Here is a 114,230-nt window from a genome sequence, read left to right as displayed (position 1 = left end):
TCGCGGTGATAAGCATACCGATGGTGCGCGTTTGATTCAGCTTCAGGCTGCGCGCCAGGGCTGAAGGGGCGTAATTCAACGTTTTGATCGCCGCTTCGACTTTGTCAGTAATCGCTTCACTGACAAAGCGATCCTTATTAATGACGTGCGAAACGGTAGAAGTGGAAACGCCCGCCAGGCGGGCAACATCCTTCATTGTAGCCAAGCGTTACCTCTGCTGACCTAAAAACGCCTCAATTTCTTCACGCCACGGTACGGAAGGCTGAGCGCCTTTACGGGTAACGGCAATCGCTGCGGCGGCGTGCGCGAAACGAATCGCATCAGACAGCGCCTTGTCTTCCAGTAACGCCGCAATTAGCGCGCCGTTAAAGGTATCGCCCGCGGCAATGGTGTCGACAGCCTCGACCTTAAAGCCCGGCACGCGCTGACCTTCACCTTTCACGCTGGCCCAGACACCGCGGCTGCCTAATGTAATGAGCACCGTATCGATACCTTTTTTATGCAGAACCTGCGCGGCTTTTGCCGCATCTTCATCATTTTCGACACGGATACCGGTTAGCTTTTCCGCTTCAGTTTCGTTCGGAGTGATGATATCCACCAGCGCCAGCAGTTCGTCTGATAATACGCGGGCTGGCGCAGGATTCAGTACGACAGTGGTATGATTTTCATGCGCGATGTTGGCGGCTGCCAGTACACTGTCGATCGGCGATTCCAGTTGCATCAGCAATGCGGAAGCCTCAGCGATGCGCTCACGCTGCGCCTCAACCCGCGCAGGCGACAGCGCCGCGTTAGCCCCGGCATGAATACCGATCACGTTTTCACCTTCGCCGTTGACGAAAATCAGCGCTACGCCTGTGGGTTCGCCGTCAATTACGCTGACAGGGTCGACGTTGATATTGTCGCTCGCCAGTTGCTGACGAATGCTACTTCCGATATCGTCATCACCGGTACAGGCAATAAACGCAATGTTTGCCCCGCTGCGTCCCGCAGCCACTGCCTGATTCGCGCCTTTACCACCAAAAGCGACCTGATAGTGATTTCCGGTGACCGTCTCACCAGGTGCAGGAAATGTCTCAAGATTAAGAATATGGTCAGCATTAATGCTGCCGAGAACGACAAGTTTGCCTGCGGTTTTCATGTTCGGGGTGTCCATCAGAGAGCGCCACCGGTGTGACCCGGTGGCGTATGCCACACTTTACTTTTCTTTATTTGATGTCCCTCAGACGACGCGAGGTCGTCTGAATCGCCTACTACTGCTTAATGACCAGCTTCAGGTCAACCGGGTATTTGGCCTGAACTTTCTCGCCTTTCAGTACTTTGTCTGCCGTTTCTACGCCTTTCGCGCCGATCTGGTCAGGTAACTGAGCGATAGTCGCAGCCAGTTTGCCATCATTTACCGCTTTCTCGCCATCTGGCGTGCCGTCAAATCCGACGACCATCACATCAGATTTACCGGCGGTTTGCAGCGCACGCAGTGCGCCCAGCGCCATCTCGTCATTCTGAGCGAATACCGCCTGCACGTCCGGATGCGCGGTCAGCAGGTTCTGCATTACGTTCAGACCTTTAGTGCGGTCGAAGTCAGCTGGCTGGCTGGCCAGTACATTAAATTTGTGTGCGGCGACCGCCTGCTGGAAACCTTCGCCACGTTCACGCGCCGCAGATGTACCGGCTATGCCCTGCAATTCAATGACTTTCGCGCCTTCGCCAGCTTTCTTCGCAATGTAGTCGCCCGCGATTTTGCCGCCCAACACGTTGTCAGACGCGATGTGGCTGACAACATCGCCTTTCGTCGCCTGGCGGTCAAGGGTGATGACCGGGATCTTCGCCTGGTTTGCCATCTTCACGGCATTACCTACCGCGTCGGAATCAGTTGGGTTAATCAGCAGGATTTTAGTGCCACGAACGGTTAAGTCCTGAACGTTCGCCAGCTCTTTCGCCGGGTTATTCTGGGAATCCAGCACCACCAGGTTGTAGCCCAACTTATCGGCTTCTTTCTGCGCCCCATCTTTCAGGGAAACAAAGAACGGGTTGTTCAGCGTGGAGACCACCAGCGCAATGGTATCTTTCGCCATCGCATTCGCGCTTACGGTGGCGCTTAGCGCAACAGCTGAAACCAGGGTAGCCAGTTTTTTCATGTTCATATTTAAGATGTCCTGTAGTCGTTGTTACTGCTTTTTGTTGTCTACCAGTACCGCCAGCAATATCACCACCGCTTTGACGATCATCTGGTAATAGGAGGAAACACCTAACAAATTCAAACCATTATTCAGGAAACCAAGAATCAATGCGCCGATCAAGGTCCCAACAATGCGCCCTTTACCTCCCGCCAGACTGGTCCCGCCAAGCACAACAGCCGCAATGGCGTCGAGTTCATAGCCCGTCCCGGCTGTAGGCTGCGCGGAGGAAAGACGCGCCACTTCAATGATGCCCGCCAGCGACGCCAGCAGGCCGCAGAGCGAATAAACGATAATTTTGATTTTACTGACGCTGATACCGGACAAGCGGGTTGCCGCTTCGTTACCGCCCAGCGCGTAAATATAGCGGCCCAGCCGGGTATGGTGCAGCATGTACCACGCCGCCAGGAAGACAATCCCCATGATCCACACCGGCGTCGGAACACCCAGCGGACGGCCAATACCGAACCAGCCAAACAGATCGGCGTTTTCGGTAAAGCCGGTATTCACCGGGCTTCCGTTGGTGTAAACCATCGTCACGCCACGTAACAGCAGCATCATTACCAGCGTGGCGATAAACGCCTGTACTCGCCCTTTCGCCACGATAACGCCAGTCACCGCGCCCACGGCGGCACCTAATGCCAGCGCGGCGGCAACGGCCACCAGCGCGTTCACCTCCAGCCCAACAATGGAAGCGGCAACGGCGCCGGTGAGTGCCAGCAGGGAACCGACGGACAGATCGATACCCGACGTCAAAATCACCAGCGTCATCCCGACCGCCATAATGGCGTTTACGGAGGTCTGCTGAAGAATGTTGAACAGGTTATTAACGGTAAAAAAGTTAGGGCTTAAGGTCGATACAATCGCGATCAGCACCAACAGCGCAATGAGCGACTTCTGCTCCATCAACCACGCTTTGGTGAAATAACGGCGACCAGAAACAGCCTGGGTAGTCATTTTTTTTACTCCTGATTCACGCGATTAAGCTTGCCCACAGCGGCAGCCATCAGAACTTCCTGGGTGGCCTGCTCGCGAGTGAATTCACCGCCGAGATGCCCTTCATGCATGACGATAATGCGATCGCTCATGCCTAATACTTCTGGCATCTCAGAGGAGACCAGAATGATGCTCAGGCCATCGGCCTTAAACTGGTTGATCAGCTGATAAATTTCTTTTTTGGCGCCCACGTCGACGCCGCGGGTAGGCTCATCAAGAATCAACACTTTAGGGCGGGTCATCAGCCCGCGGGCAATCGCCACTTTCTGCTGATTCCCGCCGGACAACAGGCCAATCGCCTGCTCCATCGACGGGGTTTTGACGTTAAAGAGACGGATAAAATCGCTCACCGCCTGTTGCTCATCTTTATGCTTCAGGCTGCCGCCGGCACGGCTGAAATAGCGCAGCGCGGTCAGTGACATGTTCTCTTTCACTGACATCCCCAACACTAAGCCGTCGCGTTTGCGGTCTTCGGAGATATAGACAATGCCATTCGCCAGTCCGTCCTGTGGCGCGCGGGTGATCACTTCGTGCCCGTCGAGCGTCACGTTACCGCTGGTGCGCGGCAGTGCCCCGTACAGCACTTTCATCAGCTCGGTACGGCCTGCCCCCATCAATCCGGACACGCCGAGGATCTCCCCTTTGCGTAAGGTAAACGAGACATTGTTCACGCCGGGGCCGCACAGGCTGTCGACTTTCAGACGCACGTCGCCCGGCGCTTTATCCAGCCGCGGATACTGATCTTCCAGCTTGCGCCCCACCATCATTTCAATCAGTGAATCTTCGGTCAGCGAGGCCACTTCCCGTTCGGCAATAAACTGCCCGTCACGGAAAACGGTGACGTCGTCGCAGATCTCGAAAATCTCTTTCATGCGGTGGGAGATATAGACAATGCCGCGCCCCTGCGATTTCAGCTCGCGGATAACGCGGAAAAGAGATTCGGTTTCGGTATCGGTCAAAGCGTCGGTCGGTTCATCCATGATGATGACTCTGGACTCAAAGCTCAGCACTTTGGCGATCTCGACCATCTGCTGATCGCCAATCGACAGCTCCCCTACCAGCCGATCGCTCTTAAAGCGCAGGTTGAGCTTCGCTAACAGTTGATCCGCTTCGGCATACATTTTTTTCCAGTCGATTTTGCCAAAACGGTTAACAAATTCGCGACCAAGAAAGATGTTCTCCGCAATGGTGAGCTGTGGGATCAGGTTCAGTTCCTGGTGAATGATGCCGATCCCGGCTTCTTGCGAAGATTTCGGTCCGTTAAAAGTGGTCTCTTTCCCCAGCCATACCAATGACCCCGCATCGCGGGTATAGATACCGGTCAGCACTTTCATCATGGTGGATTTGCCCGCACCGTTCTCGCCCACCAGCGCCATCACGCGGCCCGGATAGACGTTGAGTGCGGCGCCGGAAAGCGCCTTCACGCCCGGGAACGACTTATCGATCCCTTTGAGTTGCAGTAATGCGTCCATGGTGGCCTCAGAAAGTGACGCCGGCACAGAGAATGATATTCGCATACGGGGAACACTCCCCGCTGCGAATTACCGCCTGACTGTCTGCGGTTTGTTGTTTAAAGTGTTCATGCGTGGTGTAACGAATTTCAATAGTGTTTCCCTGGTGTTGCTGCAGCTGCTCAAGAGAATTGAGCAACGCTTCGTGGAGTTGCGGATTATGTTGTTTTATTTCCGTCGCGAGAATGGCCGACTCAACCTGCATCTCACGGGTGACAACCTCCAGTACCTGCATGAACGAAGGTACGCCCTGGGTTAATGCCATATCGATACGCGTTGTACTGTTTGGGATGGGTAAACCTGCGTCACACACTACCAGCGTATCGGTATGTCCCAGACGGGAAATCACCGATGAAATCTCAGAGTTAAGTACTGCGCCTTTCTTCATTTTTCTTGCTCCACTAGCGAAACGTTTCGCTGACATCAGTTTTATCTTAACGGTGTTCAGAAAACCATCATGACGTAACAGATTTGTGATCGGAGTCGAAACGTTTCGCTACGTGAAACAGAGCGTCATATGGGCGGGAAGATAAAGCGGGGAGTATGCCGGGTAAGCGAAGCGCCACCCGGCATTTCAAGCAAACTTAAATCTCGACCTGGGTGCCTAACTCAATGACGCGGTTAGGCGGGATCTCAAACTGGTCAGGCGCACGCAGGGCGTTACGTTGCAAAATAAGATACAGTTTGCCCCGCAGGCGCAAGTACCAGGGGCGCTTGCCGATAATTAACGACTCGTGCGACATAAAGAACGACGTCTCCATCATCCGGCAGCTCAGCCCTTCCAGACCGCAACGGTGGAACACTTCCTCTACATTTGGCGTTTCGCGCCAGCCGTAGCTGGCCACCACGCGCCAGAAGGTCGGCGACAGCTGCTCAATCTGTACGCGGCGGACGTTATGCACATACGGCGCATCTTCGGTTCGCAACGTCAGCAGGATCACCCGTTCGTGCAGCACCTTGTTATGCTTCAGGTTATGCATTAACGCAAAGGGGATCACATTCAGCGCACGGGACATATACACCGCCGTCCCCGGCACACGCACCGGCGGCGATTTTTCCAGCGAAGCGATCATCGCTTCCAGCGAGTTTCCGTGCTCATGCATACGGCGCAGCAGACGGAAGCGTTCGCTTTTCCAGGTGGTCATGATAGTGAACATCACCAGCCCCAGAGAAAGCGGCAGCCAGCCGCCGGACAGAAGTTTATCGAGGTTGGCGGAAAACAACGGAATATCGATGCACAGGAACGCCACCAGAATCAGCGCCACAAAGTACTTATTCCAGTGCCAGTTTTTACGCGCCACGGTGGTGGACAGAATAGATGTCAGTACCATCGTACCGGTAACGGCAATACCGTATGCCGCCGCCAGGTTGCTGGAATGCTCGAAGCTGACAATAACGATCACCACCGCGATATAGAGCATCCAGTTCACAAACGGAATGTAGATCTGCCCGGACTCCATTTCGGATGTGTGAATAATGCGCATCGGTGACAGATATCCCAGACGAACCGCCTGGCGAGTGAGCGAGAAAACGCCGGAAATGACCGCCTGCGAGGCGATAACGGTCGCCAGCGCAGCAAGGATCAGCAGCGGGATCAGCGCCCAGTCAGGCGCCAGCAGGAAGAACGGGTTTTTGATCGCTTCCGGTTGCTTCAACAACAACGCCCCCTGACCAAAGTAGTTCAGTACCAGCGAAGGCAGCACCACCGAAAACCACGCCAGGCGAATCGGAAACTTACCAAAGTGCCCCATATCGGCATACAGCGCTTCCACACCGGTGATCGACAGCACTACCGCGCCCAGCGCAATAAAGGAGACGGTTTTATATTCAAGGAAGAAATGTACCGCCCACATCGGGTTTAATGCGTGCAGGACTTCCGGATTACCGATAATACTGCGCACGCCCAGCACCGCCAGAACCAGGAACCAGGTCAGCATAATCGGCGCGAACAATTTGCCTACCATCCCGGTACCGTGCTTCTGAATCATAAACAGCAGCGTCAGGACGACAATCGACAGCGGTACAATCCAGGTATCTAACTGCGGCGCGACAATTTCCAGACCTTCAATGGCCGACATCACCGAGATGGCTGGAGTGATCACGACCTCGCCATAGAAAAAGCTGCCGCCGATCAGCCCCATGATCACCAACAGGGAGGTCGTTCGCGCAGAGGTATTCCGCCCGGCGAGCGACATCAGCGTCAGGATCCCCCCTTCACCGGCGTTATCCGCGCGCATGACGAAGGTCAGATACTTAATGGAAACAACAAAGATCAGCAGCCAGAAAATTAGCGACAGGAAGCCAAACACGGCATCGCGTTCAACGCCAAAACCAAACTGACCGGACAAACATTCACGAAGTGTATAAAGTGGGCTGGTACCAATATCACCGTAGACAACCCCAATGGCCGCGAGCGTAATCGCAGACAATGATTGCTTTTTATCAGTGCTCATAGACTAGTCTTTCGTTATAAAAGAAATGTGTACCTGGTCCCTTGGCCCACAAAAAAGCGCACAGTATGCACGATTAATCGCAAAATCGTACCCCTAAATGAGTCCAGATTAACCTGGCTCAAAAAAAATAAATCCACCTCCCGGACCCGTTCAGCCCACGGAGCGAAACGTCTATACTCGCTGTTAACGCAGTACTTTTTACAGAAGGACGCCACTCTATTATGGCTCACCCACATCTCTTAGCAGAAAGAATTTCACGTCTGAGCAGTGCGCTGGAAAAAGGATTGTTTGAGCGCAGCCACGCCATTCGACTTTGTCTGCTGGCGGCCCTGAGCGGCGAGAGCGTTTTCCTGCTCGGCCCGCCAGGAATAGCTAAAAGCCTGATCGCGCGCCGGCTGAAATTCGCGTTCCAGAATGCGCGCGCGTTCGAATATCTGATGACCCGTTTTTCCACGCCGGAAGAGGTTTTTGGACCTCTTTCCATTCAGGCGCTAAAAGATGAAGGCCGCTACGAACGCTTAACCGCCGGGTATCTGCCCGAAGCTGAAATCGTTTTTCTTGATGAGATCTGGAAAGCGGGTCCGGCCATTCTGAACACGCTGTTAACCGCCATCAATGAACGCCATTTTCGTAACGGCGCGCATGAAGAAAAAATTCCGATGCGCCTGCTGGTGGCGGCGTCCAACGAACTGCCGGAGGCGGACAGCAGTCTGGAAGCATTGTATGACCGTATGCTGATCCGCCTGTGGCTGGATAAAGTCCAGGACAAAACCAACTTCCGCGCCATGCTGACCAGCCTGCAGGACGAAAATGAAAACCCCGTCGCCGCGTCGCTCCAGATTAGCGATGATGAGTATCATCAGTGGCAAAAGGAGATTGGCGCGGTTTTGCTGCCCGATCATGTATTTGAGCTGGTTTTTACCCTGCGCCAGCAGCTGGAAAATGTCCCCAACGCGCCCTATGTTTCTGACCGACGCTGGAAGAAAGCCATACGCCTGTTGCAGGCCAGCGCCTTCTTCAGCGGACGCGACGCGGTGGCGCCAATCGATCTTATTCTGCTGAAAGATTGTCTGTGGTACGACGCCCAGAGCCTGAATTTGATGCAACAACAGCTCGAAATATTGATGACCGGGCACGCCTGGCAGCAGCAGGCAATGCTGACACGCCTTGCCGGTATCGTCCAGCGGCGCATTCAGCTTCAACAGCAACAAAGCGATAAAACCGCATTTACCGTCATTCGCCAGGGCGGCATGTTCAGCCGCCGTCCACATTACGACTTGCCGCCTGACATCACCGCCTCATCCCTGACCCTACTGCTACAACAGCCGCTGAAGCTGCACGATATGGAAGTGATCCACATCGCTTTTGAACGTAGCGCGCTGGAGCAGTGGCTGGCGAAAGGTGGAGAGATCCGCGGTAAACTCAACGGGATAGGATTTGCCCAGACGCTGAACATGGAGGTGGATAGCGCTCAGCATCTGGTTGTGCGCGATGTCAGCTTACAGGGCACACGTCTGGCGCTCCCCGGTTCCTCTGAAGAAGCCATGCCCGGCGAAATCAAACAACAGCTGGAAGAATTGGCTAACGACTGGCATCTGCAACATACCCGCTTTAGCGAGCAGCAAAAATGCCTGTTCATTCATAGCGACTGGCTGGGGCGCATTGAAGCCAGCCTGCAGGACGTTGGTGAGCAGATCCGTCAGGCGCAACAATGCTGACGCTGGATACGCTGAATGTGATGTTAGCCGTCAGCGAAGAGGGGATGATCGAAGAGATGATCCTCGCACTACTGGCCTCGCCGCAGTTGGCTGTGTTCTTTGAAAAATTTCCCCGCCTGAAAACAGCGATAACGAACGATCTCCCGCGCTGGCGTGAAGCGTTACGTAGTCGGCTAAAAGATACGAGGGTGCCGCCGGCGCTCACGGAGGAGGTGATGTGCTACCAGCAGAGCCAGCTTCTCTCCAGCGCTCAGTTCGTCGTGCAGCTTCCGCGCATTCTCGCGCTGCTGCACCGATTACATTCTCCCTGGGCCGCGCAGGCGCAGCAGCTGGTGGACAACAATGCGGTGTTTACCCCTGCCCTGCATACGCTTTTTCTCCAGCGCTGGCGCTTAAGCCTGGTCGTGCAAGCCACCACGTTAAACCAGCAGTTGCTGGAAGAAGAACGCGAGCAGTTACTCAGTAAGGTTCAGGAAAGAATGATCCTCAGCGGCCAGTTGGATCCCGTGCTGGCGGAAAACGATACCGCGGCAGGTCGCCTGTGGGACATGAGCGCCGGACAGCTCAGGCGCGGCGATTATCAATTGATCGTCAAATACGGCGACTTCCTGGCCGATCAGCCAGAGCTTCAGCGGCTGGCGGAACAGTTAGGGCGCTCCAGAGAGGCGAAATCCGTCCCGCGTAAGGACGCGCCAATGGAGACTTTCCGCACGCTGGTGCGCGAACCCGCGACGGTGCCTGAGCAGGTTGATGGCATTCAACAGAGTGATGACATTCTGCGTCTGCTGCCACCGGAACTGGCGACGCTCGGCATTACAGAGCTGGAATATGAGTTTTATCGGCGGCTCCTGGAAAAGCAACTGCTCACTTACCGTCTGCAGGGCGAGGCCTGGCGCGAAAAAGTCACCGAGCGGCCGGTGGTTCACCAGGCTGTCGACGAGCAGCCGCGCGGACCGTTTATCGTCTGTGTGGACACGTCTGGTTCCATGGGCGGCTTCAACGAACAGTGCGCAAAGGCGTTTTGCCTGGCGTTGATGCGCATCGCACTCGCCGATAACCGTCGCTGCGTTATTATGTTGTTTTCCACTGAAGTGGTGCGTTATGAGCTTTCCGGGCCGGAAGGTATCGAACAGGCGATTCGCTTTTTAAGCCAGCGCTTTCGCGGCGGTACGGATATCGCCAGCTGTTTTCGCGCCATCATTGAACGGATGGATGGACGGGAGTGGTCTGATGCCGACGCGGTGGTGATTTCGGACTTTATTGCCCAGCGCCTGCCGGATGACGTGATAAGTCAGGTAGAGGAACTCCAGCGCGTTCATCAACATCGGTTTCATGCGGTAGCGATGTCCGCGCATGGCAAACCCGGCATCATGCGTATTTTCGATCATATCTGGCGCTTTGACACCGGGATGCGAAGCCGCCTGCTGAGACGCTGGCGGCGCTAGAGAATTACAGCAGAGACGAGACGCTTTCACGCACCTGCGCTGGCCACACGCCGCACTGAACCTGACCAATGTGCGGCAGTTGCAGTAACAACATGGTCAGACGGGACTGGCCGATACCACCGCCGATAGTTTGCGGCATTTCACCGCGCAACAGCGCCTGGTGCCACTCCAGGCTCAGACGATCTTCATCGCCGGTCAGTTTAAGCTGGCGTTTCAGCGCGTCGGCATCAACGCGGATCCCCATTGAAGACAGCTCAAAAGCGTCTTCAAGAACCGGGTTCCACACCAGAATATCGCCGTTCAGACCGGCATAGCCCAGATCGGAATCGGAACTCCAGTCGTCGTAATCCGGGGCGCGAACGTCGTGACGATGACCGTCGCTCAGTTTCCCGCCAATGCCGACCAGAAATACTGCGCCCAGTTCTTTGGCGATCGCCCGCTCGCGGCCTTTGGCATCGAGATCCGGGTAACGCGCCAGCAATTCCTGGCTATGAACAAACTGGATCTGATCCGGCAGGAACGGCGCCAGACCAAACTCTTTGCTTACGGCAGCTTCGGTCGTCTTAATCCCTGCCCAGATCGCCTCTACCGTGCTTTTCAGGGTGGAGAATTGACGCTCGCCGTCACCCATGACGCGCTCCCAGTCCCACTGATCGACATAGACCGAGTGAAGCGGGGAAAGTCGGTCTTCATCCGGGCGCAGCGCTTTCATGTGCGTGTACAGCCCTTCGCCCGCGCTGAAGTCGTGTTGTCCCAGTGTCTGACGTTTCCACTTGGCCAGTGAATGCACCACTTCAAACTGGGCTTCAGGCAACGCCTTCACTTTAACCTGTACCGCTTTTTCACAGCCTGACAAGTTATCCTGCGTGCCATCACCAACCCGGCTGAGAATCGGCGCCTGGACTTCAATCAGACCCAGACGCTCTTCCAACTGGCGAGAGAAGTGCGATTTCACGAAGCTAATTTGACGTTGTTTGGCGATATAAGCGGTTTTCATTGTATTTACTCCTGCGTCCTGTTGCCTCTGATTAAGCAACAGAATGCGGTCATTATTCAATAATCCACAAACAAAAAGCCGTTGCCGATTTTAATTCGATAAAAATCGGGTCTAAAATAGAGTGAATCATTAATCAACATAAGAAAAACCTATGGAAAATTATCAGATCGACAATCTGGACCGCGGCATCCTCGACGCTTTAATGGAAAATGCCCGCACCGCCTACGCCGAACTGGCAAAACAGTTTGGCGTAAGTCCCGGGACCATTCACGTACGTGTAGAAAAGATGAAGCAGGCAGGGATCATCACCGGCGCACGCATCGATGTCAGTCCTAAACAGTTGGGTTATGACGTTGGCTGCTTCATCGGCATTATCCTTAAAAGCGCGAAAGACTATCCCTCTGCGCTGGCCAGGCTGGAAAGTCTTGATGAGGTCACTGAAGCGTATTACACCACCGGGCACTACAGCATCTTTATAAAGGTCATGTGCAAATCGATCGACGCGCTCCAGCATGTACTTATCAACAAGATCCAAACAATTGATGAAATTCAGTCCACCGAAACGCTGATCGTCTTGCAGAACCCGATTATGCGCACCATCAAGCCATGAACGGCTTTTTTAATCCCACATTTTTCCACAGGTAGATCCCAGCTCGCTCACAGCGTACAATACCCGCCTCTTTAGATGAGCGAGCGATCCATGGCAGATATTACCCTTATCAGCGGCAGCACCCTTGGCGGTGCGGAATACGTAGCGGAACACCTGGCAGAAAAGCTGGAAGACGCCGGTTTTTCAACCGAAACCCTGCACGGCCCGCTATTAGAGGATCTCTCACTCTCCGGGATCTGGCTGATAATCAGTTCCACACATGGCGCAGGGGACATTCCGGACAACCTGGTGCCTTTCTATGACGATCTTCAGGCGCAGACTCCCGATCTCTCACAGGTTCGTTTTGGCGCAGTGGGCATCGGTAGCCGCGAATATGACACTTTCTGTGGCGCAATCGAAAAGATAGAAACAGAAATGAAGGGCGCAGGAGCAAAACAGCTTGGCGAAACGCTGAAGATCAACATTCTCGATCACGACATACCGGAAGATCCAGCGGAAGCCTGGCTGGGATCGTGGATTAATTTACTCAAATAAGTGTAAAGATCGAGCGATCGAGTGTGGATAACTCTGTCAGGAAGCTTGGATCAACCGGTAGTTATCCAAAGAATAACCGTTGTTCAGTTTTTGAGTTGTGCATAACCCTTCATTCTGATCCCAGCTTATACGGACCAGGATCACCGATCATTCACAGCTAATGATCCTTACCAGGCCATTGATCTTACTGGCGGGATCCGGCTTATCCACAGTCTGGCGCGATCCTAATAAGAGATCACAATAGAACAGATCTCTAAATAAAAAGATCTTCTTTTTAATACCCAGGATCCCGGGACTTTCTCCATCGGCTAAAGTTGAGTAGAATCCACCGCCCGGGCTTCAATCCATTTTCATACCGCGTTATGCGAGGCAATTACCATGTTTTATCCGGATCCTTTTGACGTCATTATCATTGGCGGGGGTCATGCAGGCACTGAGGCCGCGATGGCCGCAGCGCGTATGGGTCAACAAACCCTGCTTTTGACACACAATATCGACACGCTGGGGCAGATGAGCTGCAACCCGGCGATTGGCGGTATTGGAAAGGGACACCTGGTAAAAGAAGTGGATGCGCTCGGGGGGTTGATGGCAAAAGCGATCGACCAGGCGGGTATTCAGTTTAGGATACTAAACGCCAGCAAAGGGCCCGCGGTTCGCGCCACGCGCGCCCAGGCGGATCGCGTTCTGTATCGCCAGGCGGTGCGAACGGCGCTGGAGAACCAACCGAACCTGATGATCTTCCAGCAAGCGGTTGAAGATCTGATTGTCGAAAACGATCGTGTGGTTGGCGCAGTAACCCAAATGGGGCTTAAATTCCGTGCGAAAGCGGTCGTTCTCACCGTCGGAACGTTCCTTGACGGCAAAATACATATTGGTCTGGATAACTACAGCGGTGGCCGTGCGGGCGATCCGCCGTCTATCCCCCTTTCCCGCCGCCTGCGGGAACTGCCGCTGCGCGTGAGCCGTCTCAAAACCGGCACACCGCCACGTATTGATGCGCGCACCATTGATTTCAGCGTGCTGGCGCAGCAGCATGGCGACAACCCGATGCCAGTCTTCTCGTTTATGGGCAATGCGGCGCAACATCCGCAGCAGGTGCCGTGCTACATCACCCACACCAACGAGAAAACCCATGATGTGATCCGTAATAACCTCGATCGTAGCCCAATGTACGCTGGCGTGATCGAAGGGATCGGCCCACGTTACTGCCCGTCGATCGAAGACAAGGTTATGCGCTTCGCCGATCGTAATCAGCATCAGATCTTCCTCGAACCTGAAGGACTGACCTCCAACGAGATTTACCCGAACGGCATCTCCACCAGCCTGCCGTTTGATGTGCAGATGCAAATTGTTCGCTCAATGCAGGGCATGGAAAATGCCAAAATCGTCCGTCCGGGTTACGCCATTGAATATGACTTCTTCGATCCGCGTGACCTGAAGCCGACGCTGGAAAGTAAATTCATCCTGGGGCTGTTTTTTGCGGGCCAAATCAACGGTACCACCGGCTACGAAGAAGCGGCTGCGCAAGGTTTGCTTGCAGGTCTTAACGCGGCTCGTCTGTCTGCTGACAAAGAGGGCTGGGCGCCTGCGCGTTCTCAGGCCTACCTCGGCGTGCTGGTGGACGATCTGTGTACGCTGGGTACCAAAGAGCCGTACCGCATGTTTACTTCTCGTGCGGAATACCGCCTGATGCTGCGTGAAGACAACGCCGACCTGCGCCTGACTGAAATGGGCCGTGAGCTGGGGCTGGTGGATGATGAACGCTGGGCGCGTTTTAACGAGAAGCTGGAAAATATTGAGCGTGAACGCCAGCGCCTGAAATCCACCTGGGTAACGCCGACAGCGGAAACCGCGGACGAAGTCAACGCTCACCTGACCGCGCCGCTCTCCCGTGAAGCCAGTGGTGAAGACCTGCTGCGCCGCCCGGAAATGACCTACCAACAGCTTACCGCGCTGACGCCGTTTGCGCCTGCGCTTGACGATGTTCAGGCCGCTGAGCAGGTTGAAATTCAGGTGAAATATGAAGGGTATATCGCCCGTCAGCAGGATGAGATCGAAAAACAACTGCGCAACGAGAACACGCTGCTGCCTGCGACCCTGGATTACCGTCAGGTCTCCGGGCTGTCGAACGAAGTGATCGCCAAGCTTAACGATCACAAACCGGTCTCTATCGGTCAGGCTTCGCGCATTTCTGGCGTGACGCCGGCGGCGATCTCCATCCTGTTGGTATGGCTGAAAAAACAGGGAATGCTGCGCCGCAGCGCATAACGTTTTGAAAAACGCCCGGTGGTGCTACGCTTACCGGGCCTACAAACCCGTAGGGCGGGTTAGCCAGGTGCCACCCGCCACGTAAGCATCTCAACAGGTAATCACCGTGCTCAATAAACTCTCTCGCCTGCTGGCTGACGCTGGCATTTCGCTTACCGATCACCAGAAAAATCAGCTGATTGCGTATGTCGACATGCTGCATAAATGGAACAAAGCCTACAACCTGACCTCAGTGCGCGATCCTAACGAGATGCTGGTCCGTCATATTCTCGACAGCATTGTGGTTGCGCCGCATTTGCAGGGCGAGCGTTTTATCGATGTGGGGACAGGCCCTGGGCTGCCGGGTATTCCGTTGTCCATCGTCCGTCCTGAATCGCATTTCACCCTGCTCGACAGCCTGGGGAAGCGGGTTCGTTTCCTGCGCCAGGTACAGCATGAGCTTGCGCTCAAAAATATCACCCCGGTCCAGAGCCGCGTTGAAGATTTCCCCGCTGAACCGCCGTTTGACGGGGTGATCAGTCGCGCGTTCGCCTCACTCAATGACATGGTGAGCTGGTGTCGCCATTTGCCTGGCGAGAATGGCCGTTTCTATGCGTTGAAGGGGCTCCTGCCAGAGGATGAAATCGCCGCGTTGCCTGCGCCGTTCCAGGTTGATTCCATTGTCAAACTGGCGGTGCCGCAGTTGGAAGGCGAGCGTCATCTGGTGGTGATTAAGCCAAATAAAATTTAATTTTTATCAAAAAAATTAAAGAAAAATGGCCCGGTTGCGTGTTAACAGGCGGCGTCATTTGGAGCGCGAAAACGGAGTATGCTTAACGCCATCTTCACTGACTGTTAGCACTTGGGTAACGTGGCTTTTTTTGGTAAAGACAAAATTAGTCAACATGGAAAATATCAGCCTGCTAAAAATCGAGGCTACCAATTAAAATGGCATGTTAAGTTTTTATTAAAAATGTCAATGGTAGGTTTTCGAGGTGTAAGCTGCCGTTTTTAAAACAGTGAGTAAATTTAGGCTTAAATATCAGAAAGTTGAAATGGCATCATTTGCCAAGTAAATATATGGCGTCGGGGCGAATATGCTCAATATGTGATCTGAAGCACGCTTTATCGCCAGTGTTTACGCGGCATTTGCAGTTTTGCTTGAACGTTCACAGTTTGGCAAAAAGTAATAAATGTGGCCTGTCGAAAAATATTTAAACATTTATTCACCTTTTAGCTACTTATTGTTTGAAATCACGAGGGCGCACCGTATAATTTGTCCGCTTTTTGATGCTTGACTCTAAGCCTTAAAGAACGTTTTATACGACACGCGGCATACCTCGTAGGGAGCAGGAGTTAAAAACGTGATGTCTGTGTCGCTCTTGAGTCGAAACGTTGCTCGTAAGCTTCTGTTCATTCAGTTTCTGGCGGTAGTGGCAAGTGGATTGCTGTTCAGCCTCAAAGACCCCTTCTGGGGCACTTCCGCATTTTGCGGAGGTATGGCAGTCTTTCTGCCTAACGTGTTGTTTATGATATTTGCCTGGCGTCACCAGGCGCATACACCTGCTAAGGGCCGAGTGGCCTGGACGTTCGCCTTCGGTGAAGCCTTCAAGGTGTTAGCGATGTTGATATTGCTGGTGGTGGCGCTGGCGGTTTTGAAGGCGGTTTTTTTGCCGCTGATCGTTACGTGGGTTTTGGTGCTGGTGGTTCAGATACTGGCGCCGGCTGTAATTAACAACAAAGGGTAAAAGGCATCATGGCTTCAGAAAATATGACGCCGCAGGATTACATAGGACACCACCTGAACAACCTTCAGCTGGACCTGCGTACATTCTCGCTGGTGGATCCGCATAACCCCCCAGCCACCTTCTGGACGCTCAATATTGACTCCATGTTTTTCTCGGTGGTGCTGGGTCTGTTGTTCCTGCTTATGTTCCGTAGCGTGGCCAAGAAGGCAACCAGCGGCGTACCAGGCAAGTTTCAGACCGCGATTGAGCTGGTGATCGGCTTTGTGCATGGTAGCGTGAAAGACATGTACCATGGCAAAAGCAAGCTGATTGCGCCGCTGGCCCTGACGATCTTCGTCTGGGTATTCCTGATGAACCTGATGGACTTACTGCCTATCGACCTGTTGCCGTACATCGCGGAGCACTGGCTCGGTCTGCCGGCACTGCGTGTGGTCCCGTCTGCTGACGTGAACATCACCCTGTCTATGGCGCTCGGCGTATTTATCCTCATTCTGTTCTACAGCATCAAAATGAAAGGCATCGGCGGCTTCACGAAAGAGTTGACGCTGCAGCCGTTCAATCACTGGGCGTTCATCCCTGTCAACTTAATCCTTGAAGGGGTAAGTCTGCTGTCCAAACCGGTTTCTCTCGGTCTGCGACTGTTCGGCAACATGTATGCCGGTGAGCTGATTTTCATTCTGATTGCTGGTCTGTTGCCGTGGTGGTCACAGTGGATCCTGAATGTGCCGTGGGCCATTTTCCACATCCTGATTATTACGCTGCAAGCCTTCATCTTCATGGTTCTGACGATCGTCTATCTGTCGATGGCGTCTGAAGAGCATTAATTTACCAACACTACTACGTTTTAACTGAAACAAACTGGAGACTGTCATGGAAAACCTGAATATGGATCTGCTGTACATGGCTGCCGCTGTGATGATGGGTCTGGCGGCAATCGGTGCTGCGATCGGTATCGGCATCCTCGGGGGTAAATTCCTGGAAGGCGCAGCGCGTCAACCTGATCTGATTCCTCTGCTGCGTACTCAGTTCTTTATCGTTATGGGTCTGGTGGATGCTATCCCGATGATCGCTGTAGGTCTGGGTCTGTACGTGATGTTCGCTGTCGCGTAGTAAGCGTTGCTTGAATTAAGAGCAATATCAGAACGTTAACTAGATAGAGGCATTGTGCTGTGAATCTTAACGCAACAATCCTCGGCCAGGCCATCGCGTTTGTCCTGTTCGTTCTGTTCTGCATGAAGTACGTATGGCCGCCGTTAATGGCTGCCATCGAGAAGCGTCAAAAAGAAATTGCTGACGGCCTTGCTTCTGCAGAACGAGCACATAAGGATCTTGACCTTGCAAAGGCCAGCGCGACCGACCAGCTGAAAAAAGCGAAGGCGGAAGCTCAGGTAATCATCGAGCAGGCGAACAAACGCCGCGCTCAGATCCTGGACGAAGCCAAAACGGAAGCAGAGCAGGAACGTACTAAAATCGTGGCCCAGGCGCAGGCGGAAATTGAAGCCGAGCGTAAACGTGCCCGTGAAGAGCTGCGTAAGCAAGTTGCTATCCTGGCTGTTGCTGGCGCCGAGAAGATCATCGAACGTTCCGTGGATGAAGCTGCTAACAGCGACATCGTGGATAAACTTGTCGCTGAACTGTAAGGAGGGAGGGGCTGATGTCTGAATTTGTTACGGTAGCTCGCCCCTACGCCAAAGCAGCTTTTGACTTTGCCGTCGAACACCAAAGTGTAGAGCGCTGGCAGGACATGCTGGCGTTTGCCGCCGAGGTAACGAAAAACGAACAAATGGCTGAGCTTCTCTCTGGCGCGCTGGCGTCGGAAACGCTCGCTGAGTCGTTTATCGCAGTATGCGGTGAGCAACTGGACGAAAACGGTCAGAACCTGATTCGGGTCATGGCTGAGAATAACCGTCTGAACGCGCTCCCGGATGTTCTTGAGCAGTTCATTCACCTGCGCGCCGCGAGTGAGTCTATCTCTGAGGTAGAAGTCACGTCCGCGACCGCACTGAGTGAAGAACAGCTTGCGAAGATTAGCGCTGCGATGGAAAAACGTCTGTCACGCAAAGTTAAGCTGAATTGCAAAATCGATAAGTCTGTAATGGCAGGCGTAATCATCCGCTCGGGTGATATGGTCATAGATGGCAGCGTACGCGGCCGTCTTGAGCGCCTTGCAGACGTCTTGCAGTCTTAAGGGGACTGGAGCATGCAACTGAATTCCACCGAAATCAGCGAACTGATCAAGCAGCGCATTGCTCAGTTCAATGTTGTGAGTGAAGCTCACAACGAAGGTACTATTGTTTCTGTAAGTGACGGTGTTATCCGTATTCACGGCCTGGCCGATTGTATGCAGGGTGAAATGATCTCCCTGCCGGGTAACCGTTACGCTATCGCATTGAACCTGGAGCGCGACTCCGTGGGTGCGGTGGTGATGGGTCCGTACGCTGACCTCGCCGAAGGCATGAAGGTGAAATGTACGGGTCGTATCCTGGAAGTTCCGGTAGGCCGTGGCCTGCTGGGCCGTGTGGTTAACACCCTGGGTGCGCCAATCGACGGTAAAGGTCCGGTTGAGCACGACGGCTTCTCTGCAGTTGAAGCTATCGCTCCGGGCGTTATCGAACGTCAGTCCGTCGATCAGCCGGTACAGACCGGTTATAAATCCGTTGACGCCATGATCCCAATCGGTCGTGGTCAGCGTGAATTGATCATCGGTGACCGTCAGACCGGTAAAACCGCGCTGGCAATCGACGCCATCATCAACCAGCGTGATTCCGGCATCAAGTGTGTTTACGTCGCTATCGGCCAGAAAGCCTCCACCATCTCTAACGTGGTGCGCAAACTGGAAGAACACGGCGCGCTGTCCAACACCATCGTGGTGGTCGCGACCGCGTCTGAATCTGCCGCACTGCAATACCTGGCGCCGTATGCCGGTTGCGCAATGGGCGAATACTTCCGTGACCGCGGCGAAGATGCGCTGATCATCTATGATGACCTGTCCAAACAGGCTGTTGCTTATCGTCAGATCTCCCTGCTGCTCCGTCGTCCGCCTGGACGTGAAGCATTCCCGGGCGACGTATTCTACCTCCACTCCCGTCTGCTGGAACGTGCTGCGCGTGTTAACGCCGAATACGTTGAAGCCTTCACCAAAGGTGAAGTGAAAGGGAAAACCGGTTCTCTGACCGCGCTGCCGATTATCGAAACGCAGGCAGGTGACGTTTCCGCGTTCGTTCCGACCAACGTAATCTCCATTACCGATGGTCAGATCTTCCTGGAAACCAACCTGTTTAACGCCGGTATTCGTCCTGCGGTTAACCCCGGTATCTCCGTATCCCGTGTAGGTGGCGCAGCGCAGACCAAGATCATGAAGAAACTGTCCGGTGGTATTCGTACCGCGCTGGCGCAGTACCGTGAACTGGCAGCATTCTCCCAGTTCGCCTCTGACCTTGACGATGCAACCCGTAAACAGCTTGACCACGGTCAGAAAGTGACCGAACTGCTGAAACAGAAACAGTATGCGCCGATGTCCGTTGCGCAGCAGTCTCTGGTTCTGTTCGCGGCAGAACGTGGTTATCTGGCGGATGTAGAACTGGCGAAAATCGGTAGCTTCGAAGCCGCTCTGCTGGCTTACGTCGACCGTGATCACGCTCCGTTGATGCAAGAGATCAACCAGTCCGGTGGCTATAACGACGAAATCGAAGGCAAGCTGAAAGGCATCCTCGATTCCTTCAAAGCAACCCAATCCTGGTAACGTCTGGCGGCCTGCCTTAAGGCGGGCCGCAAGGCATTGAGGAGAAGCTCATGGCCGGCGCAAAAGAGATACGTAGTAAGATCGCAAGCGTCCAGAACACGCAAAAGATCACTAAAGCGATGGAAATGGTCGCCGCTTCCAAAATGCGTAAATCGCAGGATCGCATGGCGGCCAGCCGTCCTTATGCAGATACCATGCGCAAAGTGATTGGTCACCTTGCGAACGGTAATCTGGAATATAAGCACCCCTATCTGGAAGAACGCGACGTTAAGCGCGTGGGCTACCTGGTGGTGTCGACCGACCGTGGTCTGTGCGGCGGCTTGAACATTAACCTGTTCAAAAAACTGCTGGCGGATATGAAAGCATGGTCCGATAAAGGCGTTCAGTGCGACCTCGCAATGATCGGCTCAAAAGGCGTGTCTTTCTTTAACTCCGTTGGCGGCAACGTTGTCGCCCAGGTAACGGGCATGGGGGATAACCCTTCCCTGTCCGAACTGATCGGCCCGGTTAAAGTGATGTTGCAGGCCTACGACGAAGGCCGTCTGGACAAGCTGTACATTGTCAGCAACAAATTTATTAACACCATGTCTCAGGTTCCAACCATCACTCAGATGCTGCCGTTACCGGCTTCAGAAGATGATGAACTGAAACGTAAAGCCTGGGATTACCTGTACGAACCAGACCCGAAAGCGCTGCTGGATACCCTCCTGCGTCGTTATGTGGAATCTCAGGTTTATCAGGGCGTGGTAGAAAACCTGGCCAGCGAGCAGGCCGCCCGTATGGTGGCGATGAAAGCCGCGACCGACAATGGCGGCAGCCTGATTAAAGAGCTGCAGTTGGTATACAACAAAGCTCGTCAGGCCAGCATTACTCAGGAACTCACCGAGATCGTCTCGGGGGCCGCCGCGGTTTAACCAGGTTATTTCGTAGAGGATTCAAGATGGCTACTGGAAAAATTGTCCAGGTAATCGGCGCCGTAGTTGACGTCGAGTTCCCTCAGGATGCCGTACCGCGCGTGTACGACGCCCTTGAGGTACAGAATGGTAATGAGCGTCTGGTGCTGGAAGTTCAGCAGCAGCTCGGTGGCGGTATTGTACGTACCATCGCCATGGGTTCTTCCGACGGTCTGCGTCGTGGTCTGGAAGTAAAAGACCTTGAGCACCCGATCGAAGTCCCGGTAGGTAAAGCAACGCTGGGTCGTATCATGAACGTACTGGGCGAACCAGTAGACATGAAAGGCGACATCGGTGAAGAAGAGCGTTGGGCTATCCACCGTGCCGCGCCGTCCTATGAAGAGTTGTCTAACTCTCAGGAACTGCTGGAAACCGGCATCAAAGTTATCGACCTGATGTGTCCGTTCGCGAAGGGCGGTAAAGTCGGTCTGTTCGGTGGTGCGGGCGTAGGTAAAACCGTAAACATGATGGAGCTGATCCGTAACATCGCGATCGAGCACTCCGGTTACTCTGTGTTTGCGGGCGTGGGTGAACGTACTCGTGAGGGTAACGACTTCTACCACGAAATGACCGACTCCAACGTTATCGACAAAGTATCCCTGGTGTACGGCCAGATGAACGAGCCGCCTGGAAACCGTCTGCGCGTCGCACTGACCGGTCTGACCATGGCTGAGAAGTTCCGTGACGAAGGTCGTGACGTTCTGCTGTTCGTCGATAACATCTATCGTTACACCCTGGCCGGTACGGAAGTATCCGCACTGCTGGGTCGTATGCCTTCAGCGGTAGGTTATCAGCCGACTCTGGCGGAAGAGATGGGTGTTCTGCAGGAACGTATCACCTCAACCAAAACCGGTTCTATCACCTCCGTTCAGGCGGTATACGTACCGGCGGATGACTTGACTGACCCATCACCAGCCACCACCTTTGCGCACTTAGATGCAACCGTGGTACTGAGCCGTCAGATCGCGTCTCTGGGTATCTACCCGGCCGTTGACCCGCTGGACTCCACCAGCCGTCAGCTGGACCCGCTGGTGGTTGGTCAGGAGCACTACGACACCGCGCGCGGCGTCCAGTCTATCCTGCAACGTTACCAGGAACTGAAAGACATCATCGCCATCCTGGGTATGGATGAACTGTCTGAAGAAGATAAACTGGTGGTAGCTCGCGCACGTAAGATCCAGCGCTTCCTGTCCCAGCCGTTCTTCGTGGCGGAAGTATTCACCGGTTCTCCGGGTAAATACGTTTCTCTGAAAGACACCATCCGTGGCTTTAAAGGCATCATGGAAGGCGAATACGATCACCTGCCGGAGCAGGCGTTCTACATGGTCGGTTCCATCGACGAAGCCGTGGAAAAAGCCAAAAAACTTTAACGCCTTAATCGGAGGGTGATATGGCAATGACTTACCACCTGGACGTCGTCAGCGCAGAGCAACAAATGTTCTCTGGTCTGGTCGAGAAAATCCAGGTAACGGGTAGTGAAGGTGAACTGGGTATTTACCCGGGTCACGCCCCGCTGCTCACCGCCATTAAGCCTGGTATGATTCGCATCGTTAAACAGCACGGTCATGAAGAGTTTATCTATCTGTCCGGCGGCATTCTTGAAGTGCAACCGGGTAGCGTGACCGTTCTGGCTGATACCGCGATTCGCGGCCAGGATCTCGACGAAGCGCGAGCTCTGGAAGCGAAGCGTAAGGCTGAGGAGCACATTAAGAGCTCTCATGGTGACGTGGATTACGCTCAGGCGTCTGCGGAACTGGCCAAAGCGATCGCTAAACTGCGCGTTATCGAGTTGACCAAAAAAGCGATGTAACACCGGCTTGAAAGCATAAAAACCAGTCTCTTTGCAGGCTGGTTTTTTTTTGCCTGGGGAACAGGCGTCAGGCGCGATCTTTCTTTATGTCTCAAAAAAATAGCAAAAACATCGTGCTAACGCTTTAATCAAGGTTCGACGCGACTTTTCGCAAGACAAAAACCGCGTCAATGGTCGAAAATGTCGCTCTCGCCGTCGGAGAAAGTCCGATAATGAGCGTTTTATCTTCTTCCCATTTCACGCTGAAAAAAATGTAGTATTTTCAAAGTGAAACGGTATAAATTCGTTCTCAAATTACAGTCAGGACGCGTATGTTGAACAAAGCTATGAGCGTAGTGATCCTTGCCGCAGGCAAAGGCACACGTATGTATTCCGATCTTCCTAAAGTGCTGCATACCCTTGCCGGTAAAGCGATGGTCCAGCATGTCATTGATGCGGCGAATGAATTAGGCGCTTCTCAGGTTCACCTGGTCTATGGACACGGTGGCGATCTGCTTAAAAAGACGCTGAAAAATGACAATCTTAACTGGGTACTCCAGGCTGAACAGCTGGGAACCGGCCATGCGATGCAACAGGCCGCGCCCTTCTTTAGTGATGACGAAGACATTTTAATGCTCTACGGCGACGTGCCGCTGATCTCCGTTGAAACGCTGACCCGACTGCGCGACGCCAAACCGCAGGGCGGCATTGGTCTGCTCACGGTTAAACTGGATGACCCAAGCGGTTACGGGCGCATTACGCGTGAGAACGGTCAGGTTACCGGCATTGTTGAACATAAAGACGCCACTGAAGAACAGCGTCAGATCCAGGAAATCAACACCGGTATCCTGATTGCTAACGGCGCGGACATGAAGCGCTGGCTGGCGAAACTGAACAATAACAATGCGCAGGGTGAGTACTACATCACCGATATTATTGCGATGGCGTTCCAGGAAGGGCGTGAAATCGCCGCCGTGCACCCGGCTCGCATCAGTGAAACCGACGGTGTGAACAACCGTCTGCAGCTTTCCCGACTTGAGCGTATTTACCAGTCCGAGCAGGCGGAAAAGCTGCTGCTGGCAGGCGTGATGTTACGTGACCCGGCGCGTTTTGATCTGCGCGGCGCCCTTAATCACGGGCGCGATGTTGAAATTGATACTAACGTTATCATCGAAGGGAAGGTGACGTTAGGTCATCGCGTGAAGATTGGCGCGGGCTGTGTGATTAAAAACAGCGTTATTGGCGATGACTGCGAAATCAGTCCCTACAGCGTGGTGGAAGATGCGCATCTGGAAGCGGCCTGCACCATTGGCCCGTTCGCACGTCTGCGTCCTGGAGCGGAGCTGCTGGAAGGCGCGCATGTGGGCAATTTTGTTGAAATGAAAAAAGCGCGTCTGGGCAAAGGCTCTAAAGCGGGTCATTTGACCTATCTGGGCGATGCGGAAATTGGCGACAATGTGAATATCGGCGCGGGGACGATTACCTGCAACTACGATGGCGCGAACAAATTTAAAACTATCATTGGCGACGATGTCTTTGTCGGTTCTGACACGCAGCTGGTGGCGCCGGTGAGCGTAGGCAAAGGAGCGACCATCGCCGCAGGAACGACCGTGACGCGTGATATCGCGGATAACGAGCTGGTGCTGAGCCGCGTGCCGCAGGTTCATAAGCAAGGCTGGCAGCGTCCGGTGAAGAAAAAGTGATTTTGTCGGCCAGTTAAGCGTTAGCGATATCCGGCAGACACGGGATGAGGCGATAAAAATATATCGCCCGCCAACATGCAGTACCCATAAAAATAACCCCACTCTCTACAAGGCTCGGGGCGCCCGGAAAGACGGGTTTTATCTTAAGGATTTCGCATTGTGGCAAAGCGGCAAGCGAATGAGTCAATGGGAGCTTATCTGAGTAAATGCCCATGGCGAAAGCGTACGGCCAGCACAGCCACGGCGTGAAAGACGAAGGATAAATACAGGTCGAAAGACAACGAGAGGCATAATGCCTGGATTCGGAATCAAAAAAATATGTGTGGAATTGTTGGCGCAATCGCGCAACGTGATGTAGCTGAAATCCTTCTCGAAGGTTTACGTCGTCTGGAATACCGTGGTTATGATTCTGCGGGTCTGGCGGTAGTGGATGCGGAAGGTCATATGACCCGTCTGCGTCGTCTGGGGAAAGTGCAAATGCTGGCGCAGGCTGCGGAAGAACACCCGCTGCATGGCGGTACCGGCATCGCTCACACCCGCTGGGCAACGCACGGCGAACCTTCAGAAGCAAACGCGCATCCGCATGTTTCTGAACACATTGTGGTGGTGCATAACGGCATCATTGAAAACCATGAACCGCTGCGCGAAACGCTGAAAGCGCGCGGCTACACCTTCGTTTCTGAAACCGACACCGAAGTGATTGCTCACTTAGTGCACTGGGAGCTGGAACAGGGCGGTACATTGCGTGAAGCGGTCCTGCGGGCGATCCCGCAACTGCGCGGCGCATACGGCACGGTAATCATGGATACCCGCCAGCCGGATACGCTGCTGGCGGCACGCTCGGGTAGCCCGCTGGTGATCGGACTGGGAATGGGCGAAAACTTCATCGCCTCTGATCAGCTGGCGCTGCTGCCCGTGACTCGCCGCTTTATCTTCCTTGAAGAAGGCGATATCGCGGAAGTGACGCGTCGTAGCGTCGCTATTTTTGATAAAACCGGTGCGGATGTGCAGCGCCAGGATATCGAATCCAGTCTGCAATATGACGCGGGTGATAAAGGTATCTACCGCCACTACATGCAAAAAGAGATCTACGAACAGCCGAATGCGATCAAGAACACCCTTACCGGACGTATCAGTCACGGTGAAGTGGATCTGAGCGAGCTGGGACCGAAAGCCAACGAGCTGCTGGCGCAGGTTGAGCACATTCAGATCATCGCCTGCGGCACGTCTTACAACTCAGGTATGGTTTCTCGTTACTGGTTTGAATCGCTGGCAGGCATTCCTTGCGATGTCGAAATTGCCTCAGAGTTCCGCTATCGCAAATCCGCCGTACGTCGCAACAGCCTGATGATCACCCTGTCGCAGTCGGGCGAAACGGCGGACACGCTGGCTGGCCTGCGCCTGTCGAAAGAGCTGGGCTATCTTGGCTCGCTCGCTATCTGTAACGTGCCGGGGTCATCGCTGGTACGTGAATCGGATCTGGCGATGATGACCAATGCCGGTACTGAAATTGGCGTGGCGTCGACCAAAGCGTTTACCACGCAGTTAACCGTTCTGCTGATGCTGGTGGCGAAACTGGCGCGTCTGAAGGGACTGGATGCCGCTATTGAGCATGACATCGTGCACGGCCTGCAGGCGCTGCCGAGCCGCATTGAGCAGATGTTGTCGCAGGACAAACGCATTGAAGCGCTGGCAGAAGACTTCTCTGACAAGCATCACGCGTTATTCCTGGGGCGCGGCGATCAGTATCCGATTGCGCTGGAAGGCGCGCTGAAGCTGAAAGAGATCTCTTATATCCATGCGGAAGCGTACGCGGCAGGCGAACTGAAGCACGGTCCGCTGGCGCTGATTGACGCGGACATGCCGGTTATTGTGGTGGCTCCGAACAACGAACTGCTGGAAAAACTGAAATCCAACATCGAAGAAGTCCGGGCGCGTGGCGGCCAATTGTATGTTTTCGCCGATCAGGATGCGGGCTTTGTCAGCAGCGACAACATGCACATTATCGAGATGCCGCATGTCGAAGAGGTGATCGCCCCTATCTTCTACACCGTTCCGCTGCAACTGCTGGCATATCACGTGGCGCTGATTAAAGGCACCGACGTGGACCAGCCGCGTAACCTGGCAAAATCGGTAACAGTGGAATAATTTAATATATCGTGGTAAAAAAGCCCCGCTAACTTATGGTTGCGGGGCTTTTTTTATGTTACGGGTAAATATTTTCTGAAAATTAATTGCGGGTGATTTATCTTTTTAAAAAAATAACTATAGTAACGAGCGTTTTTCGTGGTTTATAAAATCTAATATTATTTAGTTGTTATTTTTCCGCCCTTTACATAAAAAATAAATAAATATTTTTATATTGCGATTTCATTGTCGTAGGTTTACTATTCTTTCGCTGAAATACTTTAATGGTATTTGTTTAAAAAATACTTCTTTGTTATTTATAATTTAAGGATGTTTTATTGTGAAAGGAAAAGTATTAAGTAGTGCTTTAATTTGTTCTGCTCTGTTTGTAACTTCTCAGGTGCATGCAGCTAACGGCAATGGCGTGGTTCATTTTACTGGTGAAATTATTGATAGCACCTGTGAAGTTACGACTAATTCTCAGGACCAGATCGTAGATCTTGGTAAAGTTAATAAATCAACTTTTACCGGCGTGGGGTCTACCGCTTCTGTTCAGGCATTTCAAATCGATCTGATTAATTGCCCTGATACGTATAAAAAGGCGGCCGTGCGTTTTGACGGTACCGAAGACGGAGATGGTTATCTTAAAGTTAACACCGGAGGCGCAGAAGGTGTGGCTGTCGCTCTTTACAACAAAGTCGATAACAGTTTGTTGAAGCTTTACAATGAATCCACTTACGCTGATATCAATACTGACGGTACAGCGACAATCCCCTTTATTGCACGTTATATTGCCACCTCTGATACCATAAAAGCGGGTCTGGCAAACGCCGATTCTGAATTTACTGTTACCTATAGCAATTAAAATTCGTCCTTACCTTTTAAAACCTCAGGCCTGATAAGGCTTGTTTTGCCTGTCCAATTTTAGAAACAAGCCCAGGCCTGCTACAGGATTCAATATGTGCTGGCGTCTTTTTAGTGTTATTTTTTTTCTTTGTTTTACGTTTCCAACTTATTCAGGAATTGTTATTGGTGGAACGAGAGTTATCTTTCAAAGCAGTAAACCTGACGTGACGTTGTCGGTAATTAACAAAGACACGACTTTACCTTATCTGATCCAGGTATGGGTGGACCCTTTTAACGCTACGGATAAAAATAAACCACCTTTTACTGCTATACCACCAGTTTCTCGTCTGGAGCCAAAACAGGAACGCGTATTGAGAATTATCAAAACGCAGGGTGAATTACCCTCAAACAGAGAATCGGTTTTTTGGATAAATGTAAAAAATATCCCACCATCACCAACTAAAGACAGCAGCAAGCTGGAGATTGCGATTAAAACGCGGATCAAACTTTTCTGGCGCCCCTCCAGCATTAAGGAAACACCCGAAACGGCTAGCAAAAAGCTCACATGGCGGCGGGAAGGACGACTGTTGGTAGTGACCAACCCGACAGCGATTCACGTGAATATGATTGATGTTACTGTCGACGGTAAACCAATTGATATTGCTATGATAAAACCATTTGAAATACAAAAAATTACATTACCCATTGATATATCTGGCAAACGTCTGACATGGCACTGTATTAACGATTACGGCGCCATCAGCGAAGTAATCCAGCAGTCAATTTAATTGCCGGGAGGCGGTACGTTGAATTACTCCCGTTTATCACTGCTGTTTTTTACTCTGTGGATATCGATTCCTCCATCGTTAGCTCAGGCAGAAGAACACTTTAACTCTCGATTGTTGGAGTTTGAACATCCGGTTGATGTGGATATCAGCCAGTTCAGTAAGGCGAATACGTTACCGGAAGGGGAATACAGCGTCGATATTTACATCAATGAACGGTTCTTTGAGCGAAGGCATGTGACGTTCAGAAGAGGTCAAAATGAAGAGGAGCTTCAGCCCTGTTTCTATGATTTGAAAAGTACCCTGCGTAGCTTTGGAACCAAAGTGAAGGCGTTAAAGACGCTGGAAAACGTGGAAGCCCGGCGCTGTGAATACCTTCCTTCGCCGGAAGGTATTTTCGGGAAACTGGACAGCGAAAAGTTGGTGCTCCGCATCGCCATACCACAAATTTATCTCGATGCCGCCTCACGTGACGCCATCCCCCCCTCTCGTTGGGAGCAGGGGATTAACGCGCTGCTGCTGAATTATGATTTTTCAACGACCCAGACGCTGAAGTCGCAGTATGACAGTGACGATCTTTATTATCTTAATTTGCGCAGTGGGATCAATCTTGGGGCGTGGCGATTACGTAATTACAGCACGCTTAATGCGGTGAACAGCCAGGGAGACTACCACTCTGTGAGTACTTACTTACAGCGTGACATCGCCGCTTTGCGAAGTCAGGTCATGTTTGGCGATACCTGGACGGCAAGCGACCTGTTTGACAGTACGCAAGTTCGGGGGCTTCGTCTATATACCGACAGCGATATGCTTCCGGACAGCATGAACGGTTTTGCGCCTGTGGTTCGCGGCGTCGCCAAAAGCAACGCTGTGGTGACTATCCGCCAGAACGGTTACATGATTTATCAGTCAGCAGTACCGCAGGGGCCTTTTGCGCTGACCGATCTCAAGACCACCAGTAGCGGTGGCGATCTTGACGTTACCGTTAAAGAGGAAGACGGCAGCGAAACACATTTCACGCAGCCTTATGCTTCCCTTGCCATATTACGAAGAGAAGGACAAACCGATGTTGATATCAGCATTGGCGAGCTACGTAACAACGACTTTTTTACGCCGAATGTGTTTCAGGCCCAGGCCATGCGCGGCTTGCCCTGGGGTATGACCCTGTATGGTGGCACGCAGATTGCCAAAGACTATGCCGCTGTTGCTGCTGGCGTTGGCAAAGATCTCGGTGAGATGGGCGCGATATCTCTGGATGTAACCCACGCTCGGTCCCGGTTTTTTGATGACTCCGAACAGGGTCAGTCCTGGCGATTTTTGTATTCCAAAACCTTTGAAACCAGTAATACGAATCTGCGAATTGTTGGCTATCGCTATTCGACAGAAGGATTTTATACCCTTGATGAATGGGCTTCGCGACAGGACGACAGCGAATTGTTCAGGCAAACCGGCAACCGGCGTAGCCGGTTAGAAGGGACATGGACGCAGCCTTTCGCGGAAGGGTTCGGCAATATCTATTTAATGCTCAGCAGGCAGCAATACTGGCAGACGGATAATGTTGAACGCCTGATTCAGTTTGGTTACAGCAACAACTGGAACCAGATGCTATGGAACCTGTCATGGAATTACAGCGATATGGCTAACCGGGTAGCAACAGGCCAAGAGGGTAATGATAACGAACATGTTTTTATGTTGTCGCTTTCTGTTCCACTGTCTCGTTTTCTTCCTCAAACTTATTTGAATTATAGCTATACCCACAATGGTAATAGCAGCCCAATGCACCAAATCGCACTGAATGGAAGTCTGGCTGAGAGGAATAACGTTGGCTGGAGTCTTCAGCAGTCGTTCAATGAAACGGGAGCGAATAACAGTGGTAACGCAGGCGTGACGTGGGATGGTACCTACGGTTCTGTAAAAGCGAATTATGGCTGGAGTGATGAATCCAGACAACTGAACTATGGTGTTCGCGGTGGGATTTTATGGCACGCCGACGGTATCACGCTTTCACAGGAAATGGGCGAAACAGTCGCATTGATTAAAGCGCCCGGCGCAGAAGGGTTAACTCTGGAAAACACCACGGGTATTGCCACTGACTGGCGCGGTTATACCGTTAAAACACAGATGACGCCTTATGAAGAGAATCGTATTGCTATCGGAAGCAACTATTTTTCTTCAGGTAACGTGGAGTTGGAAAAAAATGTTCTCAGTCTGGTTCCAACCCGTGGCGCCGTGGCGAAAGCGGAGTTTGTTACTCACATCGGTTATCGCGTGTTATTCCGTGTCGTTTTGGAAAATAACAAACCCGCTCCGTTTGGCGCAATGGCGTCAGTCTCTCTGCCGTCAGGGATCGTAACCGGCATCGTTGGCAGTGACGGCGAGCTTTATCTCGCCGGTATGCCTGAAACAGGCTTATTCACGCTAACTCTGCAAAACGGCGTGACCTGCTCTGCGCACTACGAAATTCTCCAACCGTCAAACAATGGGCTGATTCAGCTGCCTGCAACGTGTCAATAAAGGAATATATATGAAAATAACCAAGGGGTTCTGGCTTTTCACCCTGCTTATCCCGGTATTGACAGCTAGCGCCGCGCCTACCGGCTATTGCGTGGCGAATGAAGGTACGCACCATAACTATTTTGATGTTACCAAAACGTTTTCTTACTACGACAATATGGCGGGTATCATAGTTTCATCAACGACCAGCGCGGATAACGCAACGTTTAAAGGCACCTGTTATTGCCTCACAGGGCGAAACCAGGTGTCAGAGACCACGTATTTTACATCGGTGATGAATCCATCGTTATCGTCGGCCGGAACGCACAATAACCAGTCTTTTTTCTGGCTAAACGATTTTCTGGATATTGCAATGGAGACCTACATCCTCGGCGTTGGCTTCGTTAAGCTTCCCTACGATCACATTCCCAATGAACAGGACGCTCACAGATGTAAAGAGGGAGTAGATAACAATATCACTTTTTACAGCGGTGGTTCTGCAACCGTCAGCCTGTACGTCAAAAAACCGATCGTCGGAACCATGACCATTCCATTGACATTGATCTCCAGCATTTACGCTACGCTGGATCCGCATACGGTATCTCATCATTACATCGCAGACATTATGATTAAAGGATCGATAACCGTTCCTCAGTCTTGTGAAATTAGTGAAGGAGAGACGCTGGTCATTGATTTTAAAAAAATTCTTGCCTCTGAGTTTCCTGCCGTGAAAGGCCAGGCGTTGAACGATCATAAAATTACCCGCAAAGTGGCCGTCAGGTGCAGCAATATCGGGAAATATCAGAGCATAAATGCGCATATCAGCGCGGCTTCTGCCGGCACCGAAGACGATATGATTCAGACCAGCAACCCTGATGTAGGAATCAAAATCTATGATAAACAGGGGCGTGAGGTTAACGTCAACGGGGGCGAATTAGTAACCGACATTACCTCCTTACCATCCGGTATGATGGGCGATAAGAACGGTGAAATCACCTTTTCCAGCACCCCTGCCAGTGCGACCGGCGCGAAACCCCAGCCTGGCTTTTTTAACGCGACCGCCACATTAACTATTGAGATTGAAAACTGAATTTACGGCGGTTGAGATGACAACTGCTGTCATTTTGCTTCTACCGGAAGCGAGCTGAACAAATGTATATGACAAAAAAATGAACAAGACGTGAATTAATGACTATAGTTTTCATGTGGTTACTCTTTACAATTTCATTGTCATAAAACTGTCATATTTCGTACATTTAACTGTCACCTGTTTGTCCTATTTTGCTCATCGTAGCCACTTAACAATGATTTACGAAAATCTTGCAGGAGACATTATGAAAGTTATGCGTACCACTGTCGCAACTGTTGTCGCCGCGACCTTATCCATGAGCGCTTTCTCTGTATTCGCAGCAGCAAGCCTGACAGGCGCAGGTGCAACTTTTCCTGCGCCGGTGTATGCCAAATGGGCCGATACTTATCAGAAAGAGACCGGTAGTAAGGTTAACTACCAGGGTATCGGCTCCTCCGGTGGTGTTAAACAAATCACAGCAAATACCGTTGATTTCGGTGCTTCTGATGCGCCGTTGTCTGACGAAAAACTGAACCAGGAAGGCCTGTTCCAGTTCCCGACCGTGATCGGCGGCGTGGTGCTGGCGGTAAATATTCCGGGTCTGAAATCGGGTGAACTGGTACTGGATGGTAAAACCCTGGGCGATATCTACCTGGGTAAAATCAAGAAGTGGGACGACGAAGCCATCACCAAACTGAACCCGGGTCTGAAACTGCCTTCGCAGAATATCGCCGTGGTTCGTCGTGCTGACGGTTCCGGTACTTCCTTCGTCTTTACCAGCTACCTGGCGAAAGTGAACGAAGAGTGGAAAACCAAAGTGGGTTCTGGCTCTACCGTGAACTGGCCGACCGGTCTGGGCGGTAAAGGTAACGACGGTATCGCCGCATTTGTACAGCGTCTGCCGGGCTCTATCGGTTACGTTGAGTACGCTTACGCGAAGCAGAACAACCTGGCTTACACCAAGCTGATTTCTGCCGATGGCAAACCGGTTAGCCCGACGGAAGAGAGCTTCTCCAACGCGGCGAAAGGCGCAGACTGGAGCAAATCTTTCGCTCAGGATCTGACGAACCAGAAAGGTGACGATGCGTGGCCAATCACGTCCACCACCTTCATCCTGGTCCACAAAGAGCAGAAGAAACCTGAGCAGGGCGCAGAAGTGCTGAAGTTCTTCGACTGGGCTTACAAAAATGGCGGCAAACAGGCGAACGACCTGGACTACGCCAGCCTGCCAGACAGCGTGGTTGAGCAGATTCGCGCTGCATGGAAGACCAACGTGAAGGACAGCAGCGGTAAAGCGCTGTACTAAATACCCGCACATTGTGAGCCGCAGCGGTATTGGCTGCAGTTCGAATTATTTAGGGTATGGCATTACGTTAGCCAGGAAGCACGATAAAATACGCGCTTCCTGGCCCAAACTTAAAGAGTGATTTATGGCTGCAACCAAGCCTGCTTTTAACCCACCGGGTAAAAAGGGTGACATGATCTTCAGCGCGCTGGTAAAACTGGCTGCGCTGATTGTGCTATTGATGTTGGGTGGCATTATTGTCTCTCTGATCATCTCCTCCTGGCCGAGCATTGAGAAGTTTGGTTTCTCGTTCCTGTGGACCAAAGAATGGGATGCGCCAAACGATATCTACGGCGCGCTGGTGCCGATCTACGGTACGCTGGTGACCTCTTTTATCGCACTGCTGATCGCCGTTCCGGTGAGCTTCGGCATTGCGCTGTTTCTGACAGAACTTGCTCCCAACTGGCTGCGTCGTCCGCTGGGTATCGCCATTGAACTGCTGGCGGCAATCCCCAGTATCGTTTATGGCATGTGGGGGCTGTTTATCTTTGCGCCGCTGTTCGCCACTTACTTCCAGGAGCCGGTCGGCAATATTCTTTCCAACATTCCGTTTGTTGGCGCGCTGTTCTCCGGCCCGGCGTTTGGTATCGGTATCCTCGCGGCAGGCGTGATCCTCGCCATCATGATCATTCCGTACATTGCGGCGGTGATGCGTGACGTATTTGAACAAACCCCGGTGATGATGAAAGAGTCAGCCTACGGCATCGGCTGCACCACCTGGGAAGTTATCTGGCGTATCGTCCTTCCGTTCACCAAAAATGGGGTGATTGGCGGCATTATGCTGGGCTTAGGCCGCGCGCTGGGTGAAACCATGGCGGTGACCTTTATTATCGGTAACACGTACCAGCTCGACAGCGCGTCGCTGTACATGCCTGGCAACAGCATTACCTCTGCGCTGGCGAACGAATTTGCGGAAGCTGAATCCGGTCTGCACGTTGCGGCGCTGATGGAACTGGGCCTGATCCTGTTCGTGATTACCTTTATCGTACTGGCCGCGTCTAAGTTTATGATTATGCGCCTTGCGAAGAACGAGGGGGCACGCTAATGGCTACGCTTGAAATGCAAAATACCGCTGCGCTGGCAGAGTCCCGTCGCAAAATGCAGGCGCGTCGCCGCGTGAAAAACCGTATCGCCCTGACGCTTTCTATGGCAACGATGGCGTTTGGTTTGTTCTGGTTAATCTGGATCCTGATGTCCACCATTACGCGTGGTATCGACGGGATGTCGCTGGCGCTGTTCACCGAAATGACGCCGCCGCCGAATACCGCGGGCGGGGGCCTTGCGAACGCCCTGGCGGGTAGCGGTCTGCTGATTCTTTGGGCGACTGTATTCGGCACGCCGTTGGGCATTATGGCGGGGATTTATCTGGCTGAGTATGGTCGTAAATCCTGGCTGGCTGAAGTGATTCGCTTTATTAACGACATTCTGCTTTCCGCTCCGTCTATTGTGGTCGGTCTGTTTGTCTACACCATCGTGGTGGCGCAGATGGAGCACTTCTCCGGCTGGGCAGGCGTAATCGCGCTGGCGCTGCTGCAGGTGCCAATCGTGATCCGTACGACCGAAAACATGCTGAAGCTGGTACCGGACAGCCTGCGAGAAGCCGCTTACGCGCTGGGCACGCCGAAATGGAAGATGATTTCGGCGATCACCCTGAAGGCGTCTGTTTCCGGGATCATTACTGGCGTGCTGCTGGCTGTTGCGCGTATTGCCGGTGAAACCGCGCCGCTGCTGTTTACCGCGCTCTCCAACCAGTTCTGGAGCACGGACATGATGCAGCCGATCGCCAACCTGCCGGTGACGATCTTTAAATTTGCGATGAGCCCATTCGCGGAATGGCAGCAACTGGCCTGGGCCGGGGTGCTGATCATCACCCTTTGCGTACTGTTGCTGAACATTCTGGCGCGCGTCATTTTCGCGAAGCAGAAACACGGTTAAATTTTTACGGCGCGGCACATCGCGGCGCCGAATGAGGAAATGAGTCAATGAGTATGGTTGATACTGCCCCGGGTAAGATTCAGGTTCGTGATTTGAACTTCTACTACGGCAAATTCCATGCCCTGAAGAATATCAACCTGGATATCGCGAAGAACCAGGTGACGGCATTCATCGGTCCGTCTGGCTGTGGTAAATCCACGCTGCTGCGTACCTTTAACAAGATGTATTCGCTCTATCCGGAGCAGCGTGCGGAAGGTGAAATTTTGCTGGATGGCGACAACATCCTGACCAATACCCAGGATATCGCCCTGCTGCGTGCGAAAGTGGGGATGGTGTTCCAGAAACCAACGCCGTTCCCGATGTCGATTTATGACAACATCGCCTTTGGCGTGCGTCTGTTTGAGAAACTCTCCCGTGCGGATATGGACGAGCGCGTGCAGTGGGCATTGACCAAGGCCGCATTATGGAACGAAACCAAAGATAAACTTCACCAGAGCGGGTACTCTCTCTCCGGTGGTCAGCAGCAGCGTCTGTGCATTGCGCGCGGTATCGCCATTCGGCCGGAAGTGTTGCTGCTGGATGAGCCGTGTTCAGCGCTGGACCCGATCTCAACCGGGCGTATCGAAGAGCTGATCACCGAGCTGAAGCAGGATTACACCGTAGTGATCGTTACTCACAATATGCAGCAGGCTGCGCGTTGTTCTGACCACACGGCGTTTATGTACCTGGGCGAGTTGATTGAGTTCAGTAACACGGACGATCTGTTCACTAAGCCCGCGAAGAAACAAACCGAAGATTATATTACTGGCCGCTACGGTTGATTTGCCTTAGTGCATGTGGAGAAACCATGGACAACCTCAATCTTAATAAACACATTTCCGGCCAGTTCAACGCAGAGCTGGAAAGCATTCGCACCCAGGTGATGACCATGGGCGGCATGGTCGAGCAGCAGCTTTCTGATGCGATCACCGCAATGCATAACCAGGACAGCGAACTGGCGAAACGTGTTATCGACGGCGATAAACACGTTAACATGATGGAAGTGGCGATCGACGAGGCCTGCGTGCGCATTATTGCCAAGCGCCAGCCGACGGCGAGCGACCTGCGTCTGGTGATGGCGATCATCAAAACCATCGCCGAGCTGGAGCGTATTGGCGACGTGGCGGACAAAATCTGCCGTACCGCGCTGGAGAAGTTCTCTCAGCAGCACCAGCCTCTGCTGGTGAGTCTGGAGTCACTGGGCCGCCATACCGTACAGATGCTGCACGACGTGCTGGATGCGTTTGCGCGCATGGACCTTGATGAAGCGGTCCGTATCTACCGTGAAGACAAAAAGGTCGATCAGGAATACGAAGGCATTGTGCGCCAACTAATGACCTACATGATGGAAGATTCACGTACCATTCCGAGCGTCCTGACGGCGCTGTTCTGTGCGCGATCCATTGAGCGTATCGGCGACCGTTGCCAGAATATCTGCGAATACATTTTCTACTTCGTGAAGGGACAGGATTTCCGTCACGTTGGCGGTGACGAACTGGACAAGCTGCTGGCGGGTAAAGATCCGAAAGAGTAAGGTTTAAGGCGGGTGGCGCTTAGCGCTTACCCGCCCTGTTTTCATTTAACGTGTAATATTCCACCCACGCGCTTTCCACAAAGCAGGCAACTGCGCCAGATCGGTAAAGGTCGTCACTTTGGGATGTTCGATCGGCTTGTTGTGCGGATCGGCGCAAAAATAGAAAACTTCCATTCCCGCATCAATCCCCGACTGGGCGCCAGCGGATGAATCATCCACCAGAATACAGTTTTCAACGTTAACATTCATCGCTTTAGCGGCATGTAACATCAAGGCCGGATCGGGCTTCCAGCGTTGAATATCGTAGCCGCTGAACAGTTTTTCCGGGAAATGATGCAACATACCGAGCTTGCCCAGCGAGTGCTGCATTTTGCTTACCGGCCCGTTAGAGACCACGCAGATCGGCACCGTCATCGCATCCAGCAGCGCGTTTGCACCGGCAATAACCTCCAGTTCGGCGTCGAAAAGGCGTGCGACCTCGGCGCGATAAACGGGTTCTAAGTCGGCTATTGCCAGCGAAACGCCCTGTTCCTCATTAATGATATCAATGATTTCGTAGAGCTTGACGCCTTTAAAGCGCTTAAACACTTCGTCGAGATCGAGGGTGATACCGAATTCCTGGAACATCGCCACATACGCGCGGGAACAGATAACTTCACTGTCAACCAGCGTACCGTCACAGTCGAAAAATACCGCTTCAATTCCGGACATGCCTTTCCCTTTTTACGAGTTTAACGTTTACGTACTGCGCGATCGTGAGACGCAATCGTTGCCGTATAAGCAAATTCAATGAAAAAAACATCACACAACCGCCCCCTATTGTCGCATTTTGGTATAGGATAGCGACGAATTTTCCCTCCTTGTTCGGAAATTGATAATGAGTCAACAACACACAACCCAGACTTCTGGTCAGGGGATGCTGGAACGCGTGTTTAAACTGCGCGAACATGGCACGACGGCACGCACCGAAGTGATCGCCGGTTTCACCACCTTCCTGACGATGGTTTACATCGTTTTTGTGAACCCGCAAATTCTCGGCGTCGCTGGCATGGACACCAGCGCCGTCTTTGTCACTACCTGTCTGATTGCCGCGTTTGGCAGCATCCTGATGGGGCTGTTCGCTAACCTGCCCGTGGCGCTGGCGCCCGCGATGGGCCTGAACGCTTTCTTTGCGTTCGTTGTGGTTGGCGCGATGGGGCTGCCGTGGCAGGTTGGTATGGGCGCGATTTTCTGGGGGGCGGTTGGTTTGCTGCTGCTGACCATCTTCCGCGTGCGTTACTGGATGATTGCTAACATCCCCGTCAGCCTGCGCGTGGGGATCACCAGCGGTATCGGCCTGTTTATTGGGATGATGGGGCTGAAAAACGCCGGTGTTATCGTCGCGAACCCGGAAACCCTGGTGAGCATTGGTAACCTGACCTCCCACAGCGTGCTGCTGGGCGTACTCGGCTTCTTTATCATCGCGATCCTCGCCTCCCGCAATATTCATGCCGCGGTGCTGGTGTCTATTATCGTTACCACCCTGTTGGGCTGGCTGCTGGGCGATGTGCATTACAATGGTATCGTCTCCGCTCCGCCGAGCATTTCTACCGTGGTTGGTCATGTCGATCTGGCGGGTTCGTTTAATCTCGGTCTGGCGGGGGTTATCTTCTCCTTCATGCTGGTCAACCTGTTCGACTCCTCCGGTACGCTGATCGGCGTTACTGATAAAGCGGGTCTGGCCGATGAGAAAGGAAAATTCCCGCGCATGAAACAGGCGCTGTTTGTCGATAGCGTCTCTTCCGTAACGGGGTCGTTTATCGGGACGTCTTCTGTGACCGCCTACATTGAGTCGTCTTCCGGCGTGTCCGTTGGCGGGCGCACCGGTCTGACGGCCGTGGTTGTCGGTCTGCTGTTCCTGCTGGTGATCTTCCTGTCGCCGCTGGCGGGGATGGTGCCGGGTTACGCAGCGGCTGGCGCGCTGATCTACGTCGGCGTGCTAATGACTTCCAGCCTGGCACGCGTGAAATGGGAAGATTTAACCGAGTCTGTTCCGGCTTTTATTACCGCGGTGATGATGCCGTTCAGCTTTTCGATTACTGAAGGGATTGCGCTGGGCTTTATCTCTTACTGCGTGATGAAATTGGGTACCGGACGACTGCGCGATCTCAGCCCGTGTGTGGTGGTGGTTGCTCTGCTGTTCGTGCTGAAGATTGTGTTTATCGACGCGCACTAATATTGCGATGTTGCCGGATGGCGCAACGGCGTCTCCGGCAAATGTCTAAGAAGATTGGCGCTTACGCTTTTACGCGCTGGATGTAATCGCCAAATGCCGTTAACTGCCCGGTCAGGTGGTCCAGCGTGCTTTGATCAATCACTTCTCCGCTTTGCGGATCCACTTTGTTCTGAATAACACCGCCCATAAATTCCGGCTTGTTCATCACCATTGCATCCAGGAACACCAGAATCTGACGCAGATGATACTGGCAGCGCGCGCCGCCAATCGCGCCCATTGAGCTGGTCTGAATCAGCACCGGCTTGCCAGCCAGCGGCTGATCGGGAAGGCGGGACAGCCAGTCGATGGCATTCTTCAGACCGCCGGGTACCGAATAGTTGTATTCCGGCGTAACGATGACGACGCCGTCGGCATGGCGGATCTGTTCGGCCAGCGCTTCGACGCTCGCCGGGAAACCCTCCTCCTGCTGCAGGTCTGCGTCGTAAAGCGGAATATCAGCGATAGACGGGAGTGGACTTACCTCCATTCCTGCCGGAGCGATCTTCGGCAGCGTACGGGCGACCATTCCATTAAACGACCCTTTGCGCAGACTTCCCAGTAACGTGACAACCTTTAACGTTTCAGACATGGTGACTCCATCAGTTATGCGTATAAGACTTCGCCGCGGATAATTGCGCGAATCGCATCAGACGACCCGTTTCCGCATTAGCGCGGGTCTGGATATCAGGCAGGTTTTTCCAGCCCTGCTTACCATCAAACTCCCAAACCTGTAATTTATCAATGCCTGGCGTGACCGCCACTGACCACACCAGCAGATCTTCCGCATCGCAGATCGCTTCCAACGGTGCGACATGCGCGCACTTCAGGCGCCCCGCGCCCGGCAGCAACTGAAGCTCGCGGGGATCGTCATTGCGAACATCGCCAGTGAGTTTCAGGATGCTCTGACGCAAGGTGATCATCTGCGCGCGCGCCTCGTTGGGATCGTTTTGCTTGCTGATCCACAGACGTTCATTACTGGAGAAGACAGGGGGTGGCGAACAGTGAGGCGGGACAAAGCTGCGGGTGGCGCGCTGAAGTTCCATATCCAGCCCGCATTCGCCTTCGGTCGCCAGTGCCACACCAACGACATTTCCTGCGTAGGCGATAGAAAAACTGGGGAGATTTTGTTCACGAAACGCGGGTTTGCCTTTCGCTTTTATGATGATTTCCGGTAACTCAAGCGTGCCATACAGCATGAACATCAGCTCGGCGAGAAGGCCTCTGGACGCCAGGAAACGTGTCTGTCGATGCGCCGGAAGGCTTCGCGCGTCAAGGTGGCAGGAGGTGGGTAAACGCACTGAAATCAAATGCCCCTCCGTGAGTATCCCTCTGGCAAAATGTATCCCCATTTTTCGCTCCATGATTAATGGTCCTTAATAATGACGAGAGTAACATTTACGTGATTTATGGACATAGGAAATCACAAAAAAGTGCGACCGAAACCGCGTCTCTTATGTGCTTTTACATTTCAGGGAAAAGGTGCCAAAGAAGTGGCGTCAGAAAGAAGCTGACCGGATGTTGGCATCTGCCGCCATCCGGCGCTATTTGGGTTCGATACAGAAGCTGGAAAATCGGGCTAACTCGTTAATCTATCAGCGATACGTTACCTTGAAGACATGGCTATGGGCACATTCAAGGACACAAAAGCGGGATGTTTGCTGATCCAGATGACAACATTACCCCCAGACTCTCGCCATTCCTTCGCTTTCCGGCCGGACTAACTCAAAACCGAACTTCACGTAGAGTTCCGGTACATCAGCCACCAGAGAGACATAAGCGCCTTTATAAGCGTTGCTGTCCAGCCATCGAATAATTTTTTCCATAATGATTCGGCCAAGTCCACGCCCCTGATGGGCGGGGTCGACGGCTATATCGACTATCTCGAAGTTTAATGCACCATCTCCAACGATACGCCCCATGCCGACAGGCACTCCTTGCCAGAGAATGTGTACGCCATAACAGCTTTTCGGCAAACCCACTCTGGCAGCCTCAAGCGGTCGTGCTGACAACCCCGATATACTTCGTAAACGACAAAAAGCTTCGGCAGAGGGAACAGATTCAACAACGGTATATTCGGTAGTCATGACCATCACCATTAGCAAACAATCAACATAGTTAGCAGGCTGACTCTGTAGTGGCAATAGCTTTTGCCAATGAATCTCGCCTTCTTAATAACTGAATATAAGATTTTATGCGGCACGCATAAGCTCTCTGTTATGAGGCGATAAGCATAGTTTTTGCGTACTGACTTGCGCTATAGTCCCCACGTTGCGGCAAAACCGCAACCGGAATTGGCGTTCCGAATTATCACGAGTGTCGGTAGCGATGTTTGCAGTGCTACTGGCGCGGCCTGCGCTCGCCCCTTCAATGGTGGCTCAGGCAGGGGCTTCGAAAGAAGCGCCGGGTCGTGATAACCGGTACGCCAACCCTGTCTGGGTCACCACCAGTGAGCCTGGCGTCTCCGGTGGTGGCGTTAACCTGCTTATCACGAAGCGGAGCGCTGCGTATGTGTCCTGTCCCTGAATTTCCCATTGCACCAGCCTCCGCCGGAGGTATCTATGAAAATCACCGTAGAACAACCCTCAGCCAGAGAACTGGTCGATCGCTCGCGAGTTCTGGTGCATGTGATGCTCGAGCATCCTGACGATATCGGCCCGAATTATGCGTTGCTTCTCATCCTTGCCGACCAGCTACAACTATTAAGGGATGCTTTTGAAGAGGATGAGATCAGACGGCTTAGAGACGAGAAATTACCTCAGTAATTCTTACAGCGACCACAGCATCAGGGACAGATGTTGTGGTTGATTCCCCCACCTACTTTTTCCTGGCTGGCTCCCCCATATTCTCTGAGGTGAATTCCATGAGCACAGCAATGGCGCGGGTTGAAAGGGCATCCCCCATCTTTCGCTGTTAAAGATGAATAATGTGGGGGGAGTCGAGTACCTGTCAGTGTATCCCCCACATATTCCGAGCTCCACCATCATTCCCCCGTATCCGGGAGCCGGATCTGTTCTCCATCGAGCACAATCAGTTGCTCGCGCAGCAGCTTCTCCAGCCAGCGCGAAAATTTCTTCTCGACGTTAATTCCCTTTGCGCGTAGATCGTCGCGCAAGAGCGCGCGGGTACAAGGCTTATTCTGGCTGATGCGTTGGTTAATACAGCGCCATAACGCCGTATGGTTGCGGGTGATATGAGGAACGCCGGGTGGTATGCCACAACTCAGTAAGTCATCGTCTGGTTGCCGGGGTTCGTCGTTCAGTACCAGTGAGGTCACTGGTTCGCCATCGCTATCGGTATAGATAACGACTTCCTCAAGATCGTAGGCGGTGACCTCCGGCATCTCTGCATCTTTCATCTTTGTACAACTCAGGGTGATAGCGTTGCGACGCCCCTCGCGCCTGACGTTAAACTCGGCATCCAGCGCAGCCTGAAAAGCACTTGAACCGCGTGCGCCCCGTTCCTGATCCTTACCCGAGTGATGAACGATCATCATCGCTGCGCGCGTATGATACCGAATGGCGTCGCAACCCTGGATAAATGCGCCCATATCCCGCGCGGTGTTTTCATCTGAGTTACCAAAACAGCGGGCCAGCGTATCAAGGATGATCAGCCGTACCGGCATTCCGGTCATGTTCTGAATGTCCTTTGCCGCCAGGATCACCTGCTCGATGCTTCCCGGAGCGGCTGGAAAGATCGGGCAGTCGACGCGAAACAGGTTATCGAGCGCCATCTCGTCATTAACGCTGAGTTCCCAGGCGCGGATCCGCCGCGATACACCGGTTCCTCCTTCTCCGGCGATAAACAGCACAGCCCCTTGATTGACTCGCCTTCCGCCCCATGACGTACCGCTGGCAATATGGCACGCCAGCGATACCGCCAGAAAGGATTTAAAAGAGCCGCCGGGGCCGTAAATACTGCACAGCGCCCCGGCGGGAATAAGTCCTTTAACCAGATAATCCTGACTCGTGTTAAACCCTTCCGAGCCCCGGCGCAGCGGAAGGGAGGTGGTAAGAGTACGGTCTGATGCTGTCATGACTACGACCTGAGATTTGCAGGAAGCTGCTGGTTGAACACAATCCGGGAAATGGATTCACCGTAGTGACGGTAAAATTCATCCCAGTCGCTCAATGTGGTGTCTGCAGGGAGAACCACACAGCCCTTCACAACCTCGGCAGCGGCGGTTGCATTCAGCAACCCGGTATTTTTCTCCTGACTGCAATCATTATCGCCAGCCAGGATAAGGTGGCATTCAGGCCACTGATCCCGGAAAGCGATGGCCACATTTTTCAGGTTGTGTGCCGACAGGGCAGCAACGACCGGAAAATGATGAAGGCATGAGACCGCAAGCGCGGTTGCATATCCTTCGGTAATGATGATGCCTTCCGGTGGTTTGTTGTCCGGTGCCCAGGGTTCCGGTCTACCGTTACGGCTCGCCTGATGTACCGGGCAAAAACAATCCTTCAGATGGCTACCGGGCAGCAGGTACTTTTTCCCTCCAGGATGAATGAACTGCGCACCTGTCAGCTGCGCGCCTGTATTTCGAATTGGCAATACCAGCGTACCTGCCCCGAAATGCACGCCGCAGATTGTCCGGCTACTACGTTCAGTCAGAAGCCACTGGGCTCGTCGCCAACCTCGCGTTGTCAGATACGGCGCTTCTCCTGATTCGCAATGACGAAGCAGTGTCTTAATACGCGATTCCATATTCAAAGCCTGTGATTTTTCCCTGGCTGGCGGAACCAGCGGTACCGGATCCATGTCCTGCACCATTCCGGCGGCCGCAACCAGTGCGCAACCGAAGAAGCGGGAAACCAGATCCAGTCCGTCACCTGCGCCGCACTGATTGCAGAACCATGTGCCGCGCCCTTCCAGATCATCCATCCTGAAGCGATCCTTACCCCCACAACAGGGACACGGGCCATGCCGATGATTTGGTGGAATGAAAATGCCAAGTTGTTCAAATATTTTCGGCCAGTTATTGCGTGCCCGATCGGAGACGGCAGAAACGTAATAGCTCATGATTGCCTCCCATACACCTGCTGGATGTAACGCCCTCGACCATCGCCATGACCAAGATCCATCGCAACCATCGCCCTGGCTTCCTTTATACTCAGCCCCTGTCGCTGGTAGTGCGCCATCGCCTCCTGCGCCCATGAATAGCGCAGACTGTGTGGTGCATAGGGGCCAGTCAGCCCTGCGCGAACTGCGCTGGCACGCCAGTAATTCATTGCGGCGCGCAGATCGGGTTTATTGAGCAAACGTCCCCCGCGTTGTGTCATCAGGGGTATAGCCTGGTTCAGGATGTTGCGTAGCCTTTCAGGTTCGAGCACCACCGTCTGACGGGAACGGGAGCCTTTGGTGCCAAAAACCACCTGCAATCGGTTTTCTCCACGCTCTAACGCAGCGGCCCAGGTCTTCAGAGACTGACAACACTGCACCGCTTCCTGTGAACGCAAACCCATTGCTCTGGCAAGCTCCAGCGTCAGAGCCAGCCCTTCATCCTTTTCATGAAAAGCAGACAGCGCCGACAACCAGCGTTCTGAGGTTAATGGCAGATGCGTTCCTGCCCGGCTGGCGTTACCCAGCCCGAGCGCTTTATTGCTGATGCGCTCCGATTGGGCAAATTTTTGACGTCCAGACTGAGCAAGGATGGTGCGCAGGGCGGCCATCTCGTTTTGTAGCGTGCGTGGCGTAATTCCTGCTTCCCTTCGCGCCATCACGTAGCTTTCGATATGTGACGATTTCAGATGCTGGAGATCCTGAATCTGGATATTCAGCTTGTGCAGATGCTGGCTTAAACGCCCGGCGATACGGAGGCGATCATGGACTGTTTTAAAACTGCCGCCAGCCAGCAGGGCGAGTTTTTCCATGCGTTTTGTAAGTTTCGACATAGCTACTCTCCACTCAATTCTCCGACGCGCGGTTGGGCACAGCGTGCTGTGCTGAACGATACCGGTGCGCCGGAGAATGCGCGGATGAGGTATGACGGGGTACGGTGATGCACGAATGCAGCCGCCTGCTCAGGCAGGTATATCCCCACAGGTAAAATGACCTGTCCTCCGGTATCGGTTCGGTAGTGCTGGTTTCTCCTCCTGGTAAGTGAATTTCTGACATCTGTTTGAGTGTCAGCCTGTTTGTTGCAGTGAATTTGCAGGCAGTAGCTGGGTTGACGCTGATCTGCGCGCTGGCGTCACTTTCACTCGCTTACGCTCTTAAAAGTGACGCCGCGTTTTGCACATTCAGCAGGAAGTACGGACGCAAAGCCTTCGGCAATGCCGTCCGACTTCTCTACAGCGTTCTGTCTGTCGCTACGCTTGCAACAGGGTAGCGATATAGGGTGTGGTCACCTGTATCGAGACAGGAGGTCAGTTTCAGACCACGCTTCGTTCCCTGGTTGACCGGGGGGCTGACCGCCAAAGGCGCTTCTTACAGGTCGCAGTTCGTCTTAGAACAGGAAGCTTTTAGGGGTACTGCTATGAGTTGGGGATAGGGTAGATCTGGGGGAGGAGGGAAAGCTGCGGGAAATTGTTTGTGGGATTTGAAAATTTTTCCTAGTTGAGCCAAGAAGTAACTTTGTTATGAAAATGAAGTTCAACTCTAACGGTTGCAGGGATGCTTCTTTAAGTTGGAGTAAATCTTACGATACTACCAACTAAAAATGTTGGTAAGTGTCCACTTACAATATGTGTATAACAAAAGTTAAGTTATCTAACTTTCAACAAAAATTTTGCCGTCAGGGGATTCCATCATTTTTTTGCTAGATAGAGAAAATTTTTAGTATCTTCCGGATCCAGGAAACTAACGCATAAAACTGTGTGTTATGATATGCCGCGAAACGAAGAACAATAAGAATTGAGTTATCTAAATTTTGTTGGTTATTGGTTGTGATTGAAGGGAGCAAAAACAAATAAAAAAATTATTGCGATTGCAATCTGATCGATCGTAAAATGCGATCACTTGAATATCTCAGGAGGTTGTTATGGCTTTCGTATCTCTATCAACGATGGCTGCGAAAACTGGCCGTATGGTACAAAGCAACCACGTTACTGTTACTCAAACTAAACGCGCCACTGGTGCTGTTGAACTGGGATTCAGAATTGGTCGCACTGCTATGGATGCAACTGGTATCGAAACAGGTGACCGTGTTGATATCCTTTACGACAGTGAATCATCATTGTGGATGATAAAAAAAATCCTAGAGGGTGGTTTTGGAGTTGCAGGACAAAAGAATAAAGCAGGTGAGTATTCATCCTGTGCAATCAGAATCACACTACGGCCAGGGTTTCCTCGCCTGTCTGATGATGATGATGCATCGGTGAAACAGTTTTCACAGGATTCAGACACTCAGATGGAGAAAGGACAAATTATCTTCAAGTTGGGTGATGAGTAGGAAGACAGCAAAAGGAAAAGGCGAAGATCAGATCTAAAGTTTGGCGACTCTTTCTGATCTCCGCCTACAGTAACCAGTGTTGCACTGTTTGGCGTGCAATTGGCTGTGCATAATATTATGCATATCCGCGCACCGTATCCAGCTTTTTTGGTTTTTTTGACCGAACGTAGCTGCTACCAATAGTGTTTCCTGTGGTTCCCTTCTGCGTCTTATTGTTTATATATCAATAGATAAGGTGCTTTTTATGGAACACTTGACCATTCCTCCAGCAGTCGCTCGTAATGAGCTTGCGTTAAAATTTTCGGCTCATCCAGCAGTTTTGGTGATGCTCAATCGTATGAAGAATTCACAGATTGTTGTTTTGTGTTCACTTCTTCGGGGTGACAGTTTGACTTCTGCTGGAAACAATATCACAGCTGATTTTGAAGTAACTCGGCTCCCTGCGATCATTGAGATTCTTGAGAAGAAATACTTCATCCCTGTTCAGCACTGTAATGTCATTACGACATCGGTTACAGCGCGGAGTGCAACAACTCAAACATTCTATGTAATGGACAAGGACACTATCTCTCAGATTCTTTCTGAGCCTGAAGCAGTTTTTCAGGAGAAGCGGAGAGCCTTGGTTAAAACCGAAGCCTTGAAAGCTCAGAAAAAATTAGATGGCTTAATTAAGAAACATGGCGGAGTCACCGAAACCTTACTGTATCTCACTCATCATGCTTACAAGGATAAAATGTTAAGTAATGAAGAGTGGAGGGAGCTAGATGAGAAGTTCATTAAGATTCTGAATGAACTGAACGCTGCGTAGGTATTGATTATATCATCGATAGTTCCGGCATTTGCCGGAACTATTCTTTATACATTACTAAGCTGTTAATTTGATTTTGATGCGTCAATTGGTATTGATTTCATAAGCCTTCCCAAACTTCCCGATAACCACCTTTCGTCCCTCCTCAATCTGTGCATCAACAAAGTCCGCCCAGGACTGAAGCATCTCCCTGCGCTGATTCAGGTACTCCGCACGGTTGTAGACACCACGAACGCCGCCGATTTTATGCGCCAGGCATTTCTCCACCCAGTCTGAGTTGTAGCCCTGCTCATGTAGCAAAGTGCTGGCGGTACGCCGGAAGTCATGAATAACAAAATCCCTGACGTTCAGATCCAGCGTACGTACCGCACAGTTCAGCGTTGTTTTGGAGATCGGGCGTCGGTGGTCGTTTCGGCTGGGGAAGACGTAAGTGGAATCTCCGGCCAGAAATTTTAGCTCTTCGAACATCGCCAGCGCCTGCTTTGACAGCGGAACAATATGCGGATTATCCACCTTCATTCTTTCGCCGGGGATACGCCATTCCAGCGCGTTGAAGTTAACTTCACTCCATGTCGCTTCAATCATCTCTGATTTACGCACCATGCAGATGATCAGCAGGTGCAGAGCCAGCTTGTGGCGTCGGTTCATGTTAGAGGTGTAGATCCCCCGTAACAGGATGCCGATCTCTTCTGCTGTTAGCGCCACGTCACGGCTTGTAGCTTGTGCGATATAACGGCCCTCGATAGCCGCTGCCGGGTTGTTGAAGATGATTCCCCTGGAAATCGCATAGGCCAGCATGCGTTTAAGCACGTTTCGCGTCAGTAGCGCGACGTGATCCGAACCTCGTTGCTTGATGCGGTCGAGCACGACCTGAATGTGGGCAGTTGTGAGTTCTTCGAGTTCCAGCTTCCCGATGATGGGAATGATGTCCTTCTCGATAACTCGAGTGATGTTGCGCGGATCGCGGTTACTTTTTTCAACGATATCGGTCAGCCAGCGTTTGGCGAATGTTTTGACTGTCGTTGGGTCTTTCTGTTTAAGTTTTTCTTCCTGCTTTTTCTGCGCGGGATTGATGCCATGGGCAACCATTGAGCGGCACTTTTCACGCCAAAGCCGCGCTTCTGCAAGTGAGAAAGCAGGGTATTCGCCCAGCGTGATCTTTTGCGATTTGTTGTCAAAGCGGTAGCGGAAACGCCAGATTTTTCGTCCGGTGGGAAGAACTTCAATCACCAACCCGTCATGATCGGCAAGTTGCCAGGGGCGGTTTCTGGGAGTAAGTACGCGTAGTTTGGTATCTGAAAGTGCCATATCTCACCTCTACAGTGTGTCCATGAGCATCCTTTCTAATAGATTGTTTAATATTGGATTATTAACGCCTTCTTTTTCACTGTGTCCATGAGAAGGCAGATTTGAGCGTTTTTTATACCGTTTTTTGTGTCCATTTGATGTGATTTTTAGCTCAAAAAATAAACAATGACACGCGAGGAATTTAAAGATGGGCACAATTCAGGACACAAAAATCGCGGATGAACCCGCACGACTATGGACGAGTATGGAAAGTAAAAACCCGCATTAACACACAGTTAATGCGGGTTAGTGAACGTTCACGGATGAGGATGGACTAAAACTTATTTGCCGATACAGAAGCTGGAGAAAATCCGCCCCAGCAGATCGTCCGAGGTAAACTCGCCGGTGATCTCACTCAGCGCCTGCTGCGCCAGACGCAGTTCCTCCGCCAGCAGTTCACCCGCCCAGGCGCCCAGCAGCTGGTTTTTGCCCTGCTGGAGATGTTCTGCGGCTTCAGCCAGCGCCTGAAGATGACGGCGACGGGCCAGGAAGCCGCCTTCCATATTGGTGTCATAGCCCATGCTCTGCTTGAGATGGTTACGCAGTACATCTACACCTTCGCCGGTTCGCGCAGAGAGGCGAACCAGTGAGTGACCATTCACCTCGCTGATGCCCAGCGTCTCTCCGGTAATGTCCGCTTTATTACGTACGACAGTTATCGGCAGTTTGGCCGGCAGACGGGCGATAAAGTCCGGCCAGATCTCCGCCGGGTCGACGGCGTCGGTCGTGGTGCCGTCCACCATAAACAGCACGCGGTCGGCCTGCTCGATCTCCTGCCAGGCGCGCTCGATACCGATACGCTCAACCTCGTCGCTGGCATCGCGCAGACCGGCGGTGTCGATGATGTGCAGCGGCATGCCGTCGATATGGATATGCTCGCGCAGCACGTCGCGGGTGGTGCCAGCAATGTCGGTCACAATCGCTGCTTCACGTCCCGCCAGCGCGTTCAGGAGACTCGATTTACCAGCGTTTGGGCGTCCGGCAATGACCACCTTCATCCCTTCGCGCAGCAGGCTACCCTGACGCGCTTCGGCGCGCACCGCGTTGAGGTCGGCAATAACGTCATTCAACTGCGCTTCGATTTTGCCATCAGACAGGAAATCGATCTCTTCATCCGGGAAGTCAATGGCCGCTTCTACGTAGATACGCAGGTGAGTGAGCGCTTCCACTAGATGATTAACGCGGGTAGAAAACGCCCCCTGAAGAGAGTTCAGCGCAGAGCGTGCCGCCTGTTCGGAACTGGCGTCAATCAGATCGGCAATGGCTTCTGCCTGTGCCAGATCGAGCTTATCGTTAAGAAACGCACGTTCGGAAAACTCGCCGGGACGTGCGATACGCAGACCAGGAAGGGTCAGAATGCGTTTTAACAACAGGTCGAGAATGACCGGGCCACCGTGTCCTTGTAGCTCCAGCACGTCTTCGCCCGTGAAAGAGTTCGGGCCGGGGAACCACAGGGCGATCCCCTGATCCAGCGCCGAGCCGTCGGCATCCTTAAACGGCAGATAGTCGGCATAGCGCGGCTTGGGCAGTTTACCCAGAACGGCTTCGGCAACCTCGCGTGCTTTCAGGCCGGAGATGCGCAGAATACCGACGCCCCCGCGTCCCGGTGGGGTTGCCTGGGCGACGATAGTGTCGTTATGGCTCATGATTGCTCTCTCTAAAATGTAAAAAAGGCGGTCTATTGACCGCCTTCTCTGGCATTAACTTTACCGTAGATTCTCGAAATAATTCAAGTTGCAGGAAGGCGGCAAGTTAGTGAGGCCCCAGGAACTGACTGGGGCGAACTAACGAAGCCAACGCATCTGCGGCTTGAAGAATGAAGATAATCAGGATTTTTTCTTTTCGCGGCTATGCAGGCCACGCTTCTCCAGACCACGGTAGATCAACTGCTGCTGGATAATGGTCACCAGGTTGCTGACGATATAGTACAGCACCAGACCTGACGGGAACCACAGGAAGAACACGGTGAAGATGACCGGCATAAAGGTCATGATCTTCTGCTGCATCGGGTCGGTCACGGTGGTCGGCGACATCTTCTGGATGAAGAACATCGTCACGCCCATCAGGATCGGCAGGATGTAGTACGGGTCCTGTGCGGACAGGTCATGGATCCACAGCGCGAACGGCGCGTGACGCAGCTCCACGGAACCCATCAACATGTAGTACAACGCCAGGAAGATAGGCATCTGGATCAGCAGCGGGAAGCAGCCGCCCAGCGGGTTAACCTTCTCAGCTTTGTACAGCGCCATCATCTCCTGGCTCTGACGCTGTTTGTCGTCGCCCAGACGCTCACGCATGGCCTGAATCTTCGGCTGCAGCATACGCATCTTCGCCATGGAGGTGTACTGCGCTTTGGTCAGCGGGTACATGATGCCACGAACGATAAAGGTGATGATGATGATCGAGAAGCCCCAGTTACCCACGAAGCTGTGGATCCACTTCAGCAGTTTGAACAGCGGTTGAGATATGAACCACAACCAACCGTAATCCACGGTCAGATCCAGGTGCGGTGCAACGGCCGCCATTTTATCCTGAATTTCCGGGCCAACCCACAGGGTGCTGGTCATCGCGCCAGTCTGACCAGGCTGTACCAGTACCGGCTGAGATTTATAGCCGATAGCCGCTACGCCGTTGCCCAGATTCGCGGTATAGAAGTTGTTGGTGCCGTCGTTACGCGGAACCCATGCCGTTGCGAAATACTGTTGCAACATTGCGACCCAACCGTCTTTAGCGTTGACGTTCAGGTTTTCGTTTTCAGCAATGGTGTCGAATTTGTATTTCTCATACTTCTCATCCGGCGTGGAGTACGCTGCGCCACGGAAAGTATGCAGCGCAAAGTTGCTGCTTCCGGTGTCACGATGAGACGGCAGATTGATGGATTGCTTCAACTGACCAAAGGTGGAGATCTCCAGCGGTTTCTCGCCGGCGTTCTGCACGCTGTAGTTGACGTTGACCGCATAGTCGCCACGTTTCAGGACGAACGTTTTCGTAAACGTGTTGCCTGCGGCGTCGGTATAGGTCATCGGGATCTGCAATTCGTTTTGACCGTCGGCCAGTACAAACGCGTCTTTTTCAACGTTGTACAGCGGACGCGGACCGTTAGCCGGGTTATCCGGGCCATCGCGACCGGTCAAACCACTCTGGGCCTGATAGATAAACTGTGGGGTAGTTTCCAGCAGTTGGAATGGTTCGCTGGAACCGAGCTCTTTCGGGTAAGCGGGCAGCAGGGCCTGTTCCACATCACCACCACGGGTGTTAATGGTCAGATCAAGCACGTCAGTCTTAACCGTAATCAGTTTCCCCTGGCCACTGGCCGGTACGCCCTGGTCGGCGGCGCTACCCGCTGCGGTGGTCGTTGTCTGCGTGGTCTGTTGGGTCTGGGGTTGCGGATTTTTATCCTGCTCCCAGGCTTGCCAGATCATGAAAGACACGAACAGCAAAGCGATGATAAGAAGATTGCGTTGCGAATCCATCGTTAGTGTTCTCTGGTATCAAATGGTCCGGGCGGGACGGGATCGTCACCACCAGGGTGTAAAGGGTGGCATTTTAATACGCGTTTCACCGTCAACCAACTGCCTTTTATCACTCCAAACCTGCGCAATGCCTCAATTCCGTAGCTTGAACAGGTTGGCGTGAAACGACAGTGCGGCCCAAGCAGCGGACTGATCAGGCGTTGATAGACCCGAATAAGGGCTATCAGGACCCGCGAGCCAGGCGACAGTGGCGGCGCCATAATTTTTCCAACGCTTCCGAGAGAGCACGGTTATCGAGGTCGGCAACCCCCTTTTTCGCCACCACCACGAAGTCCATTGCAGGAAGTTCGTGCTGACGCAGACGAAAGCTTTCACGCGTCAGACGTTTAATCCGATTGCGTTCATGGGCGCGTCGAACGTTTTTCTTGGCGACGGTAAGACCGATACGGGGATGCCCCAGCGAATTCAGGCGGCCGAGGATGGTGATTTGCGGCGTGCCAGCCCGTTGTGGCTGCTGGAAGACGAATGTGAAATGATTGGGAGTTAACAAACGTAACTCCCTGGGAAATGCGAGCTTAACCACTCAGGGGTTAGCTTTATTACTTGGAAACGGTCAGACGAGCGCGGCCTTTAGCACGACGACGTGCCAGAACCTGACGACCATTTTTAGTAGCCATACGAGCACGGAAGCCGTGAGAACGGTTGCGCTTCAGTACAGACGGTTGAAAAGTGCGTTTCATGGCGATTTCTACCTAAACTTGAATAAATTCACTGACTTTTGCGTATACCCGAACGAGTTTCGAACGACTTACGCCACAGTGTGGGTGATTAAAGAGGCCGGATTGTAATAATTGTACACTCCGGAGTCAATTCTCTTTCCTTAAATCCCTGCCTTTTTCCGCACCTTTTCGCACGAAAAACAGACAGCGTTGACGCCGTTTCACAGGCATCGCGCGACGGGTGGAGAATTATACGGACTGGTGGGTAAAGCGCAAGGATCGCCCGGGATCTTTATTAGATCGTTTAAGGCGTAAACCGTCTTTACTCATTAAATTTTCCGATATGGGCGCGAAATCGCCCTGATCCTCTCCAGGATCGTTTACACTTACCCCGTCTTGTGAAGACCTGTGGATAAATCGGGAAGAATCTGTGAGAAACAGAAGATCTCTTTCTCAGTTTACGCTATGATCCGCGGTCCCGATCGTTTCCAGAGATCCTGATCGGGTAAAATTGCAGATAGCAATTCGCACGTCACCCTTTGCATAGGGTCTTGTCGATGTGCGTCAACAATCATGAATGTTTCAGCCTTTGTCATTTATCGACTTTTGTTCGAGTGGAGTCCGCCGTGTCACTTTCGCTTTGGCAGCAGTGTCTTGCCCGATTGCAGGATGAGTTACCAGCCACAGAATTCAGTATGTGGATACGCCCGTTGCAGGCGGAACTGAGCGATAACACGCTGGCTTTGTATGCGCCAAACCGTTTTGTGCTCGATTGGGTAAGAGACAAGTATCTCAATAATATCAATGGGCTGCTGAATAATTTTTGCGGCGCTGACGCCCCGCAGCTACGCTTTGAGGTCGGGACGAAGCCGGTCACCCAGACGCTGAAGACGCCGGTCAATAACAATGTTGCCGCGCCCGCTCAGGTGGCTCAGGTACAACCACAGCGTCAGGAACCCGCGGCGGCGCCTCCCGGCTGGGACAACGTACCGGCCCCCGCTGAGCCTACCTACCGTTCTAACGTTAACGTGAAACACACGTTTGATAACTTCGTCGAAGGTAAATCTAACCAGCTGGCGCGCGCGGCGGCGCGTCAGGTGGCGGACAACCCTGGCGGCGCCTATAACCCGTTATTTCTGTATGGCGGCACCGGTCTGGGGAAAACCCACCTGTTGCACGCGGTAGGAAACGGTATTATGGCGCGCAAGCCCAACGCGAAAGTCGTGTATATGCACTCCGAACGCTTTGTGCAGGACATGGTGAAGGCCCTGCAAAACAACGCGATCGAAGAGTTCAAACGCTACTACCGTTCCGTTGACGCGCTGCTGATCGATGACATTCAGTTCTTTGCCAATAAAGAACGATCCCAGGAAGAATTTTTCCACACCTTTAACGCCTTGCTCGAAGGTAATCAGCAGATCATTTTGACGTCGGATCGTTATCCTAAAGAGATCAACGGCGTCGAGGATCGTTTGAAATCCCGTTTTGGTTGGGGGTTGACGGTGGCGATCGAACCACCTGAACTGGAAACCCGCGTGGCGATCCTGATGAAAAAGGCAGATGAAAACGACATTCGTCTGCCTGGCGAAGTGGCGTTCTTTATTGCCAAGCGACTGCGCTCTAACGTGCGTGAGCTGGAAGGGGCGCTGAACCGCGTGATTGCTAACGCCAACTTTACCGGTCGGGCGATCACCATCGACTTCGTTCGCGAAGCGCTGCGCGATCTGCTGGCGTTGCAGGAAAAACTGGTCACTATCGACAATATTCAGAAGACAGTGGCGGAATATTACAAAATCAAGATTGCGGATCTGCTGTCCAAGCGTCGTTCTCGCTCGGTAGCGCGTCCGCGTCAGATGGCGATGGCGCTGGCCAAAGAGCTTACCAACCACAGTCTGCCGGAGATTGGCGACGCGTTTGGCGGGCGTGACCACACCACCGTACTCCACGCCTGCCGCAAGATTGAGCAGTTGCGTGAAGAAAGCCATGATATTAAAGAAGATTTCTCCAATTTAATCAGAACATTATCTTCGTGACGCTATGAAATTTACCGTTGAACGTGAACATTTATTAAAACCGCTTCAGCAGGTCAGCGGCCCGCTGGGCGGTCGTCCTACGCTGCCGATTCTCGGTAACCTGTTGCTGCAGGTGGCTGACGGTACGCTTTCGCTGACCGGTACCGATCTTGAAATGGAAATGGTGGCGCGCGTTGCGTTGATTCAACCGCATGAGCCTGGCGCGACCACTGTCCCGGCACGCAAATTCTTTGATATTTGCCGTGGCCTGCCGGAAGGCGCTGAAATCGCCGTTCAACTGGAAGGCGATCGCATGCTGGTGCGCTCTGGTCGCAGCCGATTTTCGCTTTCCACCCTGCCTGCCGCCGACTTCCCGAATCTGGACGACTGGCAGAGCGAGGTCGAATTCACGTTGCCGCAGGCGACGATGAAACGTCTGATTGAGGCCACGCAATTCTCCATGGCGCATCAGGATGTGCGTTACTATTTAAACGGTATGCTGTTCGAAACTGAAGGTGAAGAGCTGCGTACGGTGGCGACCGATGGTCACCGTCTGGCGGTCTGCTCCATGCCGATCGGCCAGTCGCTGCCGAGTCATTCAGTGATCGTGCCGCGTAAAGGCGTGATTGAACTGATGCGTATGCTCGACGGCGGCGAAAACCCGCTGCATGTGCAGATCGGTAGCAACAACATCCGCGCTCATGTGGGCGACTTTATCTTTACGTCCAAGCTGGTGGATGGCCGCTTCCCTGACTACCGTCGCGTGTTGCCGAAAAATCCGGATAAACATCTGGAAGCCGGCTGCGATATTCTTAAGCAGGCGTTTGCCCGTGCGGCGATCCTCTCGAACGAAAAGTTCCGCGGCGTGCGCCTGTACGTGAGTGAAAACCAGCTCAAAATTACCGCCAATAACCCGGAACAGGAAGAAGCAGAAGAAATTCTGGATGTGACTTATCCGGGAACGGAAATGGAGATCGGCTTTAACGTCAGCTACGTGTTGGATGTGCTGAATGCGCTGAAGTGTGAAACCGTGCGCATTATGCTGACCGACTCCGTCTCCAGCGTACAGATTGAAGATGCCGCATCACAAAGCGCGGCATACGTCGTCATGCCTATGAGACTTTAGTGAAAAATATCGGGCTATCTTGCTTGCCATTATCAACCTGGGCTGTGCTCGCCCCTGTCACGTACTTCGTGTACGCTTCAGGGTTTGTGCGCAGTCCGCGTTGAAACTGGCTGCGCCGATTACGCCCTGGCCCGAAGAAACCCTGATATGTCACTGACGCGCCTTTTAATCAAAGACTTCCGCAATATCGAAAGCGCGGATCTCGCTTTATCCCCCGGCTTTAACTTCCTGGTTGGCGCCAACGGCAGCGGCAAAACCAGCGTGCTCGAAGCCATCTATACGCTCGGCCATGGCCGGGCGTTTCGCAGTTTGCAGCCAGGCCGCGTGATTCGCCATGAACAGGACGCGTTTGTTCTGCATGGACGTTTGCAGGGCGCAGAGCGGGAAACCGCCATCGGCCTGACCAAAGACAAACAGGGCGACAGCAAAGTGCGCATCGATGGCACCGACGGTCACAAGGTCGCGGAGCTGGCGCACCTGATGCCAATGCAACTGATTACCCCCGAGGGGTTTACTTTGCTCAATGGCGGCCCCAAATACAGAAGAGCGTTCCTCGATTGGGGATGCTTTCACAACGACACCGGATTCTTTACCGCCTGGAGCAACCTGAAGCGGCTGCTGAAACAGCGTAACGCCGCGCTGCGCCAGGTGAGTCGTTACGAACAACTGCGTCCGTGGGATAAAGAACTCATTCCGCTGGCGGAACAAATCAGCACCTGGCGCGCTGCGTACAGCGCCGGTATCGCACAGGATATGGCGGACACCTGCCAGCAGTTCCTTCCTGAATTCACGCTCTCGTTCTCTTTCCAGCGCGGCTGGGAGAAAGAGACGGAGTATGCCGAGGTGCTGGAGCGCGGTTTCGAACGCGACCGCATGTTGACTTACACCGCGCACGGTCCGCACAAAGCGGATTTTCGCATTCGCGCCGATGGCGCGCCGGTGGAAGATACCTTGTCGCGTGGGCAGCTTAAGCTGCTAATGTGCGCCTTACGTCTGGCGCAAGGCGAATACCTCACCCGCGAGAGCGGGCGGCGGTGTTTGTACCTGATAGATGATTTTGCCTCTGAACTTGATGATGCGCGTCGCGGGCTGCTGGCCAGCCGCTTAAAAGCGACGCAATCGCAGGTCTTCGTCAGCGCAATCAGCGCTGAACACGTTCTGGACATGTCGGATGAAAATTCGAAGATGTTTACCGTGGAAAAGGGTAAAATAACGGATTAACCCAAGATTAAATGAGCGAGAAACGTTGATGTCGAATTCTTATGACTCCTCCAGTATCAAAGTCCTGAAAGGACTCGATGCGGTGCGTAAGCGCCCGGGTATGTATATCGGCGACACGGATGACGGCACCGGTCTGCACCACATGGTATTTGAGGTGGTAGATAACGCTATCGACGAAGCGCTCGCGGGTCACTGTAAAGACATTATCGTCACGATCCATGCTGACAACTCCGTTTCCGTACAGGATGACGGGCGTGGCATCCCGACCGGTATCCATCCGGAAGAGGGCGTCTCGGCGGCGGAAGTGATCATGACCGTCCTGCACGCAGGCGGTAAATTCGATGATAACTCCTATAAAGTGTCCGGCGGTCTGCACGGCGTTGGTGTTTCCGTGGTAAACGCCCTGTCCCAGAAACTGGAACTGGTTATCCAGCGCGATAACAAAATCCACCGTCAGATTTATGAGCACGGCGTACCGCAGGCTCCGCTGGCGGTGACCGGCGATACCGACAAAACCGGTACGATGGTCCGTTTCTGGCCAAGCCTGGAAACCTTCACCAACGTCACTGAGTTCGAATACGAGATCCTGGCGAAACGTCTGCGTGAGCTGTCCTTCCTCAACTCTGGCGTCTCTATTCGCTTGAAAGACAAGCGAGACGGTAAAGAAGACCACTTCCACTATGAAGGCGGCATCAAGGCGTTCGTTGAGTATCTGAACAAAAACAAAACGCCGATTCACCCGAATATCTTCTATTTTTCTACAGAAAAAGACGGTATCGGCGTGGAAGTGGCATTGCAGTGGAACGACGGTTTCCAGGAAAACATCTACTGCTTTACCAACAATATTCCGCAGCGTGACGGCGGTACACACCTTGCGGGCTTCCGGGCGGCGATGACCCGTACCCTGAACGCCTACATGGACAAAGAAGGTTACAGCAAAAAAGCCAAAGTCAGCGCCACCGGCGACGACGCCCGTGAAGGCCTGATTGCCGTGGTGTCCGTGAAGGTGCCGGATCCGAAGTTCTCCTCCCAGACCAAAGACAAGCTGGTGTCGTCTGAGGTGAAATCGGCGGTGGAACAGCAGATGAACGAACTGCTGAGCGAATACCTGCTGGAAAATCCGTCTGACGCGAAAATCGTTGTCGGTAAGATTATCGACGCGGCGCGCGCCCGTGAAGCGGCGCGCCGCGCCCGTGAAATGACTCGCCGTAAAGGCGCGCTGGACTTAGCCGGTCTGCCGGGTAAGCTGGCGGACTGTCAGGAACGCGACCCGGCGCTGTCCGAACTGTACCTCGTGGAAGGGGACTCCGCGGGCGGCTCTGCGAAGCAGGGGCGTAACCGCAAGAACCAGGCGATTCTGCCGCTGAAGGGGAAAATTCTTAACGTCGAGAAAGCGCGTTTCGACAAGATGCTCTCTTCGCAGGAAGTGGCCACGCTTATCACCGCGCTGGGCTGCGGTATTGGTCGCGACGAGTACAACCCGGACAAACTGCGCTATCACAGCATCATCATCATGACCGATGCGGACGTCGACGGCTCGCACATCCGTACGCTGCTGTTGACCTTCTTCTACCGTCAGATGCCGGAAATCGTCGAGCGCGGGCACGTCTACATTGCTCAGCCGCCGCTGTACAAAGTGAAGAAAGGCAAGCAGGAACAGTACATTAAAGACGATGAGGCGATGGATCAGTACCAGATCTCCATCGCGCTGGACGGTGCGACGCTGCATGCCAACGCCAGCGCGCCGGCGCTGTCCGGTGAAGCGTTAGAAAAACTGGTGTCTGAGTACAATGCGACGCAAAAAATGATTGGTCGTATGGAGCGTCGTTTCCCGAAAGCACTGCTGAAAGAGCTGGTTTATCAGCCGACGCTGGTGGAAGCCGATCTTTCTGACGAGCAGAAAGTGACTCGTTGGGTGAACGCGCTGATCACCGAGCTGAACGAGAAAGAGCAGCACGGCAGCATGTGGAAGTTCGACATTCAGCACAATGCGGAACAGAACCTCTACGAGCCGATCGTCCGGGTACGTACTCACGGCGTGGATACCGACTATCCGCTGGATCATGAGTTTGTGACCGGTGCGGAATACCGTCGCATCTGCACGCTGGGCGAGAAACTGCGTGGCCTGATCGAAGACGACGCATTTATCGAACGTGGCGAACGTCGTCAGCCGGTTGCCAGCTTCGAGCAGGCGCTGGACTGGTTGGTGAAAGAGTCTCGTCGTGGCCTCGCTATTCAGCGTTATAAAGGTCTGGGCGAGATGAACCCGGAACAGCTGTGGGAAACCACCATGGACCCGGAAAGCCGTCGTATGCTGCGCGTTACCGTGAAAGATGCGATTGCCGCCGATCAGCTGTTTACCACGCTGATGGGCGATGCCGTCGAACCGCGTCGCGCCTTTATCGAAGAAAACGCCCTGAAAGCGGCGAACATCGATATTTAATCGGACCACAAAAGGGGAAATCCGTTTCCCCTTTCAATCCTCCTTTTGATAGCTGTTTTTTGAGCGGAATCGCGTTAGCATGAGTCAGGACTCATTTAATGCGGGGAATTCATGGCTATCAAACTCATTGCTATCGATATGGATGGCACCCTTCTGCTGCCCGATCACACCATTTCGCCTGCGGTAAAAAACGCGATTGCCGCTGCCCGGGAAAAGGGGGTCAACGTAGTGTTAACCACCGGTCGTCCCTATGCTGGTGTACACAGCTACCTGAAAGAACTCCATATGGAACAGCCTGGCGACTACTGCATCACGTATAACGGCGCGCTGGTGCAGAAAGCTGGCGATGGCAGTACTGTTGCGCAAACAGCGCTAAGCTACGACGATTACCGTTACCTGGAAAACCTCTCCCGCGAAGTGGGTTCACACTTTCACGCCCTGGATCGCAACACGTTATATACCGCCAACCGTGACATAAGTTATTACACCGTGCATGAGTCCTACGTTGCGACCATTCCGCTGGTGTTCTGTGAAGCGGAAAAAATGGACCCGGCAACCCAGTTCCTGAAAGTGATGATGATTGACGAGCCCGCGATCCTCGATAAAGCCATTTCCCGCATTCCGGCAGAGGTGAAAGAGAAGTACACGGTACTGAAAAGTGCGCCGTACTTCCTCGAAATCCTGGATAAACGCGTCAATAAAGGCACCGGCGTGAAGTCGCTGGCCGATGCGCTGGAGATCAAGCCGGAAGAGATTATGGCGATTGGCGATCAGGAAAATGATATCGCCATGATTGAATACGCTGGTATGGGCGTGGCGATGGACAACGCTATACCGTCGGTGAAAGAGATCGCCAACTTTGTCACCAAATCCAATCTGGAAGACGGCGTGGCATACGCAATTGAAAAGTTTGTGCTGAATTAATGCCTAAGCGTTAACACGCGAGCCGTTATTCGGCAAACAACCCCACCCGCATTTATTGCGGGTTTTTTTATGTCTTTCGTTTCTCTCTCATAACATTTTTATTACCGATTGTCGTTTTTGTGATCTAAATTGTAGTACAACATAATGGTGTTGTACTACAGTGCGCGCATGGCAATGACGAATGGCGTCACGTTAGTACTACAAAATTGAGGCGAATTTCAGCGGTAACGGTAAAGTAGAGCGGTACATTCAGAGCAGAAGGACTTTTCATGACTCTCAATAAAACCGATCGCATCGTTATCACGCTGGGCAAACAGATTGTTAGCGGTAAGTACGTACCTGGTTCAGCGCTTCCGGCAGAAGCGGAGCTGTGTGAGGAATTTGAAACCTCACGCAACATCATCCGCGAAGTGTTCCGTTCGCTGATGGCGAAACGCCTTATTGAAATGAAGCGTTATCGCGGGGCGTTTGTTACGCCACGTAATCAGTGGAATTACCTTGATACTGACGTCCTGCAATGGGTACTGGAAAACGACTACGACCCGCGCCTGATTAGCGCAATGAGTGAAGTGCGTAACCTGGTCGAACCGGCTATAGCACGCTGGGCAGCGGAACGCGCGACCTCAAGCGATCTGGCGGAAATCGAGTCGGCGCTCAATGACATGATCGCCAACAACCAGGATCGGGATGCCTTCAATGAAGCGGATATTCGCTACCACGAGGCGGTGTTGCAGTCGGTACATAACCCGGTTTTACAGCAGCTTAGCGTGGCGATTAGCTCGCTACAGCGGGCAGTTTTTGAACGGACCTGGATGGGCGATGAGGCCAACATGCCAAAAACGCTCCAGGAACATAAGGCGCTATTCGATGCAATACGGCATCAGGATAGCGATGCGGCAGAGCAGGCGGCCTTAACCATGATCGCCAGCTCGACACGAAGGCTCAAGGAAATCACATGACAGCACGCTACATCGCAATTGACTGGGGATCGACCAATCTGCGCGCCTGGCTATATCAGGGCGAGCAGTGCCTGGAGAGCAGGCAATCCGAAGCGGGCGTAACGCGTCTGAACGGTAAATCCCCGGAGGCGGTGTTAGCGGAAGTGACCGATGCCTGGCGCGACGGCGCTACGCCGGTGGTGATGGCGGGAATGATCGGCAGTAACGTGGGCTGGAAAATCGCCCCTTATTTACCGGTACCCGCCTGTTTCTCGGCCATTGGCGAGCATGTAACGTCTGTTGGCGACAATATCTGGATTATTCCCGGGCTTAGCGTTTCGCGCGAGGATAATCATAACGTGATGCGTGGCGAAGAAACCCAACTGCTGGGCGCCCGTACGCTCTCCCCTTCCGCTGTCTATGTCATGCCCGGAACCCACTGCAAATGGGTGCAGACCGATGCTGAGCAAATCCACGATTTTCGCACTGTGATGACAGGAGAACTGCATCACCTGCTGCTGCGTCATTCGCTGGTGGGCGCAGGTTTGCCTGATCAGGTTCCGTCTCCGGAGGCGTTCAGCGCCGGTCTGGAGCGCGGTCTCAACTCGCCTGACGTTCTGCCAAAACTCTTTGAAGTTCGCGCTTCCCACGTGCTGGGAAGCCTGCCGCGAGAGCAGGTCAGCGAATTTTTATCCGGCCTGCTGATTGGCGCGGAAGTCGCCAGTATGGGCGATTTTATCCCAGGCGAGCAGGCCATCACCCTTGTTGCTGGCTCATCGCTGACCGCGCGCTATCAGCAGGCATTTCACGCTGTCGGGCGCGAGGTGGCGACGGTAGCCGGCGATACGGCATTTCAGGCAGGTATAAGGAGCATCGCACATGCAGTGGCAAACTGATCTTCCGCTAATCGCGATTCTACGCGGCATTACGCCCGACGAAGCGCTGGCACACGTCGGCGCGGTCATCGACGCCGGTTTCGATGCGGTTGAAATTCCACTTAACTCTCCGCAATGGGAAAAAAGCATTCCGACAGTCGTCGATGCGTTTGGTAACAGGGCGCTGATCGGGGCCGGAACAGTACTTAAACCCGAACAGGTAGACCAGCTCGCACAGTGGGGATGCAGGCTGATTGTTACGCCAAATATCAACCCAGACGTGATTCGCCGCGCGATGGGCTACGGCATGACCGTCTGCCCGGGATGCGCTACGGCCACAGAAGCCTTTACCGCTCTCGATTCGGGCGCGCAGTCTCTCAAAATTTTCCCGTCGTCGGCCTTTGGCCCGGATTACATCAAAGCGCTGAAAGCGGTCTTACCTCCCAGCGTGCCGGTCTTTGCCGTGGGCGGCGTAACGCCGGAAAACCTGACGCAGTGGATAAACGCAGGCTGTGTGGGGGCGGGGCTGGGCAGCGATCTCTATCGTGCGGGTCAGTCAGTGGAACGTACCGCGCAGCAGGCGGCAGCATTTGTTAAAGCGTATCGAGAGGCAGTGAAATGAAGATAACGAAAATCACCACGTACCGTTTACCTCCGCGGTGGATGTTCCTGAAAATCGAAACCGATGAAGGCGTAGTTGGCTGGGGCGAACCGGTCATTGAAGGACGCGCGCGCACGGTGGAAGCGGCAGTCCATGAATTTGGCGATTACCTGATTGGTCAGGATCCAGCGCGTATCAACGATTTGTGGCAGGTCATGTACCGGGCCGGGTTTTACCGCGGCGGCCCGATCATGATGAGCGCCATCGCCGGTATTGACCAGGCGTTATGGGATATCAAAGGGAAAGTGCTGAACGCGCCGGTATGGCAACTGATGGGCGGTCTGGTGCGGGATAAAATCAAAGCCTACAGCTGGGTCGGCGGCGACCGTCCTGCAGAGGTGATTGATGGCATCAATAAGCTGCGTGGGATTGGTTTTGACACCTTCAAACTCAATGGCTGCGAAGAGCTGGGCGTTATCGACAATTCTCGGGCGATAGACCGCGCCGTCAATACCGTGGCGCAAATCCGTGAAGCCTTTGGCAGCGAAATTGAGTTTGGCCTGGACTTCCACGGTCGCGTCAGCGCGCCGATGGCAAAAGTGCTAATTAAAGAGCTGGAGCCGTATCGCCCGCTGTTTATTGAGGAGCCGGTACTGGCCGAGCAGGCGGAATACTATCCGAAACTGGCAGAACAGACGCACATTCCGATCGCGGCAGGTGAACGTATGTTCTCGCGCTTTGAGTTCAAACGCGTGCTGGAAGCCGGCGGCATTGCGATATTACAGCCCGATCTCTCCCACGCGGGCGGCATCACTGAATGCTACAAGATTGCCGGGATGGCGGAAGCGTACGATGTGGCCCTGGCGCCGCACTGCCCGCTTGGACCCATCGCACTGGCGGCCTGTCTGCATGTGGATTTTGTCTCCCGCAACGCGGTGTTCCAGGAGCAAAGCATGGGTATTCACTACAACCAGGGCGCGGAGCTGCTCGACTTTGTGAAGAATAAAGAAGACTTCAACATGGAAGGCGGTTTCTTCAGGCCATTAATGAAACCGGGTCTGGGCGTAGAAATTGATGAAGCGAAGGTCATCGAGCTGAGCAAAAATGCGCCGGACTGGCGTAATCCTTTATGGCGTCATGAAGACGGCAGCGTAGCGGAGTGGTAATACGCGCCATACTTCGCGCATTCCGGTTACGTTTTTAATTAAAAAAATTAAACACACCCTCTGTAAATTACAGGGCATGGTGAGCGGCTTCGCTATGCCCAAAATCTGGAGACAGATTGCGATGGATATTCCAGTTACTGCTGCAAAAACCGGGCGTCGTCGTTATGTGACGCTGATTATGATCTTTATTACCGTGGTGATTTGCTATGTTGACCGTGCCAACCTTGCCGTGGCTTCAGCGCATATCCAGGAGGAGTTTGGCATCAGCAAAGCGGAAATGGGCTATGTTTTCTCGGCGTTTGCCTGGCTGTATACGCTGTGCCAAATCCCCGGCGGCTGGTTCCTTGACCGCGTGGGGTCGCGCCTGACTTACTTTATTGCCATTCTCGGCTGGTCGGTGGCGACCCTGTTCCAGGGATTCGCGACCGGATTGCTGTCGCTGATTGGCCTGCGTGCGATTACCGGGATTTTCGAAGCGCCCGCTTTCCCTACCAACAACCGGATGGTGACCAGTTGGTTCCCGGAGCATGAACGTGCTTCCGCTGTGGGTTTTTACACCTCAGGGCAGTTTGTCGGCCTGGCATTCCTCACCCCACTCCTTATCTGGATCCAGGAGCTGCTGAGCTGGCACTGGGTGTTTATCGTCACTGGCGGGATTGGCATTATCTGGTCGCTGATCTGGTTTAAGGTCTACCAGCCGCCGCGCCTGACCAAAAGTATCAGCAAAGCGGAACTGGACTATATTCGTGACGGCGGCGGCCTGGTGGACGGCGACGCGCCGGTGAAGAAAGAGGCGCGCCAGCCGCTGAGCAAAGCCGACTGGAAATTGGTGTTTCACCGCAAGCTGGTGGGCGTCTATCTGGGGCAGTTTGCGGTAACCTCGACGCTGTGGTTCTTTTTGACCTGGTTTCCGAACTACCTGACGCAGGAAAAAGGCATCACTGCCCTGAAAGCCGGTTTTATGACGACGGTGCCTTTCCTCGCCGCGTTCTTCGGTGTCCTGCTTTCCGGCTGGCTGGCAGACAAACTGGTGAAAAAAGGCTTCTCCCTCGGCGTGGCGCGTAAAACGCCGATTATCTGCGGCCTGTTAATCTCAACCTGTATTATGGGGGCTAACTACACCAACGATCCGGTCTGGATTATGACTCTGATGGCGCTGGCCTTCTTTGGCAATGGGTTTGCCTCTATCACCTGGTCGCTGGTTTCATCGCTTGCCCCGATGCGACTGATCGGCCTGACCGGCGGCGTTTTTAACTTTGTCGGTGGGCTCGGCGGGATCACCGTACCGCTGGTTATTGGTTACCTGGCGCAGGATTACGGCTTTGGCCCGGCGCTGGTCTATATTTCAGCCGTTGCCCTGGTGGGCGCCCTTTCTTATATCCTGCTGGTGGGGGATGTAAAACGCGTCGGTTAAGGCGTGTTTACCAGCCTGCCAGCGTTAACGGTGGGCTGGTCATCCTGCGTTACGGGAATATGCGCCACGCCGCTTTGCATGATCCACCTACGGGTCATCGCCGAGGTTAATACCCGACTCTTCAGGATTTTGCCATACAGCTTAATGCGTAATTTGCGGGTCGCTTTTCGGTAAGCGCTATTTTTGTCCGCTGTTTCCTGCCCGAAAATACCGTGAAGGATCTCCGCGCTGTCCAGCGCATAGCTGATGCCTTCCAGCGAGCTGGCGCTGATAAATCCTGCCGCTTCGCCAATCAGAAAGGCATTCTCTTTACCGCAGACGAAGTCCGCCCAGCGCGACGGGAACAGAACCGTGCATTTCTCGCTTTTTACCGGTTTGCCGAAGCGGAACTGAAATACTTCCATCCTGGCTTTTAATGCTTCAAAACGGGCTTGTCCGTCCTTCATCGGATACGCCCCGCCAAAGATAAAATAGCCATCCTTACTGATGCTCCAGGAATAACAGTCCGTGGCGGCGTTATCGAAAATGCAGGAATAAAACGGCACCGGATGGCTTTCCGCAAACCACTGCTGGATAGCGACGTATTTGCGAATCCGATGTTGTGGATAAAGAGCACGGCGTACCAGTGAGTTTGCGCCATCGGCACCGACCAGATAGCGGGCGCTAATCTGCTGCTCCCAGCCGTCGGCGCGAAAAATAACGTGCCATTTGCCCTCTTCCCGCCAGACTTTACGGCACAGGCTGTCGTGGTAAACCTGCACATCGTCAGGGATCAGCGACTTCATCCATAAATCAAAGGTATGGCGATTAATGTTGATGTAACTGCGCGGGTAGTTACGTGTGAGGACTGCGTCAACGTCTACCGTCTTAACGCTGAATATTTGCGGATTAGCGATCACGTCCACAGGGAGCGTCATTCCGTCGCGAATAAATGAACGTTGTGCATCTGGCGCCAGCAGGCCGCCGCAAGGTTTAGTAAAGCCTTCGTTTCCGCACTGACGCTTTTTATCCAGCGCGATGACCCGCATCTTACCGCTTAACTTACGCGCCAGGGCTGCGCCCGCCGGGCCAAGGCCAATAATCGCAACGTCGAAATGTTCCATCTTTCTGTCCGCAAAAATAAAGATGACGCTACGCTAAAGCCTGAAAGTGAAGTCCTTGTGAAGTATGATGAGCAAAATCGTTTTGCAACGGGCTAACTCATGAAGCAAGTCACCTTTACGCCGCGTCATCATCAGCTGACCAATATCAATACCTGGACGCCGGACAGCAGCTGGCTGGTTTTTGATGTTCGCCCGTCCGGCGCGTCGTTTACGGGAGATACCATTGAGCGGGTCAATATACATACCGCTGAGCGGGAGGTGATTTACCGTGCCGATCGGGGGGCGCACGTTGGCGTCGTGACCGTTCATCCGCAGGTTGAAAAATATGTGTTCATTCACGGACCGGAGCATCCGGATGCGCACTGGCAGTACGATTTTCATCACCGTCGCGGAGTCATCGCTGAAGCGGGAAGCGTGTCGACTCTTGATGCGATGGACATCACCGCGCCCTGGACGCCTGGCGCGTTGCGTGGCGGCAGTCATGTCCATGTGTTTAGCCCGAACGGGAAATTTGTCAGCTTTACCTATAACGATCATGTGCTTCATGAGCGCGACCTGGCGCTGGATTTACGCAACGTTGGCGTCGCGACGCCGTATGGTCCGGTTACTGTTTCCGCAGAGCATCCCCGTGAGTACAGCGGCAGCCACTGGTGTGTGCTGGTCAGTCAGACCACGCCTTCGCCACAGCCGGGTAGCGATGAAATCAACCGCGCCTACGAAGAAGGCTGGGTGGGCAACGCTGCGCTGGCGTTTATTGGCGACACGCTTTCCGTGACGGGCGAAAAGGTGCCGGAACTGTTTCTGGTCGATCTCCCTCAGGATGAGGCGTGCTGGAAAACCCCCGGCGACGCGCCGTTGGAAGGAACGGCGTCAACCTTGCCCGCGCCGCCGCGCGGCGTGAATCAGCGTCGCCTGACGTTCACCCACTCGCGTCGTTTCCCGGGGCTGGTCAACGTGCCGCGCCACTGGGTACGTAGCAATCCACAGGGAAGCGAAATTGCCTTTTTGATGCGCGATGATAAAGGGATTGTGCAGCTCTGGCTTATTCCGGCGCAGGGTGGCGAACCGCGGCAGTTGACGCGCCATGCTACGGGCATACAGTCTGCGTTTAACTGGCATCCGTCGGGAAAATGGCTGGGATTTGTGCTGGATAACCGCATCGCCTGCTGCGATGCGCAAAACGGGGTGACGACGTTTCTGACCCAGCAACACGGGAATCCGCCGTCTGCGGATGCCGTCGTGTTCTCGCCGGATGGCAAGTGGGTGGCATGGATGGAAGACGTTGACGGTTTCCGGCAGCTTTGGGTGACAGAAACCAGTCTGTAATTATTGTACGGGCATTCTGGCTGGCGGGATCACGGCATTGGTGGCCTGAGTGCTCTCCTCGCTTTTTTCAACGCGCGACCTGACCGAGCTGTCTTTGCGGAACAAATCCCACGGCAAAAGAATCGTGTCCATTACCGCGGTAAAAGGCATATCCAGAACCGCCAGCGATTTGGTGCCCCAGTTGGTTTCATCGTCGCCAATCATCGCGGCGCTGGCGCGCGTGCCTGGGTAAGTTCCCTCTTTACCGCCAGTATGTGACATTACGCTGGAGCAACCGCTCAGTATAACCATCCCACTGCACATCATCAGCGTTAACAACACATTTCTTATCATGATTTATTCATCTATTGATTATGGGTGTTTGCATGATGAGTTATAGCTGTCCCTTGCCAGAAAAACATCCTCATCATGTCGCTCTGTGGCGGTTATCGCACTTTACCATTACGTGCCTTACCCACCCAGTCTATGCAATAGACACCAAACTGCAAAAAAAAGTCCGCCGGACGCGCTTGAAAAGTTCGCAATCAGACCCATTTTGATGTTGTAGACGAATGAAGGACACGCCTGATGGGTGTTCTGACTACCAGACCTGTCCATGATGGAAGGTCATATATTCTCGCTGATTTCAGGAGCTATTGATTATGCGTAACTTTGATTTATCCCCGCTGTACCGTTCTGCAATTGGTTTTGACCGCCTGTTTAACCTGCTAGAGAACAACCAGAGCCAGAGCAATGGCGGCTACCCTCCGTATAACGTTGAGCTGGTAGACGAAAACCACTACCGCATTGCGATTGCCGTTGCCGGTTTCGCAGAAAGCGAACTGGAAATTACCGCGCAGGATAACCTGCTGGTGGTGAAAGGCGCCCATGCGGATGAGCAAAAAGAATGTACCTACCTTTACCAGGGCATTGCGGAACGCAACTTTGAGCGCAAGTTCCAGTTAGCCGAGAATATTCATGTTCGTGGCGCGAATCTGGTAAACGGACTGCTGTATATCGAGCTTGAGCGCGTGATTCCGGAAGCGAACAAACCGCGCCGTATCGAGATCAACTAATTCCGCGGGCCGCGCTGCGCGGCCTGTTAAACAGTGCTTGCCGTCAGGGAGCACAGGCGAATCTGCGGATTCGCAAGCTTAACTCGCTTCTTAGAAGGAGAAACAACGATGCGTAACTACGATTTATCCCCTCTGCTGCGTCAATGGATCGGTTTCGACAAACTGGCCAGCGCGTTGCAAAATGCCGGTGAAAGCCAGAGCTTCCCGCCCTATAACATCGAAAAAAGCGACGATAACCACTACCGCATTACCCTTGCGCTGGCCGGTTTTCGTCAGGAAGATCTGGACATTCAACTGGAAGGCACACGGTTAACGGTAAAAGGCACCCCCGTACAGCCTGAAAAAGAGACCAAATGGTTACATCAGGGGCTGGTCAGCCAGGCGTTCAGCCTGAGCTTCACCCTGGCTGAAAATATGGAAGTCTCCGGCGCCACTTTCGTTAACGGGTTGCTGCATATCGATTTAACCCGCAATGTGCCGGAAACCCTTGCTCCGCAACGTATCGCCATTAGCGAACGTCCCGCGTTAAACAGCTAATAAAATAGCTCCTTGCCATTGCCCCGCCAGAAATGACGGGGCTTTTTTGTGTGAAGCGTACAACACGCCCGTCTTAAGCGCCTTTCCGGGTTTTTGTAACATCATAATGTGCGCCAGTCTGCATATATGCCTGAACGATTCAGTCATAATCCTTATAAATTCAAATGTTATTCACAGGGAATAAAAATGAGTGATATAGCATTGACGGTCAGCGTTCTGGCGTTGGTGGCAGTTGTCGGATTATGGATCGGCAATATCAAGGTGCGGGGTGTCGGCTTCGGCATTGGGGGCGTGCTGTTCGGCGGGATTATCGTCGGCCACTTTGTCGACCAGGCAGGCGTGACGCTGAGCGGCGATATGCTGCACTTCATCCAGGAGTTTGGTCTGATCCTCTTTGTCTACACCATTGGCATTCAGGTGGGGCCGGGCTTCTTCGCCTCGCTGCGCGTTTCAGGCTTACGCCTCAACCTGTTTGCGATTCTGATAGTCATCATGGGCGGCCTGGTCACCGCAATCCTGCATAAAATCTTCGCTATCCCGCTGCCGGTGGTGCTGGGGATATTTTCTGGCGCGGTGACCAATACCCCGGCGCTGGGGGCAGGGCAGCAAATTCTGCGCGATCTGGGTACGCCCATGGAGGTGGTGGATCAGATGGGGATGAGCTACGCGATGGCTTATCCGTTTGGTATTTGCGGCATTTTGCTGACCATGTGGCTGATGCGGCTGATTTTCCGCGTCAATGTCGATGCGGAAGCGCGACAGCATGAATCGACGCTCACTCATGGACATTCATTGATACAGACCATCAATATCCGCGTTGAAAACCCTAACCTCAACAATATGGCGATCCAGGATGTGCCCATCCTGAACAGTGACAAAATTATCTGCTCGCGTCTGAAGCGTGAGGAGACGCTAATGGTGCCGTCGCCGACCACCGTCATTCAGATTGGCGATCTGTTGCACCTGGTTGGGCAGCCCGGCGATCTGCATAACGCCCAGCTAGTTATCGGTCAGGAAGTGGATACCTCACTTTCAACGCGGGGCACCGATCTGCGCGTTGAGCGGGTGGTGGTGACTAACGAAAAAGTGCTCGGCAAGCGCATCCGCGATCTGCATTTTAAGGAACGTTACGATGTGGTGATCTCCCGACTCAACCGCGCAGGCGTTGAGCTGGTCGCCAGTAGCGATGCCAGCTTGCAGTTTGGCGACATTCTCAATCTGGTGGGCCGTCCAGCCTCGATTGATGCCGTGGCCAATGTCGTTGGAAACGCCCAGCAGAAGCTGCAGCAGGTACAGATGTTGCCGGTATTTATTGGTATCGGTTTGGGAGTATTGCTGGGCTCCATTCCGCTGTTCATTCCTGGCTTCCCGGTGGCCTTAAAACTGGGGCTGGCGGGTGGGCCGCTGATTATGGCGTTGATCCTCGGTCGTATCGGCAGCGTCGGTAAGCTGTACTGGTTTATGCCGCCGAGCGCCAACCTGGCGTTGCGGGAACTGGGTATTGTGCTTTTCCTGGCGGTTGTCGGCCTGAAATCAGGCGGTGACTTTATCGATACCCTGACCCAGGGCGAAGGCTTAAGCTGGATTGGCTACGGCATATTTATCACCGCGATCCCGCTGATTACCGTTGGTCTGCTGGCGCGAATTTTCGCCAAAATGAACTACCTGACGCTGTGCGGAATGCTGGCCGGTTCAATGACCGATCCGCCCGCGCTGGCGTTTGCGAATAACCTGCATGCCACCAGCGGCGCGGCGGCGCTCTCTTATGCCACGGTGTATCCGCTGGTGATGTTCCTGCGAATTATCACGCCGCAACTGCTGGCGGTGATTTTTTGGGGGTTAGGATAACGTTGGCTGCCGGATAGCGCTGTGAATTGCGCTTATCCGGCATACTCATTTTTACGTTTCAGCACTGCCGATGGCGCATAGCCAAATTTCTGTTTAAACGCCTTGCTGAAGTGAAACGAATCAAAAAAGTTGAGCCTGTCCGCCACCTGCCCGACGGTATTTCCCTCTTGCTTTAACAGCGACAACGCCAGTTCCAGCCGGGCATCCAGTACATATTCCTTCGGCGTCTTGCCGGTATAGCGTAAAAAGAGCCGACGTAGCCAGGCTTCGCTACAGGGAAGCGTTGCCGCCATATCAGCGACGCTCCAGCGCTGTTGCAAACTGGCATGGAGAGTGGCAATAAGTTTTTCAATTTGCAGACGTTGCGGATCTTTTTTACCTTCTGCGGCAATAAGACAAATCCACTGATAAATTATTTTGGTGAGAAACGCGACGGCAAGGTTATTTTTGATCGGCTCTGGCGACGTGATTAATTGTGAGACATATTCCAGTTCATTATTATAATCCTCACCCTGATAAATAACGCTTTGTTGACGGACAGGAATATCCATAACGCTGGTGGGCGTAAACTCCATCCAGTATTGTTCCCACAGCAATCCGTCACAATGATAAGACTGAATATCCGTCGGTTTTAAAAAAATGATGCAATTGCCATTAAGTGTAATTTGTTCACCGTCTTTTAAGCGTATTTTTCCGCACCCCTGAACGGTATACACAGCGACCCAGGCGTTGGCGATTAGCGGTTTTTTCTTATCGCGTGGCCAAATAACCCGATACTGTTCATCGGCGAAGGTGTGCCACAGCGATATCAATGAAATGCCGCTGGAGATCACATTTTCATTAATCAACAGCGGAATATTGTACGTCGTTTCGTTTTTTACATGCGAACTTTGCAAATTTCCATTCATTTTAATTTCTCGCCGGAGAATTATGCTCACAACCTGAACATAACAGAAAAGGATCCGTTCAGGGATATGACGTATGTACTTTAAGAAATCTGACTGCCTGAACCGGCCTGTTATTGCTCTTCCCTACACCGAGCGCGCCGGGACATAAACACTAAAAGGGCTAAGAGATGAATACGCTACAAATTTTGAGCTTTGTCGGCTTTACGCTGTTGGTGGCGGCGATCACCTGGTGGAAAGTACGCAAAACGGATACCGGTTCGCAACAGGGATATTTTCTGGCGGGGCGTTCACTGAAAGCGCCGGTTATCGCCGCGTCGTTAATGCTGACCAACCTGTCCACCGAACAGTTGGTGGGCCTTTCTGGCCAGGCGTACAAGAGCGGGATGTCGGTCATGGGATGGGAAGTGACGTCCGCTGTTACCTTAATTTTCCTCGCGCTGATCTTCCTGCCGCGTTATCTCCAGCGCGGCATCGCGACCATTCCTGATTTTCTTGAAGAGCGCTATGACAAAACGACGCGCATTATTATTGACTTCTGTTTTCTGATTGCGACTGGCGTCTGTTTTCTGCCGATCGTGTTGTATTCCGGCGCGTTGGCGTTAAACAGCCTGTTTCATATCAGCGAATCGCTGCAAATATCCCACGGCGCGGCGATCTGGCTGTTGGTTATTTTACTCGGGCTGGCGGGGATTATTTACGCGGTTATCGGCGGTCTGCGGGCAATGGCGGTGGCCGACTCTATCAACGGTATCGGTCTGGTGATTGGCGGCCTGTTAGTGCCCATATTTGGCTTAATGGCCATGGGGAAAGGCAGTTTTTTACAGGGTATTGAACAGCTCACTACCGTGCATGCGGAAAAATTAAACTCCATTGGCGGGGCGAACGATCCGTTGCCCATTGGCGCGGCGTTTACCGGCCTGATTCTGGTAAACACTTTTTACTGGTGCACAAATCAGGGCATTGTGCAGCGCACGCTGGCGTCGAAAAGCCTGGCGGAAGGGCAAAAAGGGGCGCTATTAACCGCCGTACTGAAAATGCTCGACCCGCTGGTGCTGGTATTGCCGGGATTGATTGCGTTTCACCTGTATCAGGATTTACCTAAAGCGGATATGGCGTACCCGACGCTGGTGAATAATGTGCTGCCGGTTCCGCTGGTGGGCTTTTTTGGCGCGGTATTATTTGGTGCGGTGATCAGCACCTTCAACGGTTTTCTTAATAGCGCCAGCACGTTATTCAGCATGGGCATTTATCGCCGCATCATCAACCCGCAGGCGCAACCAGACCAGCTTGTGCGCGTCGGACGTAAATTCGGCTTCTTCATCGCCATTATTTCCGTTCTGGTGGCGCCGTGGATCGCCAACGCGCCGGAAGGGCTTTACAGCTGGATGAAACAGCTTAACGGCATCTATAACGTACCGCTGGTGACGATTATTATCATGGGCTTTTTCTTTCCGCGGATTCCTGCCCTGGCGGCAAAAGTGGCGATGGCGCTGGGAATTGTCAGTTATATCACCATCAACTATCTGGTGAAGTTTGATTTTCACTTCCTCTATGTCCTGGCCTGTACCTTCTGCATCAATGTTTTCGTCATGCTCATCATCGGCGCGATCAAACCGCGCGCCACGCCGTTCAGGTTTCAGGACGCGTTTGCGGTGGACATGCAGCCGTGGAAAAACGCGAAGATCGCCTCCGTTGGCATCCTGTCCGCCATGATTGGCGTCTATTCCGGCCTCGCGCAGTTTGGTGGTTATTCTACCTGCTGGCTGACCATTCTCAGCTACGGCATAACAGCGCTGGTCATTGTTTATTTGATCTACAGCAGTTGGCAGACCCGCCGTTCTGCCGCTGCGACCTGTGTCCCTGACGCTAAGGAAAACGCATGACCCGGCCTAACTTTCTGTTCATCATGACCGACACTCAGGCAACCAATATGGTTGGGTGTTACAGCGGTAAGCCGCTGAACACGCATCATATTGACCAGTTGGCCGCCGAAGGCATCCGCTTCAATTCCGCCTTTACCTGTTCGCCGGTGTGCACGCCCGCCCGCGCGGGACTGTTTACCGGCATCTACGCCAATCAGTCCGGACCGTGGACGAACAATGTCGCGCCGGGGAAAAATATCTCCACGATGGGGCGTTATTTTAAAGATGCGGGCTACCACACCTGTTATATCGGGAAATGGCACCTTGACGGGCACGACTATTTTGGGACTGGCGAGTGCCCGCCGGAATGGGACGCTGACTACTGGTACGACGGGGCGAATTACCTGGCGGAACTGAGTGAGAAAGAGATCGCCTTGTGGCGTAACGGCCTGAACAGCATAGACGATTTACAGGCCAACAACATTGATGAGACGTTTACCTGGGCGTATCGCATCAGCAACCGGGCGGTGGATTTTCTTCACCAGCCCGCCCGCGCTGACGAGCCATTTTTGATGGTTGTCTCCTACGACGAACCGCACCATCCGTTTACCTGCCCGGTAGCGTATTTGCAGAAATATCAGGATTTTTATTACGAACTGGGGGCGAAAGCGCGCGATACGCTGGCAAACAAGCCTGAACATCATCGCTTGTGGTCCCAGGCGATGCCCTCGCCGGTGGGCGAAGACGGGCGCTATTACCACCCGCTCTACTTCGCCTGCAATGATTTTGTTGACGATCAGATCGGACGGGTCATTAATGCTTTAACGCCGGAGCAACGGGAAAATACCTGGGTGATCTATACGTCCGATCATGGCGAAATGATGGGCGCGCATCGGCTGATCAGTAAAGGGGCGGCGATGTACGATGACATCACGCGCATACCGCTGATCATCCGTTCGCCACAGGGCGAGCGCCGCCAGGTGGATACCCCGGTCAGCCATATCGATCTGCTGCCGACCCTGATGGCGCTGGCGGGTATGGATAAGCCGGATATTCTGCCGGGTGAAAATATTCTGGCCGCGCATTCGCCGCGCGGCGTGATGGTGGAGTTCAACCGCTACGAGATTGAACACGACAGCTTTGGCGGATTTATTCCGGTGCGCTGCTGGGTGACGGAGGAATACAAGCTGGTGCTTAACCTGTTCACTACTGATGAACTCTATGACCGGAAAAACGATGCGGATGAGTTAAATAACCTGATCGATGACCCCGGTTTCACTGAGGTTCGCAACGCGATGCACGATGCGCTACTGGATTATATGGACAAAATCCGCGATCCGTTTCGAACGTACCAGTGGAGTCTGCGCCCGTGGCGCAAAGACGCGCAGCCGCGCTGGATGGGCGCTTTCCGCCCGCGTCCTGAAGACGGTTATTCGCCGGTTGTGCGTGATTACGATACCGGTTTGCCCACTCAGGGCGTGAAAGTGGAGGAGAAAAAACAGAAGTTCTGACTACAATGTTTGCTTGCCCGGCCTGCGTTTACGCATACCCGTAGGCCGAATAAGGCGTCAGCCGCCCCGGCGCCAGGCAATATTGATGAAAAGGAGTCCTGATGAAGATTTCCCGCCTTGGAGAAGCGCCGGACTACCGCTTCTCGCTGGCAAACGAGCGTACATTTCTGGCATGGATCCGCACCGCGCTGGGTTTTCTGGCGGCAGGCGTCGGTCTCGACCAGCTCGCGCCGGATTTCGCCACGCCGGTGATTCGTGAACTGTTGGCGCTACTGCTGTGCCTGTTTTCGGGCGGTCTGGCGATTTACGGCTATCTTCGCTGGTTACGTAACGAAAAGGCGATGCGCCTGAAAGAAGATCTACCCTACACGCATAGCTTGCTGATTATCAGCCTGATTTTGATGGTTGTGGCGGCGATCGTCATCGCGCTGGTGCTGTATGCCGGATAGCCGGAAAGCGCGGCGGATTGCCGACCCCGGGTTACAGCCTGAACGCACATCGCTGGCCTGGTTTCGCACACTGCTGGGCTATGGCGCGTTGATGGCGCTGGCGGTCAAACACAACTGGCATCAGGCCGGATTTCTGTTCTGGGTCTCCATCTCGGTGCTGGCGGTGGTCGCGATTATCCTCTGGCGCTACACCCTGAATCGTAACCTGATGGACGTGACGCACCCGGATTTTTCGCAATCCAGAGCAGTGCGTGACAAATTTATGATCTCCCTCGCGGTGTTATCCCTCGCAATACTGTTTGCTGTTACGCACATTCGCCAACTTATTGCCTTTATCGGGAATTTCGCATGACAGGATGTCAGGTCATGGCCAAGCCGGCCAGTTCACGTTGTAACCTTGATTGTCGTTACTGTTTTTATATCGATAAACCCACCCAGCCAGTGATGGATGACGCCACGCTCACGGCGTTTATCCAGCAACATATTGCTGCGCAGCCGGGGCCGGAGGTGCTGTTTGCCTGGCAGGGCGGCGAACCGACCCTTTGTGGCCTGGATTTTTTCCACCGCGTCGTTGCCTTACAAAAACAGTACGGCGAGGGGAAACAGATCCGCAACGCCTTCCAGACAAATGGCATAGTACTTAATGACGACTGGTGTCGTTTTCTGCATGACAACGGCTGGCTGGTTGGACTGTCGCTGGATGGTCCGGCGGCGCTGCACGACGCGTATCGCGTGAGCCGAAGCGGGCGCCCAACCCATCATAACGTCATCAACGCACTGGAGAAGCTTGTCGCGCATCGCGTCGCGTTCAACCTGTTGGTGGTGGTCAATCGGCTGAACAGCCAGCAGCCGGAGGAAATGTATCGCTATCTTCGTCAGCTCGGCACGCCGTTTTTGCAGTTTATTCCGTTGGTGGAATATGACGAAACCGGCGCGTTGAGCGCAGAGTCCGTCGAGCCGCGGGCGTGGGGGGATTTTTTGAGCCGCGTGTTTGACCTCTGGGTGCGGGAAGATATTGGCCGCGTCTATGTCCAGCTTTTCGATTCGACGCTGGGCGTATGGTGCGGCTACCCGTCACAGATGTGTGCGTTAAGTAAAACCTGCGGTCATGCGTTTGCGCTGGAGGCGAATGGCGATCTGTATCAGTGCGACCATTACGTTTATCCGCAGTATCTGTTAGGTAATATTCATCACACGTTATTGAAAGTCATCAATGAGATGCCGCAGGTGGAGGCATTTGGTCGCAGTAAAAACACCACCCTGACCGCAACCTGTCAGCGCTGCGTCTGGCTAAAATTCTGCCATGGCGACTGCCCTAAACATCGGGATGCCTCAGGAAAAAGCCCGCTGTGCGCGGGCTACAGAGCCTTTTTTTCCCATACTGCGCCATATATGCGGGTGATGCGCGACCTCATTAAAAGGCATCGCTCACCGATGGAACTGATGGCGATGCTGCGCTAAGTGGCGGCAGACCGGTTACGCACTGCGCTATCCGGCCTGTTTCAACAGGAAACTAACGCCCTTTCGCAAGGTATTGCGCCATTTCCGCTTCCGGCACCATGCCGCCGCCGGTTGCCCAGACCACATGCGTCGCGCTGGCGAGCTGAGACGGCGTAAAACGGTGCATTCGCAAGTAGTCTGCCGAGGCGCAGACGCGTTGCGGCCCGGCCATACCCGCCAGTGCTGACGGTTCCAGACGGATATTTTCTTCCTGCGCCAGCCAGCCCAGCATGTCGTACATGGTCTGATCGTCGAGGGTATATAGCCCGTCCAGCAGGCGCTCCATGGCCCGACCAACAAATCCTGAGGCGCGTCCCACGGCCAGCCCGTCAGCGGCGGTCACGTTATCAATCCCAATGTCCTGCACCGAGAGCGCGTCATGCAGGCCGGTATACACGCCGAGCAGCATACACGGCGAATGGGTTGGTTCGGCGAAAAAGCAGTGAACATGGTCGCCGAAGGCCAGTTTAAGACCAAACGCCACCCCGCCAGGACCGCCGCCCACGCCGCACGGCAGATAGACAAACAGCGGATGCGCGGCGTCCACCACCCGCCCCTGTTTTTCAAACTGCGCCTTCAGACGCTGCCCGGCCACCGCATAGCCTAAAAACAGCGTGCGCGAGTTTTCATCGTCGATAAAGAAGCAGTTCGGGTCGGCCTCCGCCGCCTTGCGCCCCTGCTCCACTGCCACGCCGTAATCCTCTTCATACTCAACCACGGTAACGCCGTGGCTGCGCAGTTTAGCCTTTTTCCACGCGCGGGCGTCAGCGGACATATGCACGGTGACCTTAAAGCCGATGCGGGCGCTCATAATACCGATCGACAGCCCGAGATTGCCTGTTGAACCTACCGCAATACTGTACTGGCTGAAAAAGGCTTTGAACTCCGGACTGAGAAGCGCGCTGTAATCATCTTCGGTGGTCAACAGACCGGCTTCCAGCGCCAGTTTCTCTGCGTGAGTCAGCACTTCATAAATGCCGCCACGGGCTTTAATGGAGCCGGAGATTGGCAGATGACTGTCTTTTTTGAGCAGGATTTCGCCGCTGATGGCCTGTCCATACTCTTTTTCCAACCGTTGTTGCATTGCCGGAATCGCCACCACGTCAGATTCAATAATCCCGCCGCTAACAGCGGTTTCCGGAAAGGCTTTCGCGAGATACGGCGCAAAGCGGGCCAGCCGGGCGTGCGCACCTTTTACGTCGGCTTCCGTTAACCCCACGTAGGGTAAACCTTCTGCAAGAGAGGTCGTGGCAGGGTTAAACCAGGTGGTTTCTTTCAGCGCCACCAAATCCTCTACCAGGGGATAACGGGTCATGAGTTGTTGAATGTTTTCCATAGTACGTCTCTTTGCATTCAGATGATAAAGGAAAGCAGGAATGTGCAGGCCAGCGCAATGACCGAGGCGATAAATGTCGCGGTCGTATAATATTTGAACGTTTCATTCAGCGTTGCGCCACAATACTGCTTCACCAGCCAGAAGAGGGAATCGGTCACGATCGTGCAGCCAATGGCGCCGGAACCGATGGCAATGGCGATGATCTCAGGACTTACGTTGGGATAGAGCGGCAGCATCGGGGCGACAATCGCCGTTGCCCCCATCATCGCGACGGTGGCGGAACCGACCGCGGCATGAAGAATCAACGCCACCAGCCAGGCCAGCAGGATCGGATGCATATCCATGTTCGAGAGGATCACCGCCAGCGTATCCGCCAGTCCGCTACTTTTAAGGATCGCGTTAAACGCGCCGCCAGCACCGATAATCAGCAGGATATTGGCAATCGAACCGAAGCCGTTTTCGGTGTGGGTCAACATCGTGCCCATACTCATCTGCTGGCGCAGGCCAAGAATGTAATAAGCCACAAAGACGGCGATGAACATGGCGGTAATTGGGTTGCCGATAAACTCCAGCAGCGTATACAACGTGCTGCCTTTGGCCATGTTTAACTCTGCGACGGTTTTCAGCAGCATCAGGCCAATGGGCAGCAACACGGTAAACAGCGTTGCGCCTAAAGACGGCAGCGTACTTTCTTCGCGCACCTTAAGGTCGGAAAACTCGGCCGGTACTGCCTTAAACGGCAGGCGGTTGCCGAGAAACTTCAGGAACAGCGGCCCGCCAACCAGCGACGCCATCAACCCTACCAGCAGGCCGTAAACGATCACCGAACCGATATCCGCGCCCAGTTTATTCGCCACAAACAGGGCGGCCGGGTGCGGCGGCACCACGCAGTGGACGGCCATCAGCGCGGTACAAAGAGGAATGGCGAGCTTAAGCAGCGAGGTATTGGTTTTCTTCGCAATAGAGAACGCCAGCGGAATGAGCAGCACCACGCCCACTTCCACAAACAGGGTGATCCCGCAGATCAGCCCCACCAGCACCATAATGACGTCGGCGGAGAGCCAGCGGCAACGCTGGAGCGTCAACCCGATGCGTTCCGCCGCGCCGGAAACTTCCATCATTTTGCCAAGAATGGTGCCAAGCCCGATAACTGCGGCGAGGAAGCCCAGCGTACCGCCGATCCCGCTTTCAACGGCATTGACCATGTCCAGCGGTCCCATGCCCATCATGGTTCCCACGAAGAAGCTGGCGAGCAACAGCGCCAGAAACGGGTGGAATTTGAATTTCACGATGGTCAATACAATTAACACGATGCTTACCAGCAGCGTGCTCACAACCCAGATTTGAGAGTGCATATCTCACCTTGCCCTGTGATTTACCTGCTTCCATTGGACGAAAAAACAGCACGCGCTGACAAACGATATAAATACGCTTTCACATGAACCAGATTGAACCAAACAGGTGATATATGTCGAAAAAAGAGGCGTAATTGCGATCTGATTCACTGTAGTTCATCTTAGTGCTGAATTTTTGCGCGCGATTTTTTACACTTTGTCAGGGATTGTTTTTACTGAGGCATCGATGGAACCTGTTCGCGACGTACGCAACCAGCTACTGAACGGCTGGCAGCTCTCTAAACTCTACACTTTCGAAGTGGCGGCCCGGCATCAGTCGTTTGCCCTGGCGGCCGACGAACTCTCGCTCACGCCGAGCGCCATCAGCCATCGCATTAACCAACTGGAAGAGGAACTGGGGATTCAGCTGTTCGTGCGGTCGCACCGTAAGGTTGAGCTGACCCATGAAGGCAAGCGGGTATTCTGGGCGCTGAAGTCATCACTGGATACGCTGAACCAGGAAATACTCGATATTAAGAATCAGGAACTGTCCGGGACCCTTACCGTCTATTCGCGACCATCCATTGCGCAATGCTGGCTGGTGCCCGCGCTGGGCGACTTTACCCGACGTTATCCCTCCATTTCCCTGACGATCCTGACCGGAAACGACAACGTCAATTTACAGCGGGCCGGGGTTGACCTGGCGATCTACTTCGACGACGCGCCGTCTGCACAGTTGGCGCACCATTTTTTAATGGATGAGGCCATTCTGCCGGTCTGCAGCCCGGACTATGCGCGCCGTTTCGCGTTGGAGGGACGGCTGGCAAATCTGCGTCACTGTACGCTGCTGCACGATCGTCAGGCGTGGAGCAACGATTCGGGAACCGACGAGTGGTACAGCTGGGCGCAGCATTTTGAGGTGAATTTGCCGCAATCGTCAGGGATTGGCTTCGATCGTTCGGATTTAGCGGTGATTGCCGCAATGAATCATATTGGCGTGGCGATGGGGCGTAAGCGGCTGGTGCAGAAACGTCTGGAGAGTGGTGAGCTGGTCGCCCCATTCGGTGAAATGGCCTTAACCTGTCATCAACATTATTACATGACAACGCTGCCCGGCAGGCAGTGGCCGAAAATCGAGGCGTTTATCGGCTGGTTACACGAACAGGCCGGACGCTAAGCCCGGCCTGCCAGGGTTAAATGGCCTGTCCCTGATGCGACAGGCGGGACGCCAGCGGCAACCAGCAAAGTAAAATCAGCAGTCCCATCAAAGACATTAACAGACCGAGACTGCCCTGGCCGGTTTGCGGCAGCATCGCCGAAAGCCAGGCCAGCACGCCGGAGCCGATATTTTGCAGGCCGCCGACCAGCGCGCCCGCCGTCCCGGCGAGAAACGGAAACGGCTCCATTGCGCCGCTGGTCGCCAGCGGGAACAGCATTCCTGCGCCAAAGAAAAACAGCGCAGCGGGGATCAACAGCGTCCAGACATTCATCACGCCGAACCAGCCGGGGACCCACATCATCAGTCCCGCCAGCAGACAGCTAATCACTGACTGCCACATCAGTGTGGAAAAGCGCTTATTCGGCCGACCGGCAAACCACGCGCCAAAAAACGCCGCCGGAATCGGCAGGATAAACAGAATGCTGACCACCATGCTGTTCAGGCCGAGTACGGCGCCCATCAGCACGCCGGAACAGGCTTCAAATACCGCAATCCCGGCCAGACCGCCAATCAGCATCAGCAGATAACAGTTAAACGCGCCGTTGCCGAACAGGGTTTTATAGCTGACGATAAGTCGCGTGCGTGGCGCACCCGCCGGGCGCGTTTCCGGCATCCAGCGCGCCATGCTGAAGGTGACGCCCGCGCAAAGCACCAGCAGGAAAACGTAACAGGCGCGCCAGTTCCACATTGTATCCAGCAGGCCGCCGAGCAGGGGAGCCAGCAGCGGGCTGACCAGAATCCCCATATTCAGCAGACTGTTGGCGTGGCGCAGTTGCGTGCCTTCGTACAGGTCACGCGGCAGGGTACGCGCCATCACGCCGCCGACGCCGGTACCCATCCCCTGTAGCGCGCTGGCGGCAATGAGTACCGTCAGGCTATGGGTGGTAATGGCAACAAGGGTGGCGAGCATAAAAATGGACATCCCGACGAGGATCACCGGGCGACGGCCCACACGGTCAGACAGGGGACCATAGATCAGTTGCGACACACCGTAAGTCAGAAGATAGGCCGCCATTACGCTCTGAACGGCCCCTTCCCGGACGTTCAGATCTCGCGCCATATCGGCGATGGCGGGGATATAAATGGTTTGCGCCATCTGACCTACCGCCACAAGTAGTACCAACATCAACAACAAATTGACGCTTCTCTGCCTTTTCATTTCGCTGATTACTTTTCAAAAAGAGAAAAAATAAGAATAAGGTGCTGCGCATTCCCATAAATGCGAGTGAAATCTACCACACAAAAAGCAGAAGGCCAGTGAGCAGGCAGGAATGAAAAACAGCTGAACGGCAGGAAATGTAAACAAATAGCGGCAATAAATGTTGCCGGAATGAATCAGGTTACATCGCTGTCGGATAAGGCGTAAGCGCCGCCACGCGACTGTCACGCTTCACGACAGACGCAGTAAAATCGCCCCGGCGGCAATGCCTCCGGCGGCTACCAGCCGCAGTCCGGCGACTCGCTCTTTCAGCAGAAGCCAGGCGATCAGCGCGCCAAACAGAATGGAGGTTTCCCGCAGCGCGGCGACCACCGCCAGCGGCGCCTGGGTCATTGCCCACAGCGCCAGGCCATAGGAGCCCATGGTGCCGATACCGCCAAAAATCCCTTTTTTCCAGTGCTGTGTCAGATAGCGCGACGCTTCGCGACGCCGGGCAAACATTGCCCAGCCGAGCAGACACGAACCGTTGAGGAAAAAGGTCCACAGCGTATAGCCCAGCGCGGTTTCCGACAGCCTGACGCCGGTACCGTCTACCAGCGTGTATCCGGCAATGAAACAGGCGTTAATCAGTGCGAGCACAATACCCTGCTGCGAACTGGCGCGACCGTTAAAAGCCATGCCGAGGATTGCCAGGCAGATCACCGCAATGCCCGTCCACGCCAGTGACGACAGACTGTCCCCCAGAAACAACACGCTGATAACCGCGACCAGTAACGGCGCAGTGCCGCGCATCAGCGGGTAGGTTTGGCTCATGTCCGAAACCTGATACGTCCGCGCGACCAGCACGGTGTAAATGACCTGCAGGGCGGTTGAGGCGGCTAAAAACGGGATGCTGGCGCTTGAGGGCTGCGGCGCGAAAGGCAGGAAGATTAACGCCATGATGGCGGCCGATCCGCTGACGCTGATAGCGGCATACAGCTTATCGTTTCCGGCTTTCACAATGGCGTTCCAGCTGGCATGCAGCAGTGCGGCGAACAGCAAAATACAGAAAACGGAAAGGGTCATGGCTCAGGCATCGTCAGGGAGTGTCATAAAAACGTAACATAACCAGCGGACGCACGCATCCGGGGAAAGCGCCATGTGAAAGGGGAGCGGTTGCCCGCTCCCCTTTGGTGCGACTTGAATCTGAATTACTTGTAATATTTCAGAACGGCATCAAGCAGTTGCATAACTGCAACAATGAGTTTCAGGATAAGAATGGTGATATCCACGAGGCTCATACGCGTCTCCTTATGGTAAAAGGAGCACGGTGCTGACGTGCCTTTCCGCCGCCTGTTGCCAGCACCTTCGTTGACATAACACAGTGTGCTCTCTGGGGGGGTTAAGGCGCTGACGGCACCACCCGTTTCAGCCAGGACTTCATTGCGCCGGTTAACGATGCGGCCCCACCTGACACACTGTGTACTGAGTTATTATAGATAAATACTGTATGGATGAACAGTAATTTATGGACAGATTTAATCTTCTGATCCATACTCAAAAACGTCAAAATTCGCGCCGAAATTGCGTGTTCCTCACAGAACGCGTATACTTTTGCTGTTGACATAACACAGTGTGCTTTGCGGTCACCAACCGCATTACGCTGAAAAAACCTCGCTCCGGCGGGGTTTTTTGTTTTTAGCGTTTTTTTCCCTGAAACGTGATCGTTGACGCATTTTCATGCAGATGAAATTTTTTCCATTGTCTCGCTTAAAAAGCTGTGCTTGTATAAATCCAGTTAATGAATAAACAGACAAGGCCCCTAATGACCCCTTTCATGCTGACTGCGACCCTACTAAACACTGCGCCATCTCGCGCAGCGGTCGTCGTGCGTGTGGTGGTGGTCGTCGGCAATGCGCCGTAGGGTCCGGAACAACACACGATTCCAAAACCCCGCCGGCGCAAACCGGGCGGGGTTTTTCGTTTAGAGACCTGCCCGGCGCCCCGGCCAAGAAAAAAGGACTGGAGCATGGCAAGTTCGGGCACAACAGCAACATCCACGCGTAAGCGCTTTACCGGCGCGGAATTTATCGTTCATTTTCTGGAGCGACAGGGTATTCAGATTGTCACCGGTATTCCCGGCGGGTCGATACTCCCCGTCTACGACGCCTTAAGCCAGAGCACGCAAATTCGTCATATTCTGGCGCGTCATGAGCAGGGAGCCGGTTTTATCGCCCAGGGCATGGCGCGTACCGACGGTAAACCCGCCGTTTGTATGGCCTGTAGCGGGCCTGGCGCAACCAACCTGGTGACCGCTATCGCCGATGCGCGTCTGGACTCTATCCCGCTGGTTTGCATCACCGGCCAGGTTCCGGCGTCGATGATTGGCACCGACGCCTTCCAGGAAGTCGACACCTACGGCATTTCTATCCCCATCACTAAACACAACTATCTGGTCAGGCATATCGATGAATTACCGCAGGTGATGAGCGACGCCTTTCGCCTTGCTCAGTCAGGTCGTCCTGGCCCGGTGTGGATAGACATACCTAAGGACGTCCAGACCGCAGTTTTTGAGATCGACGCGATGCCCGCTCCGGCGGAGAAAATGGCGGCGCCAGCCTTTAGCGAGCAGAGCGTGCGCGACGCGGCGGCAATGATTAACGCGGCGAAGCGTCCGGTGCTGTATCTCGGCGGCGGCGTGATTAACGCCCCCGAGCGGGTACGCCAACTGGCGGAAAAAGCGCAGTTGCCGACCACCATGACGCTGATGGCGCTGGGCATGCTGCCGAAGGCGCATCCGTTGTCGCTGGGTATGCTGGGGATGCACGGCGCGCGCAGTACCAACTACATCCTGCAGGAGGCCGATCTGCTGGTGGTGCTGGGCGCGCGTTTTGATGACCGGGCGATTGGCAAAACCGAACAGTTCTGCCCGAACGCCAGAATTATTCACGTGGATATCGACCGCGCCGAGCTGGGCAAAATCAAGCAGCCGCACGTGGCTATTCAGGCGGACGTGGACGAGGTGCTGACACAGTTAATTCCGCAGATTGAGGCGCAGCCGCGCACGGAGTGGCATCAACTGGTGCGCGATCTGCAGCGCGAGTTCCCGTGTACCATTCCGCAGGAAAGCGATCCGCTCAGCCACTACGGGTTGATTAACGCCGTAGCCGCCTGCGTGGATGACAACGCGATTATTACCACCGATGTGGGGCAGCACCAGATGTGGGCGGCGCAGGCGTATCCGCTGAACCGTCCGCGCCAGTGGCTGACCTCCGGCGGTCTGGGCACCATGGGCTTTGGCCTGCCCGCGGCGATTGGCGCGGCGCTGGCGAACCCGGACAAAAAAGTGCTGTGCTTCTCCGGCGACGGTAGCCTGATGATGAACATTCAGGAGATGGCGACCGCCAGCGAAAACCAGCTGGACGTGAAAATCATCCTGATGAACAACGAAGCGCTGGGGCTGGTGCATCAGCAGCAGAGCCTGTTTTACAAGCAGGGTGTGTTTGCCGCCACTTATCCGGGAATGATTAACTTTATGCAGATTGCCGCCGGGTTTGGTCTGGAAACCTGCGATTTAAATAACGAAGCCGACCCGCAGGCGGCGCTGCAGGCGATTATCAGCCGTCCGGGTCCGGCGCTGATCCACGTGCGTATTGATGCAGAAGAAAAAGTGTATCCGATGGTACCGCCGGGCGCGGCCAATACTGAGATGGTGGGGGAATAAGCGATGCAGAAACAATCACATGAAAACGTTATTCTGGAACTCACCGTCCGTAACCATCCCGGCGTCATGACGCACGTCTGTGGGTTGTTCGCCCGTCGCGCGTTTAACGTGGAAGGGATCCTCTGCCTGCCGATTCAGGGCAGCGATCAAAGCCGCATCTGGCTACTGGTGAACGATGATCAACGTCTTGAGCAGATGATCGCCCAGATCGACAAGCTAGAAGATGTGGCGAAAGTGGTGCGCAACCAGTCCGATCCCACCATGTTTAACAAAATTGCGGTATTCTTCGAATAAATCGCTCATTGCTTGAACACCCGCGCGCTTATCGTTAAGGTAAGCGCGTTTTTTTATCCGCCCGCCAGGAACGCGCTATGACCACCATCGCCCTTATCGACGACCATCTTATCGTCCGCTCTGGATTCGCCCAACTTCTGAACCTTGAGCCTGATTTTCAGGTGGTGGCTGAGTTTGGTTCCGGGCGTGAGGCGCTTGCTGGCCTGCCGGGGCGCGGCGTGCAGGTGTGTATCTGCGACATCTCAATGCCTGACGTTTCCGGGCTGGCGTTGCTGAGTCAACTGCCAAAAGGCATGGCGACCATCATGCTTTCGGTACATGACAGCCCGGCGCTGGTGGAGCAGGCGCTAAACGCCGGCGCACGGGGATTTCTTTCCAAACGTTGCAGCCCGGACGAGCTGATTGCCGCTGTGCATACGGTTGCGACCGGCGGCTGCTATCTGACCCCGGATATCGCCATCAAGCTGGCTGCGGGCAGGCAGGATCCGCTGACAAAACGCGAGCGTCAGGTGGCGGAAAAACTGGCGCAAGGGATGGCGGTCAAAGAGATTGCCGCCGAGCTGGGCCTCTCGCCTAAAACGGTGCACGTGCATCGCGCGAATCTGATGGAAAAACTGGGCGTCAACAATGACGTTGAGCTGGCGCGCAGAATGTTTGACGGCTGGCAATGAACACGCTTCTTTCCCGATTTATCACTGTAATCGCCTGCTTTTTTATCTTCTCCGCCGCCTGGTTTTGCCTGTGGAGTATCAGTCTGCATCTGGTGGAGCGCCCTGAGCTGGCGGTGCTGCTGTTCCCCTTCGGCCTGCGCCTGGGGTTGATGTTGCAATGCCCGCGCGGCTACTGGCCGGTGCTGCTGGGCGCAGAGTGGCTGCTGGTTCTCTGGCTGGCGCAGGAAGTGGCGCTGGCGCACCCGATATTATTGATGATCGGCAGTGCGCTAACGCTGATACCGGTGGCGCTGATCTCCCGTTACCGTCACCAGCGCGACTGGCGCACATTGTTGCTACAGGGGGCCGCTCTCACCGCAGCGGCGCTGTTGCAGTCCTTGCCCTGGCTTGGGCAGGGAGAGCAGGCGTGGAACGCCCTGCTGCTGACGCTCACCGGCGGCTTAACGCTGGCCCCCATCTGTCTGGTGTTCTGGCATTATCTCACCAGCGCCATCTGGCTGCCGCTTGGTCCGGCGCTGGTTTCGCAGCCGGTAAACTGGCGCGCCCGGCATCTCATCTGGTATCTGCTGCTGTTTGTGGTCAGCCTGTGGCTACAGCTTGGTCTGCCCGCTGAATTATCGCGCTTCACGCCGTTTTGTCTGGCGCTGCCGATCATCGCGCTCGCCTGGCACTACGGCTGGCAGGGAGCATTGATTGCGACGCTGATGAACGCCATCGCGCTGATCGCCAGCCAGACCTGGCACGATCATCCGGTGGATTTACTGCTTTCACTGCTGGCGCAAAGCCTGACCGGACTGCTGCTTGGCGCAGGGATCCAACGCTTGCGCGAGCTGAACCAGTCGCTGCAAAACGAACTGGCGCGCAACCACCGTCTGGCGGAACGGCTGCTGGAAACTGAAGAGAGCGTCCGCCGGGAGGTGGCGCGCGAACTGCACGATGACATCGGTCAGACCGTTACCGCCATCCGCACCCAGGCCGGTATCGTTCAGCGACTGGCGAGAGATAACGGCGGCGCGAAGCAGAGCGGGCAGTTGATCGAACAGCTGTCGCTCGGCGTGTACGATTCGGTACGTTGTCTGCTGGGGCGCCTGCGCCCACGTCAGTTGGACGATCTTACGCTTGAACAGGCCATACGTTCTTTGATGCGTGAAATGGAGCTGGAAAGCCGCGGCATCATCAGCCATCTCGACTGGCGGATAGACGAGTCTGCGCTCAGCGAAAGCCAGCGGGTGACGCTGTTCCGCGTCTGTCAGGAAGGGCTGAACAATATCGTCAAACATGCCAGCGCCAGCGCGGTCACGATACAGGGCTGGCAGCAGGACGAGCGCCTGATGCTGGTGATTGAAGATGACGGCTGCGGCCTGCCGCCGGGCTCCGGTCAGCAGGGATTTGGCCTGACTGGTATGCGGGAACGCGTGACGGCGCTCGGCGGTTCGCTCTCTATTTCCTGTACTCACGGCACGCGCGTCAGCGTTTCGTTGCCGCAGCGTTATGCCTAAGGAGCGGCGATGTTTCAGTTTTTAAAGGCCCCGGCCAGCGCGCCGTTGATGACCGATAAACAGGAAATTGATGCCCGCTACCGCTACTGGCGACGGCATATTCTGTTAACCATCTGGCTTGGCTATGCGCTGTTTTATTTTACCCGTAAGAGCTTCAATGCCGCCGTGCCGGAGATCCTCGCCAGCGGCGTGCTGACCCGCAGCGATATCGGTCTGCTGGCGACGCTGTTTTATATCACCTACGGTCTGTCGAAGTTTGTGTCGGGTGTCGTCAGCGACCGCTCGAACGCGAGATACTTTATGGGGGCAGGACTTATCGCCACTGGCATGGTGAATATTCTTTTCGGCTTTTCCTCCTCGCTGTGGGCGTTTGCGCTACTGTGGGCGCTGAACGCCTTTTTTCAGGGATGGGGCGCGCCGGTGTGCGCGCGTTTGCTCACCGCCTGGTACTCGCGCAACGAGCGCGGCGGCTGGTGGGCTATCTGGAATACTGCACACAACGTCGGCGGCGCGCTGATCCCCATCGTGATGGCCGCCACCGCGCTGCACTACGGTTGGCGGGCGGGGATGATGATTGCCGGAACGTTGGCGATTGCCGTCGGCATTGTGCTGTGCTGGCGGCTGCGCGACCGCCCCCAGGCCGTGGGTCTACCGCCCGTGGGCGACTGGCGGCACGATGCGCTGGAGATTGCCCAGCAGCAGGAGGGCGCAGGCCTTAACCGTAAAGCGATCCTCACCAAATACGTGCTGCTTAACCCGTACATCTGGCTGCTGTCGCTCTGTTATGTGCTGGTGTACGTGGTGCGCGCGGCCATCAACGACTGGGGCAACCTGTATATGTCTGAGACGCTGGATGTGGATCTGGTGACCGCCAACTCGGCGGTGACCATGTTCGAGCTGGGCGGATTTATTGGCGCGCTGGTGGCGGGCTGGGGCTCGGACAAACTGTTCAATGGCAACCGTGGCCCGATGAACCTCATTTTTGCCGCCGGGATCCTGCTTTCCGTCGGCTCGCTGTGGCTGATGCCGTTCGCCAGCTACGTCATGCAGGCGGCGTGTTTCTTCACGACGGGCTTTTTCGTTTTTGGCCCACAAATGCTAATCGGCATGGCGGCGGCGGAGTGTTCGCACAAAGAGGCGGCGGGCGCGGCCACCGGCTTTGTCGGGCTGTTTGCCTATCTTGGCGCCTCGCTCTCCGGCTGGCCGCTGGCGCAGGTGCTGGAGATCTGGCACTGGACGGGATTCTTTGTGGTGATTAGCGTGGCATCGGGTATTTCTGCACTCTTGCTGCTGCCATTTTTAAACGCACAGGCGCCGCGCATGGTCAGCGAAGCGTGATGTACCTCACCTTTTCACCGCAAATGGGACAAAACTAAGACATTTTCCCGGTTTTACCTGGACGCTGTCTCAGGCTCAATTCCCGGCTGATTTTTACAATGCCTGCCATTCGCAGGTAAAAAATTAGCTCGGGAGAGATCTATGCTGGCCTTTCTGAATCAGGTGCGCAAGCCGACCCTGGATCTGCCGCTCGATGTGCGGCGTAAGATGTGGTTCAAACCGTTCATGCAGTCTTATCTGGTGGTCTTTATCGGCTACCTGACCATGTACCTGATCCGCAAAAACTTTAACATCGCCCAGAACGACATGATCTCGACCTACGGGCTGAGCATGACGCAACTGGGGATGATTGGCCTTGGCTTCTCCATCACCTATGGGGTGGGGAAAACGCTGGTTTCTTATTATGCTGACGGTAAGAATACCAAGCAGTTCCTGCCGTTTATGCTGATCCTCTCGGCGATCTGTATGCTCGGCTTCAGCGCCAGCATGGGCAGTGGCTCTGTCAGCCTGTTCCTGATGATCGCCTTCTACGCCCTGAGCGGTTTCTTCCAGAGTACCGGCGGGTCGTGCAGCTACTCCACCATTACCAAATGGACCCCGCGGCGCAAGCGCGGCACCTTCCTTGGCTTCTGGAACATCTCTCATAACCTCGGCGGCGCGGGCGCGGCTGGCGTGGCGCTGTTCGGCGCGAATGTCCTGTTCGACGGCCACGTGATCGGTATGTTTATCTTTCCGTCGGTTATCGCCCTGATTGTCGGCTTTATCGGCCTGCGCTTCGGCAGCGATTCCCCGGAATCTTACGGTCTCGGCAAAGCCGAAGAGTTGTTCGGCGAGGAGATCAGCGAAGAGGACAAAGAGACCGAAGAGAACGAGATGTCCAAATGGCAGATCTTTGTTGAATACGTGCTGAAAAACAAAGTGATCTGGCTGCTGTGCTTCTCGAATATCTTCCTGTACGTCGTGCGCATCGGCATCGACCAGTGGTCAACCGTGTATGCTTTCCAGGAGCTGAAGCTCTCGAAAGAGGTGGCGATTCAGGGCTTTACCCTGTTCGAAGTGGGCGCGCTGGTCGGCACGCTGCTGTGGGGCTGGCTCTCCGATCTCGCCAACGGCCGTCGCGCGCTGGTGGCGTGTATCGCGCTGGCGCTGATTATCGCCACGCTCGGCGTATACCAGCACGCCAGCAACCAGTATGTCTACCTGGCGTCCCTGTTTGCGCTCGGCTTCCTCGTCTTTGGCCCGCAGCTGCTGATCGGCGTGGCGGCGGTCGGCTTCGTGCCGAAAAAAGCGATCGGCGCCGCCGATGGGATCAAAGGCACCTTCGCCTACCTGATCGGCGACAGCTTCGCCAAGCTGGGCCTGGGGATGATCGCCGACGGCACGCCGATTTTCGGCCTCACCGGCTGGGCGGGCACCTTCGCGGCGCTGGATGCGGCAGCGATTGGCTGTATCGTCCTGATGGCGATGGTGGCGGTGCTGGAAGAACGTAAGATCCGCCGTGAAAATCGTGCCCAGAAATTAAAAGTAGTCTGAGTGTGCAGGTAACTTCTTTGCCCGGTGTGTGATGCCGGGCTTTTTTGTTCTGAACTCCACTCTTTACCCCGCTTTACACACCCGCTCCGTCTGATGCTCTACAGTGTTATTTTGCTGCCGCCTTTCGCGCAGCCTTTGACCTTTATTTCCTGGAGAGCTTGCATGATGTCCCGACGATTATCCTGTCTGGCGCTGTTGATGGCGCTGGCGCCCCCCGCAATGGCTGCGGATGCCCCCACATACGGCGAGAAGCTGGAAGGTTTCGACTACGGCTGGCCGGTTCAGCACTTTACCTTTACCTCGCAGAATCAGTCTCTGGATATGGCTTATCTGGACGTGAAGCCGGAAAAACCCAATGGCCGCACCGTGGTGCTGATGCACGGCAAAAACTTCTGTGCCGGAACGTGGGATGGCACGATCCGCGCGCTCTCAGCCAGCGGGTATCGCGTGGTGGCACCTGACCAGATCGGCTTCTGTAAATCCACCAAGCCGGAGAGCTATCAGTACACCTTCCAGCAGCTGGCGGATAACACCCATGCGCTACTGGAGAAGCTGGGTGTTGAACGGGCGACGGTGATCGGGCATTCCACCGGCGGCATGCTGGCGACCCGCTACGCGCTGATGTGGCCGCAGCAGGTGGAGCAACTGGTGATGGTCAACCCGATTGGCCTGGAGGACTGGAAAGCGCGCGGCGTGCCGCACATTACGGTCGACCAGTGGTATCAGCGCGAGCTGAAGGTCAGCGCCGACGGCATTCGTCAGTACGAGAAAAATACCTACTACGCCGGAGAGTGGAAGCCGGAGTACGAGCGTTGGGTCACCATGCTCGCCGGGCTGAACAACGGGCCGGGCAAAGAACGCGTGGCCTGGAACTCGGCGCTGCTCTACGACATGATCTACACCCAGCCGGTGATCTACGAATTTAGCGAACTCAACATGACGGTATTATTGATGATCGGCACGAAGGACAACACCGCCATCGGGAAAGACCTCGCCCCGCCTGAGATCCGCAAAACGCTCGGCAACTATGCGGTGCTCGGGAAGGGGACGGCGAAGCGCATCCCGCACGCGACGCTGGTGGAATTTAACGACATGGGCCATGCGCCGCAGATGCAGGACCCCTCGCGCTTTCACGAGGCGCTGCTTAAGGGGCTTCAGGCTCGCTGACTGGTTTGCAGTAACAGCCCGCGCAGCCACGCCTGCGCGGGATTGCGGTGCGTTCTGCCGTGCCAGGCCATGCTTTTGGTAAAGCCAGGCACGGGAACTGGCGTCTCGCAGACGAACATCCCCGTTTGATTTTCCGCGATGCGTGACGGCACGACGGCAATCATATCGCTGAGGGCCAGCACGTCCGGCAGGACTAAAAAGTGGCTCACCGAGAGCCCCACGTGCCGCGTCCGGCCAATTTTCTCCAGCGCGCTATCGGTTACCCCGCGAAAGCCGTCTCCCTCGTAAGAAACCAGCACATGCTCAAGGGCGCAAAATCGGTCTACCGTCATTGGCTCTCCGGCGTTTGGATGATCGGCGCGCATCATGCATACGTACCGTTCATCATAAAGCGCACGGCTGTGAAGCTCATCGGGCGTGGTATGGGGGGTGATCAACGCCACGTCAATATCGCCCTGCTCAAGCTGGCTGACAAGGCTGCCGGGGGTAACGGGCACCACGCGCACGCGGATGCCAGGCGCCTGTGCCTTAAGGGCGGCGATAAACGGCACAACAACCGCGCGCAGGGCGTAATCCGTAGCGGCAAGAGTGAAGGTGAGGCGAGCGGTATTAGGGTCAAAGGCAACGGGCTGAAGCAGTACGTCGATATCCGCGAGAATGCGCTTCACCGGAACGGCTAGCGCTTCCGCACGCGTGGTTGGCACCATGCCGTGCGGGGCGCGGATAAAGAGCGGATCGTCGAAGTAGTCCCGCAGGCGGTTGAGCATGCCGCTGACCGCAGGTTGGGTCAGAGCAAGACGCGCCGCCGCGCGGGTGACGCTGCGCTCGTCCAGCAGAGCGTCGAGCGTTTTCAGCAGGTTAAGATCCAGCGTGCGCAGATCCGCTTTCATGACGATTTTCCACCTCTTTTCCGTTCACTATTATGGCGCTGCCCGCTGTCGACGCATTGCGTTTCCCGCTATGATGAGCGGCTAGTCTAAGGAGAACGCATGGTCTGGATAATGCTGGCAACGCTTGCCGTGGTGTTTGTGGTTGGGTTTCGCGTCCTGACTTCCGATTCCCGCCGCGCCATCAAACGTTTAAGCGAGCGTCTGGGAGTCACCCCGATGCCGGTCGAGTCGATGATTGACCAGTTCGGCAAAACGCCGGGCAATGAGTTTATCCACTACCTCGAGCGCCCCGACGAGGCGCACCTGCAAAATGCCGCCCAGGTGCTGCTGATCTGGCAGGTCTGCATCGTCGACGGTAGCGAAGAGAATCTGCATTCCTGGCACCGCATGCTGCGTAAAGCCCGTCTGGCCGCGCCGATCACCGATGCGCAAATCCGCCTCGCGCTCGGCTTCATGCGCGAGATAGAACCCGATCCGCAGGAGCTTAACGCCTTCCAGCTGCGCTATAACCAGCTTTTCCTCCCGGAAGAGGGCGTGTTTTATCTGCACTGATATCACGAAACGTGATGAAGAGTATAAAGCATCGTCATTAGATTTATATCTGCCGCAGGCGCACCATCACCTCATCCACTCGCTGATGAGGTGAACCATGAAACAATCCGCCATTATCTGGCCGAACGACTACCTGCCAGGCACCACCGATAACTTTGCATCCAACGAAATCATCGTCGCCGGGCTGAGCGCAAAAGAGATTTGGGCGCAGCTTAACGACACAACCCTGTGGCCGAACTACTACAGCAACGCCGAAGATATCCGTTTTCACGACGGCAGCGGTCCGGAACTGAGCGCCAACTCTCGCTTTCGCTTCACGACCTTTGGCTTCCCGGTTGAGGCGCAGGTCACGGAGTATGTTCCACCCGTGGACGGTGAAGCCGCACGGATCGCATGGCACGGCTGGGTGGAAGGGGATGAGAAGGCGCGTCTGGATGTGATCCACGCCTGGCTGTTTGAAGACTTGCCGGGTAACCGCGTCCGTATTCTGACTCAGGAGTCGCAAAAAGGCGTTCCTGCCCAGGAACTTGCTCGCACAGTACCGAATCCGATGATTAACGGGCACCAGGAATGGATCGTCGGGCTGGCGAATGCGGCGATGCAAGAAAAGTTGTCTAAACGTTAAATCCGTCACACTTTTGATGATAAACTGCGCGACTTTTCCGCACGTTTTTATCTCAGGTGATGCCATGACAGAACATATCCAGCCCACAATTCCACCGCAGGCCAAAGCGGTTTCGCGCCCAAACTGGTCTGCGGTCTTTGCCGTGGCGTTTTGTGTAGCCTGCCTGATTACCGTTGAGTTTCTGCCGGTTAGCCTGCTGACGCCGATGGCGCAGGATCTGGGCATCACCGAAGGCGTAGCCGGGCAGTCGGTGACGGTGACGGCGTTTGTCGCGATGTTCGCCAGCCTGTTTATCACCCAGATCATTCAGGCCACCGATCGCCGTTACGTGGTGATCCTGTTTTCCGTGCTGTTGACGCTCTCCTGCCTGCTGGTCTCTTTTGCGCATTCCTTTACGCTGCTGCTGGTGGGGCGTGCCTGCCTTGGGCTGGCGCTCGGTGGATTCTGGGCGATGTCGGCGTCGTTGACGATGCGGTTGGTGCCGCCGAGAACGGTGCCGAAGGCGCTGTCGGTAATTTTTGGCGCGGTCTCCATCGCGCTGGTGATCGCCGCCCCGTTGGGCAGCTTTTTGGGTGGGATTATCGGTTGGCGCAACGTCTTTAACGCCGCGGCGGTGATGGGCCTGCTGTGCATCGTCTGGATTGTAAAATCGCTGCCGTCGCTGCCCGGCGAGCCGTCACATCAAAAGCAGAACATGTTCAGCTTGCTCAATCGCCCAGGGGTGATGGCCGGGATGATCGCCATTTTTATGTCCTTTGCCGGACAGTTCGCGTTCTTCACCTATATTCGCCCGGTGTATATGAATCTGGCGGGATTTGATGTCGATGGCCTGACGCTGGTCTTGCTGAGCTTCGGAATTGCCAGCTTTGTCGGTACTTCGCTCTCGTCCGTTATCCTCAAACGTTCGGTGAAACTGGCGCTGGCCGGTGCGCCGTTGGTACTGGCGGTGAGCGCGCTGGTGCTGACCCTGTGGGGGGACGATAAGACGGTAGCGGCAGTCATTGCGGTTATCTGGGGACTGGCGTTTGCGCTGGTGCCGGTGGGCTGGTCGACATGGATCACCCGTTCGCTTGCCGATCAGGCAGAAAAGGCTGGATCCGTTCAGGTCGCCGTGATCCAGCTTGCCAATACCTGCGGGGCTGCGGTGGGAGGCTATGCACTCGATAACCTCGGCCTGCTGTCGCCCCTGATGCTTTCCGGCAGCCTGATGCTGCTGACGGCGCTTCTGGTGGCAGCGAAAGTGCGCATAAAGGATATGCAATGATCGCCTGAGCCAAGATCTGGCCTACCTGCAGGTAGGCCAGCTACATTCACATACTGCCGTCAGAACCACGCTTCCCACATCGCGCCAATGTTGAAATCATCCAGGGTTTCGTCATCCGTACCGTTCACTCGCGCGGTGCGGTCGTTTTCCACCTTGCCGCCCGTCACATAGAAGCGCAGCATCGGACGGAACTCCGGCCCCATCGCGATCGACATGTTCTGTGACAGAGTCAGCTTCCAGCCTGAGTTATCGCCGCCGGTGTCATAATCGACACGCTGATAACCCGCCTCCAGCCAGGTAGAGTGGACGTCGTTCCAGAAGTACATTGGACGCACGATCGCGCCATAGTTCTTACGGTTTTCACTCTGATCGGAACTGTTGTCGTAGTCATGGAACGCCAGCAGATACTCCACCTGCGCCTGCTGCGTGAATTTGTGGCTACCTTCGAAGCTGGCGTAAACGGTGGTCAGATCGTCGGTTTTGTTGTAAACGCTGTTATCTGAGTTGTCGGAATAGCGGGCGATCACTTTGTTCACACCGCTGTCGTTAGTATGGCTGACCACAAACGCGCCTTGCCAGGCTTTCAGGCGCTCTTCGCTGTCGACGGCTTTCGAGTCAAAGCCGTAGTTGGCGTAGATTTCCAGATCCAGCGGGCCGAGCTTCATGCCGTGAATTTTCGAGGTCACTGCATAATTGCCCTTATCGCCAGTGCCGGAGCCGCCGGTACAGGTAATGCGCGACGGGTTCGCTTCGTCTTCCATGACTTCCGGGCTGCACGACTCCACCGCGGCCACGGTCGCCACGTCAAACTGGACGCCGCCAATGTCGACGTTTTTCACCCCGGCGCCCTGACCGTCGTGGTTCATCCAGAAATAGTCGTTGATACCCTGTTGAGGACGCTGGTGGAAGTCGCGGCCCGCCCAAATGTAAGCGTTCGGGTTAGAGGCCAGCACGTTCGTCACGCCCGCGTAGGCTTTTTTGAGGTTTACCTCATCGCCCCAATGGTCGATCATTACGTTAATATCCCAGATGGCGCCGTTATCGCTTTTGAAGGCTTTCGACAGTTGGAATTCCCCGCCGTTGCTTTCATTACCCAGACGACCAATCGCCGACGCGCCGTTATAGGAACCGTCGACGCCGACATATTTCTGATCGCCGCTCTGGAAGTGCGCCCCGTAGCGCGCGTAGCCGCTAAATTTCACGCCAAAGGGGATGGCCATATCCGGAGACTGGGCGGCGCTTTGCGGTTCGTTAATGACATCGGCTTTCTGCGCTATCGCGGCGTCCATTTTCGCCTGCCGCTCCGCCAGCGCTTTATCCACGGCTTTAGCGACGATAGCGTCGATCTGTTCCTGAGTAAATTCCTGTGCGAGCGCAGACATGGGACACAGCGCGGCAATGACCGCCAGCGTTACTGGAAGTTTTTTTATCATGTTCATGGTTATCTCATCGGCACTTTATCCTTCAGGCTGCTTTCGCATTCTGAACAGATGTGACCATTAATTTATTTTAAGATAATAACCATCCCGTCTCGGTTTAATTGCTATCACCAAAACAAGTTGATCTGTTTTTTATATAAAGGGTACAGAAAACGTTTATTTAATCGTGGTGTCGTCTCCGTGTATTATTTAAATGAATTTAGCGTTGATAGAGATGAATAATTTCCTCTGATAGCTCGCGGGCTAGCAGCGACGTCATTAAATGATCCTGCGCATGCACCATAATTAATGTCATCGGTTGCCGGGCTTCCCCGGCATCCTGTTCGATCAATTTGGTTTGCATGTGGTGAGCCTGACGCGCATAGCCATCAGCCTCACGAAGCAGGCTTTTCGCTTCGTCAATGTTGCCAGCGCGCGCGGCGTGCAGCGCCTCAAAGCAGAGGCTGCGTGACTGTCCGGCATTGACGATGATTTCCATTACCGCTTCTTCTAATGCAATCATGATATTCTCGTATTAATCGAATCCATTACTGGCGGCAGTTTTCGCAAACCACTCGCCGCTCTTTTTCACCGTACGCTGTTGCGTGTCTAAATCTAATTGCACAAAGCCGTAGCGGTTTTTATAACCATTGAGCCATGACCAGTTATCAATAAAGGTCCACATATGGTAGCCAAGGCAATTGCAGCCTTCGCTTATTCCTTTATGCAGCCATTTAAGATGTTCTGTGACAAACTCAATACGGTAGCTGTCGTTAATTTTCCCGTCCTGAATAAAGCGCTGTTCGTTTTCCACACCCATGCCGTTTTCGGAAATAAAACAGCGCGGATTGCCGTAATTATCCCGCAGGTTGGTAATAATATCGTAAATACCCGGCTCATAAATTTCCCAGCCGCGATACGGATTCATTTTACGCCCCGGCATTTCGTAATAATCAAATAACCACTCCGGCATAAACGGCGCGTCCGGATTGACGGCGCTGTCCCGGCACTTCACCCGGCGCGGCTGATAGTAGTTGATCCCCAGCAGATCGATTTTGCCGTCGGCGATCAGCTGCGCGTCGCCGGGCTGGCAGGCCGGAAGTTGGTCGTACTCTTTCAGCAGCGTCACCAGGTCCGCCGGATATTCCCCTTTCAGCACCGGGTCGAGGAAGCTACGGTTAAACAGCAGGTCCGCATGGTGCGCGGCCTTCATATCCGCCGGGTTTTGCGAGCGTGGATAGGAGGGCGTCAGGTTGAGGACGACGCCGATCTCACCGTCATAATTTCCGCCGCGATATGCTCGCACCGCCGTAGAATGTGCCAGCACGGTGTGATACGCCACGGTAGCTGCGCGTCTGAAATCCACCACGTTCGGGTAATGGAAGTCATACAGATAGCCGCCTTCAACCGGCACAATCGGCTCGTTGAAGGTGAACCAGTGCTTCACCCGGTTGCCGAACAGGTCGAAACACGTTTGCGCGTAGCGGCCAAACGCGTCCACCACATCGCGGTTTTCCCAGCCGCCTTTTTCCTGCATCACCATCGGCATATCGAAGTGGAACAGGGTAATAAACGGCGTGATGCCCTGCGCCAGCAGCGCGTCGATAACATTGTTATAGAAGGCCACCGCCTCGGGATTCACCTCGCCGGTGCCGTCCGGGATAAGACGTGTCCAACTGATCGAAGTGCGAAAGCTGTTATGGTTTAACTGCTTAAGCAGTGCGATATCCTCTTTCCAGCGCTGATAAAAGGTCGAGGTGTTCGTCGGGCCAACCCCCTGATGGAAACGGCCAGGCTGGCGATCGAACCACGCATCCCATGTGGTCTGGCTTTTGCCGCCGTTCAGGCTATCCCCTTCGGTTTGCAGCGCTGAGCAGGCGCTGCCCCACCAGAAGTTTTCAGGAAAACGGTATCTCATTGTTCTGACTCCTTGATTCATTATGAGTTGCTATGGGCTGCATTCGCCACGGAGACGGCATCCTGCGCTTTTTGCTCTTCTGTTTTCATCAGCGAACGTTCGTAGGCGCGCAGGAACGGCAGGTATATCAGCGCCGACATCACCATACAGATGAGACACATTACCACCGGGCTAAAGGCCCAGTTCGCCGCCCAGGAGGCGCCGATCGGCGCGGGCGTGGTCCACGGCGTTAAAGAAACCACCTGCTCCAGCCAGCCCAGACGGGTCGCGGTGTAAGCCAGTACGGCGTTGATCATCGGTACAAAAACAAACGGAATAAACAGCATCGGGTTCATGATGATCGGCGCGCCGAACAGAATAGGCTCATTGATGTTGAAGAAACTAGGCACAATTCCCATTTTGCCGATAGTTCGCAGGTGCGTGACGCGGCTGCGCAGGAGCAGGAAGGCCAGCGGTAAGGTAGACCCTACGCCGCCAATCAGCAGGTAATGGTCCCAGAACCCTTGCAAATAAACGTGCGGCAGCGCGGCGCCAGCCGCCAATGCGGCCTGATTGGCAGAGAGGTTAGCCATCCAGAACGGGTTCATGATGCCAGTGACAATCAGCGCGCCGTGGATCCCGGCGAACCAGAAAATCTGACACAGCAGGACAGAAAGTAAAATCGCGGGCAGCGAATCCGATGCCGACACCAGCGGCTCCAGCAAATGCATAATCGCCTGCGGAATAATCATCCCGGTCTGCGCTTCAATAAACAGATTCAGCGGATGCAGGGTGGCGATCACTACCAGAACCGGAATCAGGATTTCAAACGAACGGGCGACACCGGTTGGCACTTCTTTTGGCAGGCGGATCGTCACGTTGTGCTGCTTTAGCCAGGCGTAGACGCGGGTAGAATAAATGGCGGTGATTAACGCGGTGAAGATCCCCTGACCGGAAAGGTACTGAGTGGAAATGTTACCGTCGGCATACGGGGCGGCGACCAGCAAAAACGCCATAAACGCCAGCAGGCCGGACATGATCGGATCGAGGTTAAACTGACGGCCCAGGCTTGCGCCGATGCCGACGGAGATAAAGAACGTCATAACGCCCATGCTGAGGTTAAACGGCAGCATCAACTGTTCACGATACGTGGCGGAGAAATCAAGCCAGCCACGGGCAAAGCTGTTGGTGGTTTCGGCAGAAAACGGCGGGAAGATAAACACCAGCATAAACGAGCCGATGATCATAAACGGCAGCGCCGCGGTAAAACCGTCACGAATCGCAATCACATACTTTTGCTGGCCCAGTTTCCCGGCAAGAGGAGTGATGGATTGTTCTATGACAGCAACCATTGACTGATATAACGAACTCATAATGACACCTTCTAGTGTGTCGCTTCAATCAGCGACAGAGCATAGTCCAGCACCTTGTCACCGCGTTGCATTCCGTAATCCAGCATATCGATTGCTTGTACGGGTATACCCTGGGTGGCAGCCTTCTCAGAGAGCGTGTTAAGCATGTACTTTACCTGGGGGCCGAGCAGCACCACCTGGTAATTTGGAAACTGAATGTCAAATTCGGAAACGCCGTAGGCGTCAATTTGTACCGGTAGTTTCCGTTCTTCCGCTGCTTCGACCATTTTACGAACCAGCAGACTGGTAGACATCCCTGCGGAACAACACAACATAATCCTGAACATTGTTAACCATCCTCAAAATGTAAAAACTTATTGCGAGTCTGATTTGATATCATACGGAAACCGGTTTCCATTTGAAGCAAACAGAACTGTGACACTCATCAAGAACTTATTCTTATAAGGCTAATTATTTGGATTCAGCTCACGATTTTGGCTGCAAAAATGTCTTTTTGAGTGAAAATGGAAAATCGATTTCCATGAAAAACGGAAACAGCTATACTGCCTTTGGCGATAAAATGAGCCTATGTTAACTTCAGGATTTGAGGAGCCAGGCGGGCTCTGTCAGGGGAGAATGATGTCTACTATCAACGATGTATCGCGTTTGGCTGGCGTGTCGAAAGCCACGGTGTCGCGCGTGTTGAGCGGATCGCGTGGGGTAAAGGAAGCCAGCCGTCTTGCCGTACTGAAAGCGGTGGATGAGCTAAACTACCGCCCGAATGTGATTGCCCAGTCGCTGCTAAGCCAGACCACGGGCTGTATCGGCGTGATATGCGCCCAGGACAACATCAACCAGACGACGGGCTATCTTTATGCGCTGGAAAAGCATCTGAGCCAGCACCAGAAACATCTGCTGCTTCGCTTTGCCAATACCAAAGCGGAAGTGCTGAGCGCACTCGACGAGCTGAGCTGCGGTTTGTGTGACGATGTGCTGATCATTGGCGCGCGTTTTCCACTGAACATTAACCAGGAGAACGTCATTCTGGTGGACTGTCTGGAAGTGGGGGACGACGTTAACAGCATCCAGTTCGATCACGCTTTCGCGACCGAAACCGCCTGTAACTATCTCATCAGCCAGAATCGCCGACAGATTGCGCTGATTCATCCTCACGGGATGGGTTTTTCCGATCAGGTTTTACTGGGCTATAAACTTGCACTGGAGAAAAACTTCCTGCCGTTTAACCGTAACCTGGTCTTTATGGACGCGACGTCGTCTTCCGTGGCCCTGCAGGAGCTGCTGAATAACGCCTCGACGCTCAACTTTAACGCGCTGTTGGTGGCGGACGAACAGCAGGCGCAGCGGGTTATTCCGCAACTGCAGGCGTTCAATAAGTCCGTTCCGGAAGACATTATGGTTTTCAGCCTGGCGGGATCGCTGCATCTGCCGGGTATTCCCACCATTCCGGCAATTGAATATTCTATGGACGCCATGGCGGCGCGTATTGTCGGTTGGCTCAATGAAAAAACGCAGAATATGCTGGGATCGTATACCCTGCGCGGCGACCTCATTATTCCGGACGTGCGTCAGCGATAATTATGATGACCGGGCGTGGGGCTGCGGCTTCACGCTTACATATCCGGGCATTCAACCTTACCTAACGCTTCCCAATAGTTGTTCTGGTTATTTCTCTCCATCGCCACAATCGCTTCGCGAATATGCAACTGATTCCCTTCTGTAGACATAATGGTTTTTTCCCATGCGTCGTCAGAAGGCGATCCCTTCGGCGAGCAGAGCTTACGTAGATCCTTCAGAATGGTATTTTTCTCGTGTACTGACTGGAGCGCGCCATAAGGCGAGTCGGCCCGGGCGAATCCCGATAGGGTAAAAAGTACGGCAACCATCGTCATAACGGCGAGTTTCATGGTAATAATCCTTTTGTCGATGCGCATCTCATTAAGAATAAGTGTAGACGGTAGGCGGCTCACTCGGCATTCCGTGTGAATGCTGAAAATAAAGTAAGCCAGAAGCGGTATGTTTCAGGAGGATAATATGCAGATACAGGTTACAGAGACGGTTACCGAAGACGATCAGAACGCACTGCTCACCGGGTTACGCGCTTATAATCTTCAGTTCCTGAAAACGACCCATTTTGGCAATCTGGCGGTGTACTGGCGCAATGATCGCGAGATTATCAAAGGGGGGCTGATTGGCGAAATCAAAGGCGAGTGGCTGTGTATAAAATACCTGTGGATGGATGAATCGTTGCGCAGAGGCGGCTACGGCAGACAGCTGATGCAGGCAGCGGAACAGGCAGCGCAGGAGCGAGGCTGTCGTCACGCGCTGGTGGATACCATGAGTTTTCAGGCGCTGCCGTTTTATCAGAAGAACGGATATCAGCTAAAAATGACTCTCGATAATTTCCCGGAAGAAGGCGCGTCGAGACATTATTTAACGAAGACATTTTGATGACCGGTGAGTGAGCCTCTGGAACGTCTTTCACTTTCTTACGCAGCAGAATCGTGTATGTTCTGAACAATCAGTTAATGCTTAAGCGGTAGAGAGATGAGAAGGATTGAGATCGTTCTGGGTGAGCTTGAAAGGTTGACGCGTGGGCTGGAAACGGCGGATTTGGCGCAGGAAACGGCGTTTACCGCAGAAGCGATCGGCTTTAACCTCGGGCTGGCGCGCAATTCGGTCAGTAAAGATCTCAATCAATTGTGGAACGATGGCCTGGTCATCAAAAGTCGGGGAAGACCGGTATTTTTCCTGCATTGCCAGGCGCTGGAAACGCTTTTAGGTCGTAAGCTGACGGATGCCGAGCGTGAAGTACGCTCGGTTGCCGAACTGCTGCCGCAGCAGGAAATGGCATCCGTCGACGATCCGTTTACCGGCCTGATTGGCTACGATCGCAGCCTGCGCGATGCGGTGGAAAAGGGTCGCGCCGCAGTGCTTTATCCCCATGGTCTGCACGTACTGCTGACCGGTCCTTCTGGCGTCGGTAAGACGTTCTTTGCCGAGCTGATGCATCGCTTTGCCTGTGAACATACCGCAGGTTCCCCGCCGCCCCTGGTCTATTTTAACTGTGCGGAGTATGCCCATAACCCGGAGCTGCTTTCGTCGCATCTTTTTGGTCATCGGCAGGGAGCGTTTACCGGTGCGAACGAAAACAAGCCCGGCCTGGTCGAGCAGGCTGACGGCGGCTATTTGCTGCTCGACGAGGTCCATCGTCTGCCCTACGAAGGGCAGGAAAAATTATTTTCCCTTCTCGATAAAGGCGAATATCGCCCGTTAGGTTCCAGCGCCGCGGCAAGGCCGATTTCGGTACGGCTGATTTGCGCCACCACGGAAGCGGTCAACTCTTCACTGCTGCGGACTTTCCAGCGACGTATCCAGGTGACAATCGACCTGCCCGGTGTTCGCCAACGTTCTGTTGAGGAACAGGTGGAGCTGATAGTCGGGTTCTTGCAGCGCGAAAGCCGTAAAATCGAGCGTACGGTGAGCATCGACAAATCGCTGCTGCTGTGGCTGTTGAACAAGCCGCTGGAAGGAAATATCGGCCAGCTTAAAAGCGATATTCAGTTTCTCTGCGCGCAGGCGTGGGCGGCAGGCATGACGGAGCACAACGAGACGCTACAGCTCGACAAACGGCTGGCGGAGATGCCGTTTCAGGCTTCGGTGGAGCAACGTTTGCTGGTCGATGCGTTGTTCAACGGTCAGGAGCACCTGAGCATTGATGCCCGCACGCTGCCAGCGCTAAAAACTTCGCTTGCTACGGGGGCGGAGATTGAAGAGAGCGATCTGTTTTACAGCTTTTTGACTCGCGAATATGTCAATTTGCGCAACAGTAACGTGCCGCCAGCGGAAACGCTGGCGATACTGAAAAATAAACTCAGTTCTATTTTTGAGTACGGCCTTTACAGCCGCGACAGTATTGCGCACCCCCCGCGCTATGGTAGCCAGATTGAAGAACGCGTCACGCTGCTGATTGCTTGCGTGGAGCAGGTACTGGGCTTTTCCCTGCCGCAAAATCTGGTAAATCCTCTGCGAAAACACTTTCTGGCGCTGATTGGCTATGTGCAACGGGGCCTGATTCCGCAGCTTTACTCCTCCAGCCTGATCCTCGATCGCTGTAAAGATGAATATGACAACGCCACGCTGTTATGCCGAAAAATCAACGAATTGTTGCATATTCAGTGCCCGGCGACGGAAGTGGTCTGGCTGTGCCTGTTTCTGAAAGAGTGTCGTCACTACCGCCAGCGCATAGACGCCAGTCCGGAGTGCGGGGTGATTCTGGTCGCCCACGGCGCGACGACGGCGACCAGCCAGGCGCAGTATGTGAATCGCGTGCTGGAGCGGGAATTGTTCTGCGCTATCGATATGCCGTTTGAACAGTCGGTACATGACACGCTGGAAACCCTTATCCAGATGATTCAGGCGCATCGCTGGCAACGGCTGATCCTGATGGTGGATATTGGTTCACTGGTCCATTTTGGCAGCACCATCAGTAAGTTATTTCAGATCGACGTGTTGTTGGTACCCAATATTACCCTCACCAGTCTGCTGGAAGTGGGGCTGGATTTAAGTTACGAAACCAGCGACTTGCCGCAGCTGGCGGCGTTAATACAGAGCAAAAGCATACCCTGCCAGCTCTGTACGCCTCAGCAGGAAAACAGCGGGAAAGTCTTGGTTATCTCCTGCATTACCGGCATGGGCACGGCAGAAAAAATTAAAAAGGTGCTGGAGGAGAGTTTTGGCGAACTGATGTCGCAGGATACGCGAATGGTCATCCTGGATTACAACGAAGTGCGCAGCCTTGAGCGCGTCCAGCAGGCGCTAAACGCCAGCGAACGCCTGGCGGGGATTGTCGGTACCTTCCAGCCGGGGCTGCCGGATATTCCGTTTATCTCGCTGGAAGAACTGTTTTCTGAACAGGGTCCGGAACTGGTACTGAGCCTGCTGACGCCAGATCTATCCAGTGCGGAACGCCGCCTGGAAATGGAGCGCAGTGCGATGCGTTTTATCAGCGCCCTGACGATGGAAAGCATTATTAATCATATTTCAGTGCTTAACCCGCAGCGCATTTTGAAAGAGATGGAAGGCGTGCTCAACCATCTAACCAGCGCGCTTTCGCTGAAGCCAAGCCGCCAGGTGACACTACGCTTTCTGATCCACTGCTGCTGCATGGTTGAGCGTATCGTGATTAACCGCAAACCGTTACAGATGGCGCTGGAAAACAAGCCGGAACTCGATGTCCGCGCGTTTAGTGTCATCAAATCCGCTTTTTTGCCCATCGAAGAAGCCTATGCGATTCGGTTGTCGGACGCGGAATATTTTTATATTTACGAACTTCTCTATAGCTGATCCCTTAACTGGCGCGGCCCGCCGCTTCGCCAGTTCACCTGTCTTCCCTGCGTGACACAAACTCTGGCACAGCTCTTGCTCTTATTACTGACGTAAACGTAATGAAGCCAGGAGGCCATTTTGACTACCACTCAACCGTTGCCCCACATCTTGCTGCTGACCCATGGCGGCTGGGGACAACAGCTTTGCAACAGCCTGCGCATGGTGATGGGCGAAATTAACGGCGTAACGGAAATTGCGCTGATGCCTGTCGATACGCTGGGTGAGTTTTATCAGCGCGTCGAAGCCGTTGTACAAACCCTGCCGGAAGGCTCGCTCATCCTGACCGACTTTATTGGCGGCACGACGTCCAACGTGGCGGCGCGGTTGAGCGCTGACTATCCGGTGGCGGTGATTTCCGGCTTAAACGCATCGCTGCTGCTGGAGGCGCTGGACCGACGTGAACATGGCGCGCTCACCGCCTGCGTGACCGATCTGGTTGAAGCCGGGCGCAGCAGTTGCCTGGACGTTGTCGCTCACGTTCGTCAATTACAACACGCAAAAGAGGGATAAAACGATGGCAAAGGTCGTGTTATGTCGTATCGACAGTCGTCTGATTCACGGGCAGGTCGTCACCAAGTGGGTCGGACAATCGCAGGCTAACCGTATCGTCGTCGTCAGCGACGAACTGGACGCCGATCCGTTTATGAAAAATATCTACCTGATGGCCGCGCCGCCGAACATCAAAGTGGACTGCTACGGCAACCAGAGCTTTGCCGCCGCGTGGAAGGAGAATCAGCTTGGCGACGGCAGCGTACTGGTGCTGTTTCCGTCCCTTGCCGCCGTGCAGGACGCCGTTCAACTGGGCTTTGACGTCAGCACCCTTCAGGTGGGCGGTTTAGGCGGTGGGCCCAACCGTAAGGCGGTTTTTCAGAACATCACACTGGATGAAAAAGACGTTGGCATTCTTAACGACCTGAAAAATCGCGGTATTCAGGTGTACTTCCAGACTATCCCGGAAGATAAGCCACAGTCTTTGGACGATATCCTGAAAAAATTCTAACCCTCTGATAATGGGATAACACTATGGATACCTTACTTTTTGCAAGCCTGATGGGGTTGTATTACTGGTTTGCCCGTTTACGCCTTGGCTACACCTTCTCGGCCATGCTGTTACAGCCTGTGGTCATCGCGGTCTTTGTCGGTCTGCTGCTCGGCAATATGCAGACGGCGATGATCATTGGCGCCGGTATGCAGTTGGTTTATCTCGGCGTGACCTCTACCCCTGGCGGCAATGTGCCGTCCGATCCGGCGCTGGCGGCCTGTATTTCCATTCCGATTGCGGTTAAGGCCGGGATGGACCCGAACCTGGCCATCGCGCTGGCGATACCGTTTGGCGTTATCGGCGTGTTCCTCGACCAGTTGCGCCGTACGCTGAATGCCGCCTGGGTACATATGGCTGACAAACACGCGGAAACGGCGAACATGGCCGGCATAATGCGCTGCGCCTTCCTCTACCCGGCGTTACTCGGGCTGGTACTGCGTTTTCCGGTGGTATTCGCCGCCAACTACTTTGGCCAGAACGTGGTGGAAAGTTTCCTCAAGCTGATGCCGCACTGGTTGACCCACTCCTTTGAAATCATGGGCGGGATCCTGCCGGCGCTGGGCTTCGCCATCACCATTATGGTGATCGGTAAAAAGAGCCTGCTGCCGTGGTTTATCGGAGGATTCTTCGCGGTGCTGTATCTCAAGGTCGACATCATGGCAATGGCCATCTTCGGCACCTGTGTGGCCTTCCTGATTAAAGGCCTGGCGAAAAATGAAGGAGCAGCATGATGAGCAGCGACGTAATGCAACATGAACTGGTTGAACGTGCGCGGGAAAGCGGGGCGCTGACCAAAGCGGACATCACCAAAGCGTGGTTTATCTACTGGCTGGGCGCGGAAGTGTCTAACTCGTATGAACGTTTACAAAGCCTGATTTTCTGCGCCTCAATGACGCCGATCATCAAAAAACTCTACCCGCAAAAAGAGGAGCAGGTGGAAGCGCTCAAGCGACACCTGAACTTTTTTAACTCGGAGCAGACGTTTGGCGCGGTTATCCAGGGGATCTCTATCGCCATGGAGGAACAGAAAACGCGCGGCGAACCGATCAGCGACGCATCAATTACCGGCATCAAAACCGGTCTGATGGGGCCGCTGGCCGGGATGGGGGACTCTATCGTCTGGGCGGCGGTGATGCCGCTGTTGATTGCGATTTTTATCCCATTCGCGGCAAATGGCAGCGCATTCGGCGGTATTGCGCCGCTGATCCTCTATCCGGCGATCACCCTGGCGATAAGCTATGGACTGATCCACAAGGGTTACACGCTCGGTCGCGACTCCATCGTAGGGCTGTTACAAGGGGGGCGAATCAAGGAACTGATCTACGGCGCCAACGTGCTGGGGCTGATCATGATGGGGGCGCTGTCGGCGAGCTACGTCAAAATTACCACGCCGTTGAAGATCAGTGCGCTGAAAGGGTCTGAAGTGGTGGTTCAGCAGATCCTTGACTCCATTGCGCCGGGCCTGCTGCCGCTGGCGGCGGTATTTGCCATCTATATCTTCCTGGTGAAAAAAGGGCCGCGTTACACCACCATTTTGCTGTCCATTGTCGCGCTTAGCGTGGTGTGTTCGCTTCTGGGAGTGTTGTAAGCCATGACGCAAAATATCTATCAACAGCTCGGGCTTAAGCAGGTGATTAACGCCTGCGGCAAGATGACCATTCTTGGCGTCTCCAGCGTCGCGCCGGAGGTGATGCAGGCCACGGCGCGGGCGGCCTCATCTTTTGTAGAGATTGACCGGCTGGTGGACAGAACCGGCGAGCGGGTTTCGCGCTATACCGGCGCGGAAGACAGTTACATCACTTCCTGCGCGTCGGCAGGGATTGCGATTGCCGTCGCTGCCGCCATTACGCGCGGCGACCCGCATCGCGTGGCGTTGATGCCAGACAGTACGGGAATGGCGAATGAAGTGGTGATGTTGCGCGGGCACAACGTTGATTATGGCGCGCCAATCGGTACTGCGATCCGTCTGGGCGGCGGACGCGTGGTGGAAGTGGGAGCGAGTAATCTCGCCGCCCGCTGGCAGCTGGAGAGCGCGATTACCGACGCCACAGCGGCGCTGCTGTACGTGAAGTCTCACCATTGCGTACAGAAGGGCATGCTGGAGATAGAAGATTTCGTGCAGGTGGCAAGCATTCATAACCTGCCGCTGATTGTGGATGCCGCGGCCGAAGAAGATCTCCGCTCCTGGGTGGCGAGTGGCGCAGATATGGTGATCTACAGCGGCGCGAAAGCGTTCAATGCGCCAACGTCAGGGTTTATTACCGGCAAACAGCGGTGGATTAGCGCCTGTAAGGCGCAGCATCACGGGATCGCGCGGGCGATGAAGATTGGCAAGGAGAACATGGTCGGCCTGGTAACCGCTCTGGCGCATTATCACCAGGGGCAAGCCGTGGTTAGCGCAGAACAGCTGCAACCGGTGGCAGAGGCGATTTCAGCGATCCGCGGATTTCATGCCGATATCGAACAGGACGAGGCTGGACGTGCGATCTGGCGCATTCGCGTCAGGGTCAATGCCGGGGAACTGGGGTTGAGCGCCCGTGAAGTTGAGGCGCAACTGCGCGGCGGCGAGATAGCTATTTATGCCCGCCGCTACAACCTCCATCAGGGCGTTTTTAGCCTCGACCCACGTACGGTCGCCGAGGGGGAGATGGCGCTGATTGTCGCGCGGCTTAAGGAGATTGCAGAACATGCAGCAGATTAATTTTTATCGTCAGCGTGTGGCGATTAACGTGCTGGCGAAAGACATCGCCAATGCCCGGGAAATCTACGACGCCGCAGAGGGACACGCGGTGATTGGCATTCTCTCCGCGCAGTTTTCGTCGGTAGACGAAGGCGTACAGGAGGTGAAACGCTGGATGGACGAAGTACCGTCCATCTCGGTTGGGTTGGGGGCGGGCGATCCGGCGCAGTATTACAAGGCGGCGATGATTGCCGCCCAGGTGCGCCCGGCGCACGTCAATCAGACCTTTACCGGCAGCGGTTTTGCGGCGGGGGCGCTGGCGGCGACGGGGGGGGAGCTGACGCATATCAATGCGCTGGTCAGCCCGACGGGGACGCCTGGCGAAGTGCTGATCTCCACTGGCGTCAGCAGCAGCCAGGGAACACCGGCGCGTGTTTCCTGCGATGCCGCCGTGCGAATGATGCAGGATATGGGCGCGCACGCGGCGAAGTTTTTCCCAATGGGCGGCGAGACGTCGCTGCCGGAGCTATATGTACTGGCGACCACCGCGGCGCGTAACGGCATGACGCTGATCGAACCGACTGGCGGTATCGATCTGGCTAATTTCGGCGTGATTCTGCAAACCTGCATGGAAGCGGGCATGCCTCGCGTGATGCCGCATGTGTACAGTTCAATTATCGACCCGCAAACCGGCAATACACGTCCTGAAGATATCGTCAGGTTAATGGAAATTGTCAAAGCACTGGTCTGAACCGGAGGGTGTTGCGTGCGAGTCGCGCAGCGCCATTTGCTTTAACATCGGATTCCGCTTTATGCCTTTTTCTTCTTATTGATACCTTTTCGTTTTTTAAACCGCAGCGACCTTCCCGCTATAGTCATTTCATTACCCATCAGGCGGTTATTCATAAGGATAAAACATGAAACTAACGAGACCTCATTTATGGACAGGGGCAGCGGTGCTGGCGGCAGGGCTTTTATTGGCGGGATGCGATCAGCAGGACAGCAACGTAAAACAGATTAAAGTTGGCGTGATTAACGGCGCCGAGCAGGATGTGGCGGAAGTCGCCAAAAAAGTCGCCAAAGAAAAATACGGTCTGGATGTGGAGTTGGTGGGGTTTAGCGGCTCGCTGTTACCTAACGATGCCACCAACCATGGCGAACTGGATGCTAACGTGTTTCAGCATCGGCCATTCCTTGAGCAGGATAATAACGCCCACAATTACAAGCTGGTAGCGGTAGGTAACACGTTTGTCTTCCCAATGGCGGGCTATTCAAAAAAAATCAAAACGGTGGAACAGCTAAAAGACGGCGCGACGGTGGCGATTCCCAACGATCCGACCAATCTTGGCCGCGCGCTGTTGCTGCTGCAAAAAGAGAAGCTGATTACCCTGAAAGAGGGGAAAGGGTTGCTGCCGACAGCGCTGGATATTACCAATAATCCGCGTCATTTGCAGATTATGGAACTGGAAGGCGCGCAGTTACCGCGCGTGCTCGACGACCCGAAAGTTGATGTGGCGATCATCAGCACCACATATATCCAGCAAACCGGGCTTTCACCGGTGCATGACAGCGTTTTTATCGAAGATAAAAATTCGCCTTACGTGAATATCCTGGTGGCGCGGGAAGATAACAAAGACGCGGAAAACGTGAAGGCATTTTTGCAGTCTTATCAGTCGCCGGAAGTGGCAAAGGCGGCAGAAAAAATCTTTAACGGGGGCGCGGTGCCGGGCTGGTAACAAAGACCAACGCCGCGCCGGACGTATTACGCCGCCCTGGCGCGGCGGCGGGAGTCCATTGAAATCAAAACGACTGACGAGAGGATCAGTAGCGTGCCAAGCCAGTCCGGCAAGGTAAACGTAATGCCTAACAGCAGTAGCGACAGTAGCGCGCTGCTCAGTGGCTCCGCGCAGCTTAAAATGCTCGCTTTCGGCCCGCCTATCATCTGCGCGCCTTTCAGGTACAGGCTAAAGGTTAATGACGTACCCACCACCACCAGATAGAAAAACGCCAGAATCAGGCTGCCATTCACCACAAAATTGGTCCCTTCCCCGGCATAAAACGGCAGCAGACACAGACCACCAATTAACATACTCCAGCCAACGATCGGTAATGTGCCGTAACGGGCAATCAGCGTGGAAGGGTAGGTAGTGTAAAACGCCGCAGCAAACGCTGAGGCAATTCCCCAGAACAGCGCGGCGGGAGAAATCGACAGTGACGTTGGATTACCGTGGGTCACCAACAAAAAGGTGCCCACCAGAGACGTCAGGATCGCGGTTAATACCAGTACGCCGGGACGCGCCTTACGCACCAGCGCAAACCATGCGACGATGATGGTGGGGGACAGAAACTGCAATACCGTGGCGGTCGCGGCGTTTGATTTTTCAATGGTCAGCAGGAAGGTAAGCTGTACGGTAAGCGCGCCTAGAATGGAAAACAGCAGCAGACTCAGGGCATCCTGACGATTTTTGAAGGCCGAAAAGATTTTGTCGCCATGAACGAATGACAGCATCAGCAAAATCATCCCGGCGAAGATCAAACGCGTCATGGTCAGAAACGGCGAAGACATCTGGCTCTGCTCCATAATGTACTGCGCGCAGACGCCGGAACTTCCCCACAATACGGCGGCAACCAGGACGTTGAACATCCCTTTTCTGGTGGAACCCATATTTTCCTCAGTATTGATTTTTGGCGTGGTTTTACCGTCATGATAGCAGATTAGGCAGGCGGTTTATCATCCACAGAACAGGGGGATTTCCTCTCGACGTAACAATAAAAAACCAGGAATGAGGGAGATTGCACCTTTTTTCGCCGCGTTCTATTGTGATGATGTATCAACACCTGGAAGGAACACATCATGGGTAAGCGTCGTGGTTTAACGGCTGTGCAGGCCACTCTGGTTTCTCTCTCCCTGTTTGCTGCCCCTGTTATGGCAAACCCGGGAAATGGGAACGGTAATGGCGGCGGCCATGGTAATAGCAGTGGTAATCATGGAAATAAAGGCAACCAGGGAAATCAGGGGAATAAAGACCACAAAGGAAATTCCGGCGATAAAAAGAACGTCTCATCCGACAAACGTAAAAATTACGGTAAACCCGATCATGTTGACTCCGACATCAGTTTTGCGACAGCGCGTCATCTGGCCGTGAATTATGGTCTGACGGGTTACGACGCCTTACCGCCGGGGATCGCGAAGAACCTGGCGCGCGGTAAACCGCTTCCTCCAGGCATCGCCAAAAAAGCCGTACCGGCCTCAATGCTCGGCGAACTGCCTTACTATCCGGGGTATGAATGGCGAATCGTTGGCGACGACCTGGTGCTGATTGCGCTCAGCACCGCGGTAGTTACGGCGATTATTAACGGGGTGTTTGATTAAGCCTCTATACAACGTAACAAAAAGCCGGGAGATTCCCGGCTTTTTTATATCCGGAATTCGCCATTTTCATTCTAATGAATAAACTCTTTTCCGTTGCACGGACAATGGGGACGGGGCCGCGTAATGATTTAATGCACGAGAATTGATAAGCAATAACGACGGATATTTTGGCGGAGATCTCGAACGTCGTTCAGTGCCTGTTCCACGTATGGAAGCAGCGTGGCAGAATCCGTATTGTTCCCGGCGTTATCGAAGATAATGTCTGTACCACAGTCAGTATTATCCCGTAACCCGTCGATCAGGATTTGCAGGACATTGGACACAGTACTGACGGAAACCCCGGCATGCTGCGCGATATCACGGATGTTCACCCTCTCTCCTTATTGGTGAATGATGATTGGCAACGAGACGACATTCAACTCGTCTTGTTTATGAAAAATGAGTCACTAAAACGGATTAGTGTGATGTTACAGGTCAGGCTGTCAATAGCGTATCGGCGGGTAAAAAGGGGTGGTCGCACCCGGCAGCATCCGCAAAAAATATTGCCAGCGGCGTTGATAAGGTCTGTGACTTATTTAAATAATGAAAAATTACTTCATGAAAATATATTTTCTTTAACTATTCCGTTTTTTCAGCTACGCAGAAAGAGGTAGGTGAGGCGCAATTAGTACGGAATAAGAGTATTCTTAGTGTGAACAATCTGAATTTATTTTTGGTAATTATCCTGGAATTTTTCTGCGGAAATAGAAGAATGACGTTAATAATGTGAATATTATGTGATTTGTGGCGATTGAGATGAAAATCATATTATTCCCTTTTTTTAGGATTTTTCTCTGTTTGTAGCAGGTTGATTTTTAGTGGTAAGTGCCATGATT

Annotated in this window: 111 protein-coding genes, 1 pseudogene and 1 other annotated feature (1 of these 113 only partly in view); of the genes and pseudogenes, 73 read left to right on the top strand and 39 right to left on the bottom strand. The window is 54.1% G+C overall.

Features of this window, described 5'->3' with window-relative positions:
• The 7 genes from rbsR to kup all read right to left on the bottom strand — a co-directional run.
• A protein-coding gene (gene rbsR, locus CSE01S_RS09575) for a ribose operon transcriptional repressor RbsR (protein ID WP_082636810.1) crosses the window boundary here: on the bottom strand, positions 1-205 show its beginning. 794 nt of this gene lie to the left of the window's left edge; 205 of the gene's 999 nt are visible here — the first part of the coding sequence; its start codon is at positions 203-205; its stop codon lies beyond the left edge, outside the window.
• 3 nt (positions 206-208) lie between these two features.
• Positions 209-1,138 carry a ribokinase gene (rbsK, locus tag CSE01S_RS09570; protein ID WP_042287406.1) on the bottom strand — a complete coding sequence of 310 codons (930 nt, stop codon included), beginning with the start codon at positions 1,136-1,138 and terminating at the stop codon, positions 209-211.
• 112 nt (positions 1,139-1,250) lie between these two features.
• The gene (gene rbsB, locus CSE01S_RS09565) at positions 1,251-2,141 is read right to left on the bottom strand and encodes a ribose ABC transporter substrate-binding protein RbsB (protein ID WP_042287369.1); all 891 of its coding nucleotides are present in this window, start codon (positions 2,139-2,141) and stop codon (positions 1,251-1,253) included.
• Positions 2,142-2,165: 24 nt separating this feature from the next.
• On the bottom strand, positions 2,166-3,131 hold the full coding sequence (gene rbsC / locus CSE01S_RS09560; RefSeq protein ID WP_042287366.1) for a ribose ABC transporter permease: 966 nt from the start codon (positions 3,129-3,131) through the stop codon (positions 2,166-2,168).
• 5 nt (positions 3,132-3,136) lie between these two features.
• Entirely contained in the window at positions 3,137-4,642 is a 1,506-nt protein-coding gene (gene rbsA / locus CSE01S_RS09555; protein ID WP_042287363.1) for a ribose ABC transporter ATP-binding protein RbsA, read from the bottom strand.
• Between the two features lie 7 nt (positions 4,643-4,649).
• Positions 4,650-5,069, bottom strand: a complete 420-nt coding sequence (gene rbsD, locus CSE01S_RS09550; protein ID WP_042287361.1) for a D-ribose pyranase — start codon at positions 5,067-5,069, stop codon at positions 4,650-4,652.
• Between the two features lie 196 nt (positions 5,070-5,265).
• Positions 5,266-7,134 (bottom strand): low affinity potassium transporter Kup, encoded by a 1,869-nt coding sequence (gene kup, locus CSE01S_RS09545; RefSeq protein WP_042287358.1) that lies wholly within the window; start codon positions 7,132-7,134, stop codon positions 5,266-5,268.
• Positions 7,135-7,355: 221 nt separating this feature from the next.
• Here kup and ravA point away from each other — a divergent pair, with 221 nt between their 5' ends.
• Both ravA and viaA read left to right on the top strand, forming a co-directional pair.
• Entirely contained in the window at positions 7,356-8,852 is a 1,497-nt protein-coding gene (ravA, locus tag CSE01S_RS09540; RefSeq protein WP_042287354.1) for an ATPase RavA, read from the top strand.
• Positions 8,846-10,297 (top strand): ATPase RavA stimulator ViaA, encoded by a 1,452-nt coding sequence (gene viaA, locus CSE01S_RS09535; RefSeq protein ID WP_042287352.1) that lies wholly within the window; start codon positions 8,846-8,848, stop codon positions 10,295-10,297. Before ravA ends, viaA begins: the two co-directional genes overlap by 7 nt.
• 4 nt (positions 10,298-10,301) lie before the next feature.
• On the opposite strand, the gene asnA is transcribed toward viaA, so the two are convergent.
• Positions 10,302-11,294: an aspartate--ammonia ligase gene (gene asnA, locus CSE01S_RS09530; protein WP_042287349.1), complete on the bottom strand. Its 993-nt coding sequence runs from the start codon at positions 11,292-11,294 to the stop codon at positions 10,302-10,304.
• 151 nt (positions 11,295-11,445) lie between these two features.
• Between asnA and asnC the strand changes: the two genes are divergently transcribed.
• From asnC to phoU, 24 genes are all read left to right on the top strand, one after another.
• Entirely contained in the window at positions 11,446-11,904 is a 459-nt protein-coding gene (gene asnC / locus CSE01S_RS09525; protein ID WP_000433016.1) for a transcriptional regulator AsnC, read from the top strand.
• A gap of 90 nt (positions 11,905-11,994) precedes the next feature.
• Positions 11,995-12,438, top strand: coding sequence for an FMN-binding protein MioC (gene mioC, locus CSE01S_RS09520; protein ID WP_042287345.1), 444 nt, complete (start codon positions 11,995-11,997; stop codon positions 12,436-12,438).
• Between the two features lie 378 nt (positions 12,439-12,816).
• Positions 12,817-14,706, top strand: coding sequence for a tRNA uridine-5-carboxymethylaminomethyl(34) synthesis enzyme MnmG (mnmG, locus tag CSE01S_RS09515; RefSeq protein WP_042287342.1), 1,890 nt, complete (start codon positions 12,817-12,819; stop codon positions 14,704-14,706).
• Between the two features lie 106 nt (positions 14,707-14,812).
• Entirely contained in the window at positions 14,813-15,436 is a 624-nt protein-coding gene (rsmG, locus tag CSE01S_RS09510) for a 16S rRNA (guanine(527)-N(7))-methyltransferase RsmG (protein WP_042287339.1), read from the top strand.
• Between the two features lie 616 nt (positions 15,437-16,052).
• The gene (gene atpI, locus CSE01S_RS09505; RefSeq protein WP_042287337.1) at positions 16,053-16,433 is read left to right on the top strand and encodes a F0F1 ATP synthase subunit I; all 381 of its coding nucleotides are present in this window, start codon (positions 16,053-16,055) and stop codon (positions 16,431-16,433) included.
• 8 nt (positions 16,434-16,441) lie between these two features.
• Positions 16,442-17,257, top strand: coding sequence for a F0F1 ATP synthase subunit A (gene atpB / locus CSE01S_RS09500; protein ID WP_042287334.1), 816 nt, complete (start codon positions 16,442-16,444; stop codon positions 17,255-17,257).
• A gap of 46 nt (positions 17,258-17,303) precedes the next feature.
• Entirely contained in the window at positions 17,304-17,543 is a 240-nt protein-coding gene (gene atpE, locus CSE01S_RS09495; protein WP_000429386.1) for a F0F1 ATP synthase subunit C, read from the top strand.
• Between the two features lie 59 nt (positions 17,544-17,602).
• The gene (gene atpF / locus CSE01S_RS09490; protein WP_003023796.1) at positions 17,603-18,073 is read left to right on the top strand and encodes a F0F1 ATP synthase subunit B; all 471 of its coding nucleotides are present in this window, start codon (positions 17,603-17,605) and stop codon (positions 18,071-18,073) included.
• A gap of 14 nt (positions 18,074-18,087) precedes the next feature.
• Complete coding sequence (atpH, locus tag CSE01S_RS09485) at positions 18,088-18,621, top strand: F0F1 ATP synthase subunit delta (RefSeq protein WP_042287330.1); 534 nt, start codon at positions 18,088-18,090, stop codon at positions 18,619-18,621.
• Positions 18,622-18,633: 12 nt separating this feature from the next.
• A complete protein-coding gene (atpA, locus tag CSE01S_RS09480; protein WP_042287327.1) occupies positions 18,634-20,175 on the top strand; it encodes a F0F1 ATP synthase subunit alpha in 1,542 nt (513 codons plus the stop codon).
• Between the two features lie 50 nt (positions 20,176-20,225).
• A complete protein-coding gene (gene atpG, locus CSE01S_RS09475; RefSeq protein ID WP_042287324.1) occupies positions 20,226-21,089 on the top strand; it encodes a F0F1 ATP synthase subunit gamma in 864 nt (287 codons plus the stop codon).
• A gap of 26 nt (positions 21,090-21,115) precedes the next feature.
• Positions 21,116-22,498 (top strand): F0F1 ATP synthase subunit beta, encoded by a 1,383-nt coding sequence (atpD, locus tag CSE01S_RS09470; RefSeq protein WP_042287321.1) that lies wholly within the window; start codon positions 21,116-21,118, stop codon positions 22,496-22,498.
• Positions 22,499-22,518: 20 nt separating this feature from the next.
• Complete coding sequence (locus tag CSE01S_RS09465; RefSeq protein ID WP_001251971.1) at positions 22,519-22,938, top strand: F0F1 ATP synthase subunit epsilon; 420 nt, start codon at positions 22,519-22,521, stop codon at positions 22,936-22,938.
• Between the two features lie 311 nt (positions 22,939-23,249).
• Positions 23,250-24,620 (top strand): bifunctional UDP-N-acetylglucosamine diphosphorylase/glucosamine-1-phosphate N-acetyltransferase GlmU, encoded by a 1,371-nt coding sequence (gene glmU / locus CSE01S_RS09460; protein WP_042287317.1) that lies wholly within the window; start codon positions 23,250-23,252, stop codon positions 24,618-24,620.
• Positions 24,621-24,938: 318 nt separating this feature from the next.
• The gene (gene glmS / locus CSE01S_RS09455) at positions 24,939-26,768 is read left to right on the top strand and encodes a glutamine--fructose-6-phosphate transaminase (isomerizing) (RefSeq protein ID WP_042287315.1); all 1,830 of its coding nucleotides are present in this window, start codon (positions 24,939-24,941) and stop codon (positions 26,766-26,768) included.
• A 319-nt stretch (positions 26,769-27,087) separates the two neighbouring features.
• Positions 27,088-27,612 carry a fimbrial protein gene (locus tag CSE01S_RS09450; RefSeq protein WP_042287311.1) on the top strand — a complete coding sequence of 175 codons (525 nt, stop codon included), beginning with the start codon at positions 27,088-27,090 and terminating at the stop codon, positions 27,610-27,612.
• A gap of 94 nt (positions 27,613-27,706) precedes the next feature.
• Positions 27,707-28,381 carry a fimbria/pilus periplasmic chaperone gene (locus CSE01S_RS09445; RefSeq protein WP_042287309.1) on the top strand — a complete coding sequence of 225 codons (675 nt, stop codon included), beginning with the start codon at positions 27,707-27,709 and terminating at the stop codon, positions 28,379-28,381.
• 39 nt (positions 28,382-28,420) lie between these two features.
• A complete protein-coding gene (locus CSE01S_RS09440) occupies positions 28,421-30,892 on the top strand; it encodes a fimbria/pilus outer membrane usher protein (protein ID WP_042287404.1) in 2,472 nt (823 codons plus the stop codon).
• A gap of 91 nt (positions 30,893-30,983) precedes the next feature.
• Complete coding sequence (locus CSE01S_RS09435; protein ID WP_233422697.1) at positions 30,984-31,961, top strand: fimbrial protein; 978 nt, start codon at positions 30,984-30,986, stop codon at positions 31,959-31,961.
• 244 nt (positions 31,962-32,205) lie between these two features.
• Positions 32,206-33,246 carry a phosphate ABC transporter substrate-binding protein PstS gene (pstS, locus tag CSE01S_RS09430; protein WP_042287304.1) on the top strand — a complete coding sequence of 347 codons (1,041 nt, stop codon included), beginning with the start codon at positions 32,206-32,208 and terminating at the stop codon, positions 33,244-33,246.
• 124 nt (positions 33,247-33,370) lie between these two features.
• Positions 33,371-34,330, top strand: coding sequence for a phosphate ABC transporter permease PstC (pstC, locus tag CSE01S_RS09425; protein ID WP_042287300.1), 960 nt, complete (start codon positions 33,371-33,373; stop codon positions 34,328-34,330).
• A complete protein-coding gene (pstA, locus tag CSE01S_RS09420) occupies positions 34,330-35,220 on the top strand; it encodes a phosphate ABC transporter permease PstA (protein WP_042287297.1) in 891 nt (296 codons plus the stop codon). The genes pstC and pstA overlap by 1 nt, the downstream gene beginning before the upstream one ends.
• A 47-nt stretch (positions 35,221-35,267) precedes the next feature.
• A complete protein-coding gene (pstB, locus tag CSE01S_RS09415) occupies positions 35,268-36,041 on the top strand; it encodes a phosphate ABC transporter ATP-binding protein PstB (protein WP_015961095.1) in 774 nt (257 codons plus the stop codon).
• Between the two features lie 26 nt (positions 36,042-36,067).
• On the top strand, positions 36,068-36,793 hold the full coding sequence (phoU, locus tag CSE01S_RS09410) for a phosphate signaling complex protein PhoU (protein WP_012907987.1): 726 nt from the start codon (positions 36,068-36,070) through the stop codon (positions 36,791-36,793).
• A 45-nt stretch (positions 36,794-36,838) separates the two neighbouring features.
• Here the strand turns inward: phoU and yieH are convergent, their stop codons facing one another.
• A complete protein-coding gene (yieH, locus tag CSE01S_RS09405) occupies positions 36,839-37,504 on the bottom strand; it encodes a 6-phosphogluconate phosphatase (RefSeq protein WP_042287292.1) in 666 nt (221 codons plus the stop codon).
• A gap of 166 nt (positions 37,505-37,670) precedes the next feature.
• Here yieH and adeP point away from each other — a divergent pair, with 166 nt between their 5' ends.
• Positions 37,671-39,008 carry an adenine permease AdeP gene (gene adeP, locus CSE01S_RS09400; protein WP_042287290.1) on the top strand — a complete coding sequence of 446 codons (1,338 nt, stop codon included), beginning with the start codon at positions 37,671-37,673 and terminating at the stop codon, positions 39,006-39,008.
• A 61-nt stretch (positions 39,009-39,069) separates the two neighbouring features.
• Here adeP and CSE01S_RS09395 read toward each other — a convergent pair whose 3' ends face one another.
• The 3 genes from CSE01S_RS09395 to CSE01S_RS09385 all read right to left on the bottom strand — a co-directional run bounded on the left by CSE01S_RS09395 (position 39,070) and on the right by CSE01S_RS09385 (position 41,131).
• Entirely contained in the window at positions 39,070-39,636 is a 567-nt protein-coding gene (locus CSE01S_RS09395; protein WP_042287287.1) for an NADPH-dependent FMN reductase, read from the bottom strand.
• A gap of 10 nt (positions 39,637-39,646) precedes the next feature.
• On the bottom strand, positions 39,647-40,396 hold the full coding sequence (locus CSE01S_RS09390) for a 4'-phosphopantetheinyl transferase family protein (RefSeq protein ID WP_042287283.1): 750 nt from the start codon (positions 40,394-40,396) through the stop codon (positions 39,647-39,649).
• A gap of 327 nt (positions 40,397-40,723) precedes the next feature.
• Positions 40,724-41,131, bottom strand: a complete 408-nt coding sequence (locus CSE01S_RS09385) for a GNAT family N-acetyltransferase (protein WP_042287281.1) — start codon at positions 41,129-41,131, stop codon at positions 40,724-40,726.
• Between the two features lie 271 nt (positions 41,132-41,402).
• On the opposite strand from CSE01S_RS09385, the pseudogene CSE01S_RS23515 reads away from it, so the two are divergent.
• Together CSE01S_RS23515 and CSE01S_RS09380 are read left to right on the top strand one after the other, a co-directional pair.
• Positions 41,403-41,522 (top strand): annotated as a pseudogene (locus CSE01S_RS23515) (ash family protein); the annotation flags it as partial.
• Positions 41,523-41,605: 83 nt separating this feature from the next.
• The gene (locus CSE01S_RS09380) at positions 41,606-41,809 is read left to right on the top strand and encodes a hypothetical protein (protein WP_015959185.1); all 204 of its coding nucleotides are present in this window, start codon (positions 41,606-41,608) and stop codon (positions 41,807-41,809) included.
• Between the two features lie 218 nt (positions 41,810-42,027).
• Here the strand turns inward: CSE01S_RS09380 and CSE01S_RS09375 are convergent, their stop codons facing one another.
• Genes CSE01S_RS09375 through CSE01S_RS09365 form a run of 3 tightly spaced genes read right to left on the bottom strand, consistent with a single transcriptional unit; the run spans position 42,028 to position 44,938 of the window.
• Complete coding sequence (locus CSE01S_RS09375; RefSeq protein WP_042287276.1) at positions 42,028-43,080, bottom strand: helicase RepA family protein; 1,053 nt, start codon at positions 43,078-43,080, stop codon at positions 42,028-42,030.
• A 2-nt stretch (positions 43,081-43,082) separates the two neighbouring features.
• Positions 43,083-44,066, bottom strand: coding sequence for a primase-helicase zinc-binding domain-containing protein (locus tag CSE01S_RS09370; protein ID WP_042287274.1), 984 nt, complete (start codon positions 44,064-44,066; stop codon positions 43,083-43,085).
• Positions 44,063-44,938: an integrase domain-containing protein gene (locus CSE01S_RS09365; protein ID WP_042287271.1), complete on the bottom strand. Its 876-nt coding sequence runs from the start codon at positions 44,936-44,938 to the stop codon at positions 44,063-44,065. The genes CSE01S_RS09370 and CSE01S_RS09365 overlap by 4 nt, the downstream gene beginning before the upstream one ends.
• Before the next feature lie 1,088 nt (positions 44,939-46,026).
• On the opposite strand from CSE01S_RS09365, the gene CSE01S_RS09360 reads away from it, so the two are divergent.
• Both CSE01S_RS09360 and CSE01S_RS09355 read left to right on the top strand, forming a co-directional pair.
• The gene (locus tag CSE01S_RS09360; protein WP_042287269.1) at positions 46,027-46,437 is read left to right on the top strand and encodes a hypothetical protein; all 411 of its coding nucleotides are present in this window, start codon (positions 46,027-46,029) and stop codon (positions 46,435-46,437) included.
• A 244-nt stretch (positions 46,438-46,681) separates the two neighbouring features.
• A complete protein-coding gene (locus CSE01S_RS09355) occupies positions 46,682-47,245 on the top strand; it encodes a hypothetical protein (protein WP_042287265.1) in 564 nt (187 codons plus the stop codon).
• A gap of 84 nt (positions 47,246-47,329) precedes the next feature.
• Here CSE01S_RS09355 and CSE01S_RS09350 read toward each other — a convergent pair whose 3' ends face one another.
• The 7 genes from CSE01S_RS09350 to CSE01S_RS23605 all read right to left on the bottom strand — a co-directional run bounded on the left by CSE01S_RS09350 (position 47,330) and on the right by CSE01S_RS23605 (position 53,114).
• The gene (locus tag CSE01S_RS09350; RefSeq protein WP_072014976.1) at positions 47,330-48,553 is read right to left on the bottom strand and encodes a tyrosine-type recombinase/integrase; all 1,224 of its coding nucleotides are present in this window, start codon (positions 48,551-48,553) and stop codon (positions 47,330-47,332) included.
• Positions 48,554-48,873: 320 nt separating this feature from the next.
• Positions 48,874-50,238 carry a tRNA uridine-5-carboxymethylaminomethyl(34) synthesis GTPase MnmE gene (gene mnmE, locus CSE01S_RS09345; RefSeq protein ID WP_042287262.1) on the bottom strand — a complete coding sequence of 455 codons (1,365 nt, stop codon included), beginning with the start codon at positions 50,236-50,238 and terminating at the stop codon, positions 48,874-48,876.
• A gap of 180 nt (positions 50,239-50,418) precedes the next feature.
• A complete protein-coding gene (gene yidC / locus CSE01S_RS09340; RefSeq protein ID WP_042287260.1) occupies positions 50,419-52,065 on the bottom strand; it encodes a membrane protein insertase YidC in 1,647 nt (548 codons plus the stop codon).
• A 2-nt stretch (positions 52,066-52,067) separates the two neighbouring features.
• Positions 52,068-52,325, bottom strand: a complete 258-nt coding sequence (yidD, locus tag CSE01S_RS09335) for a membrane protein insertion efficiency factor YidD (RefSeq protein WP_001307474.1) — start codon at positions 52,323-52,325, stop codon at positions 52,068-52,070.
• Positions 52,289-52,648 (bottom strand): ribonuclease P protein component, encoded by a 360-nt coding sequence (gene rnpA, locus CSE01S_RS09330; protein ID WP_042287256.1) that lies wholly within the window; start codon positions 52,646-52,648, stop codon positions 52,289-52,291. Before rnpA ends, yidD begins: the two co-directional genes overlap by 37 nt.
• A 16-nt stretch (positions 52,649-52,664) precedes the next feature.
• Positions 52,665-52,805, bottom strand: a complete 141-nt coding sequence (gene rpmH, locus CSE01S_RS09325; RefSeq protein ID WP_000831330.1) for a 50S ribosomal protein L34 — start codon at positions 52,803-52,805, stop codon at positions 52,665-52,667.
• Between the two features lie 228 nt (positions 52,806-53,033).
• On the bottom strand, positions 53,034-53,114 hold the full coding sequence (locus CSE01S_RS23605; RefSeq protein ID WP_420245489.1) for a hypothetical protein: 81 nt from the start codon (positions 53,112-53,114) through the stop codon (positions 53,034-53,036).
• A 296-nt stretch (positions 53,115-53,410) separates the two neighbouring features.
• On the opposite strand from CSE01S_RS23605, the gene dnaA reads away from it, so the two are divergent.
• From dnaA to CSE01S_RS09275, 10 genes are all read left to right on the top strand, one after another.
• On the top strand, positions 53,411-54,817 hold the full coding sequence (gene dnaA, locus CSE01S_RS09320) for a chromosomal replication initiator protein DnaA (protein WP_042287252.1): 1,407 nt from the start codon (positions 53,411-53,413) through the stop codon (positions 54,815-54,817).
• Positions 54,818-54,821: 4 nt separating this feature from the next.
• Entirely contained in the window at positions 54,822-55,922 is a 1,101-nt protein-coding gene (gene dnaN / locus CSE01S_RS09315; protein ID WP_042287249.1) for a DNA polymerase III subunit beta, read from the top strand.
• A gap of 147 nt (positions 55,923-56,069) precedes the next feature.
• On the top strand, positions 56,070-57,143 hold the full coding sequence (gene recF, locus CSE01S_RS09310; protein ID WP_042287247.1) for a DNA replication/repair protein RecF: 1,074 nt from the start codon (positions 56,070-56,072) through the stop codon (positions 57,141-57,143).
• A gap of 28 nt (positions 57,144-57,171) precedes the next feature.
• Positions 57,172-59,586 carry a DNA topoisomerase (ATP-hydrolyzing) subunit B gene (gene gyrB / locus CSE01S_RS09305; protein WP_042287244.1) on the top strand — a complete coding sequence of 805 codons (2,415 nt, stop codon included), beginning with the start codon at positions 57,172-57,174 and terminating at the stop codon, positions 59,584-59,586.
• A gap of 111 nt (positions 59,587-59,697) precedes the next feature.
• A complete protein-coding gene (yidA, locus tag CSE01S_RS09300) occupies positions 59,698-60,510 on the top strand; it encodes a sugar-phosphatase (protein WP_042287241.1) in 813 nt (270 codons plus the stop codon).
• A 269-nt stretch (positions 60,511-60,779) separates the two neighbouring features.
• Complete coding sequence (gene dgoR / locus CSE01S_RS09295; RefSeq protein ID WP_042287238.1) at positions 60,780-61,469, top strand: D-galactonate utilization transcriptional regulator DgoR; 690 nt, start codon at positions 60,780-60,782, stop codon at positions 61,467-61,469.
• On the top strand, positions 61,466-62,344 hold the full coding sequence (locus CSE01S_RS09290; RefSeq protein ID WP_042287235.1) for a 2-dehydro-3-deoxygalactonokinase: 879 nt from the start codon (positions 61,466-61,468) through the stop codon (positions 62,342-62,344). The genes dgoR and CSE01S_RS09290 overlap by 4 nt, the downstream gene beginning before the upstream one ends.
• Complete coding sequence (locus CSE01S_RS09285; protein WP_042287232.1) at positions 62,328-62,945, top strand: 2-dehydro-3-deoxy-6-phosphogalactonate aldolase; 618 nt, start codon at positions 62,328-62,330, stop codon at positions 62,943-62,945. The genes CSE01S_RS09290 and CSE01S_RS09285 overlap by 17 nt, the downstream gene beginning before the upstream one ends.
• Entirely contained in the window at positions 62,942-64,090 is a 1,149-nt protein-coding gene (dgoD, locus tag CSE01S_RS09280; RefSeq protein WP_042287229.1) for a galactonate dehydratase, read from the top strand. The genes CSE01S_RS09285 and dgoD overlap by 4 nt, the downstream gene beginning before the upstream one ends.
• A gap of 76 nt (positions 64,091-64,166) precedes the next feature.
• Positions 64,167-65,504, top strand: a complete 1,338-nt coding sequence (locus CSE01S_RS09275; protein WP_060569967.1) for an MFS transporter — start codon at positions 64,167-64,169, stop codon at positions 65,502-65,504.
• On the opposite strand, the gene cbrA is transcribed toward CSE01S_RS09275, so the two are convergent.
• Entirely contained in the window at positions 65,501-66,607 is a 1,107-nt protein-coding gene (gene cbrA / locus CSE01S_RS09270; protein ID WP_042287224.1) for a colicin M resistance lipid reductase CbrA, read from the bottom strand. The genes CSE01S_RS09275 and cbrA overlap by 4 nt on opposite strands.
• A gap of 99 nt (positions 66,608-66,706) precedes the next feature.
• On the opposite strand from cbrA, the gene CSE01S_RS09265 reads away from it, so the two are divergent.
• A complete protein-coding gene (locus CSE01S_RS09265) occupies positions 66,707-67,933 on the top strand; it encodes a YidR family protein (protein WP_042287221.1) in 1,227 nt (408 codons plus the stop codon).
• Here CSE01S_RS09265 and CSE01S_RS09260 read toward each other — a convergent pair whose 3' ends face one another.
• Entirely contained in the window at positions 67,934-68,266 is a 333-nt protein-coding gene (locus CSE01S_RS09260) for a YceK/YidQ family lipoprotein (RefSeq protein ID WP_042287219.1), read from the bottom strand.
• A gap of 242 nt (positions 68,267-68,508) precedes the next feature.
• Positions 68,509-68,581, top strand: a sequence feature (ROSE (Repression Of Heat Shock gene Expression) occurs in the 5'-region of heat shock genes and acts as an RNA thermometer to modulate expression.).
• Here CSE01S_RS09260 and ibpA point away from each other — a divergent pair.
• From ibpA to CSE01S_RS09245, 3 genes are all read left to right on the top strand, one after another.
• On the top strand, positions 68,575-68,988 hold the full coding sequence (gene ibpA, locus CSE01S_RS09255) for a small heat shock chaperone IbpA (protein ID WP_042287217.1): 414 nt from the start codon (positions 68,575-68,577) through the stop codon (positions 68,986-68,988). Its footprint overlaps the feature before it by 7 nt.
• A gap of 108 nt (positions 68,989-69,096) precedes the next feature.
• The gene (gene ibpB, locus CSE01S_RS09250) at positions 69,097-69,525 is read left to right on the top strand and encodes a small heat shock chaperone IbpB (protein WP_042287214.1); all 429 of its coding nucleotides are present in this window, start codon (positions 69,097-69,099) and stop codon (positions 69,523-69,525) included.
• A gap of 186 nt (positions 69,526-69,711) precedes the next feature.
• Positions 69,712-71,373 carry a putative transporter gene (locus CSE01S_RS09245; protein ID WP_042287210.1) on the top strand — a complete coding sequence of 554 codons (1,662 nt, stop codon included), beginning with the start codon at positions 69,712-69,714 and terminating at the stop codon, positions 71,371-71,373.
• A gap of 32 nt (positions 71,374-71,405) precedes the next feature.
• Here the strand turns inward: CSE01S_RS09245 and CSE01S_RS09240 are convergent, their stop codons facing one another.
• Entirely contained in the window at positions 71,406-72,281 is an 876-nt protein-coding gene (locus CSE01S_RS09240) for a helix-turn-helix transcriptional regulator (RefSeq protein ID WP_042287207.1), read from the bottom strand.
• 167 nt (positions 72,282-72,448) lie between these two features.
• Here CSE01S_RS09240 and CSE01S_RS09235 point away from each other — a divergent pair, with 167 nt between their 5' ends.
• From CSE01S_RS09235 to CSE01S_RS09215, 5 genes are all read left to right on the top strand, one after another.
• Positions 72,449-74,164, top strand: a complete 1,716-nt coding sequence (locus CSE01S_RS09235) for a solute:sodium symporter family transporter (RefSeq protein WP_042287204.1) — start codon at positions 72,449-72,451, stop codon at positions 74,162-74,164.
• Positions 74,161-75,654 carry a sulfatase-like hydrolase/transferase gene (locus tag CSE01S_RS09230; RefSeq protein ID WP_042287202.1) on the top strand — a complete coding sequence of 498 codons (1,494 nt, stop codon included), beginning with the start codon at positions 74,161-74,163 and terminating at the stop codon, positions 75,652-75,654. Before CSE01S_RS09235 ends, CSE01S_RS09230 begins: the two co-directional genes overlap by 4 nt.
• Before the next feature lie 101 nt (positions 75,655-75,755).
• A complete protein-coding gene (locus tag CSE01S_RS09225; protein ID WP_042287198.1) occupies positions 75,756-76,103 on the top strand; it encodes a YidH family protein in 348 nt (115 codons plus the stop codon).
• Positions 76,093-76,455, top strand: coding sequence for a DUF202 domain-containing protein (locus CSE01S_RS09220; protein ID WP_042287195.1), 363 nt, complete (start codon positions 76,093-76,095; stop codon positions 76,453-76,455). Before CSE01S_RS09225 ends, CSE01S_RS09220 begins: the two co-directional genes overlap by 11 nt.
• Positions 76,452-77,564, top strand: coding sequence for an anaerobic sulfatase maturase (locus tag CSE01S_RS09215; RefSeq protein ID WP_167333853.1), 1,113 nt, complete (start codon positions 76,452-76,454; stop codon positions 77,562-77,564). Before CSE01S_RS09220 ends, CSE01S_RS09215 begins: the two co-directional genes overlap by 4 nt.
• A gap of 52 nt (positions 77,565-77,616) precedes the next feature.
• On the opposite strand, the gene dsdA is transcribed toward CSE01S_RS09215, so the two are convergent.
• Together dsdA and dsdX are read right to left on the bottom strand one after the other, a co-directional pair.
• Entirely contained in the window at positions 77,617-78,939 is a 1,323-nt protein-coding gene (dsdA, locus tag CSE01S_RS09210) for a D-serine ammonia-lyase (RefSeq protein WP_042287189.1), read from the bottom strand.
• A 17-nt stretch (positions 78,940-78,956) separates the two neighbouring features.
• Entirely contained in the window at positions 78,957-80,294 is a 1,338-nt protein-coding gene (dsdX, locus tag CSE01S_RS09205) for a D-serine transporter DsdX (RefSeq protein ID WP_042287186.1), read from the bottom strand.
• A gap of 226 nt (positions 80,295-80,520) precedes the next feature.
• On the opposite strand from dsdX, the gene dsdC reads away from it, so the two are divergent.
• Positions 80,521-81,450 carry a DNA-binding transcriptional regulator DsdC gene (dsdC, locus tag CSE01S_RS09200; RefSeq protein WP_042287184.1) on the top strand — a complete coding sequence of 310 codons (930 nt, stop codon included), beginning with the start codon at positions 80,521-80,523 and terminating at the stop codon, positions 81,448-81,450.
• 16 nt (positions 81,451-81,466) lie between these two features.
• Here dsdC and emrD read toward each other — a convergent pair whose 3' ends face one another.
• From emrD to tisB, 3 genes are all read right to left on the bottom strand, one after another.
• Entirely contained in the window at positions 81,467-82,651 is a 1,185-nt protein-coding gene (gene emrD, locus CSE01S_RS09195; RefSeq protein WP_042287181.1) for a multidrug efflux MFS transporter EmrD, read from the bottom strand.
• A 231-nt stretch (positions 82,652-82,882) separates the two neighbouring features.
• Positions 82,883-83,716, bottom strand: coding sequence for an EamA family transporter (locus CSE01S_RS09190; protein ID WP_042287178.1), 834 nt, complete (start codon positions 83,714-83,716; stop codon positions 82,883-82,885).
• A 125-nt stretch (positions 83,717-83,841) separates the two neighbouring features.
• A complete protein-coding gene (tisB, locus tag CSE01S_RS09185; protein ID WP_042287176.1) occupies positions 83,842-83,931 on the bottom strand; it encodes a type I toxin-antitoxin system toxin TisB in 90 nt (29 codons plus the stop codon).
• 524 nt (positions 83,932-84,455) lie between these two features.
• On the opposite strand from tisB, the gene ivbL reads away from it, so the two are divergent.
• From ivbL to CSE01S_RS09145, 8 genes are all read left to right on the top strand, one after another.
• Entirely contained in the window at positions 84,456-84,554 is a 99-nt protein-coding gene (gene ivbL, locus CSE01S_RS09180; protein WP_042287173.1) for an ilvB operon leader peptide IvbL, read from the top strand.
• Positions 84,555-84,659: 105 nt separating this feature from the next.
• Positions 84,660-86,354, top strand: a complete 1,695-nt coding sequence (ilvB, locus tag CSE01S_RS09175) for an acetolactate synthase large subunit (RefSeq protein ID WP_042287169.1) — start codon at positions 84,660-84,662, stop codon at positions 86,352-86,354.
• 3 nt (positions 86,355-86,357) lie between these two features.
• On the top strand, positions 86,358-86,648 hold the full coding sequence (ilvN, locus tag CSE01S_RS09170) for an acetolactate synthase small subunit (protein ID WP_012908032.1): 291 nt from the start codon (positions 86,358-86,360) through the stop codon (positions 86,646-86,648).
• Positions 86,649-86,725: 77 nt separating this feature from the next.
• Positions 86,726-87,319, top strand: a complete 594-nt coding sequence (gene uhpA / locus CSE01S_RS09165; protein ID WP_042287167.1) for a response regulator transcription factor UhpA — start codon at positions 86,726-86,728, stop codon at positions 87,317-87,319.
• Positions 87,316-88,818: a signal transduction histidine-protein kinase/phosphatase UhpB gene (gene uhpB / locus CSE01S_RS09160; protein ID WP_042287165.1), complete on the top strand. Its 1,503-nt coding sequence runs from the start codon at positions 87,316-87,318 to the stop codon at positions 88,816-88,818. Before uhpA ends, uhpB begins: the two co-directional genes overlap by 4 nt.
• A gap of 9 nt (positions 88,819-88,827) precedes the next feature.
• A complete protein-coding gene (locus CSE01S_RS09155) occupies positions 88,828-90,156 on the top strand; it encodes an MFS transporter (protein WP_042287162.1) in 1,329 nt (442 codons plus the stop codon).
• Between the two features lie 141 nt (positions 90,157-90,297).
• The gene (gene uhpT / locus CSE01S_RS09150; protein ID WP_042287159.1) at positions 90,298-91,689 is read left to right on the top strand and encodes a hexose-6-phosphate:phosphate antiporter UhpT; all 1,392 of its coding nucleotides are present in this window, start codon (positions 90,298-90,300) and stop codon (positions 91,687-91,689) included.
• Between the two features lie 162 nt (positions 91,690-91,851).
• Positions 91,852-92,856: an alpha/beta fold hydrolase gene (locus tag CSE01S_RS09145; RefSeq protein ID WP_084588993.1), complete on the top strand. Its 1,005-nt coding sequence runs from the start codon at positions 91,852-91,854 to the stop codon at positions 92,854-92,856.
• Here CSE01S_RS09145 and CSE01S_RS09140 read toward each other — a convergent pair.
• Entirely contained in the window at positions 92,844-93,746 is a 903-nt protein-coding gene (locus CSE01S_RS09140) for a LysR family transcriptional regulator (protein WP_042287156.1), read from the bottom strand. The two genes, CSE01S_RS09145 and CSE01S_RS09140, sit on opposite strands and share 13 nt — an antisense overlap.
• Before the next feature lie 99 nt (positions 93,747-93,845).
• Here CSE01S_RS09140 and CSE01S_RS09135 point away from each other — a divergent pair, with 99 nt between their 5' ends.
• From CSE01S_RS09135 to nepI, 3 genes are all read left to right on the top strand, one after another.
• The gene (locus CSE01S_RS09135; protein ID WP_042287154.1) at positions 93,846-94,298 is read left to right on the top strand and encodes a DUF1198 domain-containing protein; all 453 of its coding nucleotides are present in this window, start codon (positions 93,846-93,848) and stop codon (positions 94,296-94,298) included.
• 97 nt (positions 94,299-94,395) lie between these two features.
• Positions 94,396-94,923 carry an SRPBCC domain-containing protein gene (locus CSE01S_RS09130; RefSeq protein WP_042287149.1) on the top strand — a complete coding sequence of 176 codons (528 nt, stop codon included), beginning with the start codon at positions 94,396-94,398 and terminating at the stop codon, positions 94,921-94,923.
• 64 nt (positions 94,924-94,987) lie between these two features.
• Positions 94,988-96,187, top strand: a complete 1,200-nt coding sequence (nepI, locus tag CSE01S_RS09125) for a purine ribonucleoside efflux pump NepI (protein ID WP_042287396.1) — start codon at positions 94,988-94,990, stop codon at positions 96,185-96,187.
• A gap of 59 nt (positions 96,188-96,246) precedes the next feature.
• On the opposite strand, the gene CSE01S_RS09120 is transcribed toward nepI, so the two are convergent.
• The 5 genes from CSE01S_RS09120 to CSE01S_RS09100 all read right to left on the bottom strand — a co-directional run bounded on the left by CSE01S_RS09120 (position 96,247) and on the right by CSE01S_RS09100 (position 101,201).
• Positions 96,247-97,626 (bottom strand): carbohydrate porin, encoded by a 1,380-nt coding sequence (locus CSE01S_RS09120; protein ID WP_042287145.1) that lies wholly within the window; start codon positions 97,624-97,626, stop codon positions 96,247-96,249.
• Between the two features lie 199 nt (positions 97,627-97,825).
• The gene (locus CSE01S_RS09115; protein WP_008786514.1) at positions 97,826-98,128 is read right to left on the bottom strand and encodes a PTS lactose/cellobiose transporter subunit IIA; all 303 of its coding nucleotides are present in this window, start codon (positions 98,126-98,128) and stop codon (positions 97,826-97,828) included.
• Positions 98,129-98,140: 12 nt separating this feature from the next.
• Positions 98,141-99,523, bottom strand: coding sequence for a glycoside hydrolase family 1 protein (locus CSE01S_RS09110; protein WP_042287141.1), 1,383 nt, complete (start codon positions 99,521-99,523; stop codon positions 98,141-98,143).
• Positions 99,524-99,543: 20 nt separating this feature from the next.
• On the bottom strand, positions 99,544-100,875 hold the full coding sequence (locus CSE01S_RS09105; protein WP_042287138.1) for a PTS sugar transporter subunit IIC: 1,332 nt from the start codon (positions 100,873-100,875) through the stop codon (positions 99,544-99,546).
• Positions 100,876-100,886: 11 nt separating this feature from the next.
• Positions 100,887-101,201 carry a PTS sugar transporter subunit IIB gene (locus tag CSE01S_RS09100; RefSeq protein WP_042287136.1) on the bottom strand — a complete coding sequence of 105 codons (315 nt, stop codon included), beginning with the start codon at positions 101,199-101,201 and terminating at the stop codon, positions 100,887-100,889.
• Between the two features lie 292 nt (positions 101,202-101,493).
• Between CSE01S_RS09100 and CSE01S_RS09095 the strand changes: the two genes are divergently transcribed.
• Positions 101,494-102,450: a LacI family DNA-binding transcriptional regulator gene (locus CSE01S_RS09095; protein WP_042287133.1), complete on the top strand. Its 957-nt coding sequence runs from the start codon at positions 101,494-101,496 to the stop codon at positions 102,448-102,450.
• Positions 102,451-102,485: 35 nt separating this feature from the next.
• Here the strand turns inward: CSE01S_RS09095 and CSE01S_RS09090 are convergent, their stop codons facing one another.
• Positions 102,486-102,779, bottom strand: coding sequence for a YicS family protein (locus tag CSE01S_RS09090; RefSeq protein WP_042287129.1), 294 nt, complete (start codon positions 102,777-102,779; stop codon positions 102,486-102,488).
• Positions 102,780-102,906: 127 nt separating this feature from the next.
• Between CSE01S_RS09090 and CSE01S_RS09085 the strand changes: the two genes are divergently transcribed.
• From CSE01S_RS09085 to nlpA, 9 genes are all read left to right on the top strand, one after another.
• A complete protein-coding gene (locus tag CSE01S_RS09085; protein WP_042287393.1) occupies positions 102,907-103,323 on the top strand; it encodes a GNAT family N-acetyltransferase in 417 nt (138 codons plus the stop codon).
• Positions 103,324-103,419: 96 nt separating this feature from the next.
• Positions 103,420-106,218 carry a transcriptional regulator DagR gene (dagR, locus tag CSE01S_RS09080; RefSeq protein ID WP_042287127.1) on the top strand — a complete coding sequence of 933 codons (2,799 nt, stop codon included), beginning with the start codon at positions 103,420-103,422 and terminating at the stop codon, positions 106,216-106,218.
• A gap of 120 nt (positions 106,219-106,338) precedes the next feature.
• Positions 106,339-106,770, top strand: coding sequence for a PTS sugar transporter subunit IIA (locus CSE01S_RS09075; RefSeq protein ID WP_042287124.1), 432 nt, complete (start codon positions 106,339-106,341; stop codon positions 106,768-106,770).
• Between the two features lie 4 nt (positions 106,771-106,774).
• Positions 106,775-107,260, top strand: a complete 486-nt coding sequence (locus CSE01S_RS09070; protein ID WP_042287119.1) for a PTS sugar transporter subunit IIB — start codon at positions 106,775-106,777, stop codon at positions 107,258-107,260.
• 23 nt (positions 107,261-107,283) lie between these two features.
• On the top strand, positions 107,284-108,033 hold the full coding sequence (locus CSE01S_RS09065; protein ID WP_042287117.1) for a PTS mannose/fructose/sorbose/N-acetylgalactosamine transporter subunit IIC: 750 nt from the start codon (positions 107,284-107,286) through the stop codon (positions 108,031-108,033).
• On the top strand, positions 108,030-108,890 hold the full coding sequence (locus tag CSE01S_RS09060; protein WP_167333852.1) for a PTS system mannose/fructose/sorbose family transporter subunit IID: 861 nt from the start codon (positions 108,030-108,032) through the stop codon (positions 108,888-108,890). Before CSE01S_RS09065 ends, CSE01S_RS09060 begins: the two co-directional genes overlap by 4 nt.
• A 3-nt stretch (positions 108,891-108,893) precedes the next feature.
• Positions 108,894-110,003, top strand: coding sequence for a D-glucosaminate-6-phosphate ammonia lyase (gene dgaE, locus CSE01S_RS09055; protein ID WP_042287109.1), 1,110 nt, complete (start codon positions 108,894-108,896; stop codon positions 110,001-110,003).
• Positions 109,990-110,733: a 2-dehydro-3-deoxy-phosphogluconate aldolase gene (gene dagF / locus CSE01S_RS09050; RefSeq protein WP_042287106.1), complete on the top strand. Its 744-nt coding sequence runs from the start codon at positions 109,990-109,992 to the stop codon at positions 110,731-110,733. The genes dgaE and dagF overlap by 14 nt, the downstream gene beginning before the upstream one ends.
• A gap of 166 nt (positions 110,734-110,899) precedes the next feature.
• A complete protein-coding gene (gene nlpA, locus CSE01S_RS09045; protein WP_042287104.1) occupies positions 110,900-111,718 on the top strand; it encodes a lipoprotein NlpA in 819 nt (272 codons plus the stop codon).
• Between the two features lie 26 nt (positions 111,719-111,744).
• Here the strand turns inward: nlpA and CSE01S_RS09040 are convergent, their stop codons facing one another.
• Positions 111,745-112,647, bottom strand: coding sequence for a carboxylate/amino acid/amine transporter (locus CSE01S_RS09040; protein WP_042287101.1), 903 nt, complete (start codon positions 112,645-112,647; stop codon positions 111,745-111,747).
• Positions 112,648-112,836: 189 nt separating this feature from the next.
• Here CSE01S_RS09040 and CSE01S_RS09035 point away from each other — a divergent pair, with 189 nt between their 5' ends.
• Positions 112,837-113,355, top strand: a complete 519-nt coding sequence (locus CSE01S_RS09035; protein ID WP_042287099.1) for an anti-virulence regulator CigR family protein — start codon at positions 112,837-112,839, stop codon at positions 113,353-113,355.
• A 128-nt stretch (positions 113,356-113,483) separates the two neighbouring features.
• On the opposite strand, the gene CSE01S_RS09030 is transcribed toward CSE01S_RS09035, so the two are convergent.
• Entirely contained in the window at positions 113,484-113,726 is a 243-nt protein-coding gene (locus CSE01S_RS09030) for a LacI family DNA-binding transcriptional regulator (RefSeq protein ID WP_174435350.1), read from the bottom strand.
• Positions 113,727-114,230: the final 504 nt, after the last annotated feature.

Origin of the sequence: Citrobacter sedlakii NBRC 105722 (genome assembly GCF_000759835.1) — a bacterium.
Taxonomy (GTDB): Bacteria; Pseudomonadota; Gammaproteobacteria; order Enterobacterales; family Enterobacteriaceae; genus Citrobacter_A; species Citrobacter_A sedlakii.
The sequence above is the reverse complement of the archived record's forward strand: the minus strand, read 5'-3'. Positions and strand labels throughout refer to the sequence as shown.

What these genes read in the sequence shown, in the direction of transcription:
- CSE01S_RS09350 (WP_072014976.1), bottom strand. Translation starts at nt 48,553, where the DNA reads ATGGCACTTTCAGATACCAAACTACGCGTACTTACTCCCAGAAACCGC.
- mioC (WP_042287345.1), top strand. Translation starts at nt 11,995, where the DNA reads ATGGCAGATATTACCCTTATCAGCGGCAGCACCCTTGGCGGTGCGGAA.
- uhpT (WP_042287159.1), top strand. Translation starts at nt 90,298, where the DNA reads ATGCTGGCCTTTCTGAATCAGGTGCGCAAGCCGACCCTGGATCTGCCG.
- rbsA (WP_042287363.1), bottom strand. Translation starts at nt 4,642, where the DNA reads ATGGACGCATTACTGCAACTCAAAGGGATCGATAAGTCGTTCCCGGGC.
- mnmG (WP_042287342.1), top strand. Translation starts at nt 12,817, where the DNA reads ATGTTTTATCCGGATCCTTTTGACGTCATTATCATTGGCGGGGGTCAT.
- CSE01S_RS09065 (WP_042287117.1), top strand. Translation starts at nt 107,284, where the DNA reads ATGGATACCTTACTTTTTGCAAGCCTGATGGGGTTGTATTACTGGTTT.
- CSE01S_RS09110 (WP_042287141.1), bottom strand. Translation starts at nt 99,523, where the DNA reads ATGAGATACCGTTTTCCTGAAAACTTCTGGTGGGGCAGCGCCTGCTCA.
- CSE01S_RS09360 (WP_042287269.1), top strand. Translation starts at nt 46,027, where the DNA reads ATGGCTTTCGTATCTCTATCAACGATGGCTGCGAAAACTGGCCGTATG.
- CSE01S_RS09095 (WP_042287133.1), top strand. Translation starts at nt 101,494, where the DNA reads ATGTCTACTATCAACGATGTATCGCGTTTGGCTGGCGTGTCGAAAGCC.
- CSE01S_RS09105 (WP_042287138.1), bottom strand. Translation starts at nt 100,875, where the DNA reads ATGAGTTCGTTATATCAGTCAATGGTTGCTGTCATAGAACAATCCATC.
- dsdA (WP_042287189.1), bottom strand. Translation starts at nt 78,939, where the DNA reads ATGGAAAACATTCAACAACTCATGACCCGTTATCCCCTGGTAGAGGAT.
- CSE01S_RS09190 (WP_042287178.1), bottom strand. Translation starts at nt 83,716, where the DNA reads ATGACCCTTTCCGTTTTCTGTATTTTGCTGTTCGCCGCACTGCTGCAT.
- CSE01S_RS09355 (WP_042287265.1), top strand. Translation starts at nt 46,682, where the DNA reads ATGGAACACTTGACCATTCCTCCAGCAGTCGCTCGTAATGAGCTTGCG.
- CSE01S_RS09130 (WP_042287149.1), top strand. Translation starts at nt 94,396, where the DNA reads ATGAAACAATCCGCCATTATCTGGCCGAACGACTACCTGCCAGGCACC.
- phoU (WP_012907987.1), top strand. Translation starts at nt 36,068, where the DNA reads ATGGACAACCTCAATCTTAATAAACACATTTCCGGCCAGTTCAACGCA.
- CSE01S_RS09240 (WP_042287207.1), bottom strand. Translation starts at nt 72,281, where the DNA reads ATGAATGGAAATTTGCAAAGTTCGCATGTAAAAAACGAAACGACGTAC.
- CSE01S_RS09090 (WP_042287129.1), bottom strand. Translation starts at nt 102,779, where the DNA reads ATGAAACTCGCCGTTATGACGATGGTTGCCGTACTTTTTACCCTATCG.
- emrD (WP_042287181.1), bottom strand. Translation starts at nt 82,651, where the DNA reads ATGAAAAGGCAGAGAAGCGTCAATTTGTTGTTGATGTTGGTACTACTT.
- dsdX (WP_042287186.1), bottom strand. Translation starts at nt 80,294, where the DNA reads ATGCACTCTCAAATCTGGGTTGTGAGCACGCTGCTGGTAAGCATCGTG.
- dsdC (WP_042287184.1), top strand. Translation starts at nt 80,521, where the DNA reads ATGGAACCTGTTCGCGACGTACGCAACCAGCTACTGAACGGCTGGCAG.
- CSE01S_RS09445 (WP_042287309.1), top strand. Translation starts at nt 27,707, where the DNA reads ATGTGCTGGCGTCTTTTTAGTGTTATTTTTTTTCTTTGTTTTACGTTT.
- atpA (WP_042287327.1), top strand. Translation starts at nt 18,634, where the DNA reads ATGCAACTGAATTCCACCGAAATCAGCGAACTGATCAAGCAGCGCATT.
- atpD (WP_042287321.1), top strand. Translation starts at nt 21,116, where the DNA reads ATGGCTACTGGAAAAATTGTCCAGGTAATCGGCGCCGTAGTTGACGTC.
- dgoD (WP_042287229.1), top strand. Translation starts at nt 62,942, where the DNA reads ATGAAGATAACGAAAATCACCACGTACCGTTTACCTCCGCGGTGGATG.
- CSE01S_RS09070 (WP_042287119.1), top strand. Translation starts at nt 106,775, where the DNA reads ATGGCAAAGGTCGTGTTATGTCGTATCGACAGTCGTCTGATTCACGGG.
- cbrA (WP_042287224.1), bottom strand. Translation starts at nt 66,607, where the DNA reads ATGGAACATTTCGACGTTGCGATTATTGGCCTTGGCCCGGCGGGCGCA.
- pstA (WP_042287297.1), top strand. Translation starts at nt 34,330, where the DNA reads ATGGCTACGCTTGAAATGCAAAATACCGCTGCGCTGGCAGAGTCCCGT.
- glmS (WP_042287315.1), top strand. Translation starts at nt 24,939, where the DNA reads ATGTGTGGAATTGTTGGCGCAATCGCGCAACGTGATGTAGCTGAAATC.
- asnC (WP_000433016.1), top strand. Translation starts at nt 11,446, where the DNA reads ATGGAAAATTATCAGATCGACAATCTGGACCGCGGCATCCTCGACGCT.
- CSE01S_RS09100 (WP_042287136.1), bottom strand. Translation starts at nt 101,201, where the DNA reads ATGTTCAGGATTATGTTGTGTTGTTCCGCAGGGATGTCTACCAGTCTG.
- gyrB (WP_042287244.1), top strand. Translation starts at nt 57,172, where the DNA reads ATGTCGAATTCTTATGACTCCTCCAGTATCAAAGTCCTGAAAGGACTC.
- CSE01S_RS09040 (WP_042287101.1), bottom strand. Translation starts at nt 112,647, where the DNA reads ATGGGTTCCACCAGAAAAGGGATGTTCAACGTCCTGGTTGCCGCCGTA.
- CSE01S_RS09260 (WP_042287219.1), bottom strand. Translation starts at nt 68,266, where the DNA reads ATGATAAGAAATGTGTTGTTAACGCTGATGATGTGCAGTGGGATGGTT.
- CSE01S_RS09370 (WP_042287274.1), bottom strand. Translation starts at nt 44,066, where the DNA reads ATGAGCTATTACGTTTCTGCCGTCTCCGATCGGGCACGCAATAACTGG.
- yidD (WP_001307474.1), bottom strand. Translation starts at nt 52,325, where the DNA reads ATGGCGCCGCCACTGTCGCCTGGCTCGCGGGTCCTGATAGCCCTTATT.
- atpI (WP_042287337.1), top strand. Translation starts at nt 16,053, where the DNA reads ATGTCTGTGTCGCTCTTGAGTCGAAACGTTGCTCGTAAGCTTCTGTTC.
- asnA (WP_042287349.1), bottom strand. Translation starts at nt 11,294, where the DNA reads ATGAAAACCGCTTATATCGCCAAACAACGTCAAATTAGCTTCGTGAAA.
- pstB (WP_015961095.1), top strand. Translation starts at nt 35,268, where the DNA reads ATGAGTATGGTTGATACTGCCCCGGGTAAGATTCAGGTTCGTGATTTG.
- CSE01S_RS09085 (WP_042287393.1), top strand. Translation starts at nt 102,907, where the DNA reads ATGCAGATACAGGTTACAGAGACGGTTACCGAAGACGATCAGAACGCA.
- rbsD (WP_042287361.1), bottom strand. Translation starts at nt 5,069, where the DNA reads ATGAAGAAAGGCGCAGTACTTAACTCTGAGATTTCATCGGTGATTTCC.
- CSE01S_RS09120 (WP_042287145.1), bottom strand. Translation starts at nt 97,626, where the DNA reads ATGAACATGATAAAAAAACTTCCAGTAACGCTGGCGGTCATTGCCGCG.
- CSE01S_RS09385 (WP_042287281.1), bottom strand. Translation starts at nt 41,131, where the DNA reads ATGACTACCGAATATACCGTTGTTGAATCTGTTCCCTCTGCCGAAGCT.
- dagF (WP_042287106.1), top strand. Translation starts at nt 109,990, where the DNA reads ATGCAGCAGATTAATTTTTATCGTCAGCGTGTGGCGATTAACGTGCTG.
- CSE01S_RS09395 (WP_042287287.1), bottom strand. Translation starts at nt 39,636, where the DNA reads ATGTCTGAAACGTTAAAGGTTGTCACGTTACTGGGAAGTCTGCGCAAA.
- tisB (WP_042287176.1), bottom strand. Translation starts at nt 83,931, where the DNA reads ATGAGCCTCGTGGATATCACCATTCTTATCCTGAAACTCATTGTTGCA.
- ibpA (WP_042287217.1), top strand. Translation starts at nt 68,575, where the DNA reads ATGCGTAACTTTGATTTATCCCCGCTGTACCGTTCTGCAATTGGTTTT.
- CSE01S_RS09215 (WP_167333853.1), top strand. Translation starts at nt 76,452, where the DNA reads ATGACAGGATGTCAGGTCATGGCCAAGCCGGCCAGTTCACGTTGTAAC.
- CSE01S_RS09245 (WP_042287210.1), top strand. Translation starts at nt 69,712, where the DNA reads ATGAGTGATATAGCATTGACGGTCAGCGTTCTGGCGTTGGTGGCAGTT.
- CSE01S_RS09235 (WP_042287204.1), top strand. Translation starts at nt 72,449, where the DNA reads ATGAATACGCTACAAATTTTGAGCTTTGTCGGCTTTACGCTGTTGGTG.
- CSE01S_RS09275 (WP_060569967.1), top strand. Translation starts at nt 64,167, where the DNA reads ATGGTGAGCGGCTTCGCTATGCCCAAAATCTGGAGACAGATTGCGATG.
- CSE01S_RS09290 (WP_042287235.1), top strand. Translation starts at nt 61,466, where the DNA reads ATGACAGCACGCTACATCGCAATTGACTGGGGATCGACCAATCTGCGC.
- dnaN (WP_042287249.1), top strand. Translation starts at nt 54,822, where the DNA reads ATGAAATTTACCGTTGAACGTGAACATTTATTAAAACCGCTTCAGCAG.
- atpH (WP_042287330.1), top strand. Translation starts at nt 18,088, where the DNA reads ATGTCTGAATTTGTTACGGTAGCTCGCCCCTACGCCAAAGCAGCTTTT.
- pstC (WP_042287300.1), top strand. Translation starts at nt 33,371, where the DNA reads ATGGCTGCAACCAAGCCTGCTTTTAACCCACCGGGTAAAAAGGGTGAC.
- CSE01S_RS09285 (WP_042287232.1), top strand. Translation starts at nt 62,328, where the DNA reads ATGCAGTGGCAAACTGATCTTCCGCTAATCGCGATTCTACGCGGCATT.
- dgaE (WP_042287109.1), top strand. Translation starts at nt 108,894, where the DNA reads ATGACGCAAAATATCTATCAACAGCTCGGGCTTAAGCAGGTGATTAAC.
- CSE01S_RS09035 (WP_042287099.1), top strand. Translation starts at nt 112,837, where the DNA reads ATGGGTAAGCGTCGTGGTTTAACGGCTGTGCAGGCCACTCTGGTTTCT.
- CSE01S_RS09380 (WP_015959185.1), top strand. Translation starts at nt 41,606, where the DNA reads ATGAAAATCACCGTAGAACAACCCTCAGCCAGAGAACTGGTCGATCGC.
- CSE01S_RS09140 (WP_042287156.1), bottom strand. Translation starts at nt 93,746, where the DNA reads ATGAAAGCGGATCTGCGCACGCTGGATCTTAACCTGCTGAAAACGCTC.
- dgoR (WP_042287238.1), top strand. Translation starts at nt 60,780, where the DNA reads ATGACTCTCAATAAAACCGATCGCATCGTTATCACGCTGGGCAAACAG.
- kup (WP_042287358.1), bottom strand. Translation starts at nt 7,134, where the DNA reads ATGAGCACTGATAAAAAGCAATCATTGTCTGCGATTACGCTCGCGGCC.
- recF (WP_042287247.1), top strand. Translation starts at nt 56,070, where the DNA reads ATGTCACTGACGCGCCTTTTAATCAAAGACTTCCGCAATATCGAAAGC.
- CSE01S_RS09375 (WP_042287276.1), bottom strand. Translation starts at nt 43,080, where the DNA reads ATGACAGCATCAGACCGTACTCTTACCACCTCCCTTCCGCTGCGCCGG.
- yidC (WP_042287260.1), bottom strand. Translation starts at nt 52,065, where the DNA reads ATGGATTCGCAACGCAATCTTCTTATCATCGCTTTGCTGTTCGTGTCT.
- nlpA (WP_042287104.1), top strand. Translation starts at nt 110,900, where the DNA reads ATGAAACTAACGAGACCTCATTTATGGACAGGGGCAGCGGTGCTGGCG.
- rpmH (WP_000831330.1), bottom strand. Translation starts at nt 52,805, where the DNA reads ATGAAACGCACTTTTCAACCGTCTGTACTGAAGCGCAACCGTTCTCAC.
- CSE01S_RS09390 (WP_042287283.1), bottom strand. Translation starts at nt 40,396, where the DNA reads ATGGGGATACATTTTGCCAGAGGGATACTCACGGAGGGGCATTTGATT.
- rbsB (WP_042287369.1), bottom strand. Translation starts at nt 2,141, where the DNA reads ATGAACATGAAAAAACTGGCTACCCTGGTTTCAGCTGTTGCGCTAAGC.
- nepI (WP_042287396.1), top strand. Translation starts at nt 94,988, where the DNA reads ATGACAGAACATATCCAGCCCACAATTCCACCGCAGGCCAAAGCGGTT.
- CSE01S_RS09230 (WP_042287202.1), top strand. Translation starts at nt 74,161, where the DNA reads ATGACCCGGCCTAACTTTCTGTTCATCATGACCGACACTCAGGCAACC.
- CSE01S_RS09225 (WP_042287198.1), top strand. Translation starts at nt 75,756, where the DNA reads ATGAAGATTTCCCGCCTTGGAGAAGCGCCGGACTACCGCTTCTCGCTG.
- atpE (WP_000429386.1), top strand. Translation starts at nt 17,304, where the DNA reads ATGGAAAACCTGAATATGGATCTGCTGTACATGGCTGCCGCTGTGATG.
- atpB (WP_042287334.1), top strand. Translation starts at nt 16,442, where the DNA reads ATGGCTTCAGAAAATATGACGCCGCAGGATTACATAGGACACCACCTG.
- CSE01S_RS09145 (WP_084588993.1), top strand. Translation starts at nt 91,852, where the DNA reads ATGATGTCCCGACGATTATCCTGTCTGGCGCTGTTGATGGCGCTGGCG.
- CSE01S_RS09220 (WP_042287195.1), top strand. Translation starts at nt 76,093, where the DNA reads ATGCCGGATAGCCGGAAAGCGCGGCGGATTGCCGACCCCGGGTTACAG.
- rbsK (WP_042287406.1), bottom strand. Translation starts at nt 1,138, where the DNA reads ATGAAAACCGCAGGCAAACTTGTCGTTCTCGGCAGCATTAATGCTGAC.
- glmU (WP_042287317.1), top strand. Translation starts at nt 23,250, where the DNA reads ATGTTGAACAAAGCTATGAGCGTAGTGATCCTTGCCGCAGGCAAAGGC.
- rbsC (WP_042287366.1), bottom strand. Translation starts at nt 3,131, where the DNA reads ATGACTACCCAGGCTGTTTCTGGTCGCCGTTATTTCACCAAAGCGTGG.
- uhpA (WP_042287167.1), top strand. Translation starts at nt 86,726, where the DNA reads ATGACCACCATCGCCCTTATCGACGACCATCTTATCGTCCGCTCTGGA.
- CSE01S_RS09135 (WP_042287154.1), top strand. Translation starts at nt 93,846, where the DNA reads ATGGTCTGGATAATGCTGGCAACGCTTGCCGTGGTGTTTGTGGTTGGG.
- ibpB (WP_042287214.1), top strand. Translation starts at nt 69,097, where the DNA reads ATGCGTAACTACGATTTATCCCCTCTGCTGCGTCAATGGATCGGTTTC.
- mnmE (WP_042287262.1), bottom strand. Translation starts at nt 50,238, where the DNA reads ATGAGCCATAACGACACTATCGTCGCCCAGGCAACCCCACCGGGACGC.
- ilvB (WP_042287169.1), top strand. Translation starts at nt 84,660, where the DNA reads ATGGCAAGTTCGGGCACAACAGCAACATCCACGCGTAAGCGCTTTACC.
- CSE01S_RS09365 (WP_042287271.1), bottom strand. Translation starts at nt 44,938, where the DNA reads ATGTCGAAACTTACAAAACGCATGGAAAAACTCGCCCTGCTGGCTGGC.
- dagR (WP_042287127.1), top strand. Translation starts at nt 103,420, where the DNA reads ATGAGAAGGATTGAGATCGTTCTGGGTGAGCTTGAAAGGTTGACGCGT.
- CSE01S_RS09115 (WP_008786514.1), bottom strand. Translation starts at nt 98,128, where the DNA reads ATGATTGCATTAGAAGAAGCGGTAATGGAAATCATCGTCAATGCCGGA.
- adeP (WP_042287290.1), top strand. Translation starts at nt 37,671, where the DNA reads ATGAGTCAACAACACACAACCCAGACTTCTGGTCAGGGGATGCTGGAA.
- uhpB (WP_042287165.1), top strand. Translation starts at nt 87,316, where the DNA reads ATGAACACGCTTCTTTCCCGATTTATCACTGTAATCGCCTGCTTTTTT.
- ravA (WP_042287354.1), top strand. Translation starts at nt 7,356, where the DNA reads ATGGCTCACCCACATCTCTTAGCAGAAAGAATTTCACGTCTGAGCAGT.
- ilvN (WP_012908032.1), top strand. Translation starts at nt 86,358, where the DNA reads ATGCAGAAACAATCACATGAAAACGTTATTCTGGAACTCACCGTCCGT.
- CSE01S_RS23605 (WP_420245489.1), bottom strand. Translation starts at nt 53,114, where the DNA reads ATGAGTAAAGACGGTTTACGCCTTAAACGATCTAATAAAGATCCCGGG.
- CSE01S_RS09155 (WP_042287162.1), top strand. Translation starts at nt 88,828, where the DNA reads ATGTTTCAGTTTTTAAAGGCCCCGGCCAGCGCGCCGTTGATGACCGAT.
- viaA (WP_042287352.1), top strand. Translation starts at nt 8,846, where the DNA reads ATGCTGACGCTGGATACGCTGAATGTGATGTTAGCCGTCAGCGAAGAG.
- CSE01S_RS09265 (WP_042287221.1), top strand. Translation starts at nt 66,707, where the DNA reads ATGAAGCAAGTCACCTTTACGCCGCGTCATCATCAGCTGACCAATATC.
- CSE01S_RS09060 (WP_167333852.1), top strand. Translation starts at nt 108,030, where the DNA reads ATGATGAGCAGCGACGTAATGCAACATGAACTGGTTGAACGTGCGCGG.
- CSE01S_RS09465 (WP_001251971.1), top strand. Translation starts at nt 22,519, where the DNA reads ATGGCAATGACTTACCACCTGGACGTCGTCAGCGCAGAGCAACAAATG.
- yidA (WP_042287241.1), top strand. Translation starts at nt 59,698, where the DNA reads ATGGCTATCAAACTCATTGCTATCGATATGGATGGCACCCTTCTGCTG.
- ivbL (WP_042287173.1), top strand. Translation starts at nt 84,456, where the DNA reads ATGACCCCTTTCATGCTGACTGCGACCCTACTAAACACTGCGCCATCT.
- pstS (WP_042287304.1), top strand. Translation starts at nt 32,206, where the DNA reads ATGAAAGTTATGCGTACCACTGTCGCAACTGTTGTCGCCGCGACCTTA.
- atpG (WP_042287324.1), top strand. Translation starts at nt 20,226, where the DNA reads ATGGCCGGCGCAAAAGAGATACGTAGTAAGATCGCAAGCGTCCAGAAC.
- yieH (WP_042287292.1), bottom strand. Translation starts at nt 37,504, where the DNA reads ATGTCCGGAATTGAAGCGGTATTTTTCGACTGTGACGGTACGCTGGTT.